This window comes from Caballeronia ptereochthonis, from assembly GCF_001545075.1.
Taxonomy (GTDB): Bacteria; Pseudomonadota; Gammaproteobacteria; order Burkholderiales; family Burkholderiaceae; genus Caballeronia; species Caballeronia ptereochthonis.
Genome location: NZ_FCOB02000003.1, coordinates 57,672 through 169,811 on the forward strand (window position 1 = coordinate 57,672; position 112,140 = coordinate 169,811).

Sequence of the window (112,140 nt, forward strand, 5' to 3'; positions counted from 1 at the left end):
GCCCTCGGGCGCGGTCGCGCTGACCGCCGTGCTCGGCGGCCCGGCGATTCACGCGCTCGGCTATGGCTTCGTGCTCGCGCCGGTGGCGATCCAGTCGGCGGCGCTGCTTTCCTCCGCCATCGTGTTTCATGCGCTGACGGGACACCGCTACCCGCACGGACACGCCGCGCCGAAGCCCGCGAACGCGCCGGCGGACGCCGCGTCGTTCACGCGCGCCGATCTGGAAGCCGTGCTCGCGCGCCGCAGCGAAATGCTCGACGTCGATCCGGACGATCTCGAAGCGCTCCTGCGCGAAACGCAGCTGCAGGCCTACGCGCGCCGCTTCACGGAGTTCACCTGCGCCGACATCATGTCGCGCGCGGTGGTGTCGGTCACGCCGGAGACGAGCGCGCAGGCGGCGCTCGCACTCATCGACAGGCATCACGTGAAGGCGCTGCCGGTGATCGATGCGAAGCGCCGCGTGTGCGGCATCGTCACGCGCGCCGACCTGGCGCCGGTGCGCCGCCGCGGACTGCTCGACGGCATGCGGCGCGCGATCGAACGCTTCGCGCGCGGAGCGTCCGCGACGCCGCCCGTCGTCGCCTCGCTGATGACGACGGACGTGTGCACCGTGAACACGCGCACCGCCATCGCCGAGCTGGTGCCGATGTTCGCGCACTTCGGGCACCACCACATTCCGGTGGTCGACGCACGCGATCAGCTCGCGGGCATGATCACCGAGACCGACCTGATTTCGGGTCTGTATCGACAATCGTTCGCGGGCGAGCGCAAGAGCGCCTGATTCGCCCGCGCCTATCCGGATATCAGATGACTACTCCGCGCAATCTCACCAAGCCGGACTTCGAGCAACTGTCCGAATTCCGCTATCAGATGCGGCGCTTCGAGCGCTTTTCCGAATGCGCCGCTCAGGACGAAGGCATCACGCCGCTGCAGTACCTGCTGCTGCTGCACATCAAGGGCTATCCGGGCCGCGCCTGGGCGACGGTCGGCGAGCTGGCCGAGCGGCTGCAATCGCAGCATCACGGCGTCGTCGCGCTCGTCACGCGCTGCGAGGCGGCCGGGCTCGTGAGGCGCGCACCGAGCCCCGAGGATCGCCGTCAAGTGCAGGTGCATCTCGAAGCGCGCGGCGAAGATGTGCTGTCGCGCCTCGCGGCGCTGCATCGCGCGGAGCTCAAGTCGCTCGAGGGCGCCTTCCGCGTGCCGCAAATCGATCTTTGATCCATCTGGAGCACTTCGCATGGACCATCACAAACGCGATTTTTCCGTCAACGACCGGCTGCTGAAGATCTGCGGGCTCGCCGCCGTCATCGGCGGAATCAGCACGCTCGCGGCCGTCGTGCTGCTCGGGCTCATCCACCTGTTCACGAATCTGTTCTTCTTCGGCACGTTCTCCGTCGCGGACCGCTCGCCCGCGCTCAATATGCTCGGGCCGTGGGTGATCGCGATTCCGGTGATCGGCGGATTGATCGTCGGGCTGATGGCACGCTTCGGCTCCGAGAAGATTCGCGGCCACGGCATCCCCGAGGCGATCGAGGCCATTCTCTTCGGCAAGAGCCGCATGTCGCCGAAAGTGGCGATCCTGAAGCCGCTGTCCTCGGGCATCGTGATCGGCAGCGGCGGGCCGTTCGGCGCGGAAGGACCGATCATCATGACGGGCGGCGCGCTCGGCTCGCTGATCGCGCAGTGCATCGACGTGACCGCCGCCGAGCGCAAGACGCTGCTCGTCGCGGGCGCGGCGGCGGGCATGACGGCCGTGTTCGGCACGCCGGTCGCGGCGGTGCTGCTCGCGGTCGAGCTGCTGCTGTTCGAATGGCGGCCGCGCAGCTTCCTGCCGGTGGCGCTCGCGTGCGCCGTCGCGGGCTTCGCGCGCGCGTCGGTGTTCGGCACGGGCGCGCTTTTTCCGCTCGAGACGCAGCCGCCGCACATGATTTCGCTGCTGTCGTGCCTGGTCGCCGGACTGCTTTCGGGCGCGCTGGCCTCCGGCTTGTCGGCGTCGCTCTACAAGCTGGAGGACCTGTTCGGCAAGCTGCCGATCCACTGGATGTGGTGGCCGGCGATCGGCGCGGTGTTCGTCGGCATCGGCGGGTTCATCGAGCCGCGCGCGCTCGGCGTCGGCTACGACGTGATCGGCGACCTGCTGCATCGGCACATCGCCGTTCAGGTCGCGCTGTCGATTCTCGCAGTGAAGGCGGTGATCTGGGTCGTTGCGCTCGCCTCCGGCACGTCGGGCGGCGTGCTCGCGCCGCTGCTGATGCTCGGCGCGGGCCTGGGCACCGCGCTCGGCGTGATCCTGCCGGGGCATGACGCCGCGCTCTGGCCGCTCGTCTGCATGGCCGCGACGCTCGGCGCGACGCTGGGCGCGCCGCTCACCGCCATCGTCTTCGCCTTCGGCCTCACGCACGACAGCAACGCGCTGTTGCCGCTGCTCGCGGCGACGCTCGTCGCACACGGCTTCGCGACCGTCGTGATGCGCCGCTCGATCATGACGGAGAAGATCGCGCGGCGCGGGTATCACATCTATCGCGAGTACGGCGTGGATCCGCTCGAGCGGCATCATGTCGAGGAAGTCATGACGCGCGACGTGCAGACGATCGACGCGGCCACGCCCCTCTCCGACGTGCTCGCGGAGCATTTCGGACCGCAGCAGATGCATCGTGCGTATCCGGTGGTGCGCGACGGCGTGCTCGTCGGGATGCTGGATCGGGCGCTGCTCGGGACGCTGATCGGCGCGTCGTCGGTGCAGGACGCGGGCGCGAGCATCGGGGATGCGCTGCGCAGGCTTCAGGACGGCGCACCGGCGTTCGCGCTGCCGGGCGAACCCTGCCGGCTCGCCGCGACGCGCCTCGCCGTGCATGAGTTCGAGCGTTTGCCCGTCGTCGCGGACAAGCAGTCGATGCGGCTCGTGGGCATCGTCTCGCGCAGCGATCTCGTGAAGCCCGCGCGCGCGCATTTCGACGAGGAGCATCGGCGGGAGCGGTTCAGGGGATTCCGGCCGGCGCCGGCGTTGAGGAAGCACTGAGACCGCGCAAAGCGCGCCCGCGAGGCACGAACGAGACAAGGAGGAACTTTAGGCCGTCCCGCGTTTCCGAGAGCGGAGGACTCGCACCGCTCACTCCCGTCAGGAGCAGAGGAAATGCCTTGTTTCCCGGTAAGACGCGCGACGCGCCCCTTCCCGCGCGCGCCACGCTCATGACCACCCGCCGCGACTTCCTGTGCGTGGCGGCGGCCGCGGCGCTCGCCGCGCAAGCCGGTCGCGCGGCGCACGCCGCCGACGCTTCCCCCCAACCGATGCACAAGCGGCCCATCCCGACGACGGGCGAGCCGTTGCCCGTCGTCGGCTGCGGCACCTGGCGCACCTTCGACGCCGGCGACGACCCCGCCCGCCGCCGCGAGCTCGCCGAGGTCCTGCGCGTGCTCTTCGCGGCGGGCGGCTCGGTGATCGATTCATCGCCGATGTACGGCTCCTCCGAAGCCGTCGCGGGCGCGCTGCTCACCGAGCTGAATGCGCACGGCAAGGCCTTCGTCGCCACCAAGGTCTGGACGGAAGGACGCGCCGCCGGCATCGCGCAGATGGAGGAATCGATGCGTCTCTGGCAGACCGGGCGCATCGACCTCATGCAGATCCACAACCTGCTCGACTGGCGCACGCAGCTCGCCACGCTGCGCGACTGGAAGGCGGCCGGAAAAGTGCGCTACATCGGCGTGACGCATTACACGTCGAGCGCGTTTCCGGAGGTCGAGGCGGTGCTGCGCTCCGAGCGCGTCGACTTCGTGCAGATCAACTACGCCGCCAACGATCGCGATGCCGAAGCGCGTCTCTTGCCGCTCGCCGCCGAGCGCGGCGTCGCGGTGATCGTGAATCAGCCGTTCGGCGGCGGCTCGCTCCTCGCCGGCCTGCGCAACCGGCCGCTGCCCCCGTTCGCGCAGGAAGCGGGCTGCGCTTCGTGGGCACAGCTTCTGCTCAAGTTCGTGCTGGGCAATCCCGCCGTGACCTGCGTGATTCCGGGCACGGGCCGTCGCGAGTATATGATCGACAACGTGCGCGCGGGCATCGGCGACTATCCGGATGCGGCGATGAGAAAGCGCATCGCCGACGCCGTAGCGTAAGGAGGCAACCATGAGCGATCCCTACGACCTCGAGCGTTTCGTCGACGCACAGGAGAGCGTCATCGACGACGTGCGCGCCGAGCTCTCCGCCGGCCGCAAGCGCACGCACTGGATGTGGTTCGTGTTCCCGCAGATCGCGGGTCTCGGGCATAGCGAGATGGCGCGCCACTATGCGATTTCATCGCGCGACGAAGCGAAGGCCTATCTCGCGCATCCGGTTCTCGGCCCGCGGCTCGTCGAGCTGACGCGCATCGTCAACGGACTGCGGGGGCGCGGCGCGGACGAGATCTTCGGCTATCCGGACGACATGAAATTCCATTCGTCGATGACGCTCTTCGCGCAGGCGGCAGACGATCCGGAAGTGTTCGACGAGGCGCTGCGCCGCTACTTCGAGGGCCAGGCCGACGCCGCGACGCGCGCGCGGTTGCAATGACGGGCGAGGTCGTTGCGTTTTCCGATACGCCCACGTTTCCATCGAACCCGATGCCGTGCGCACGTCGGCCGCACGTTTGCACTAATGCCGTGCGCGGCGCGCGCCCGTGCACCGTTTCTGCAGGAACCGCGATAAACGTTCAAACTTCTACCGCGCTCAAAGCTTGAATCGCGCATTTCCATTGAACCGGTTTGCCCAATCCTTTGAGGAATCGAACCAATGAAATCGAAACTCGTGGCACTGCTCGTTGCATCGTCGGCGCTCGGCCTGACTTCCACGGCATCGTTTGCCCAGGTCGCGGGCGCTCAGCCTCTCGGCGTATCGGTCGAGGTCTCGACGGCCATCATCGATGGCTGGAGCGTCAAGAAATCCATCCTCAACAAGCCCGTCGTGAACGAGCAGGGACAACGCGTCGGCGTGATCCACGACATCATCGTCGCGCCCGACAAATCCGTGTCGTTCGCGATCATCGCGGCGAACCAGTTCCTCGGCGTGTCGCATCACGACGTCGCGATTCCGATCGAGCAGCTCGACGCGAAGGACGGCAAGTTCCTGCTCGCGGGCGCGACCAAGGACGCGATCAAGGCCCTGCCTGAGTTCCAGTACAACAAGGTGAAGGCGACGCCCGTGCCGCGTGCGCAATTCGAGCATCATTGATTCACCCGCTCGCGCGAGCCGGAGTGGTCATGCGCCGCCCCGGCTCGCGCGCCGCTCAATTTCCGACCGGAGCCCGCCGATGTTCAACGCCCTCATGCTCGACAAACAGGACGACCGCACGGTCGCGTCCATTCAGTCGATCGACGAATCGCGCCTTGCTTCGACCGGCGACGGCGACGTGCTCGTGCGCGTCGAGTTCTCGACCCTCAACTACAAGGACGGCCTCGCGATCACGGGCAAGGGCCCGGTCGTGCGCAAATGGCCGATGGTGCCGGGCATCGACTTCGCGGGCGTCGTCGAGACGAGCTCGCATCCCGATTACAAGCCCGGCGACAAGGTCGTGCTGAACGGCTGGGGCGCGGGCGAGACGCATTGGGGCGGGCTCGCGCAGAAGGCCCGCGTGCCGGGCGATCACCTGATTCCCCTGCCCGCGAAGATCACGACGCGCCAGGCAATGGCCGTCGGCACCGCGGGTTATACGGCGATGCTGTGCGTGCAGGCATTGGCAAAGCACGGCGTGACGGCCGGCGACGGCGACGTGCTCGTGACGGGCGCGAACGGCGGCGTCGGCAGCTTCGCGGTGGCGATTCTGGCGAAGCGCGGCTTTCGCGTGATCGCGTCGACGGGACGCCCCGAGGAAGCCGAACGGCTGCGCGAACTGGGCGCGGCGGATATCGTCGAGCGTGCGACGCTGTCGGGGCCGGGCAAGCCGCTGCAGAAGGAACGCTGGGCGGCGGCCGTCGATTGCGTCGGCAGCCATACGCTCGCGAACGTCTGCGCAAGCCTTGGCTACGGCGGCGCGGTAGCCGCGTGCGGACTCGCGCAAGGCATGGATTTTCCGGCGACGGTCGCGCCGTTCATCCTGCGCGGCGTCGCCCTGTTGGGCGTGGATAGCGTCTATGTGCCGCGCGCGCGGCGCATCGCGGCGTGGAGCGCGATCGCGGACGAAGTGCCGGTCGCGACCATCGAAAGCGTCGCGACGACCATTCCGCTTGTCGACGCGCCCGACGTCGCCGCGCGTCTGCTGCGCGGCGAAGTGAAGGGGCGCGTGATCGTGGATGTGAACGCCTGAATTCGCGTCAGAAGGTGCTCCAGCCGTCGGCGCTGACCGGCGGCCTGGCGACCGCCACGCTGCGTACGGCCTTTACCGCCGGCGCCCGAACCGTGCAAATCGCTACCCCCACCAATCATCCCCAGCCATCGCCGATGAGCGATACTGAACGCTCGTGCTTCGCTCCCGTCAATCAACCTTCCCGATCCGATGCCCGATCTGCTCGCCTACCGCACGCCCGAATTCGAAGCCGCGCTCGCGGCGCTCCCGCCCACGCCCGGCACCGGGCTCGCCGCCGACGAGATCTACTGGAGCGCCGTGCGCGGCCTGTACCGTCAGTCGGACGAGCTGATCAATCTGGAGAACGGCTTCTGGGGTGCGATGGCCGAGCCGGTCAAGGCGATGTTCCAGTACTGGACCGACCGCGTGAACCGCGAGACGACGCTGCTGATCCGGCGGCACTACGTGCCGCTGCACGACGGCCTGCGCGAGCGCGTCGCGGCGGCGATGGGCTGCGCGGTCGAGGAGATCGAGCTGACGCGCAACGCGACCGAAGCGCTGCTCGCGCTCATCAGCGGCTACAACCGCCTTGCGCCGGGCGACACCGTGCTCTACAGCGACCTGGACTATCCATGCTGCAAGGATGCGATGGAATGGCTGCGCGAGCGGCGCGGCGTGACGCCCGTGCGCCTCACGATGCCCGAGCCGGCGACGCGTGAAGCAGTCCTCGACGCATACGCCAGCGCGTTGCGCGCGCATCCGCGCACGCGCCTCGTGCTGCTCTCGCACGTGTGCTTCGCGACGGGTCTCGTGCTCCCTGTCGCCGAGTTGTCGGCGCTGGCGAAGGAAGCGGGCGCGGACGTGATCGTCGATGCCGCCCACTCCTGGGGCCAGCTGGATTTCGACGTGCCCGACCTGAATGCGCCGTTCGCCGCGCTCAACCTGCACAAATGGATCGGCGCGCCGCTCGGCTGCGGCGCGATCTATATCCGCAAGGGACACGTCGCATCGATCGATCCGTACCTCGGCGACCGCACCTGGCCCGCCGACGACATCCGCGCACGCGTCCACACCGGTTCGCCGAATTTCGCCGCCTGGCTCACGCTGCCGGCGGCGCTGGACCTGCATCGGCGCATCGGGGCGCGGGCGAAGGAAGCGCGTCTGCGCGCGCTGCGCGATGCATGGGCGCAACCGGCGCGCGAGATCGACGACGTGCAGATCCTGACGCCCGGCGACGCCTCGATGACCGCGGGCATCACCGCCTTCCGGCTGAAGGGCCACGCGACCAAACAGGCGTGCGACGCGATCGTCGCGGCGCTGCGCGAGCGCTTCGGCGTGTTCACGGTGGCGCGCACCGGCCCCGATGCAGGCGATGTCGTGCGCGTGACGCCGGCGGTTTTCTCGCGGATGGAGGATGCGAAGCGTCTGCTCGAAGGAATCGAAACGCTTTCGCGCGAACTGAAGCAGGCGCCCTAGCCCGCCACGGGCCGCGCGTCCAGCCGCTCGATCAATCGTCCAAGCGCCTCCGAGCAAGGCGCTTCGACCTTCAGCGCGAGCAGCGCATCGGCGCGCGTCTTGCCGATGTTGATCGCCGCGATCGGCTTGCCGCTTTTCGCGGCCCATTCGCAGAAGCGGTAGCCCGAATACACCATCAGCGACGAGCCGACGACGAGCATCGCGTCGGCGGCTTCCAGCGAGCGCGCCGCGTCCTCGACGAGCGCGCGCGGTACGCTCTCGCCGAAGAACACGACGTCGGGCTTGAGCACGCCGCCGCAGCGCGTGCAGCCGGGCACCTGAAAGGCGGCAAAGTCGAGATCCTCGATGAGCGCGTCGCCATCGGGCACCGCGGGCGCCGTGTAGCCCACGAACCCGGGATTGGCCGCTTCCAGCATGCGCTGCACCGCGGCGCGCGTATGCCGCTCGCCGCATTCGATGCAGCGCACGCGCCCGATATTGCCGTGCAGCTCGATGACATCGGGATTGCCCGCGCGCGTGTGCAGCCCGTCGACGTTCTGCGTGACGAGCCGGTGCACCCGCGAGCGCGCCGCCAGCGCCCGCACCGCGTGATGCGCGGCGTTCGGCTGCGCCTTGTCCACAACGGGCCAGCCGATCAGGCTGCGCGCCCAGTAGCGGCGGCGCGCGTAATCGGAGCCGAGAAAATCCTTCAGCAGGATCGGCGCGCGGCCGGTGCGCAACCCTTCGTGATCGCGATAACAGGGAATGCCCGACTCCGTGCTGATGCCCGCGCCCGACAGCACGAAAAGCCGCGGATGCCGTTCGACGAATTCATGAAGCTGCTGCACTTGCCATCCTTTTTTCGCGCGTGTGCGCGGTTCGCCATCGTGGAAATATAAGGCGAAACCGCATGCGCTGCCGAGCGTCAAAAACGGCCGATTCTGGCCTTACCACTTTTCCGATATTGAAATTGGCTTGACCAAATCAGCCGGCGTGGTTAGATTGTCGGGCGCGCCCCACTCCAACGACACCACGAGACACCAGCATGCTGACCGTCATCTGCGAAACCCCCGGAACCCTGAAAGCCGAACAGCGCGAGAAGCCGCAGCGCGGCGAAAACGAAGTGCTGCTGCGCGTGAAGCGCGTCGGCGTGTGCGGCACCGACCTGCACATCTTCACGGGGAATCAGCCGTACCTCTCCTATCCGCGCGTGATGGGCCACGAGCTTTCCGGCGTGATCGAGGAAGCGGACCCGGCGAGCGGCCTGAAGGCGGGCGACACCGTCTACGTGATGCCCTATCTCTCATGCGGCAAGTGCATCGCGTGCCGTCAGGGCAAGACCAACTGCTGCGTGAACATCCAGGTGCTCGGCGTGCATCGCGACGGCGCGTTCACCGAATATCTGAACCTGCCCGCGCAGTTCGTCCACAAGGCGGAAGGCGTCACGCTCGATCAAGCGGCGATGGTCGAATTCCTCGCGATCGGCGCGCACGCCGTGCGCCGCGCCGACGTGAAGCCGGGCCAGCGCGTGCTGGTCGTCGGCACGGGGCCGATCGGCATGGCGGCGATCACCTTCTCGCGGCTGCGCGGCGCGAATGTCACGGCGCTCGACACGCGCGAGGATCGCCTCGCCTTCTGCAAGCGCGAACTGAAGGCGGACGCGACCGTGCAGATCGGCGAGCGCGACAAGGACGAGCTGTCGGCGCTGACCAACGGCGAATTCTTCGATGTCGTCTTCGACGCCACCGGCAACTCGCGCGCGATGGAGCGCGGCTTCGAATTCATCGCGCACGGCGGAAAGTACGTGCTGGTGTCGATCGTGCCGGACCGCATCTCCTTCGCCGATCCCGAGTTCCACAAGCGCGAAGCGACGCTGCTCGCGAGCCGCAACGCGACGCCCGAGGACTTCGAAACGGTGCTCGCCGCGATGCGCCGTGGCGAAGTGCCGACCGATGCGCTGAACACGCACCGCCTCACGCTGAGCGACGTGCCGGAGCGCTTCTCCTCGCTGCTCGATCCGAAGGCGGGCGTCGTGAAGGCGATCGTCGAGTGCTGAAGTGAAGCTTCAGCCGGGCGCGCCGCGTGCGAAGCGCGGCCGCCCTTGCGCGTCGTGCCACGGCTCGGCGCTTTTGCACCAGATCTCGTATTCCGGCGGATAGAGGCCGGTTTCATCGAAGATGCCGGTCGGCACTTCGATCTCGTCGACACCGTCGAACACGAGACAGACCGGCGAGCCGCACACCGGGCAATGGTGCCGCTTGCCCGTCGCCGAACTCTCCCACGCGAGCGTGTCGCCCGACACCTGAACCGCGCCGCGCTCGAAGATCGCATAGACGCCGAACGGCGCCCCGTGAATGCGGCGGCACGTCATGCAGTGGCACAGGTTCACTTCCTTCGGCTTGCCGGTGACGCGCACGCGCACCGCGCCGCATGCGCATCGTCCTTCGTGAGTCGGCTGAGGATTCATGCGTCGTCTCCCAGGGCAGTTGAAGCACGGAAGCACTGCCGCTTTCGCCTTATGAACATACAAAACGCGTTCAGCGCCCGCTCCCGCTTCGGACTTCCAAAGTTTCTTTCGACTTGCTTGCAGATTCGATAACATTGCGTTGCGGCGCTTGCAATGCTGCGCGCCGCACGGCATTTTTTCTCTGACGACGGCTTCAGCCCGTCGACTTCGCGCTGGCCCGGCGCGCGAGCAGGCATGACGAACCGGGACCGTCCGCTGAGAGGTTCGTATGCGCATGCGACAACCGGAAGACGCGTCCCATCAATACGACCACGATGCAGCCGTGTCGTGCAAGCGCCGGGCCCGATGGCTGAAACGCTCCGCACAGCTGATCGTCGCGGCGACGATCGCGGCATGCGGCGGCGGTGGCGGCTCGGGCGATTCGACGACCACCACCACAAGCGCTCCGCCGAGCGGCGGCGGAAATGGGACGAGCTCGGGGACGAATTCGGGCACGAGCAGTGGATCGGGCACGGGCTCCGGCTCGAATACCGGAAGCGGGATGGCGTCGGGCGGCGACAGCGGCGCGGGTACGAGTTCGGGCACGAACGCGGGCGCGGGCACGAACGCCAGCAACAGCGGCACGACCACGGCCCGCTCGTTTCCCACCGATGTCCTCATGCATCACAACGATCTGTCGCGCAGCGGCCAGATGCTCGCCGAGACGACGCTCACGCTCGCGAACGTCAACGCATCGAGCTTCGGCAAGCTGCGCGTGCTGCCCACCGACGGCCGCGTTGACGCGCAGCCGCTCCACGTCACGAGCCTTTCCGTGGGCGGCGTGCTGCACGACGTCGTCTATGTCGCGACGGAGCACGGCAGCCTCTACGCCTTCGACGCCGACACGGGCGCGCAGCTCTGGCAACGCTCGCTCATGGGCGCGGGCGAAGCGCCGACGACGACCGCCTGCCAGGACCTGTCGCCGGAAATCGGCATCACGGCAACGCCCGTGATCGACCGCTCGCGCGGGCCCAGCGGCGTGCTGTACGCGGTCGCGATGAGTTCGGACGGCAGCGGCCGCGCGCATCATCGCCTGCACGCGATCGACCTCGCGAGCGGCGGCGAACTGTTCGGCGGACCGAAGGAAATCGCGGCGACTTATCCCGGCAACGGCAGCAACAGCGCGAACGGCGTGATCACCTTCGATCCGTCGCTGCACACCGAGCGCGTCGCGCTCACGCTCGTCAACGGCAACATCTACATGGGCTGGACGGCGCACTGCATGTCCGGCCCCTACACCGGCTGGGTGATGGCCTACAGCGCCGACACGCTCGCGCAGACCGGCGTGATCAACATCACGGCGAACGGCGCGCAGGGCTCGATCTGGATGTCGGGCTCGGGCATGGCGTCGGATGGAAACTACGTCTACTTCATCGACGGCAACGGCTCCTTCACGCCGACGATGAACGCGGACGGCTTCCCGATGGACGGCAATCTCGCCAACACCTTCATGAAGATGTCGCTGGCGCCGAATCTGAGGATCGTCGACTACTTCGCGACGATGAACAACGTGCAGCAGGCCGGCAACGACGAGGACTTCGGCTCGGGCGGCCCGCTGCTCCTGCCCGACCAGACGATGGCCGACGGCACCGTGAAGCGCCTCGCGGTCGGCGCGGGCAAGGACAACAGGATCTACGTCGTGGACCGCGACTCGATGGGCAAGTACAACCCGAACGCGAACGGCAACTGGCAGACGCTCGTCGGGACGCTCGCGGGCGGAATCTGGGGATCGTCGGCGTACTACAACGGCGTGGTGTACTACGGCGGCCTGAACGACAGCCTGAAGGCCCTGCCGATCGCCAATGCGATGCTCGCGACGACCGCCGCATCGCGCAGCCCGACGACCTTCCCCTATCCCGGCGCGACGCCCGCCATCTCGGCGAACGGCGCGACGAACGGCATCGTGTGGGCGGCGGAAAACGGCAACGTGGGCGCGCTGCATGCCTACGACGCCGCGAATCTCGGGCGCGAGCTCTACAACAGCAACCAGTCGGGCACGCGCGATCAGTGGGGAGCGGGCAACAAGTTCATCACGCCGATGATCGCGAACGGCAAGGTGTTCGTCGGAACGCGGACGGGCGTCGCCGTCTTCGGGCTTCTGCAGTAGCCCGAAAACGAAAGGCGCCCGGTTCACCGGGCGCTCATTCGGCATTCATCGCACGAAGTAGCCGCGGTTCTGCATGCAGTCGCTGTAGGCGCGCCAGTAGCGCACCATCGGCGGCTCGGGCGGCGGGAGCGGCGGCATCTTCATGTCGCCGCCGAGAATGGCGTCCGAGGCGCCGGAAGCCGCCGCCACGCTCGACGCGGGCATCGCCGCCGAGGCGCCATGCGGCGCGGACGCGCTCGCGACCGTCGCAGCCGATGCGCCCGACGCCGCCACCGCCGCCGAGGCGCCCGAAGCCGGCGCCGCCGCCGATGCGGCGCGCGCGCCCGAGGCGACCGGCGGCAACGGCGGCTCGACCGGACGCGGCGGCGTGAGCGTGCGCGTTTCGCGCTCCGTATTGCGCGGCGGTGCCTGCGACTCGCGCGCCATGTTCACTTTGGTCGTCTGATTGGCAAAGGCGTAGCAGGCCGCGGTGTCGACCGATTGCTGCCACGAACTCTGACTGCGGCCGGGCAAGGTGAGCGGTTGTTGCGCGCTAGCGGCGCCACAGGCCGCGAGCAAGGCGATTCCCGCGCAAGTGGAAAGTCTCATTGGCTTGCTGCTCCCCGATGCGGTGTTATTAGTCGTTGCAGATCGCTCGCCGCTCACCCCGTCGACGCGCATGCGCGCCGGCGCCCGAGCGGCGTGAGTCTGCGCCGGGCCTGCTGCCAAGGATACCGCGGCTGCGAAACCGTCCACGCCAGAAGCACCGGCATCTTCCGCCAATTTTGAGACATGGCGCGGAACTGCGCGCATCGGGACTTCGAGATCAGAACTTCATGCCGACGCCCACGCCGAGCACCCAGGGATCGATCTTCAGCGAGCCGAGATCGGCGCCGTCCGCCGAGGCGCTCGTGCGCATCCAGATCTTCTTCACGTCCGCGTTGACGAACAGGTTCTTCGCCACCTGCACGTCGATGCCCGCCTGCAGCGCCGGTCCGAAGCTGCTGCGCCTGATCGATACCGGCGTGTCGCCTGCCTTCAGCTTGTCGTTGTAGAAGTACGTGTAGTTCAGGCCCGCACCGACATAAGGGCGCACGCGGCCCGCGTGATTGAAGTGATATTGCAGCAGCAAGGTGGGCGGCAGGACGCCCACGCCGCCGAGGCCGCCGATGTTCGACGTCACCTGATGCCGCGACGTGGCGAGAATCAGCTCGACGCCGATCTGGTCGCGAATCATGTACGTGAAGTCGAGCTCGGGCACGATCGAGTTGTTCACATCGACGCCGAGCGTCCCCAATGCGCCGCCCGCCTTCACATCGGGCTCGATGCTGATCGCTCGCAGCCGCACGAGCACGTCGCCCGCATGGATGCCGCCCGCCGGATCGCCCGCCGACGCATCGCCAGCGTGCGCCGCCCCCGCACCAATGGCCGCACACGCCAGCACCACAGCCCTGAGGCCTTTTCTCATTTCCGCTCTTCCCCGTTTGAAAATGAGGATTGTCCCGAGGGGCCGCGCCAGCGCCATTGACCGGGGTCAACGCGTCCGCGGGCGTTCTTGCCGGTGCAAGCGAAACTTGCGCATCGACAAGCAAGACCGTTTTCGAGTGGGTCCACGACTTGCTGAGATCACGGGAAAGTGCAGAACAAAGGGAGGCAGCAGATGAGACCGACACTCAGCGCGCTCGCACGCACGGCGGGGATTCTGCTGGGCGGCATGCTCGCCGCCGCGGCAGGCGCGCAGCAGACGCCGCAACAGCCAAACAAGCTGGATTACGACAGCGCGCCCGCGTATCAGGAGCGCAATGTCACGCCGCCCGCCACGGCCGCGGCGAACGCAAGCGACGCCTTGAAGACGCGTCCCGGCAAGACATCGTCGGGCAAGGGGCCCGCGCCCGATCGGCGCAACGGACTCGGCTTCGATTCGGGCTCGAGCAGCATGAGCAAGAAGCAATAAGGGCGGCGGCTTGGCCGCCACCGGCGGTCCAGATTACGACTTGTCGGGCCAGGGCCACGTGGAATAGCGCGAAGGCTTTTCGGGCGCGGCCTTGCTCTTCTGCTTCTTCGCGTCCGGCGCCGCTTCGTGAGCCGGGGCGGCGCTTTGCGCCACTTTCGGCAAATCCTCGCCGAACCACGGCACTTCCTTGCGGCGCTCCTGCACGTAGGCTTCCCAGCCCTTCGCGTTGTCCGTGAAAAGATCATGCTTCACGGTGTTGGCGAGCATCTGCCGGTTCAGGGTTTCGTCGAGCAACGCCTTGGGCCACACGAAGAACGCGCCCGACGCACGGCGGATGAAATCGCGCGGCGGCATGTTCGCGTCGATCTGGCCGAGCAGCGTGAATCCGGCGAGCGCATCGTTGCCCTTCACCGCTTCGCCGACGCTCGCGTATTCGTCGGCGCACTGGCTCAGGCAAAACGCCGTCTCCAGCACATCGCCCAGATGCAGCAGCAGGGCGCGTCGTTCGTAGGGATCCTGCGTGGCGGTGTCTTGTTTCGTCATTCGCTGTTCCGATATGTCGAGGGTGGATTCTGCGGCGCGAGCACTGCCCGCGATGGCGATGTGCGCAGTGCATGCACATCATGCAAGCGCCGCGTTCATCCTGAATTCTAGCGAACCCGTCGTGAGACGTCGGCGCGCCCGTGCGCGAATCACTTCGTAAAGCGGGTGCGAAAGCTCGCCCGATAGTCGTTGGGCGAGACGCCGAGCCGCCGCGTAAAGACGAGCCGCATGCGGTCCGCGGTGCCGAAGCCGCATTCATACGCGACGGTTTTCAACGGCGTGTCGCTGCTTTCGAGCGCGTTGCGGGCCGCGTCGACGCGCGCGCGCTCGACGAACTCGTGCGGCGTCATCTGCGCGAGCTGCACGAAGGCGCGTGCGAAATTGCGCTCGCTCATGCCGGCGACGCGCGCCAGTTGCGCGACCGACAGCCGCTCGCCGATGTGCTCCATCACGTACGCCTGCACCTTCGCGACGGGCGACGTTTCGTCAGCGGGCGCGCTCAGATACGGGCTGAATTGCGATTGTCCGCCGCGCCGCTGCGCGAACACGACGAGGCGTTTCGCCACCGCGAGCGCGACCTGCGCCCCGTGATCCTCGGCGACGAGCGCGAGCGCCACGTCGATGCCCGCCGTCACGCCCGCCGACGTCACGAGATTGCCGTCGCGCATGTAGATGCGATCCAGCTCGACGCGCGCGAGCGGAAAAGACGCGGCAAGACGCGGCGCGTTCTGCCAGTGCGTGGTTACGTCGCGATTGTCGAGCAGGCCCGCGTGTCCCAGTGCGAACGCGCCTGTGCAGATCGAACCATAACGCTCGCAGCACGATGCGACATCGGTGAGCCAGGCGGTCAGGTCCGGATCGGGCGCATCGACCGGAAGACCCGGGCCGCCCGCGACGAGCGCGGTGCCGTAGCGTCGATCCGCCTCGTGAAACGTCAGATCCGCGACGAGGCGCGTGCCGTTCGATGCGCGCACGATGCGCTCCTCGGGACCGACGAGCGTGATTTCGTAGCCGCTCGACGCGGGTACGAAGCCGTTCGCTTCGGCGAAGACGTCGACGGGACCGGCCACGTCGAGCGCCTGCACGCCCTGAAAGATTGCGATTGCAACGGTACGCATCAAAGGAATATCCGCGATGAGTGCGCATGGCAGAAGACGGTGTGCGCTTGGCAGGGTTCGACGCGTCGTTCCGATTGAGATGCGTCGGCGTTTTGCCGAGACTTATAGCCATCGCAACGCACTTGTTTCTCTTCCCGGAGGCGACTGCCGACGCGCTGCGCGATTTTAGCAATGCGCAGGCGAACCCGTCTTGAACGCGGCATTTGAAAGAGGCCGCCCGACCCACACCATGGAGCGATACGCATGAACGAAATCATCGCAGGCATCAGGATTCCCGACAGCCAGATGGCGCGCGAAGCCACGCAACTCGTGCGCGACACCGAGCCCGACCTTCTTTACCACCACTCGCGCCGCGTGTTTCTGTTCGGCGCGCTGACGGGCGAGCGCAAGCAACTGAAGTACGACGCGGAGCTGCTCTACATCGGCGCGATGTTCCACGACATGGGTCTCACCAAAGCGTACAGCAGCCCGCACGACCGCTTCGAGGTCGACGGCGCGAACGCGGCGCGCGACTTCCTGCGCCAGCACGGCATCGGCGAATACGACATCGAGCAGGTGTGGGACGCGATTGCGCTGCACACGACGCCCGGCATCCCGCAGCACAAGAAGCCGGTGGTCGCGCTGGTCACGGCGGGCGTGGAGATGGACGTGCTGGGCCTCGCCTATGACGAGTTCAGCGCGGATCAACGCCGCCTCGTCGTCGCGGCGCATCCGCGTGAAGCGAACTTCAAGGAAGGCATCATCGATGCGTTCGCCCAGGGCACCATCAAAAAGCCCGAATCGACCTTCGGCAACGTCAAGGCCGATGTGCTGGCGCTGAAGGATCCGACGTACAGGCGCCTGAACTTCTGCAGCATCATCCTCGGCTCGGCGTGGAACGATCAAGCACCCGATCATTCGACGTGCCGCGATCCGGCGCATCATCACGCATGATTCAGCGGCAGATGCGGTATGGCCCCATGTCGACGTGAAAGTGCGTCCTGTGCAGGGCGTTGTAGTTGAGGCCGAGGGTCGTGTCGAAGGACTGGCACGCGCCCTCGTGAACACGGCGCAGAAAGACGGCATCGAGCGAGGATGCATCGTCCCAGCGCGCGAGCGTGATGCGCCGGCCGTCGTCGAGCACGAAGCCCGTCAGGTCGATCGCGTTCGCGCTTGCGTGCTGGCTGAGCGCCGCATCCTGCTGATGATTCACATTGCGGCATGCGTAGCTGCCCACGTGCTCGCCGTATGTTTCGAGCGCGGCGGCCTGAAGATACTGATGCTCGAAATACGCCATGCCGAGTGCGAGCGGACAGGTTGCGAGAAACGGCGCGCTGAAGCGCGTGTCTTCGGATTGCGTGATGCGCACCACGTTTTTCAGCTCGCAGCCGCCTGTTCCGGTCGAATCCGCCATCTCGCGAAAGACGAGGCCGGAGCGTGCGAGCGCCGCGTCGCAGCGTTGCGCATCGCGCATCGTGCGCCATAGCTTGAAACGCGTGAGCGGACCTCGAGGCGCGCGCACGTCGAGCGGCGCGAACGGATCGTAGCGTTCGGGCAGCACGATACGCTTCGAATGGACTGCGTAGCCGAATACGGCGGCGCCGGCGAGCGACGCCAGCAACAGCCACGCGGCGATGCGCGCGCTCACGCGCGACGCTCACGCGTTGTCGGCTGCGTGCGCGGCGCTTACGCGTTCCGCGAGCTTCGCGTCGTAGCTCGAATGCACGTGCACGCGCTTCTTGTCGGGATATGCATACGCGTAAGCCTTGCGCAACGCGAGCGAGGCTTCATGAAAGCCTGACAGGATGAGCTTCTGCTTGTTTGGATAGTTGGCGATATCGCCGACCGCGAAGATGCCTGGCCGCGACGATTCGTAATTCGACGTATCCACTTCGATGCGTCCGCCGCGCACATCGAGATTCCATGTCGCGATCGGCCCGAGCTCCGAGACGAGCCCATAGAGCGCGACGATCTTGTCCGCGGCGATCTCGGTCGCGCCTTCGACCTGCTTGATGCGCACGGCGCGCAGCTTGCCGTCGGGCGCATCGAGCGAATCGATCATGCCGACGACGAAATCCATCTCGCCCGCCTCGACTGCGCGCTTCATCGCCGCGACCGAGTTGGCGGCCGCGGAGAAGCCGCTGCGCCGATGCACGAGCGTGAGCTTCTTCGCGATGTCCTTCAATGCGAGGGCCCAGTCGAGCGCCGAATCGCCGCCGCCGGCGACGACGACTTCCTTATCGGCGAAATCCGCCACGCGCGAGACGCTGTAGTGGACGTCCTTGTCTTCGAGCGCCGCCGCCTCGGGCAATTGCAGGCGCTGCGGCACGAAGGCGCCGTTGCCGGCGGCGATCAGGATCGCGGCGGCATCGAAGGTCATGCCGCGTTCGGTGGTCACGATCCAGCGGTGATCGTCTTTGCGCTGCGTGACGGACTGGACGCGCTGATCGAGGTGAATGGGCACATCGAAGGGGCGGATCTGCTCGAGCAGGCGATCGACGAGCTCGCGCGCGGTGCATGATGGGATCGCGGGGATATCGTAGATCGGCTTGTCGGGATAGAGCTCGATGCACTGCCCGCCGATGCGGCCGAGCGTATCCACGATCTGGCACGTGAGGCCGATTACGCCCGCCTCGAATGCGGCGAATAGGCCTACGGGGCCTGCGCCTATGATCAATATGTCGGTTTTTATCGCTTCGCTTGGGGGGGGCATTGTGGCTTCCGGTTTGTGCTGAGTGGTTCGCGTGGGGTGCACGCATTCATCTGGGCACGATACACAATGCTTCTTGCTCGGGCAATTAATGTCCCTTTTTGCTTAGCGGCGATTTTTTGAGGTTCCCGCGGGCTTTTCGTGGAATCCTGATTTCTTAGTGGTCTATTAGCACTGCCCCTGTGCGGGGCGGCAGTCACTTTCTTTGCTGCTGCAAAGAAAGTAACCAAAGAAAGCAGCTTTTGGCCCAGGCAGACTCGTCGTCATCGTTCAGAGTGGCCCAGCCCCTAAGGGTCGCCCTCATAGGACTGACCCGGCTTGGCTCGCGCACGGTCTGCCAAGCTAGAAGTTTAAAGACGCTGGTTCAGCCCCAAAGCGTTCCGGCACAGCGCTACGCGCTGCCGCAGGGTCTGCAAGGGAAACCAACCTTTAGCGGATGCGGTGAGATGGAGGCGTTAGCCAAGAAGCACGGGCAGACCCGATGGCCCCATCGCCCGCGCGCAGTGCGGGGCGGAGCTTGCTGGTGCTGAACCAGTCCGTCTTGTGGTGCGATGGGGCAGACCGTGCGCGAGCCAAGCCGCGTTAGTCCTTTGAGAGCGACACTTAGGGGCTGGGCCACTCCGAACGATGATGACGAACCCGCCTCAAACACTCCGGGCCAAAGCTGCTTTCTTTGGTTACTTTCTTTGCAGCAGCAAAGAAAGTGACTGCCGCCCCGCATAGGGGCAACGCTAATAGACCACTAAGAATGCAGGATTCCACGAAAAGCCCACAAACCCTCACCGCCCAGAATCCAACTCCCTCGCATAGTACGCAGCCGCCGCATCGATCTCCTCAGGCGTCATGTTACGCGCAACATTACGCATGACCTCATTGATATCGTTCGTCCTCGCCCCGTTCGCGAATGCAACCAACTGCGCCTTGGTATAAGCCGCCGGCAAGCCATCGAGCCACGGACTCCCCGCCTTGCTGTCGATCCCACCATGACACACCGCGCAAGGCGCGATATTCCTCATCGGCGCACCATGCGCCACGATCCCCGGCGCAAGCGATTCGCTCACCTTGCGCTGCGCGGGCGGCCGCGGCAGGCTCGCGTAATACGCCGCGAGATCGCGCATGTCCTGATCGCTCAGGTTCACCGCCATCGGCGACATCACCGCATTCGTGCGCGCACCCTTCTGGAAATCGATCAGTTGCTTGTAGATCACCGACGCATACTGCCCCGCCAGGTTCGGCGAGTTCGCCTCGCTCATGCCCCGCTCGCCGTGGCACATCGTGCATCGCAAGGCCAGCGTCGCGCCACGCCCGATCGAATTCGCACTCGCATTCACGAGCAATTGCGGCGTCACCTCGACGCTCGTGAGCTTCACCTTCGGCTCGACCGTCGCCTCGCCCGCATACCAGCTGCGCGGCACGCCCGCCGCGCTGCAGATCGCGTTCCAGATGCCCGTGAACTGCGCGTCGCGATGCACCGACGGCAGCCACACGAAACCGATCAGCGCCGACACCACCGCGATGGCAATCGTCCCCAGCACGCTGGCAGTGAACCAGCGGTTGCGGAATGTGAAGAGGCGTTCGTCGCTCATCGCTGCGCTCCAATCGGCACCGCGGGCACCGCCGTGTCCGAGCGCGCGAGCAGTTGCGCAATCGGATAGCCGTAGTTGACGAGCGTGAGCCCGATCATCAGCACGAGCCACAGCGCAAAGCCGTTCAACGCCACCGGAATGCTGCGCGGCTCATGCACCGCACGGCTGAAGCGAAACTCCTCCACCGTCACCCGCGGCGCGCGATGCGCCTTGATCAGCACGATGAAGAACAGCACCGCCGACGCAAGAAGGATCAGCGCGCCCAGCACCGAGATCGCCACCGAAAGCCCCTGCGCGGCAATCTCCGGATCGCTGTAATCGTAGAAAGCCATGCGCCGCGGCATGCCCAATATGCCGACGAAGTGCCACGGGAACGTCAGCACGATCATGCCGACGAACCACAGCCACAGCTGCCAGCGCATCAGCCTCACGCTCTGCACCGCGCGGCCCGTCAGATGCGGCCACAGATCGTAGGCGATCACGAAATACATGATGACGATCGCGCCGCCGAAGATCAAATGAAAATGCCCCGTCACCCATTGCGTGTTGTGCACCGTCGAGTCGAGCTGATAGCTCATGTTGATGAGCCCGCCCGCCCCGCCGAAGCCCAGCATCACGAAGGAGAACGCGACGGCGAGCATCATCGGGTTGTCCCACGGCAGCGCCTTGATCCAGCCCAGCGGACCGCGCCCGCCGCGCAGCCGCGCCGCGATCTCCACCGACGCGCAGATCGTGAACACCGTGAGCAGCGTCGGCACGGCGACGAGCGCCGTGAACACCGAATGCATGAACTTGAAGCCCGAACCGACTTGCGGATCGGCGAACAGATGGTGGATGCCGATGGGCATCGACACCACGAGGAACAGGATGAACGAGATGCGCGCCATCGCATCGCTGTAGAGCCGGCCGCCGATCGCGCGCGGAATGATCGTGTAGTACGCGATATACGCCGGCATCAGCCAGAAGTAGACGATCGCATGCAGCGTCCACGAGAAAAATACGCGCGCGAGGCCCGCATCGATGGTGCTCTTCCAGCCGATCGCGACGGGCAAGATCATGAAGAGCACTTCGACGGCGGCGCCCACCGCCGTCCAGCCCCACAGATACGCGCCTGCCACCGTCGCGAACATCGCGAGCGGCACCGGCTTGCCGCGGTTCTCGCGCTTCCACGACGCGAGATTCACCGACATCAGCGCGACCCAGACCCACGAGCCGACCACGACGAGCACGACGCCGACGTAGTAGAACACGTTGCCGATCATCGGCGGATAGAAGGTGTAGAGCACGGAGGCGAGGCCCATCGCGACGGGTACCGTCGCCGTGACCGCGCCCACCGCGACCAGCCAGAAGCCGAGCCATGCCCAGCGCAGGCCGACGAGCGGGCGCTTCAGCGCGAGCTCGCTGACCGCATAGCCGAAGCCCATCGCGATCAGGGTGGGAAACGCGTAGCCCATCACCGTGCCGTGCTCCGTCACCGAGCGATAGTACAGCTCGGGATTCTGCAGCCATGGATGCAATGGGCTGCGCACCAGCATCTGCCACGCGCCGAGCAAGAGCGCGACGCCGAACGCGATGAACGCCAGCCAGAAATGCGCGAGTACGAGGCGCTTGCTATTGAACACAGGACACTCTCCGCGAATTGGCCGGCAGCTTGTCGGCCATCTGCATGAATTCGGCGCGATCGACCACCTTCACGTGCGCCCACATGTTCTGATGCCCGGTGCCGCAGTATTCGTGGCAGGGCATCAAATGCTCGCCGGTCTGCGCGAAGGTCGTCTTGAAGGTCGAGACATAGCCCGGCTCCAGCATCGAGTTGATGTTGGTGTTGGTGATGAGAAAGCCATGCACGACATCCGAGCTCGTCGCGCGGAACGTGACCGGCACGCCCGCCGGCACGACGAGGCACTGCGGCGTGAACGAGTACTGCTGCGCGACGATGCGCACCGTCACCGAGCCGTCCGCCTCGGGCGCGCTGCCCAGATTGCTCTCGATGAATTCGCCCGACACATGCAGCGTTTCGGGGCGAATCGTCTCGACGCGCGAGGGCGGCATCATCGCCCAGTGCACGCCGGTATAGACGACCATCGCGATCAATACGACGATGATCGCGAGAACGAGGACGGCCCAGCGCCGTTCGACCCGTTCGGCGACTTCGTGCGAGCTTGGAGTCATTGCCATATTCGACGCCTCAATGAATCACTGAATCACGCCGCGAGGCAGGAACACGGCGAAGTAGAAAAGAAACCAGAGGCCGATCACGATGGCCGTCGCGATGCCCGCGAGCGCGAGCGCGCCGCCGGGACCGCTCCTCACGATCTCGTCGAGCTTCGCGTCTTCGTTTGGATCTTCGTTCATGGTGTCGTCGAATGCTCAGTAAAGCGGCGCGGAACGCAGCTCGTTCACTTCCTTCACGGAGACCGGCGTGCCGTGATTGCCCCACGCAGTGCGGATATACGTGACCACCGCCGCGACCTCGACATCCGACAGCGACTGCGCGAACGGCGGCATGCCGTAAGGCTTCGGGTTCTTGAACGTGCCGGGCGGATAGCCGCCGTTCAGCACCATGCGGATCGGATTCACGGCCGAACTCATCACGATCGACTGGTTGTTCGCGAGCGGCGGGAAATCGGGCGGCTTGCCCTGGCCTTGCGCCGCATGGCATTCGGCGCACTGCGCGTCGTAGATCTTCTTGCCGAGCGGCGAGAGACTCGTCTTCTGTTCGACGACCGCCTGGCTCGGCGGCTCGGACTTGTCGCCGGAGCGCGCGGGCAGCGCCTTCAGGTAGACGGCCATCGCGCGCACGTCTTCCTCGGTCAGATACTGCAGGCTGTCGTAGACGACCTCGGCCATCGGCCCGTACACCGCGCCGCGATTCGAAACGCCCGCATGCAGCAGCCCGACGATCTCCTCGATGCTCCAGTCGCCCAGGCCCGCTTCCTTGTTCGACGTGAGCGACGGCGCGTACCAGTTCTGGATCGGGATCAGGCCGCCTTCGAACGCCTTCGACGTCACGTTGCCGCCGAGCGCGTTGATCGCCGTATGGCACATCGAGCAGTGCCCGAGTCCTTCGACCAGATATGCGCCGCGATTCCACTCGGCGGACTGCTTCGGATCGGGCTGATACTCGCCCTGCCTGAAGAAGAGCGAACGCCAGCCGAGCAGCAGTTGCCGCTTGTTGAACGGGAAGCGCAGCTCGTGCGGCCGGTTCGGCTGATGCACGGGCGGCGTGGACATCAGGAAAGCGTAGATGGCGTCGGAGTCGGCGCGCGTGACCTTGGTGTACGACGCGAACGGCATCGCGGGATAGAGAAGCGAGCCGTCGCGCGACTTGCCCGTGTGCATCATCGCGTAGAACTCGTCGGCGGTCCATTGCCCGATGCCCGTCTCCTTGTCGGACGAGATGTTCGGCGTGTAGAGCGTGCCGAAGGGCGTGTCCATCGGACGGCCGCCGCCGAAGGTCTTGCCAGCGGGCAGCGTATGGCACGCAATGCAATCCCCCGCGCGCGCGAGATATTCGCCGCGCTTGACGGTGGCGGCATCGTTCGCCTGCGCGGACGCTTGACCGAGGGGTGCGGCGCAAGCCGCGAGGATGACCGCAACGGCGAGCGCTCTTGAATGTCGGAAACGGAGCACGTCGGGTCCTCGGTTAGTTATGGACGCTGCCGCAGGCGAGCGGCATCTTCAGCGAGCCGGCGGCGACGGGCACCGGATCGCCCGGCGCGGGCAGCGACGCGAGGTAGGCCGCGATCGCGGTGATGTCGCGCTCGGAAAGCAGCTTCGCGACCTGCCCCATGCAATCCGGCGCGATCGTCGTGCGCGTGCCGTAGCGCCACGCGCCCAGCTGCGCGCTGATGTAGTCGGCGTGCAGGCCGAGCAGGCCGGGAATCGCGGGTTCCATGCCGGTCATCGCGGCGCCGTGGCAGCTCACGCACGCGGGCACCTTGCGCGACGCATCGCCCTTGGTGACGAGCGTCTTGCCCAGGTCGAGCGTCTTCGCATCGATCGTGACGGGGCTCGGCGGCGGAAACGGCGGACGCTCGCTCGCGAAGTACTCGGCGATCTGCTTCAGGTACGCATCCGGCAGATACGCGAGCAGGTAGTTCATCGGCGGATACTTGCGCCGGCCGTCGCGGAACGCGAGCAACTGGTTGTACAGATAGCCGGCGGGCTTGCCGGAGAGGCGCGGGAAGTAGTCGTTGCCGGTGCCCTCGCCGCGCGCGCCGTGGCATGCGGCGCATCCCAGCACGCGGGCCTGCATCGTATCGGGCGCGCGTTCCAACTGGGCGCCCCCCACGGGGGCTTCCTTCGGGGCGTCTGCCGCAAACGCCGCGATGCCGAAAAACGCGAAGAGCGCGGACAAGATGAGCGTGCTGCGCTTTGCCACGTTTCGCACGTAACCCCCGTTGTCGATTTGCCGTTGTTCGATTTGCCGGGCGCGATGCTCACGTCCGACGTGGTTCTTCAAGGCACTGCAATGGTCTTGCCGATGGCTTGCGCTTGGTTTTTCTGATCTTAGAAGAGGCCGCCCGTTTTTCCCAGTTCCGAGATTGTCTCAATGCGATCGATCGCTGCGGATGACACGCGGCATCGTTGTTTGCGATTGAACAATGAACCGCGTTTTTTTGAGATATGAAACCGCACTGCGCCGACCGGATGCGGATTGTAGATAGCGGCAAAGCACTGCCACATGACCAATTTTGAGAAATTCGAGGCGGCCAGCGCGAGACGCGCCGAGCGGCATCGCGCTCCGTCCCACGGTGTGCGACGCGTTTATTTGAGACCGAGGCGCTTGGCGAGACGGTTCAGATTGGCGCGATCCATGCCCAGTTCGCGCGCCGCCGATGCCCAGTTCTGGCCATGCCGCTTGAGCGCATCGAGGATGAGCGTGCGCTCGTAGGCGGTCACTGCGTCGCGGAAATCGGCGCCCGGCGCGGGCGATGGCAGCGCCGCCGACGCAGCGATGTCTTTCGTGTCCGCGGCGTCGCCGGAGAGCGAGAGATCGGCGGCCGTGAGCGTGAGGATGCGCGGACGCTCGCGATGGGCGGCCAGGGCCTTCAACGCACTACGTCCGATCAGATGTTCGAGCTCGCGCACGTTGCCGGGCCAGCGGTAGGCGAGCAGCGCGGCCTGCGCGTCGGCGGCGAGCCGCAGGCTCAGCAAACCGAGACGCGAGCGGTTCTCCTCCAAAAAGAAGCCGGCGAGGAGCAGCACGTCGCGCCCGCGCTCGCGCAGCGGCGGCACCACGAGCGGATACACCGACAGCCGATGATAGAGGTCCGCGCGAAAACGCCCCTCGCGCACTTCCTCGGCGAGATCGCGGTTGGTCGCGGCGATCAGCCGCACGTCGACCTTGTGCTCGCTGTCCGAACCGATGCGCTGCAACTGCCCGTTCTGCAGCACGCGCAGGAGCTTCGCCTGCACGGGCAGCGGCAGTTCGCCCACCTCGTCGAGAAAGAGCGTGCCGCCGTCGGCGAGCTCGAACTTGCCGCGCCTGTCCGACGACGCTCCCGAAAACGCCCCGCGCACGTGCCCGAAGAGTTCGCTCTCGACGAGCGTGTCCGGCAGCGCCGCGCAGTTCAGGCTGACGAGCGGCTTGTCGGCGCGCGGCGACAGCGCGTGGATCTCGCTCGCGACGAGCTCCTTGCCGACGCCCGTCTCGCCGGCGATGAGCACGGTGAGATCGCTCGACGCGACGATCGCGATTTCCTCCAGCAGGCGGTTGTGCGGCTCGCTGCTGCCGATCATCTCGCGCCGGCGCGGCCCGCTCGCCTGACGGTAGACCTCCGCGCGCTGCCGCTCGGCCTCGCTCGTCTTCGCGAGCGTATCCATGCGTTCGGCCGCGCTCACGGTCGCCGCCGCGAGGCTCAGAAAGGCCTGCAGCGAGGCCATGTCGATGCCGTCGAAGCGCGCGGGATCGAGCGCGTCGAGCGTGAGCAGCCCCCATGCGCGCCCATTGATGACGAGCGGACAGCCGAGGCAGTCGTGCACTTCCAGATGGCCGCTCACGCCCTTGACGAGACCGTCGTAGGGATCGGGCAGATCGGAGCTCGCGGCGAAGCGGGTCGGCTCCTCGCGCGCGAGAATGCGCGCGAAACGCGGATGCTCGCTCACGCGAAAGCGCCGCCCGAGGGTATCGCCGGACAATCCGTCGATGGCGAGCGGCACCAGCGTGTCGCCGTCCAGACGCAGGAGCGCGGTGGCGTCGCTCGGAAAAAGCGCGCGCAAGGTGTGCAGCAGACGCCGGTAACGCTCCGTGTCCGGCATCTCGCTCGACAGGTCCTCGATGAGCGGCACGAGCGCATCCAGCAAGACTCGCGAAGTCATTACGACTACATCTGCAGTCCTTTTGACTAGAGTCGATTCGACCATAGCATGCTTCAAACGGTTGATTTATCGACGATTCTACTCTGGCACGAAACGTGTATCACCTATGGCGATCCGATTTTCGACGCGGAAGCGCCCCGCTTCCGCCTTCATCACACGAGGAACCGAAGAATGCTGTCAGCCGAACACCGTGCCATCGTCAAGGCGACCGTGCCCCTCCTGGAAAGCGGCGGCGAGGCGCTCACCACGCACTTCTACAACAAGATGCTCACCGAATATCCCGAGGTGCGCCCGATGTTCAATCAGGCCCACCAGGTAAGCGGCGCGCAGCAGCGCGCGCTCGCCAATGGCGTGCTGATGTACGCGCGCCATATCGACGAACTGGAGAAGCTCGGCGGACTCGTCGGGCAGATCATCAACAAGCACGTCGCGCTGAACATTCAACCGGAGCATTATCCGATCGTCGGGAGCTGCCTGCTGAAGTCGATCCGCGAAGTGCTCGGCGAGGAAATCGCGACCGACGCCGTCATCGATGCGTGGGCCGCCGCGTATCAGCAACTTGCCGACCTGCTGATCGGCCTCGAGGAAGGCATTTACAGCGAGCGTGAAAAGGCGCCCGGCGGCTGGCGCGGCACACGGCGCTTCATCGTCGAGCGCAAGATCGCCGAAAGCGACGAAATCACGTCGTTCTATCTCGTGCCGAAAGACGGCGGCGCGCTGCTCGACTTCCATCCGGGCCAGTACATCGGACTGCGCCTGATCATCGACGGCGAGGAAGTGCGGCGCAATTATTCGCTGTCGGCCGCGCCGAACGGCCGCGAATATCGCATCAGCGTGAAGCGGGAGCCCAATGGCCGAGTGTCGAACTTCCTGCACGACGTGCTGCGCGCGGGCGACGCGCTCGAGCTCTACCCGCCCGCTGGCGATTTCAAGCTGGAGCACAGCGACAAGCCGCTCGTGCTGATCAGCGGCGGCGTCGGCATTACGCCGACGCTCGCGATGCTGCAGGCCGCGCTCGCGACGAAGCGCCCGGTGCACTTCATCCACTCGGCGCGGCACGGCGGCGTGCATGCGTTCCGCGAAACCATCGAGGAGCTGGCGTCGCGGCATCCGCAACTCAAACGCTTCTACTGCTACGAGCGTCCGCGCGACGGCGATCACGAAGCGCACGGCACCGGCTTCGTCGATGAAACGCTGCTCGACAAGTGGCTCCCGAAGAACCGCGATCTCGACGCCTACTTCCTCGGCCCGAAAGCGTTCATGAAGGCGGTGAAGAAGCATCTGAAGGCGCTCGGCGTACCCGAAACGCAGAGCCGCTACGAGTTCTTCGGCCCGGCATCGGCGCTCGACTGAGCTTCGCGGCACGCTGCGCTTCCCGACGCGCTGCCTGGCTCGCCGCGGGTTTTTTGCGCCCCGCATCGACGTGGGAAGGGTTCGGAACACGCTCTGCTGGTTACCTTGAATTCCAGAAAACCGGTTATTCAAAAAAGCCACTTCAATGCCTAATCTGCACTTGTCGCGCCGCTCCGGCGCACTTCCGAAACCCGAGCAAGGAGATATGCCATAGAACCCCGTCTCGACTTCTACAAGGCCAGCCCCGCCGCGATCAAGGCGCTCATCGACGTCGAAGAGCGCATCGGCAAGTCCGCGCTCGAAAAATCGCTGACCGAACTGGTGCGCCTGCGCGCATCGCAGATCAACGGCTGTGCCTTCTGCGTCGACATGCATACAACCGATGCGCGCAAAGGCGGCGAAACGGACCGGCGTCTGGCGACGGTGGTCGTGTGGCGCGAAACGCCGTTCTTCACCGACCGCGAACGCGCCGCGCTGGAGTGGACCGAGGCGCTGACGCTGGTGTCGCAGGATCACGTGCCCGACGCCGTATGGCAAGCCGTCAAGCCGCACTTCAGCGAAGAGGAAATCGTGGATCTGACGCTGCTCGTCAGCGCGATCAACAGCTGGAACCGCTTTTCGATCGCGTTCCGCAAGACGCCGGCGTAAGGAGCTGACATGAGCATCCGCAAGGTACTCGTGCTGGCGGCCTCGCTGAGCTTAGGCGCGGCGAACGCCTGGGCGCACGATACGGCAGGCGCGGAAACCGTCACGCCGGTCATGAAGCAGGCCGTTCCAGAAGCGGCCGGCAAGAACGTGCTGATGGCGACGGTCTCGTACAAGCCGGGGCAGGCGTCCGAGGCGCACATGCATCCGGGGTCGATCTTCGCGTATGTGCTGGAAGGACACGTCACGTCGCAGCTCGAGGGCTCGCCCGCGAAGACGTACGGGCCCGGCGAGTCGTGGTACGAGCCGCCCGGCGCGCACCACATCGTCTCGAAGAACGCGAGCAGGACCAGACCGGCGAAGCTTCTCGTGTTCGCGATCGCGGGCGACGGCGATCCGATCAAGCAGCCGATTCCGCACTGAGCGAGCCGACGACACGGTGAACCGTTCCGACGTCCCCGCTTCGCTCCTCAGCATTCTCGCGATCCTGCATCTCGCCTACGCGTGACTGCCGGCCGGCTTCGCGATGATCACGCGCATCGCGCGTGGGCATACGGGCCGGCCGCTCGTCGCCGACAAGCGCGATATCGCGTGTTACGCGCTCGTCATGGCGTCGGGCGCGCTGCGCGTGCTCGGGCCGCTTGCCATGCCGTCGTGGCATTCGACCTCGATCTTCGCGGCGGGAACGTGCTGGGTGCTCGCGTTTGCGTTGTATGTCGCGGCCTATGCCGCGCCGCTGTTCAGACCGCGCGAGGATGGCAAGCCCGGCTGACACAAAGACGTTTTTTGACATCGGGACGGCCACGTTCAGCGAGAATCGCGTCCGCCTCTCCCGATTCCGACGTCAACATGAAGCACCTTCGTTCCCTACGCGCCGTCGCAGTCGTCCTCGCCGCTTCGACGATGCTCTCCGGCTGCGGCCTTTTCGGCTGCGGCGGCTTTGCGACCAATGGCGGCGGCTTCGGCGGCTGCAGCGTGGGCACACGGTTCTGACGCGCCGCCCCTCCCCATGCAGGGCTCGTTCCGTCCGTCTCCCGCATGATCGCGCCGTCCCCGCGCGAGCCGGGTAGGCCCGCTCGCCGTTCGCGACGAGACTACGTTCATTGGCCAATCGTCGGCAGCATCGTCGAACCGACATCGACTGGAGACAGGCATGAACGCTCACATTAGTCTGGTCCTCTTCGCTCTCGTCTCGGCGGCATCGGCGCTGACCTTTCGGGCGTGGGTCGCCTGCATCGACGGGCGTGTACCGCGCCTCGCCTATCGCGTCGCCGTGACCCGCGCATCCAATGCGAGGCGGCACCTGCTTTCGTTTCGCGCATCGCCCTAACCGGCGATCGCGCTGAACGCACATCCTGCCGCAGCAGGATCGCTCGAACCCAGGGACAAGCGAGCGAGGAGACCACCTGCCGGCGGCAACACAAAACGCGCATCCACATGGCGGCCCAGTCGCCGCTTCACGATCGACATCGACGGATCAAGCGCGAGCTCGATAACAAGAAACGGGCGACACGCCGGGTCGGCCGCCCTGCCGACATCACGCGTCGGCATTCACTCCTTCACGATCGGCGAATACGGCATGTCCAGCGCCGCGGCGCGCGCGTGCTTCTGCGTATGCGCATTGCGCATCGGCTTGAGCACGAAGAGCGCGAGCAGCGCCGAGATCGCCGCCATGCCCGACGCGAGCATGAAGACCGCGTGCCAGCTTCCCGTCATCGTCGTGATGACGCTCGAAAACGGCACGAGAAGCGCGGCCGTGCCCTTCGCGGTATAGAGCAGGCCCGCGTTGGTCGCCGCGAACTTAGGCCCGAAGGTATCGCCGCAGGTCGCCGGGAAGAGACTGTAGATCTCGCCCCAAGCGAAGAACACGATGCCGGTCAGCACGACGAACGCCGTCGGATTCTGCCCGTACTTCGACAGCGCGACGATGCCCACCGCCTCGATCGCGAACGCGACGAACATCGTGTTCTCCCGTCCGATGCGGTCCGACACCCAGCCGAAAAACGGCCGCGTCAGCCCGTTGAGCACGCGGTCGATGGTGAGCGCGAAGGTCAGCGCGGGCAGCGTCAGGCCCAGAATGGAGACGGGCGAGTCATGCAAGCCGAAATCCTTCGCGATCGGCCCGAGCTGCGCGGTCGCCATCAGGCCGCCGGCGGCCATCATGACGAACATCAGATACATGACCCAGAAGATCGGCGACGCCAGCACCTGCTTCGGACTCGCGTTGTAGACCGCGGCCTTGACCGTGCTCTTCACCGCCGCGAGCAGTTGCGTCGGCGGCGCGTAGAGCGCCATGCCGAGCAGGAACACGACGAGCCCCTGGCCCAGCCCGAACCACAGGAACGTCGCTTCATAGCCGCTCGACTTGATCATGTGCGCGATCGGCACGACGGTCGCCGCCGACCCCATGCCGAAGCCCGCCGCCGTGATGCCCGCCGCGAGCCCGCGCCGCGCCGGGAACCACTTGAGCGCATTGCCGACGCAGGTTCCGTACACCGCGCCCGCGCCCACGCCGCCGACCGCCGCCGCGAAGTACAGGAGCGGCAGCGACGAGGCCATCGAGTTGATCGCCCAGGCGATCGCGCACAGAATGCCGCCGCCGACCACGACCGGCCGCGGTCCGTACTTGTCGACCAGATAACCTTCCACCGGCACGAGCCACGTCTCCGTCACGACGAAGATCGTGAACGCCACCTGAATGGCCGCGCGGCCCCAATGATATTTCTCGTCGATCGGATTGACGAAGAGTGTCCAGCCATACTGCATGTTGGCGATCATCGCCATGCAAATCACGCCGAAAACCAACTGCACCCACGGCGACGCCAGGCGCGACGCCTTGCCTTCGCGGTCCATCTGGTCCATTCCCATGCCTGTCTCCTTGGCAGCTGTGCCTTGTGTATTCGGGCGCCGAACGACGCCTCCCGCGACGAACTCAAACCTCGTCGCATATACACAGTATGTGATATATCAAGTAAGTCAAGCGAAAGAATCGGAGGGGTTTTCACTTAGGAAAACCTGCTTCGTAAACGCATGAAAGCTGCAGCGAGGAGCGGCCGCGCGGGCAAAAAAAAAGCCCGGCAGAGACAGGCCTGCCGGGCGATGAGCGTGGGCGAGACATGGCAATCCGCAGCACGCACCCTCTTTATAAATGAAAGTTAAACGTAATGTAAACGGGTATTTTTGTAGGGTTTACGCTGCGGTGTTTTTGCCATTTGGCGGGGTGGTCAGAACACGTTCACGGGGACGTTGACCATCAGGCGGTATACGTCGCTCGTGCCGTCCGGATAGTACGCACTGTTGCTGTGATGGTGCATGTAGTAAAACTTGATCGACGTATTCTTGAACTTGCCGTCCGGCACCGTGTAGCTCGGGATCACGCCGATTTCGTAGTGCGTGCCGTGAATCGGCTGGCCGTCCACAAGATAATTGGCCGCCTGAGCCGTATTGCTGCTGGCCATCGCGCTGCCATCGGCGTCCCAGCCGTACGCACCCCACAGCGTGAACTTGAGGCCCGGCGCACCATACTCCTTCATGTTGAGCGTGTACGACAGGCTCAGGGACTTTTCGTGCGGCTGGTTGTAGTCCACGTCGAGCGAGTTCGAGAGATAGTCGCCCGCCGACTGGCCCAGGTAGTCGAACGTCTGATCGCTCACGATCTGCTGGAACGCGACCTGCACGGTGTGTGCGCCGTGCGTGCCCGAGAGCGCCAGCGAATATGCGTTGTTGGTGATCGAGCCTTGCCGCTTGTCGCCGATCGCGCCCGTGTAGTAGTAGTTCAGCGAGCCGGTCCAGCGAATCGTCTTCGGATCGCCGATGCTCTGCGTTGCCGTCAGGTAGTACTGCTGCCACACATCGTTCGCGATGCTGCCGTAGAGCGAGACGGCCGTATCGTCGCCGTGCGTCCAGTCGCCGCCGAAGTACGTGAAGCGCGAGACGTGCGTGCCGCCGTATTCCGTCGTGAGTCCGGTGACCGTCGTCATGCCGCGCGCGAGCACGCCGTCCACCGTGCCGGCTTTCAGCGTCAGATTCTTGATTTCATCGCTTGCGAGCGAGAAGCCGCGATAGGTCGGCGGCAATGCGCGGTTGTCGTGCGGCACGAGGAACGGGTTGTCGAAGAGCTGCTGCCCGTATTTGAGCACCGTGTTCGACACGCGCGCCTTCACGTCCCACACGCCCGGATATGCCCACGCCAGCTGATTCGATCCGCCGCCGTCCGTGCCGACGTGCACGCGATTGCCCGCGCCATTGCCGCCGTTCAGCTTGAACGCGCCGAACAGGGACACGTCTCCGCCCAGTCCGATCAGCCCCTTCGTATAGCCGGATTCGAACACGGCCTGCGCGCCGAGCACCCACGCGTCCTTTTTACCCGCGCCCTTGAAGTCGTCGTGCTCGGTGAAGGAACGCACCAGCAGATTCAGATGCGAATCCTCGATGAAGCCCTTCGATTTCGCCTGATTGCTCACGGGCGCATCGGCTTCGGTGTTGGGCGGCGAATCGGGCGGCGCTTCCGTGTGACGCGAAGGTGCGTCGGACGGGGTTTCATCGGCATGCGCGCCGGCCGTCACAGCCATGACACCGCTGAACAACAAAATCGATAGCGCGAGTGAACGTTTTTGTTTTTTCACGAAAAAAATCTCCACTTATATTGATTCGACTGCTAACGGCTTGTTCAAAACTAAGGATTGCAAAACGCCTCGCCCGGAGACCGGAAAGGTCTGGGCGGACAGGCGGATGGACGAACGGGAGAAAGATCGGCGGCGCGGATGCGCGGGCCGCCTGGATTTATCGAGTGTTTATCGCGGGGGGATCGTTTCCTTGCATGTCATGGGGTTTCTAATCGGCGCGGAATTGTTCTCATGCAAACAGGCACGCCGCCGACGAATCGGGCCCGAGCGTGCGCAATGCGGGCACCTCCCGCGAGCAGCGCGCCTGCGCCATCGGACAGCGCGTATGAAACACGCAACCCGGCGGCGGATCGATCGGGCTGGGAATGTCGCCCGAAAGAATATGCACGACCTTGCCCCGCTCGACGGACGGATCGGGCACCGGCACCGCCGAAAGCAGCGCGCGCGTGTACGGATGGCGCGGCGTGTCGTAGAGCGCGTGCTTGTCCGCGAGCTCCATCACGCGGCCGAGGTACATCACCATCACGCGGTCGGAGATGTGGCGCACCACGGCCAGATCGTGCGCGATGAAGATGAGCGCGAGCTTCATCTCCTTCTGCAGGGACTTGAGCAGATTGACGATCTGCGCCTGAATGGAGACGTCGAGCGCGGACACCGGCTCGTCGCAGATGACGAGCTTCGGTTCGACGATCAATGCCCGCGCAATGCCGATGCGCTGGCACTGTCCGCCCGAGAACTCGTGCGGATAGCGGTTGATCATCTGCTCGCGCAGGCCGACGCGGGCCATCATCGCGCGCACGCGGGCGTCGATCTCGCGCCGGCTCATTTCGGGCCGATGCTCGACGAGCGGCTCCGCGATGATCTGCCCGATCGTCATGCGCGGATCGAGCGACGCGAGCGGGTCCTGAAAAATCATCTGCACGTCGCCGCGCACACGATGCCATTCGCGTTTCGACGCGCTCGCGAGCGGCGCGCCCATCCACACGATGTCGCCGCCAGTCGCGGGAATGAGGTTGAGGATCGCGCGCGACAGCGTGGACTTGCCGCAGCCCGACTCGCCGACGACGCCGAGCGTCTCGCCCGCCTTCAGGTCGAAGCTCACGCCGTCGACCGCCTTCAGCGTGCGGCGCGGCGCCCACGGCAGGCGCTTCTTCGACTTCACCTGGAAATGCACGCGCATGTCGCGCACGGAAAGAATCGTCGCATCAGACATGGCTCGTTTCCTGATAGCGGGTTTTCATCGCCTCGACAGGACGATGGCATGCGCGCAGCCAGTGCGTGCCAACGGCCTCGAGCGCGGGCGCACTGCGAGCGCATTCGTCGCTCGCATCGGCGCAGCGTTCGTGGAACGGACAACCCGCCGGCGGATGCGCCATGTTCGGCGGATTGCCGGGAATGCCGGTGAGCTCTGCGCCGTCCTGATCGAGACGCGGCAGCGCGCGCAACAGGCCGATCGTGTATGGATGCGAAGGCCTCGCAAAGAGCGTATCCGCACCGCACTGCTCCATCACGCGGCCGCCGTACATCACCATCACCTTCTCGCACAGTCCGGCGACGACGCCGAGATCGTGCGTGATCAGGACGATCGACGTGCCGAAGTCATGCTGGAGATTGCGCAACAATTGCAGGATCTGCGCCTGCACGGTGACGTCGAGCGCGGTGGTCGGCTCGTCGGCGAAGAGCACTTCGGGCTCGCAGAGCAAGGCCATCGCGATCATCACGCGCTGGCGCATGCCGCCCGACAGCTCGTGCGGATACTGCCCGATCCGATGCGCCGCCTCCGGAATGCGCACGGCTTCCAGCATGGAGATCGCGCGCTTCTTCGCCTCGCGCCGCGTGACGTTCTTGTGCAGCTCCAGCACTTCGGTCATCTGCCGCTCGATCGTGAGATACGGATTGAGCGAGCTCATCGGGTCCTGGAAGATCATCGAGAGGCGGTTGCCGCGGATGCGGTTCATCGCGCGATCCGGCATGCCGATGAGATTCTCGCCGCGATACATCGCCCGCCCGCTCGCGCGCCCGTTCGCTGCGAGCAGCCCGAGCATGGCGAGCACGCTCTGGCTCTTGCCCGAACCCGATTCGCCGACGATGCCGAGCGTCTCGCCCGGCTCCAGCGTGAAATTGACGCCGTTGACGGCGCGCACGGTGGCGTCGTGCGTCTTGAATTCGACCTGCAAATCGTTGACTTCGAGTAGCGGCATGGCTCACCTGTCCTTCGGATCGAGCGCGTCACGCAGGCCGTCGCCGACAAAGTTGATGCAATAGAGCGTGATCGACAGCAGCGCCGCGGGAAACAGCAGAATCCACGGCGACGCTTCCATCACCCCGACGCCGTCCTGGATCAGCACGCCCCAGCTCGTCATCGGCTCCTGCACGCCCAGGCCGAGAAACGACAGCACCGACTCCGTGAGGATGACGGCGGGCACCGTGACGGTCGTGTAGATCGCGACGATGCCGAGCAGATTCGGCACCACGTGCCGCATGATGATGCGCGAGGTCGGCACGCCGATCGCACGCGCCGCTTCCACGTACTCCTTCGAGCGGATCGAGAGCGTCTGGCCGCGCACGACGCGCGCCATGTCCATCCACGAGAAGATCGTGATGGTGATCACGACGAGATAGAACTCGCGGCCGAGCAGCGTCACCATGAGGATCGCGATGAGCAGGTACGGAATCGCGTACATCATGTCGACGATACGCATCATCGCGTTGTCGACGCGGCCGCCGACGAAGCCCGCCGTTGCGCCCCAAATTATGCCGAGTGTGACGGACGTGAGCGTGGCGAGCGCGCCGATCATCAACGACACGCGGCCGCCGATCAGGCAGCGCACGAGGAGATCGCGGCCGGTGTCGTCGGTGCCGAAAAGGTGCCAGTTTTCCAGAGTGGGCGGCGTGCTGGTCGCGTTCCAGTCGGTGGAATCGAACGCATTCGGCAAGAGCCACGGACCGACGATGCACGCGAGCGTGATCAGCACGAGCAGCGTGAGGCTCACGAGCGCCGCCTTGTTGCGCAGGAAACGCGCGCGCGCGTCCTGCCACGGGCTGCGGCCCGCCACCGCCTTTTCCAGCATCGGAGCCAGGGAAGCAGATTTCATCGGGCGCCCTCTCAGTAGCGGATCTTCGGGTCGAGCCACGCGTACGCGAGATCGACCAGCAGGTTGAGCAGCACGGCGACCACCGTGACCAGCACGACGAGTCCGAGCACGAGCGTGTAATCGCGATTGGCCGCGCCGTTCACGATCAGCTTGCCGATGCCCGGCAGCGAGAACACCGATTCCGTGACGACCGCCGCCGTGATCGACGAGATCGCGAGCGGGCCGATCACCGACACGACTGGAATCAGCGTCGGCTTCAGCGCGTGGCGCAGCACGATGGTGCGCATCGGCAAGCCTTTCGCGCGCGCGGTGCGGATGTAGTTCGTGTTGAGCACTTCGATCAGGCTCGCACGCGTCACGCGGCCGACGGTCGCGACGTTGATGATCGCCAGCAGCGCGACGGGCAGCACCATGTAGCGCGCTTGGAAATCGTTCCAGCCGCCCGCGGGCAGCCACTTCAGCAGGATCGCGAAGACGAGGATCAGCACCGGCCCGAGCACGAACGACGGAAACACGTTGCCCGCGTTGCTGACGAGCATGAGCGCATAGTCCGCGATGCTGTTGCGGCGCAAGGCCGCAACCGCGCCGAGCGCGACGCCGATCACGATGGCGAGCAGCATCGACACGCCGCCGATCGCGAGCGACACCGGCAACGCGCGCAGCACGAGGTCGTTGACGCTCCAGTCGGCGTAGCGGAACGACGCGCCGAGATCGCCGTGCAGGAGACCGTCGAGGTAGAGCAGATACTGCTTCCACAGCGGCTCGCCGAGGTGGTACTTCGCCTGGAGGTTGGCGAGCACTTCGGCGGACACCTTGCGCTCGCCGTCGAACGGGCCGCCGGGCGTCGCGTGCAGCAGCAGATAGCAGACCGTGACGACGATCAGAAGCGTCGGCAGCGTGAGCAGCACGCGCCGCAACGTGTAAGACCACATGAGCGTTTCTCCTGTGCGTCAGTGCTTGACGATGTAGAGATCCTTGCTGGCGTAGTGATCCATCGGATTCTTCAGCGAATATCCCCCGACGTAGCCTTTCACGAGACGCGGCAGACCGTATTGCAGCAGCGGCAGCATCGGGTAGTCGTCCATCACGAGCTTCGCGGCCTGCGTCTGCAACTGCGTGCGCTTCGCCAGATCCGTGGTCTCGCCGGCTTCCTTGATGAGCGCGTCCGCCTTCGGGTTGCAGTTGAAGTTGTCGTTCTGCGCCGACTTGCACTGCACGAGCGTGAGGAAGGTGGTCGCGTCGTTGTAGTCCGCCACCCAGCCATTGCGCGCGATCTGGTAGTCGCCGTCATGGCGCTTCTTCAGCAGCACCTTGAATTCCATCGACTCGATGTCCATGGTCAGGCCCAGCTTCGACTTCCATTCCGATGCGACGAAGATCGCCATCTTCTTGTTGTAGTCGCTCGTGTTCATCGCGAAACGCAGCTTCGTGCCGGGCTTCACGCCCGCCTGGTCCAGCAGCTTCTTCGCTTCCTCGACGCGCTTGGCCATCGGCCACGCCGACCACTCGTAGTTCGACACGTCCGCCCCGCTCACGCCCTTCGGCAGCAGGCCGTACAGCGGCGTCTGGCCATCGGCGGTCACGCGCTGGGCGAGCAGGTCGCGGTCGATCACCATCGAGAGCGCCTTGCGCACGCGCACATCCTTCAGCAGCGGATCGCGGTTGTTGAAGCTGTAATAGCGCGTGCCGAGGATCAGCGAGTTGCGGATGTCGTCCGGGAACTGCTGACGGTATTTCTCATACGTGCCGGTCGGCAACTGGTAGGTCATGTCGTTGTCGCCGGACTGGAACATCTTGACGTCGGTGTTCTCGTCCTCGATCGGCAGATAGGTGACCTGCGTCAGCTGAACGTTCCCCTTCCCCCAGTAATTCGGATTCTTCGTCAGCACGAGCTTGCTGTTGACCTGCCAGTCCTTCAGCTGGAACGCGCCGTTGGTGACGATATTGCCGGGCTTGGTCCACTCCTTGCCGAATTTTTCGACGGTTGCGCGGTGCACCGGTCCGAAGTTCGGATTCGACATCAGTTCCGGCAGGAACGGCACGGGACCGTCGGTCCTGACTTCGATCGTATTCGCGTCGATGGCGCGCACGCCGAGCGCGCTCGCCGGCTTTTTGCCCGCGACGATATCCGCGCCGTTCAGGATGAACGGGCCGAACACGCTCGCATACGACGACGCGGTCTTGGGGTCGAGAAAGCGCTGGCAGCCATAGACGACATCGTTTGCGCTGACGGAATCGCCATTGGACCAGCGGGCGTTCTTGCGCAAATGGAAAATCCACGTCGTCGCGTCCTTCTGCTCCCACTTTTCCGCGACGCCCGGCACGACGGCTCCGTCACCGTTGGTGGCGGTCAGGCTCTCGAACAGATCGCGCGCCAGATTGGCCGCGCCCACGGTTTCCACCAGCGCCGGATCGAGCGTTTCGACTTCGGAGCCGTTGTTGCGCACCAGTTCCTGCTTCGCGGCGAGCGTGACGCCGGGCGGCACGATGGCGGCCGACGCGTTCAGTGCGCTCGCGGCGAGCACGAGCGCCGCAGCGGCGGCGCAGGCCGTGCGCTGGATGGATGCATGGGGAGCGGCAAAAAACGTCATGGGGAGTCCTTTTTCTTCGTCTCGTTTGTTCGTGTATCGCTTTTCTCAGATATTCGCAGTCCTTGACCCACCGACCTGTTTATCTAAAGTGAGATAAACAACGGCGCTCATGAACTTGGTAAAACTAACGAAAAGCTTTCTACTGTCCGCCGGCACGAAGCGTCGGAGCCGCGCTGGCGTTCGGGCGGCGCGCTTTTTCTTACATCGACGCTTTCATTCGTGCTTCAGGCTGGCGGCGAGTATTTCGCATCAATAAGACGGATGCCACTCACATGTGCTTATAGTCACTAAATTTTTCGAATACTCGTTCACTTCATTGGATAAGCACCCACGCGGCCGTCGGCCGGCGACGAGGTTCAAGGCAGCAAGTGCTTGTTTCCTATAAGATCTGCGTCGCCGTATAACAGCCGCCTCACAGCCGTCCGCAAGATGATCCGTTTCCGCCAGATCGAGGCTTTCCGCAGCCTCATCATGACCGGCACCAGTGTCGGCGCCGCCCGCAAGTTGCATGTCACCCAGCCCGCGATCAGCCGCCTGATCGCCGATCTCGAAGCCGACCTGGGCTTCAGCCTCTTTTCGCGCATCGGCGGCCGCCTGAATCCGACGACCGCCGGACTGCGCTTCTACAAGTCCGTCGAGGAGAATTTCCTCGGACTCGAGCGCCTGAAGCAGGTCGCGGACATGATCCGCGAGGAAGCCTCCGATGGCCTGACCGTCGCGTGCATGCCCGTGCTCGCCACGACGCTCCTGCCGCCCGTGCTCGCCGACTTCGTCGAGCGTCATCCCGGCGTGCCGATCACGGTCGATTCGGTGAAAGTGCCCGAAGTGCTCGTGAACCTGCAGAACCACAAGGCCGATGTCGCGCTGAGCCTCGCGTTTCCGCCGGTCGCGGGCATCGAGGTGGAGACGCTGCTCAAGGTGCGCGCGTCGTGCGCGATGCCCGCCACGCACAAGCTCGCGAAAAAGAAGACCGTGCGCCCCGCCGACCTGCGCGGCGAGAATCTGATCGGCTGGCTGCCGAATTCGCGCCAGCCTTACGAGGCCGAGCAATCGCTCATTTCGGCCACCGAGGACCGGCCGCGCTACATCGTCTTCACCGACACGGCGCACACCCGCTACGCGATGGTCGCGGGCGGGCTCGGCGTGTCGATCGTCGAGCCGTTCGCCGCGAAGGTCTGGCGCGCGCACGGCGTCGTGGTGCGGCCTTTCGAAGCCGACATCGAGTACGAGTACGCGATGTCCTATCCGAGCAGCGGCATCCGCTCGGATCTGGTCGCATCGTTCCGGAGCTCGGTGAAGCGCGTGCTCGAGCGATACTCGTTCGACGATTGAAAACGGTCCTCGCGAGCGAGCACGCACGGTTTCGCCCGGATCAGCCGCCGAACAGCTTCCTCGCGCGCTCGCGCATGTCCTCGGACGACACATCCTCGATGTGCGAGGCGATCCACCAGACGTGTCCGAACGGGTCGCGCAGCTTGCCGCCGCGATCGCCGTAGAACTGGCCCTCCACCGGGCGCAGGATGGTCGCGCCTTCGTCGGCGGCGCGCTGCGCGACCGCGTCGACGTCTCTCACGTAGAGATGCAGCATGACCGGCGTGCCGCCGACAGAAAGCGGGCCTATCGTGCCATAGTCGGGAAATTCGTCGCACAGATAGATGACGTTGCCGCCGATCGACAGCTCCGCGTGACCGATGCGCCCGTCCGGCTGCTGGATCCGGAAGGTCTCGGTGGCGCCGAATACCTTGGTGTAGAAGTCGATGGCGCTGGCGCAGCCCGCCACCGCCATGTACGGAATCACGCCGCGACGGTCTTTCGGAATCGGATCGACTTGCGAAGCCATGTCTGCCTCCATGCGTTATCGCGGACGCCCTGCCCGCGCCTTCTTCGACATGCGCGCGCCGAAGATGGTGCCCGGCCTTGCTCCGGCCCCGCGTCCTGGGCATGCTGCTGGCCCGCTTTCGACGACGCCGTGCCGGACGCGCTTGCGCGCTTCGCTCATACTCTCGTTTGTTGCAACCGCTTCAAAGACTTTTCCTGAATGGCCCGCGCGCGGCGGGCCACCTTCCACACGGAGCACTCATGCACGACCTGAAAGGCAAATCGATCCTCATCACCGGCGCGAGCACCGGCATCGGCGCCGCGGCCGCACGCGCGTTCGCGCAATACGGCGCGAACGTCGCGGTGCACTACAACAGCTCGAAGGACAAAGCCGAGGAAGTCGCGAAAGACGCGCGCGCGCTCGGCGTCACGGCGATCACCGTCGGCGCGGACGTGCGCGATTCGGAGGCGATCGACGCCGCCGTCGCGCAGGCCGTCGATGCCTTCGGCAAGATCGACGTGCTCATCAACAACGCCGGCAGCCTCGTGAAGCGCGAGCCGATCGCGTCCGTCACCGACGAGCTCTTCGACGAGATCATGCACATCAACGCGCGCTCGGTGGTCGCGTTCACGCGCGCGGCGCTGCCGACGCTGCGCTCGGGCGGCGGCGGCTCGATCATCAACGTGACCTCGGTCGCGGCGCGCAATGGCGGCGGCCCGGGCGCGCTGCTGTACGCGGCCTCCAAGGGCTTCGTCAGCACGATCACCAAGGGCATGGCGAAGGAGCTGGTGGCCGACCGCATCCGCGTGAACGCCGTCGCGCCGGGCGTGATCCAGACGCCGTTTCAGGAGCGCTTCACGTCGCCCGAGCAGTTGGAGTCGTTCCGCAAGGCGATTCCGATGGGCTTCATCGGCGAGCCCGACGATTGCAGCGGCGCGTTCCTCTACCTCGCCTCGGAAGCGATGTCGCGCTACGTGACGGGACAGATCATCGACGTGAATGGCGGCCAGCTGATGCCGTGATCGTTGCACCGCGTCATTCGGCAGCGCGACTGTCGTGGTATAAGCGCTTGGTCTTTCTTCGCACGCAACAAAGGAGAACACAGGAGATGCTCTTGAACAAGGAACCGCGCTTACGATCCCTCGCGCTGGGCGCCATCGTGGCGTCCGCGCTCATGACGGCGGGATTCGTCGAAACCACGCCGGCGCATGCCAAGACCGCCGCTCAGCAGCAAGTCCTGACCGCGTCGGCCGTCGCCGTCGCGGACAAGTACGCCGCCGACACCGCCGAGCAGATCTTCAAGCAAGGCGGCAATGCGGTCGACGCGGCCGTCGCGATCGCCTTCACGCTCGCCGTCACGTATCCGGAAGCGGGCAACATCGGCGGGGGCGGCTTCATGACGCTCTACGTCGATCACCGCCCATACTTTCTCGACTATCGCGAGCGCGCGCCGCTCGCCGCCACGCGCAACATGTATCTCGACGACAAGGGCGAGGTCATCAAGGGCATGAGCCTCTACGGGCATCGCGCGGTGGGCGTGCCCGGCACCGTCGACGGCATGTGGGAGGCGCAGAAGCGCTTCGGCAAGCTGAAATGGAAGCAGGTGCTCGCGCCCGCCATCAAGTACGCGCAGGATGGCTTTGTCGTCGACGACCAGCTCATCGCGCGGCGCGATGACGCCTCGAAGGATTTCGCCGGCAAGACCAACTTCGATCTGTACTTCGGCGGCATGAAGTCGGGCCAGGTGTTCAAGCAGCCCGATCTCGCGAAGACGCTGCAGCTCATTTCCGACAAGGGCGCGAAGGGCTTCTACGAAGGCGAGACGGCGGACCTGATCGCCAAGTCGATGGAAGGCCACGGCCTCATCACGAGGCGCGACCTGAAGGACTACAAGGCCGTGTGGCGCCAACCCATCACCGCGAGCTGGAACGGCTATCGCGTGATCACCGCGCCGCCGCCGAGCTCGGGCGGCGTCGGCCTCGTGCAACTGCTCAAGATGAAGGCGGACCTGAAGGACAAGTTCCAGGACGTGCCGCTCGATTCCGCGCAGTACATCCATCTCGTGGCCGAAATCGAGAAGCGCGTGTTCGCGGACCGCGCGCAGTATCTCGGCGATCCGGACTTCTACAAGGTGCCGGTCGCGCAGCTCATCAACGACGACTACATCCTGAAGCGCGCGCAGGAGGTCAATCCCGACAAGCCGTCGGACACGAAGAGCGTGCAGCCGGGCCTCGGCACGTCGATGCCCGAGAAGGCGGAGACGACGCACTTCTCCGTCATCGACAAGTGGGGCAACGCGGTATCGAACACGTACACGATCAACGGCTACTTCGGCTCGGGCGTGATCGCGGAAGGCACGGGCATCGTGCTCAACGACGAGATGGACGACTTCGCGTCGAAGCCGGGCGTGCCGAACATGTTCGGCGTCGTGGGCAGCGACGCGAACTCGATCGCACCGAAGAAGCGTCCGCTTTCGTCGATGACGCCGACCGTCCTCACGAAGGACGACAAGGTCGCGATGGTGATCGGCACGCCGGGCGGATCGCGCATCTTCACGTCGATCTTCCAGGTCATCTCGAACGTGTACGACTTCAACTTGCCGCTGCCCGAAGCCGTGGGCGCGACGCGCTTCCATCATCAGCTGCTGCCGCCGGACACGATCTATCAGGAACCGTATCATCAGCTCGATCCGGAGGTCGTCAAGCAGCTCGAGGCGAAGGGCTACAAGTTCACGATGCAGGACTTCAACGGCGACATCCAGGCTATCCGCATCAACGGCGACACGCCCGAGCCGATGTCCGACCCGCGCGGACGCGGCGTCTCCCGCGTAATCAAATAACGCGCCGCACCACGCGCGACGCGTAAAATAGCGGCCTCTGCCGGACTAGGCGTTTGCCCTAGTCCGGCCCTCTTCCGGTCTTGCACGAACCCCGTCCCATGCGGGATTCGCGGCATATAAGCCCCTCGGCATGACCGGCATGTTTTTCATGGGATTGGACCCCGCGTTCTGTTCCCCTAGTCTCTGTCCTGACCGAGTGCAGCCGCCAACGCCCGTCACTCGGCATCATCCAGAACTACATCGAGATACGAGACGACCCTGACGACGGACCCGCAGTGCCCGGCTTGCTGATGCGCGGCGCACGGTATTCCGTTTCAGCGTGCTGATAAAGGAGCAGCTCATGTTGGAATCCCCCGCCCAGCAGCTTGGCGACATCGACATCACCCCCAAGGAACGGGAAGAAAGCGTTCAGACCGCCAGAGGCGGCTTTCTCGATCGCTACTTCGGCATTTCAAGAACCGGCAGCACCGAGAAGCGCGAAGTCGTCGCGGGCATCACGACGTTTCTCGCGATGGTCTACTCCGTCTTCGTCGTGCCGGGCATGCTCGGCAAGGCGGGCTTCGACACGAGCGCCGTGTTCGTCGCCGTGTGCCTCACGACCGCATTCGGCTCGCTTCTGATGGGCGTCTGGGCGCGATTGCCGATCGCGATCGGCTGCGCGATTTCGCTCACCGCGTTTACCGCCTTCGGCCTCGTGCTCGGCAAGGGGCTCACGCCCGCCATCGCGCTCGGCGCGGTGTTCCTGATGGGCATCGTGTTCACGGCGATCTCCGTCACCGGCGTGCGTTCGTGGATCCTGCGCAATCTGCCGACGGGCGTCGCGCACGGCACGGGCATCGGCATCGGCCTGTTCCTGCTTCTGATCGCGTCGAACGACGTCGGCCTCATCATCAAGAATCCCGCGCCCGGCATGCCGGTATCGCTCGGACACATCACGGCGTTTCCCGTGCTGATGTCGGTGGCGGGCCTTGCAGCGATCTTCGGCCTCGAGCGCCGTCGCGTGCCGGGCGGCATCCTGCTCGTGGTAGTCGGCCTGTCGGCGATCGGCCTCATCTTCGATCCGTCCGTGCGCTTTCACGGCGTATTCGCGTGGCCGGCGCTGTCGGCGCCGGGCCATGCGTCGCTGATCGGCGCGATGGACATCAAGGGCGCGCTCTCGATGGCCGTGCTGCCGAGCGTGCTGGCGCTCGTCATGACCGCCGTGTTCGACGCGACCGGCACGATCCGCGCCGTGGCCGGCCAGGCGGGCCAGATCGACAAGAACGGCCGCATCGTCAACGGCGGCCGCGCGCTGACCGCCGACTCGCTGAGCTCGATCTTCTCGGCCTGCTTCGGCGGCGCGCCGGCTGCGGCGTATATCGAATCGTCGGTGGGCGTGGCGGCGGGCGCGAAGACGGGCCTCGCGGCAAGCGTGGTCGGCGTGCTCTTCCTCGCGGTGATGTTCCTCTCGCCGCTCGCCGCGCTCGTGCCTTCCTACGCGACGGCGCCCGCGCTGATGTACGTCGGCCTGCTGATGCTCGGCAACGTCAGCAAGCTGCATTTCGAGGATACCGTCGATACGATGTCCGGCCTCGTCTGCGCCGTGTACATCGTGCTCTCGGCGAACATCGTGACGGGCATCATGCTCGGCTTCTGCACGCTCGTGATCGGCCGCCTCTTCGCGGGCGAATGGCGCAAGCTGAATGTCGGCACGGTGGCGATCGCGGTGGTGCTCGCCGTGTTCTATCTCGGCGGCTGGGCGATCTGACCTTCGGCTGGATCGTTTGAGCCAAACGGCGCGCTCCTGCGAGGATGCGCGCCGTTTTGCGTTCCGCGGGACGTCTCTACGGCTTCGTCGTCATCACCGGCTGTCCCGTCTCCAGCAGCGACTTGAGATTCGACAGGATCTTTGGCCAGCCGCCGGACACGGCCTCGATGAACTTCTTGCCGTCGCTTACATGCGTGACCGTGAGCTTGACGGCTTCGTCGATCGCTTCGATCTCGTACGTGCAGCGCGACCAGCCTTCGTCCTTCAGGTCTTCGCGAAATTCGTTGCGCCATTTCAGCACGAGGCGCTTGCCCGGCTCGGCTTCGAGCACTTCGCCCGCGTCCGCGACGCGTCCATCGGAAAACAGCATCTTCCACGCCGAACCCGTCTTCCAGTCCGACTCCTGATGCATGCCGAACCAATATTGCTTCACGAATTCCGGCTTCGTCAGCGCGGCCCACAGTTTCTCGGGCGTCGTGCGAATGTACGTGACGTAGACAAAGGTGTTGCCGGTCGGGCTAGTCATGATCGTCTCCTTCGAGCGTGCGTTTCAGGTCGGCCAGAGCGTCCAGGCGCGGACGCTCGAACTTGCTGATCCAGCGTTGCGCGATCTCGTGGATCGGCACCGGATTGAGGAAATGGCGTTTCTCGCGGCCATGGCGCTGTGTCGACACGAGATTGGCGGCCTCGAGTACGGCCAGATGCTTCGACACGGCCTGACGCGTCATGCGCAGGCCGTCGCACAGTTCCCCGAGCGTCTGGCCGTTTTCTGCGTGAAGCCGGTCGAGCAACTGCCTGCGGCTCGCGTCCGCGAGGGCGCGGAAAACCGAATCGTCATCCATGAGTGACATTATGCAACCATTTGGTTGCATGTCAAGTCGCGGAGAATTCGGGAGTCGGACGCGTTATCGGTGCAGCGCGCGTGTCAGGACGCGAAATGTTTAGTTTTATTAAGTGACATGAAATGACGCGTTCCGCCGACGCCGGGCGGTTTAAACTCCAGTCCGTCGGATCGTCCCTGGCCACATCAATGTTTCATGATTCAATGGTGGATCTGCCCAATGTAACGGTTTGTGCAGCAGATTCGCTTCATCCCGAACTGGCCGCGCGCGCGCTCGATATCTGCGTGGATCAATGCAGATTCGCCGATGCCATCCTCTTTTCGCACAAGCCCGTGTCAACCCGTACCCGATGAACGACGACTTGCTGAACCATCTGCGGGACGCTCAGGATCGTCACGAACACGAGCCGCACAGCGTGCCGGTCATCCGCGAGATTTGCCGGATGCTCGTCGCGCTGCAACGCGAGGACGCCGTGCTGCCGTGGACGGAGCATGGACTCGCACTCGAGCCGCATGATCCGGAGTTCGCCGGCTTGCGAACGGACGCGCTGAACCTGGCCGGCCGACACGCCGAAGCGGCCACGTTCCTGATGCAGGAGCGTTCGCTGCCATGGTTGCCCGCCATGTTCCAGATCAAGCTCGGCTACAGCCTGATGATGGCGGGCGATCTGGAACGGGCCGTTGCGCTGCTCGACGAGGCAAGGCACATTGCTTCGGCATCGAATCCCGCGGTGCTCACGAAGGCCACTCATCTCCTTGGCGAAGCGCTGCTCAAGCGCGGCGACGGCAGGGGGTTCCGGTTCTGGACGATGCGCAACGAGGATTCCGGCGCGGGCGGGAGCTATCGGGCCATCGGCATTCCCGTGTGGTCCGGCGAGCAGGATCTGCGCGGCAAGCGTGTGCTGATCACGCATCAGCTGGGCTACGGCGATCAGTTTCTGCTGGCCGCGTCCCTGGCGGACTTTCACGCGGCCGGCGCCACGCTCATGCTCACCTGCGATCAGCAGATCCACGCGCTCATGCAGGCATCACTTCCGGATGTTTCGGTGATCTGGACGAAACGTCCGCTGGAAATGGGCGGACCGCTTCCCGAGGACATTCGCGCCGAAGTCGCCGCATTTGCGCCCGACTTTCAGGCGACACTGCTCTTCGCGCCGATTCTGGCCAATCGGGAAGGCGCGCCGCCCTATCGGTTCCGTCCGTACATGCGTCCGCCCGCCGGCAAGCGGCAGGCCGCGGTCGAATGGTCACGGCAGCTTCGCGCGCAGCATCCGGACAAGAAACTGGTCGGCCTGTTCTGGGATTGCGAACAGCGCCACCACACGGAATTCGGAAGCACCATGCGTTGCTGGGCCGCGCGTCGCAGCATCCCGCTGGACCTGATCGATCAGCTCGTCCTCGATCCGGCCGTGGCAAAGCAGGTGCAATTCGTGAATTTGCATCATCCTCTGCTCGAATCGACCGCCGGCGTGCCCGCTGGCGACGTTGCCCGCTATTCGCCCGGAGTATTCCACTTCGACGACACCGCCGCGTGCATCGATCAGCTCGACGCCGTCGTCTCGGTGGATTCGGGCGTCGCCAATCTGGCGGCGTTCATGGGCAAGTCCGCCTGCGTGGCCGTGAATACCTCGGGCGACTGGCGTTGGGGCAGCGAAGGAAGGTCAACGCCGTGGATCGAAGGCGTTACCGTGCTGCGGCAGAAAACAGAGGGAGATTGGGCTCCGGTCGTACGGGACATCGCCGCGTGGCTGATGCACGCATCGCAGGGTTGACTCGAAGCGACAATGCCCCGCAAGCCATAGGCTTGCGGGGCATTGTCTCGATGCTCCAGACCGGATTGCTACGCTGGTCGCTTACTTGCGGCGATAGGCTTCGACCAGGATTTCGCAGTTTTGCAGATGCAGGGCCAGTGCGTGATTCCACTCGCGACGCACCGTCGCCTTTGCCGCGCGCAGCCAGGAACCGAACGAAACGAGCAAGGACTGTTGAGCGGTGGTTTTCATGAGCGCCTCTCAGGGTAAGTAATTAGGTGATAACCCTAACTATACGCCGATCGCGCTGCATTGCAACAATTTCTTAAAAACAACAGGGTATTCCCTAGGTTCATCGGTCAATTTTTCTGCGGCGCGTCAGGCGCCAACTGCACGCCTTTCTTGAAGATGAAGCAGCCGTAGCCGCGCGTTTCGCCCGTCGCGATGACGCAGTAGGCCTTTTTCGCCCGTTCGTAGAACGCGAAACGCTCGACCGAAGCGAACGGCACCGAACGTCCCTCGGCGGCATCGACTTCGCGCTGCGCCTCGCGCTGAACGGCGGGCAACGCGCTCGCATCGCCGACGACCTCCATGCGCTCGGCGGGATGATCGACGAAAGTATCGAGCGGCAGCACCGACAGCACCGCTTGCACGGCGCGCGGCGCACTCGCGCCGTCGAGGCGCAGCAGGCGGCCGAGGAGGGTCTGGCGCGCGACCGAGTCGCCGGGAAAATTGGCGTCGCAGATCACGACTTCGTCGCCGTGGCCCATCGCGCAGAGGGCGTGCAGGATGTCGGCGTTGAGCAGGGGATCGATGTTCTTCAGCATGTTTTTTGTTCTCCGTCCGGTGAGCGGCGGCATCGGGCAATGCCGCCGCGCGAAATGACTGGGTCGACTCGAATCTATCGTACCCGGCGCCGCGCTTCTAGGGCACGAGCAGCTCGCCCGTGCGCGCCGCGCCCTCGCCCGCGATGCGCGCGACCAGCATTCCCGCAGTCGCGAAGCGCGTCCAGTGCCGCGCGTACAGCACGCCGCCGGTTTGCGCGACGAGCGGCGCCAGCCGGTCCTCGAGCGGATCGAGCACTTCGGCGATCGTCTCGCCCGCGCGCACCGTCTCGCCGATCCCGCGCCGATGCAGGATCACGCCCGACAGCGGCGCGTGGACGTACTCGCATCCGGCGAGCGGCGTCGCGGGATGACGCAGCGGCGGCGGCTCCGGTGCCTCGCCCGCGATCATGCCGGCGTGCGTCAGATAATCGACGATCGCCTGTGCGTCGCGCGACGCGGTCTCGTGCGACACGTCGCGCACGCCGCGCAGTTCCAGCGTGACCGGCATGACGCCCGGCGGAATCGGATGGCGATCCCCGAACGCGCCGCGCAGATAGCGCCACGCCGACGCGCACGCCTCGTCGAACGGCTCGCCGCCCGACACGTCCGCGAGCAATTGCGCCTCGCTGCCGAGATAGCGCGCGAGCGGCTCGATCGCGGGCCACGCCTCGGGCGTCGTGTAGAGATGCGCGACGGCTTCCCAGTCGCAATGCAGGTCGATGACGAGATCGGCGTCGCATGCGAGCTTCATCAGCTCGATGCGCTGCGACGCAAGCTCGCTCGCCGGTTGGCGCGCCGTGAGCGCTTCACGCAGCGCCGCGCGAATCAGCCGTGCGTTGTGCGTCTCGTCGTCGGTGAGATGCTTCTTGAGCCGCATCGCCAGTTCGGGACCGAGCTCGGGAAAGCGGCGGTTGAAGTCCTGCCCGGAGTGCATCTCGAAGCGGCCCATCTGGGCGCCGAACCAGTGCTGATTGAGCCCGGCCGGATTGGCGAGCGGCACGAGGACGATGCGCGCCGCGAGCCGCCCCGCAGCCTCCAGCTCGGCGAACCGCCGCTTCAGATACCACGCGACGACCATGCCCGGCAGTTCGTCCGCGTGCAGCGACGCCTGGATGTACACCTTGGGCGACGCATCGCCGTCGTCCGGGCCGAACCGGTAGCTCGTGATCGCGCGCCCGGTGCCGAGCGATGCACCGACGAGCGGGTGGCTGTATGCCTGCATCGGCGTGAATCCTTCGAAAATCTGTCGTCAAAAAAGAAAGGCACCGCGAGCGATGCCTTTCCGGTCGAATGCGTCAGCGCGCGAAAGCGCGCATGAGAACGGCGATCACTGGATCGAGATGTCGGTCTCGAAGTACTTCGCCATGATGCGCTTGAACGTGCCGTTCTTCTTGATCTCGGCAAACGCCTGGTTCAGGCCGTTCTTCAGATCGGCGTCGCCCTTGCGCAGGCCGATGGCCGTGCCCGGACCGATGATTGCGCGGTCCTCGACGATCGTCCCGACGAGCGCGAACGGCTTGCCCTGCGGCTTCTTCAGAAAGCCGATGGCGGCTTGCGCGGCGTCGGTGAACATCGCGTCGATGCGGCCGGCGACGAGGTCCGCCTCGACCTGCTCCTGATCGCCGTACGGGACGACCGTCACGCCCTGCGGCTCCCACTTCACCTTCGCGTAGCGCTCCTGCACCGTGCCCTGCTCCACGCCGACGCGCTTGCCCTTCAGCGCCTGCGGCGTCGGCAGGATGCCCGAGCCGGCGCGCGCGACGAGTTGCGCGTGCGTGTCGTAGAGCGGATCGGTGAAATCGATCTGCTTCAGGCGCTCGTCAGTGATGCCCATGTCGGAGAGCACGGCGTCGAACTTGCGGGCCTTCAGGCCGGGAATCATGCCGTCGAAATTGTTCTCGACCCAGACGCACTTGACCTTCATCTGCGCGCACAGCGCGTTGCCGAGGTCGATATCGAAGCCGGCGAGCTTGCCGTCGGCCTGCTTGGACTCGAACGGCGGATAGGACGGATCGACGGCAAAGCGGATTTGCGTGATCTCTTTTGCGTGTGCGGAGAACGAAACGGCGGCGAGTGCAGCGACGATCGCACTCAGGGCAAACGATGCGGACTTCTTGAATGACATGCTTTTCCTTCGGGACTTTCGGTGAAACAGCGAGACGTCGCGCGCCAGCGCGCGAAAAACGGTAAATGGTAACAAAACCGCACCGTCGAGCGCACGATGCCCGTCAGGGCACGACCGAAAGGAACAGGAAAGCCGCGAAGATGACCAGATGCACGACGCCTTGCAGCACCGTCGAGCGGCCGGTGCCGAGCGTGATGACGGACACCAGCAGCGTGAGCGCGAGCATCACGATTTCCTTGGGTGCGAGGCCGAGCGAGATTGGCTGGCCCATGACGATCGACACGACCGCCACCGCCGGAATGGTCAGCCCGATGCTCGCGAGCGCCGAACCGAGCGCGAGATTCAGGCTCGTCTGCAGGCGATTCAGGCGCGCCGCGCGCAGCGCCGCGAGCCCTTCGGGCAGGAGCACGAGCGCGGCGATCACCACCCCGACCACGGCTTCGGGCGCGCCCGCGGCCGCCACGCCCGCCTCGACCGTCGGCGACAGCAGCTTGGCAAGCCCCACCACCGCGATCAGCGACAGCAGCAGGAACCCGAGCGCGGTCCACGCTTCCCCGTTGCTCGGCGGCGGCGCGTGCGGCGCGTCTTCCTCCTCCTGCGCGCCGGCCGCGACCGGCGGCGTGAATGGCAGGAAGTAGTCGCGATGGCGAATCGTCTGCACGAACACGAACGTCACGTACAGCACGAGCGAGATCACGCCGACGAAGATCAGTTGCGACGTGGAAAACGCCGGACCCACGACCGTGCTCGTGAAATTCGGCAAAACCATTGTGAGGACGGACAGCGCGCAAAGCATCGCGAGCGCGGCGCTCGCCCCTTGCAGCTGAAAGTCCTGCACGTGATGCCGCAAGCCGCCGATCAGAAGACACAGGCCGACGATGCCGCAGTTGCAGATCATGATCGCGGCGAACACGGTATCGCGCGGCAGGCCCGCTTTCTCGGGACCGCCGGAGAGCATCACCGAGACGATCAGTGCGACCTCGATCACGGTGACCGCGACCGCCAGCACCAGCGTGCCGAACGGCTCGCCCACGCGATGCGCGACCACTTCCGCGTGATGCACGGCCGCGAACACGGCGAACGCGAGTGCGATGGCCGCGAGCACGATCAGCACGTCGCTCTGGATGAGCGCGGTCGCGGCGAACACGACGAGCGCGAGAATGGGGGAAACGAAGGTCCAGTCCAGCTTGAATTTCATCGGCGCTCCGGGCGGATCGGGGAATGGGATCGTCGGCTCATGCGATGCGTCCGCGCGCTGTGGCCGCGACTGCGCCGAATGCGTCGGACCTGCTCGCGCGCCGGGCGTGCGAAGAAAGTGCCGTGACAAACGGCCGCAGACCAACGGCATGATAGCGAAAACGCCGCCCGAGGAGATGTACGCGTCCCTGGGCCGCCCGGAACGACGGCCGGGGCGCGAGCGCCCGTCACTCGCTGCCGCTTTCCCTGAAGTAGAGCCGGCGCGGCAGACCCCACACGATCAGCATCGCGCCGAGCAGGCACGCGAACGCGATCGCATAGAGGCCGGGCGTCGCGCTGCCGGTCATGGTCTTCACCTTGCCGACCAGGTACGGGCTGATGATGCCGCCGAACTGCCCCACCGAATTGATGAGCGCGATGCCGCTCGCGGCAGCGATGCCGGTGAGAAAGCGCGTCGGCAGGATCCAGAACAGGCCGAGCGAGGTGATGATGCCGGTCGCCGCAATCGTGAGGCCGATCACGAGCATCACGGTGTTCCCGGGGAACAGGCCGCACAGCACGTAGCCCGCCGCGCCCGCGAGCGCGCACGCGCCCAGGTGCCAGCGGCGCTCGCCGGTGCGGTCCGAGTTCTTGCCGATCAGGATCATGCCGATGCCCGCGACGGCGTAAGGCAGCATCGAAATCAGGCCGATCATGAACGGATCGCTCGTGCCCGCGGTCTTCACGAGCTGCGGCATCCAGAAGACGAGGCCGTAGATGCCCATCGCGAGGAAGAGATAGATGAGCGCCATCACGAGCGTGACGGGCTCGCTGAACGCGGCCCTCAGCGAGTGCACCTCGCCGACTTTGGGGTCGCGCGCGAGCTGCTCCTTCAGCGCGCGCTTCTCGCCGGCGTCGAGCCATTTCGCATGATCGATTTCGTCATCGACGAACGCGAGCACGACGAGCCCGAGCACCACCGAGGGAATGCCTTCTAGCAGAAAGAGCCATTGCCAGCCGGGCATGCCGTTGAGACCGTCGCAGAACTTCATGATCGCGCCCGACAACGGGCTGCCGATGATGCCGCACAGCGCGATCGACGCCATGAAGAACGAATTGATGCGCCCGCGCCGCGACGAGGGAAACCACTTCGTGAAGAAGTACAGCGCGCCCGGCACGAAGCCCGCCTCGAGCGCGCCGATCAGGAAGCGCAACGCGTAGAACCATGTCTCGGTGTGCACGAACATCATGCACGCCGATGCGATGCCCCACGTGATCATGATGCGCGCGATCCAGCGCTTCGCGCCGACGCGGTGCAGGATCACGTTGCTCGGCACCTCGAACAGGAAATAGCCGACGAAGAACACGCTCGCGCCGAAGCCGTACATCGCATCGGAGAAGCCGAGTTCGCTCTGCATCTGCAGCTTCGCGAAGCTGATGTTGATGCGGTCGAGATACGAAAACACGAAGCACGCGACGAAGAGCGGCACGAAGCGCCAGAACACCTTGCGGTAAATCTGGGCGTCTTCGTGCGTCGCATCGCGCGGGGCGGCGAGGGAATCGGCATTCACGTTGTTTGTCTCCTGGTCGTTCGAAGCAGGCGGCTCGGCGACCGCTTCGATCCCATGCATGGCTTTAGTTGCTATTGCTTCGCCCGGCTGGCGCTTGTCAGTAAGTCGCGCGCCCTCCTGAAAGATCGAACACCGCGCCGGTCGTGAACGAGTTCTCCGACGACGCGAGCCACGCGACCATCGCCGCGATCTCCTTCACTTCGACGAAGCGCCCGCGCGGAATCTTCGACAGCATGTAGTCGATGTGCTCCTGCTTCATCTGCTCGAAGATCTTCGTGCGCGCGGCGGCGGGCGTCACGGCGTTCACCGCGATGTCGAGTCCGGCCGTCTCCTTGCCGAGGCTCTTGGTCAGCGCGATCACGCCCGCCTTCGCCGCGCTGTACGCCGAGGCGTTGGGATTGCCTTCCTTGCCCGCGATCGACGCGATATTGACGATGCGTCCGTAGCCGCGCGCGATCATCGTCCTGACGACCGCCTGGTTCACGTGGAAGGCCGCGTTCAGATCGACGTCGATCACGCGCGCCCATTCGTCCGGCGCGTAATCGGCGACCGTCGCGTTCGCGCCCGCGATGCCCGCGCTGTGCACGAGCACGTCAATCTTTTCGAAGCGCGCAAGCGTGCCGGACGCGGCTTGCGCGACCGCATCGCGATCGGTCAGGTCGACGAGCACGGTGTCCACGTCGCCTGTCTTGGCAAGCGACGCGCGCGCGGATGCCAGCGCCGCCTCGTCGCGGTCCCACAGCGCGACGCGCGCGCCGCCTTCGAGCAGGCGCTCCGCCACCGCAAAGCCGATGCCCTGCGCGCCGCCGGTTACGACGGCGGCGCGATTCGTGAAATCGTATTTGTTCATGCGTCAACCGTGCGTTGTTGTTGTTCGCCCAACCCTTCGATGCCGAGGCGCATCACCTGCCCCGCGCGCAGATACACCGGCTCGGGCTTCTGCCCCATGCCGACGCCCGGCGGCGTGCCCGTCGAGATGACATCGCCGGGCTGCAGGCTCATGAAGCGGCTCAGGTACGAGACGATCTCGCCGACCTTGAAGACCATCGTGCTGGTGTTGCCGTTCTGATAGCGCTTGCCGTCCACCTCGAGCCAGAGCGGCAGCTTGTGCGGATCGGGCACTTCGTCGGCGGTGACGAGCCACGGGCCGATCGGGCCGAAGGTGTCGCAGCCCTTGCCCTTGTCCCAGGTACCGCCGCGCTCGATCTGATACTCGCGCTCGGACACGTCGTTGATCACGCAATAGCCGGCGACGTGGCTCATCGCGTCGGCTTCGTCGATATACGCGCCGCCCTTGCCGATCACCACGCCCAGCTCGACTTCCCAGTCGGTCTTTTTCGAGCCGCGCGGAATACGCACGTCGTCGTTCGGGCCGACCACCGCCGAAAGCCACTTGTTGAACACGACCGGCTCGCCCGGCACCGGCAGATTCGATTCCGCCGCGTGATCGGCATAGTTCAGGCCGATGCAGATGAACTTGCCGATACGCCCGACGCACGGCCCGATGCGCTCGCCGGCGGGCACGGCCGGCAGCGTCGACGGATCGAGCTTCGCGAGGCGCGCGAGCGATTCGGGCAGGAGCGCATCGCCCGCGATATCGCCGATGACGCCGGAGAGGTCGCGAATCGCGCCGGTGGAATCGAGAAGGCCGGGTTTTTCGTGGCCGGGCGCGCCGTATCGCAGCAGCTTCATAAGTCGGTGTTTCCTTAACGGTTGGACGGAAGCCCACAATGTAGACAACGCGTTCGCGCTTGAATAATGAAAGCTGCGCCGAGGGCGATAACTTTCGGTTATCTTCGTGTTCTCCCTCATTTCCGCTTCACGCGTCTGTCTGCTCATGCTGCCGAATGCCGATTCGATCGCCGCGCGCCTGCGGCTCAAGCAACTGCGTCTTCTCATCGCGCTCGACGATCACGGCTCGCTGCATCGCGCCGCCGACGAGATGGCGCTCACGCAACCCGGCGCGACCAAGGCGCTGCGCGAGATCGAAGCCACGCTGGGGGCGACGCTTTTCACGCGTTCCGCGCAAGGCATCCAGCCGAACGAGCTCGGTCGCTGCGTGATCCGCTATGCGCGGCTGATTCACATGGACGTCGCGCACTTGCGCGAGGAGATGGCGGGGATATTGCAAGGCACGGGCGGACGGCTCGCGATCGGCGCGATCACGGGCGCGGTGTCGGGCGTGCTCGTCGATGCGCTCGCCCGGCTGCGCGAGCGGCAGCCGGCGCTGACGGTCGAGGTGGTGGAGGACACGAGCGCGCGGCTTCTGGCGCTGCTCGATCAGGGACGGCTCGATGTCGCGATCTGCCGGGCGAGCGTCGCGCGGCAGCCCGATCACTATCACTACGTCGAGTTGCGCGACGAGCCGCTTGCGATCGTTGCGGGCGTCGCGCATGCGCTCGTCGATGCGCCGCGCGTCGAACTGGCCGAACTCGCGTCGAGCCGATGGATCGTCTATCCGAGCATCATGCCGATCCGCAGCCTCTACGAGCGCGAGTTCAAGGAAGCGGGCCTGCCGCTGCCCCTGCATCCGATCGAGACGGCCTCCACCATCACGACCGTCCTGCTCCTGCAACGCGATCCGACGCTCGTCGCGATGATGCCGCTCGACATGGCGACGTTCCTCGCCGGGCACGGGCTCGCGAGACGGCTCGCCATCGCGGTGCGCTCGCGGACGGAGCCGTACGGCGTCGTGACGCGAAAAGGCGTGGCGCTGCCGGCGCCGGCGCGGCTCGTGATCGAGGACCTCACGCGTCAAAAAAACGCGGACGGGTGATGCGCCCGTCCGCGTTGCCTGATCGCGCGAGATGCGCGCTCAGGAGACCAGTTCCGCGTTCAGCGTGATCTTCGTGTTGCCGGCGAAGAGCTTCGACACCGGACAGCCTTCCTTCGCCGCCTGCGCGGCCTTGTCGAAGGCGGCCTTGTCCGCGCCGGGAATCTTCGCCTTCAAATCGAGCTGACATGCGGTGATCGTGAAGCCGTCGCCGTCCTTGTCGAGCGTGACCGTCGATTTCGTTTCGAGGCTCTCGGCCTTCATGCCCGCCAGTTCGAGTTGCAGCGAGAGCGCCATCGTGAAGCAGCCCGCGTGCGCCGCGCCGATCAGCTCTTCCGGATTCGTGCCCGGACCTTCCTCGAAGCGCGACTTGAAGCCATAGGGCGCTTCGTTGAGCACGCCGGTCTGCGTCGAGATGAAACCCTTGCCGTCCTTGATGCCGCCGCTCCATTTTGCCGATGCTGTCTTTTGCACGAGAGTTCTCCCGAAGATGAGTTGGAATTGCGATGAACGGCCTCGCGCGAATCTGACGCGCGAGGCGCGCATGCTCTGGCGAGCCGCACGCGCCATGCCTGGCCGGGCGCGCACGATGACGGTTGCGGTTCGACGCGATGCCGGCTCGATTCAATAGCCTGAACGGTTTCGGCGGGAGCGTCGTTCTGCATCGTAGCGGATCGCGCGAGCGCGCGCAGCGGGCCTGCGAATCGGCTTATGACACTCGGCCTATGCCGGCCGGAACGCCTTGCCTGGCGCGGGTTTCCAGCGAACCGAGGTGTGCTGCGAAGTGATTGCTGCAGGAAAGCAATTTCATTCGTATGGTCAAAAGCGAACGATTCACTTAGCATGCCTTCACCCGTCGATTTGACCGATGCGCGATAACGCATGGGTCGTCGCGGGTTCATCGCTTTACGTATCACCGGCAAAAAGAAATGAACGCAATACCGCAACCGAAGACTCATCAGATCGTCGATCGCATCAACGCGCTGCAAGCCGCGTCGCCTCGCTTCATCGACGCGTCCGGGATCACCCCGCTCTCGCGCGAATGGCGCGCGATCCGGCACGAGATCGATCAATTGATGCGCGTGGACGCGTGCGCCGCGTGGGAACTGATGGGCTCGTGGCGCGGGCTCGAAGGCGACATCGAGGGTGCTGAGGCCGCGTTCAGGAACAGCAGGGCGCTCGGGCAGTCGGACGTGAGCCGCGAGAACTGGATGATCACGCGGTTGAATCTTGGGTTGTTTTCGGCGGCGCAAGAGATCTATCGCGAGCTCACGGAGCCGCAGACTGCGGATTTCATGGCAATCGCTCAGTATGGCGTGCTTGCAGGGGCGATCGGGCGCACGGCGCAATTGATCAAACGCGCGCGTGCGACAGGCTTCGAATGGGACGATGAAATGACGCGACGGGTGATGGAGGCGGATTCGATTCTGATCGCCGCACATTTCGCAGACGAGCGGATCGCGCGGCATCTCGACACTGCGGGATCAGTGCTGCGGCGGCATCGTTTGCGGGCCTCGGTCGTGCCGCACGTGACCTCCGAGGAAGGCGTCTTTCGTGGCGTCACGTACCTGTTGAACGTGCCCGTTTCGTTCGAACAGGCGCACGACATGAACTTCGAACTCGTGCTGGAAGACGTCGAGGCGGATAACGTGATGGACGTTGCGTTCGACGTTCACTTCGCGGGAGTCCATGCATGAGCAGCACGGCACAGGAATTTATCGAATGCGCGACTGCGCTGCTTCGCAACGCGGTTAACGAACCTCAGTTCCGCGCCGTTTGCAGCCGCGCGTATTACGGTGCGTTCCACGCGGCGCACGCTTTTCACCAGCAGCTGCCCGTTCCAGGCACAGTGGGGCATGCGCGCGGCCGTCATGAACAACTGATCGCGCAATTGAGTCGCCCGATGATCGATCGGCGCAATAAGGAGTACGCGCAGTCGCTGGCCATCGGCAAAAGTCTGAGAACGCTATGTGATGCTCGCGTGACAGCCGACTATGACCTGACCCGTCATGTAGACCACGCGCTCGCGACGCAATCCACCAAACTCGCCGCAACCGTCCTCAGGAGCGCGACATAAGATGGGCCCACCCACCGAACGCATCCCCGACGACCGCACGCTCCCGGAACACGTCGACGTGGTCATCGTGGGCGGCGGCGTCATCGGCATCAGCACGGCGCGTGCGCTCGCCGAAAAAGGCCTCTCCGTCGCCGTATGCGAAAAAGGCCACGTCGCCGGCGAGCAGTCGAGCCGCAACTGGGGCTGGTGCCGCGCCACGCATCGCGACTTGCGCGAGCTCGGACTGAGCCTGGAAAGTCTGAAGCTCTGGCGGAGCATCGATGCGGAGCTCGGCATCGACTCCGGGTTTCGGGAGTGCGGCATCCTTTACGCCGCCGACGACGCCAAAGCGCTCGGCGATCACGAAGCATGGCTCGACCGCGCGGTGGCGCTCGTGGGCCGCGACGCGCTCGATTCGCGCATCGTCTCGCCGGACGAGACCGCCGCGCTGATGCCGGGCTCCACGCGGCGCTTCGCGGGCGGCATCTACACGCCCAGCGACGGCCGCGCGGAGCCGCAACGCGCCGTCCCCGCGATGGCCGCCGCACTCCGCGAACGCGGCGTGAAAGTGCTGACGCCCTGCGCGGTGCGGGGCATCGAGACGAGCGGCGGCGCGGCGAGCGGCGTGGTCACCGAGTACGGGCGCATCGGCTGCGCGAGCGTGGTCGTCGCGGGCGGCGCATGGACGCGATACTTCGCGGGCAATCTCGGCGTCGACGTACCGCAGCTCATGGTGCGCTCGTCCGTCATGCGCACTTCGCCCGTCGAAAACGGCCCCGATGTGAGCGCCTGCAATCAGGAAATGGGTTATCGCAAGCAGCTCGACGGCGGCTATACCATCGCCAACGCGTTTCACAGCTACCACGACCTCACACCGGACAGCTTTCGCCTCTTCGCCAGATTCCTGCCCGCGCTCAAGAGCCAGATCGGTTCGATCAAGCTCGGTCTGAACGCGCGCTTCTTCGAGGAGCTGCGGCGGCAGCGGCGCTGGCCGCTCGACCAGCCGACCGTCTTCGAGACGGTGCGCACGCTCGACCCCGCGCCCAACCAAGCTTTCAACGAGGCCGCGCTCGCCGAGTTCCGCTCGATCTTCCCGGCGCTCGCCCGATTGCGTGTGGAACAGGCGTGGGCCGGCTACATCGACGTGACGCCCGATGCCGTGCCGGTCATCTCCGGCGTCGACCGCATACCGGGGCTGTTCATCGCGACGGGTTTCTCGGGCCACGGTTTCGGCATCGGTCCGGGCGCGGGCAGGCTGATGGCGGACCTCGTCGCGCACGATGCCCCCATCGTCGATCCGCGTGCGTTTCGTCTGTCGCGCTTCTTCGACGGCAGCAGGATCGAAATCGAGGGCGGCTTCTGACGCCACGTCAATGAGGGCGCTGAAGTCGGCGCCGCGCATCCGGAGGCAGCTCGCGCTAACATACCGGTTTGCGGTCGCCGCCCGCTCGCGGCGTTCGCCGAATCTCGTTCAACGGCGCTTGCGCGCCGTTCGCTTTTGAGGCTTACATGGCATCCACGTCTGTTCTGTATATCGACGTCTGGTCGGACTTCGTCTGCCCGTTCTGCTATCTGGAGACGCCCGTGCTCGATCAATTCCGCAACGCCTACGGCGATGCGGTCGAGATCCGCTGGCACGCGTTCGAGCTGCGTCCCGAACCGACGCCCCTGCTCGATCCCAATAGCGAAAAGATCCTCGACTCCTGGGAAAACTCGGTCCGCCCGCTCGCGCAAGAGCGCGGCGTGTCGATGCGTCTGCCGCCCGTCGCGCCGCGCAGCCGCAAGGCCTTCGAGACGGCGATGTTCGCGCGCGAGTCCGGCCGCTTCGATGCCGTGCATCGCGCGATCTTCAAGGCGTACTTCGAGGAAGGCATCGACATCGGCGATACCGATGCGCTGCTCGACATCGCGGCGACGTGCGGCGTCGATCCCGAGCTGCTCGAAGAGGCGCTCGATGACGGCACCTACACCGATCTCGTGATCGAAGACGAGGAATTCGCGAAGAAGCTGGGCGTGAGCGGCGTGCCGTTCGCGGTGCTGTCGCGCGAAGCGGCGCCGGGCCAGGAACCGCCGCCGCCGATCGCCTTGCGCGGCGCCGCGCCGATCCAGCATTTCGAAGCGGCAGTCGAACGGCTCTTTCCGGATGGTTTTCCGGGAACCTGAGCCGCGTCACCCTTCGCCCGCAGCCTGACGGGCCCGCTTAGATCCTAGCTAGCTTTGCTCCGCCATGAATGACTTCAGCGCGATACGCTGCGACGGCTCGAGCGATTCGAACTCGAGCCCGTAAGCCGCACTGTGATCGGCGGAGTCCGGCGTGCCGACGTGGCGCACGATCGCGATGGTGTCGATCCTGACGTCGACGCCATCTGTACTGAATTGAAACGAGAGATTCAGGCGATCGCCCACGCGCGCGCTCGGTTGTGCGACCGTCAGCGACATGCCGTAAGGACTGATGTCGCTCACGCGGCCCAGTTGCCGGACCGCACCCTCTTTGCCATCGGCGGAAAAATGCGCGGCAAGGCGCGTGGGCATGCGAGCGAATTTGCGCGTGCGCAGCTTGCGGATCGCGCCCGGCGCCGACAGCACCACATAGTTGAATGGCTCGCGACAGGTCGCATCGACCGTGCAGGCAAAGCGGAACACGCCACGACCCGTGAGCGCGACCAGATCGACCTGCTCGCCGATCGCGAGCTCCAGCGGATCGAAGCCCGCCATCAGCGGTTGCGTCACGAACAACGACCGCTCGCCGTTGCGGCGCGGAGCCGAAAAACCGATCACGCGGCTCGCGTACATGGCGGACCCGGTGCCGCCGGTGCCGCGCAAGCCGACACGTGCGCCGATGGAAAGACCGATATCTTCGAAGGTCGGCGGCCGCTCCTCGTCCGCTTCGTTCCGGGGAACGTTCGGCGCCGGCTCCCGAACCACGCGATGCGGCTCGAAGTGCCGAAACATGAAATCGCGCGCGGCGGCGTCCTGTATGGCGTCGCCCGCATCGAACAGCAGCGCGCCGTCGGCGGCGACGATCGGCCACTCGAGCGATGCATTCAACGGAATGTCTGAAGCGTTCAGCCGAACCAGCGACCGGCGCGCTTCCAGAACGGTTTCTTCGGTCATCTTGTCGGACGATTCTTGAGTATTTTCGTAATCGTCGTGCCTGACCACGCTGCCGTCAAGTGTCGCGGCAAGTTTTACGTTGACGCACTGATTTTTCCGCCGAAGCGGGACGTTCCTACCGCGCCGGTCCGCATAAAAGTTTTATGCGCATAAAAGTTTTAACGCGAAGCGCGCCTAGCGAACCATTGCGCCCGCTTCGGCCGGGCCGGAAACAGCGTGCGAGGGCGCGCCCATCACGCTCTCGATCGCGGCCAGCACTTGGGGCACGTCGGGCGGCGCTCCGTGATCGCCGACAGAGACCGAGCGCCCAGGTGCGTTCACACCGAAATGCTCGCGCGAAGTCGCCGCGAACAGCATGACCGTGCGGCGCTGCAATGCATGCGCGAGGTGGACGAGCCCGGTATCGGTGCCGACGACCAGTTGCGACGCTTCGATCCAGTGCGCGCACTCCTCGACGGTCAGTTTCGGCAGCACCATGGCGCCCGGCACGAGCGCGGCGATGGCCTGCGCTTCCCCGCGCTCGCCTTCCGTGCCCCACGGCAAGGCGATCGAATAACCGCGCGCGACGAGCCAGCGCCCCACTTCGCCCCAGTGCTCCTTGGGCCACTTCTTGACGTCCGCGGAAGTCGCGTGAAACAGCATCGCGATGGGCGCGCCGCGCGGGATATCCAGGCTGCGCGCGAGCGCCGGCAGGCGCACGTTGTAGTCGGGCGTCTCGTCGAACTCGTAGCCGAGCGCCTCGGCGACGCTCACGCGCATGCCGCGCCACGCGTCGGTATGCGGGCGCGGGCCGAAGCGCGCGTTATACGCGAAGGCCGCGCCGCGCTCTCCGAGATCCTGGTTCAGATAGCCGAAGCGGCGCTTTCCCCGTGCGATGAACGCGATGATCGCGCTCTTGTAGACGCCGTGAATATCGACGATCACGTCGTACTTCTCGGCGCGCAACTCGCTGATCGACCCGGCGATTTCCTTCAGATCGTTCCAGTTGCGCGCCTTCTTGAACTTGCGCAGCGGCGCGCTCAGCACGCGGTCGACGCCCGGATTCCAGCGGATGATGTCGGCAAAGGCGGCGTCGGCGGCCCAGTCGACTTTCGCGGATGGAAACGCGCGCCGCAAGTCGGAGACGACCGGTAGCGTCTCGACGATATCGCCGAGCGACGTGACTTTGACGATCAGAATTCGCTTCATGAAAGATACGTGAATGCTCCGGTCCCTGTGCCGATCGATACGGTCGGCGCCACAACGCGCGCGGCCCGCCGCGCCCCGGAAAAACAGTGATTCTAATGAATTTGAGACCGCAGCACTGTCAGCGTTTGTAAGCACCGTTCGCCGGCTGCGGTGGCGACCATTCAGAATAGTCCAATTCGAGGCGCACGGGCGCCGTCGCCGAGGCTCAGAGCGAGCGCGCCGAGAACGTGTCGCACTGGCTCACGTCACCGCTCGCCAGGCCGCGGCGCAGCCAGCGCTGGCGCTGCGCGCTCGTGCCGTGCGTAAACGCCTCGGGCACGACGCGCCCCTGCGATTGCTGCTGCAGCCGATCGTCGCCGATGGCCCCCGCCGCGTTCAGCCCTTGCTCGAAGTCGCCCGGCTCGATGAGCTTCGCGTTGTCGCGTTGCGCGACGGCGGCCCATACGCCCGCGAAGCAATCCGCCTGCAACTCGACGCGCACCGAGAGCGCATTGGCCTGCTCGCGCGTCATCCGCGAGCGCGCGCGATCGACCTTGTCCGAGATGCCGAGCACGTTCTGCACGTGATGTCCGACCTCATGCGCGATCACGTAAGCCTGCGCGAAGTCGCCGCCCGCGCCGAAGCGGTCACGCAGTTCGCGATAGAACGAGAGATCGATATAGACCTTTCGGTCCGAAGGACAGTAGAACGGGCCCATCGCGGCCTGCCCCATGCCACACGCGGTCTGCGTGCCGCCGGAGAAGAGCACGAGCTTCGGCGCCGGATAGTCCTGATTGAATTGCGTGCGGAAGATGTGCTGCCAGGTGCGCTCCGTGTTGCCGAGCACACGGCGCACGAACACGGCGCCGGGGTCGTTGGCGGGCTGCGCATTGCTGGGCGCGGCCTGGTGCTGCGGCGCGTTGCCTTGCAGCACCTGCGCGCCGTTGATGATCGTCATCGGATTGATGCCGAAGAAGTATGACGCCGCGAGCGCGATGATGATCGTGCCGATGCCGATCGATCCGCCGCCGACCCGAAAGCCGCCCCCGCCGCGCCGGTCTTCGACATTCTGACTTTCCGCTTCGTCATCGAGGCGCATGATGCTTCTCCTTCCCGCCCGCGCGGGGCGCGTGCTCAAAAGCCATTATGGTACCCGCGCGCATCGAACGGCTTGCGACGGCGCATCGTAAAAGTTGTTCCAGAACCTTGCTCGCGACCGCCCCGAACAGTGCGGTCGATTGTCGCGAAGGCACCTGCGCGCTCTTGCCGCAGTGCACTAAGGCGGCATCCCGAAAATACCGGCAAATCAACTTGCTAGTGCCGCCAAGGCCTTGAAACCGCGGCATTTGCGCGCAATGCAAAACGACTGATGCAGCGCAACACTTTCTCGAAATGGCGCTAAGCTCCGGCCCGTCACACGTCTGATTCGGTACAGGACACACACGCCTTCAAACGCGGGGCGCGCGTGAATTTCAAGGCACAAGTCATCATGCATTCGACTCCCGAAGCACTCGATCTGGCGCGGATCCAGTTCGCGTTCACCGTCTCGTTTCATATCATCTTTCCCGCGCTTTCCATCGGGCTCGCGAGCTTCATCGCGGTGCTCGAGGGCGCTTGGCTCAGGACCGGCAAGCCAGTCTACAAGGCGCTGTGTCTCTTCTGGTCGAAAGTGTTCGCCGTCGCGTTCGGCATGGGCGTCGTGTCGGGCGTCGTCATGGCTTACGAGTTCGGCACCAACTGGGGCGGCTTCTCGAGCTTCGCCGGCCCCGTCACCGGACCGCTGCTGACCTACGAAGTGATGACCGCGTTCTTCCTCGAAGCGGGCTTCCTCGGCATCATGCTGTTCGGCTGGAACAAGGTCGGCCCGAAGGCGCACTTCGGCGCGACGCTGATGGTCGCCATCGGCACGCTCATCTCCACGTTCTGGATTCTCGCGTCCAATAGCTGGATGCAGACGCCGCAGGGCTTTCGCATCGAAGGCGATCATGTCGTGCCGGTCGACTGGTTCGCGATCGTCTTCAATCCGTCGTTCCCGTACCGGCTCGCGCACATGGCGATCGCGGCGTTCATCGTCGGGGCGCTCGTGGTCGCCGCGACCGGCGCGTGGCATCTGCTGAAGGGCCGGCGCGATCCGGCCATCAAGAAGATGTTCTCGATGTCGCTGTGGCTGCTGCTTGCGCTTGCGCCGATCCAGGCGCTCGTCGGCGACGCGCACGGCCTCAACACGCGCGAGCATCAGCCGGCCAAGATCGCGGCGATCGAAGGCATCTGGGACACCGAAAAAGGCGGCACCGCGCTCAATCTCTTCGGCATTCCGGACATGGAAGCCGAGACGACCCGATACGCCGTGTCGATTCCCCATCTCGGCAGCCTGATCCTCACGCATAGCTGGGACGGCGAGATCCGCGGCCTCAAGACCTTTCCGAAGGACGAACGCCCGAACTCGACGCTCGTGTTCTGGAGCTTCCGCGTGATGGCGGGGCTGGGCGTGCTGATGATCGTGATGTCGGTGGCCGCGTGGTGGCTGCATCGCAAGCGCCGGCTGTTCGACGCGCGCTGGTTCCATCGCTTCGCGCTCGCGATGGGTCCGAGCGGCTTCATCACGCTGCTCGCCGGCTGGGTCACGACCGAGGCGGGCCGCCAGCCGTGGGTCGTCTACGGCGTGATGCGCACGGCCGACGCCGTGTCGCCCGTCACGGCGCAGCAAGTGGGCGTGTCGCTGCTTGCGTTCGTGATCGTCTACACGATCGTCTTCGGCACCGGCATCTACTACATGCTGAAGCTGCTGCGCCACGGTCCCGCGTTGCCGGGCTCGCACACGCCCGCTTCCGACGGCAGCGCGCGACGACCGCTCAGCCTTCCACATCAGTCCATCGAAGGAGCATAAGCACATGGACCTCACACTCGCCTGGGCCGCGATCATCGCGCTGGGACTCTTCCTTTACGTGGTGCTCGACGGCTTCGATCTGGGCATCGGCATTCTCTTTCCGTTCTTTCCCGACCAGCACGACCGCGACGTGATGATGAACACCGTCGCGCCCGTCTGGGACGGCAACGAGACCTGGCTCGTGCTCGGCGGCGCGGGGCTCTTCGCCGCGTTCCCGATGGTCTATTCGACCGTGCTGTCCGCGCTCTATCTGCCGCTCGTGCTGATGCTCGTGTGCCTGATCTTCCGCGGCGTGTCGTTCGAGATCCGCGCGAAGGCGCAGCGCACGAAACACCTGTGGGATCTCGCGTTCATCGGCGGATCGGCGGGCGCGACCTTCTTCCAGGGCGTGGCGCTCGGCGCGTTCCTCGGCGGCATTCCCGTCGCCGATGGCCGCTTCTCCGGCGACGCCTTCGGCTGGTTCACGCCGTTTTCGATCTTCACGGGCGGCGCGCTCGTCGTCACGTATGCGCTGCTCGGCGCATGCTGGCTGATCGCCAAGACCGAGGGCGACCTGCAGCGGCGGATGTATCGCGTCGTGTGGCCGTTGACCGTCTTGCAGCTCGCGACGATCGCGGTGGTCAGCATCTGGACGCCGCTGCTGGACGCGAGCATCGCATCGCGCTGGTTCGACTCGCCGTTGTTCTATCGCCTGCTGCCGGTGCCGCTGCTCGTCATCGCCTGCGCATGGGCGATGCGCCGCTCGATTCGGTCGCGTCACGAGAAACGCCCGTTCGCGGTGGCGCTCGGCTTCGTGCTGCTCGGCTATGCGGGGCTCGTCGGGAGCATTTCGCCGCACGAGATCTTTCCGGGCGTGTCGATCTGGGACGCGGCCGCGCCCCGATCGAGCCAGCTCTTCACGATCGTCGGCGCGGCGGTGATCCTCCCCGTGATCGTCGCGTACACGACGCTAGGCTATTGGGTCTTCAGAGGAAAGGTGCGTCATGGCGAACATCACTACCATTGAACGCGCGAGGAAAGTGTTCTGGTTCGTCGCGCTGTGGATGGCGGGCGTCGGCGGCGCGATGCTGCTCGCGCTGCCGTTCAAGCTGCTGATCAAGGCGGGCGCGGCGATTCACTGAGCGGCGCGCACGCGCTCAGAACCACGCCGCCGCGATCAGCCCGCTCACGATGCCGAACGCGATCACCGCGGCGGTGACGAACGCGAGCACGCGCGGCGGAAACGACCGGCCGAGCATCGCGAGCGACGGCACGCTCACGGGCGGCAGCGTCATCAGCAACGCGCCGGCGGGCCCGGCCGCCATGCCGAGCGACAGCATCGCCTGGATGATGGGCACCTCGCCCGCCGTCGGAATCACGAAAAGCGTGCCCGCGACGGCGAACGCGACGATCCACAACATGCCGTTGCCGATATCCGGCCCGATATGCGGAAAGAGCCACGCGCGCGCCGCGCCGAGCAGCAGCACGAGCACGACGTACTCCGGCAAGAGCCGCAGGGTCATGCGGCCGAGGATCCTGATCCAGCGCGAGAAGGCGCTGCCGGGCTCGTCCTCCTCGATCAGCTTCGCGAGCGCCGCGCGCGATGCCGCCGCCTGCGCTGGCGTCACCATGCGATTCACCGCGTAGCCGAGGCCGAACACCATCAGGACGCCGAGCGCGAGGCGCAGGCCGGTCCACTGCCAGCCGAGCACGAAGCCCATGAAAACGAGCGCCGCCGGATTGAGCACGGTGTTGCCGAGCCAGAACGCGAGCGCCGCGCCCGGCGCCGCCTCGCGCGCGCGCAAGCCCGCGACGACCGGCGCCGCGCAGCAGGTGCACATCATTCCCGGCAGGGACATGAGGCCGCCGTTCACGACGCTGCCGAAGTCATGCTCGCCGAGTGCGCGCGCGACCCAGCGCGGCGGGATCAGCGCCTGCACGGCGGAGCCGAGCAGGAGGCCGAGCACCATCGCCTGCCAGATGGCCTTGCCGTAGGCCATCGCGTAATCGAGCGCGGCCTGCCAGGACGGCTCGGGCGCGCTCGCGGCGGTACCCATCAGAATCGACTTGCCGATGGAGTGCTGGCTCGCCGCGACGAACGCGCGGTTGTAGTACGGAAACCATTTCACATAAAACAGTCCGACTATCGCGATCAGCAGGAACGCGATCCAGCCAAGCGCGACGCGAGGTTGTCGAAGCGTGGTCATAGCTTTCTTCTTTCGAGTGGTGAGATCAGGTCAGCCGAGCGCAAGCGTCGTCCCGGCGAGATGGGCAAGCAGGGCTTTCGCCTGTTCGGGACCGTCGGCGTCGTTCGGGCGGAACAGCACGTGCGCCGCGTGCGGCAGCTCCTTGTAGAGCGCCTTGCTGCTGCGCCGGTAAGCGGGATCGTAGTGAAGGTCGATCAGCTCGGCGAAGAGCTCCGCGCGCGCGTTTTCGTCGATCAGCCGATGCCAGTGCGCCACGCGCTCGCGGCTATGCAGCGCGACGAGCCGCGACAGCTGCGTCTTGAAGAACGCGGGATCGTCGAAGAGATGCGCGTAGTCCTGCAGCAGGAACGCGATGCGGTCCTCGCGCCGCGCCTCCACTTCCACGCACGAGGCGCCATGCAGGCTCTCAAGCAGCGCGTCGGGGATCGTGATCGAACCGATGCGCCGCCCTTCCGCCTCGGCGAAAACCGGCATGGCCGGATCGAAGCCGGAAAGCGCTTCGACGAGGGAGGAATCGAACGCCTTTTGCGACGGCTGCGGATGACCCGGCAACGCGCCCAGCAACGACCCGCGATGCGACGCGAGCCCTTCGAGGTCGAGTATTTGCGCGCCCGCGCCGCGCAGCGCCTGCAGGAGCCGTGTCTTGCCGCTGCCCGTATGGCCGATCAGCACGACATAGCGGAACCGTCCGGGCAGCGCACCGAGCCTCTCGATCACGTCGCGCCGGTAGCTCTTGTAGCCGCCTTCGAGCTGCCGCGCCTGCCAGCCGATCATGTTGAACCATGTCGTCATCGCGCCGGAGCGCTTGCCGCCGCGCCAGCAATAGATGAGCGGACGCCAGTTGCGCGGTTTGTCGGCGAAGATCGTGTCGAGATGCCGCGCGATGTTGCGCGCGACCATCGCCGCGCCGACGCGTGTCGCCTGGAACGGCGAGACCTGCTTGTACATCGTCCCGACGATCACCCGCTCTTCGTTGCTGAGCACGGGCGCGTTGATCGCGCCGGGAATATGGTCCTCGGCGAATTCGAGCGGCGTGCGGACATCGACGATTTCGTCGAAGTCCCCCAGGCGGTCGATGGGAACGAGCAGGTTTTTCACGGGCGGTGCGCGGTGGCTGAGTCGAGCGAAAAATTATCGCACGGGGACGGATTCCGGCCCGCACGCGCGTATTTTGTTCAAGGGCGCGACCGGCGCGAGAAGCGGTTAAAGTGTTCTGACTGACCGACTGGCCGGGCGGCACGACGCCCAACGGCGCGAAGGAGAAGCGATGAGCTATCACGAGACGATCGGCGCGCGCCGCTACCGTTTCGACGACCTGAAGACGCTGCTCGCGCGCGCGAGTCCGCGCCGCTCGGGCGACGAGCTCGCGGGCGTCGCGGCGGCGACGGAGGAAGAGCGCGTCGCCGCGAAAATGGCGCTCGCGCAGGTGCCGCTCGCCGCGTTTCTCGACGAGCCGCTGATCCCGTACGAAGAAGATGAAGTGACGCGCCTCATCGTCGATACGCATTCGCGCGAGGCCTTCGCGCCGATCGCGCATCTGACGGTCGGCGAGTTCCGCGAATGGCTGCTCGCCGACAGCACCGATACCGCCGCGCTCGAAGGCGTCACCATGGGCGTCACGCCCGAGATGGCCGCGGCGGTCTCCAAGCTCATGCGCAATCAGGACCTGATCCTCGCCGCGAGAAAACGTCCGGTCGTCACGCGCTTTCGCACGACGATCGGCCTGCCCGGACATCTCTCGGTGCGCCTGCAGCCGAATCATCCGACCGACGATCCGAAAGGCATCGCCGCGTCGATGCTGGACGGTCTTTTCTACGGCTGCGGCGACGCGGTCGTCGGCGTGAATCCCGCATCCGATTCGCCCGCCGCCATCGGCAAGCTGCTCGCGATGATGGACGACTTCCGCCGGCGCTACGACGTGCCGATGCAATCGTGCGTCCTCACGCACGTCACCAACACGCTTGCGGCGATTGAGCATGGCGCGCCGGTCGATCTCGTGTTCCAGTCGGTCGCGGGCACCGAGCGCGCGAACGCGAGCTTCGGCGTGTCGCTCGCGCTGCTCGAGGAGGCGCGCGACGCGGCATTGTCGCTTGGGCGCGGCACCGTCGGCGACAACGTCATGTACTTCGAGACCGGCCAGGGCAGCGCATTGTCGGCGAACGCGCATCACGGCGTCGACCAGCAGACCTGCGAGGCGCGCGCCTACGCGGTCGCGCGACGCTTCAGTCCGCTCCTGACGAACACGGTGGTCGGCTTCATCGGCCCGGAATATCTCTACGATGGACGGCAGATCATCCGCGCCGGACTTGAAGATCACTTCTGCGGCAAGCTGCTGGGCGTGCCGATGGGCTGCGACATCTGCTACACGAATCACGCCGAGGCCGATCAGGACGACATGGACACGCTCCTCACGCTGCTCGGCGTGGCGAACGTCAATTTCATCATGGGCGTGCCGGGCGCCGACGATGTCATGCTCAACTACCAGAGCACGTCGTTTCATGACGCGCTCTATATTCGCCGCGTGCTGAACCTGAAACGCGCGCCGGAATTCGAAGCGTGGCTCGACAAGATGCGCGTTACCGACGGACACGGCGCCCTGCTCCCGCACACCGCCGGCGCGCGGAAACCACCGCTGCTCGACTGGATCGACGCATGACGAACGAAACCGATCCCTGGGACGCGCTCCGGCGCTTCACCGCCGCGCGGATCGCGCTCGGACGCGCGGGCAGCAGCCTGCCGACCGCGCCCCTGCTCGCCTTCGAGCTCGCGCACGCGCAGGCGCGCGACGCCGTGCATCAGCCGCTCGATACCGCCGCGCTCGCGGAGGCGATCCGCGCCGCCGGATTCGACACGCTCGACGTGCGGAGCGCCGCGCCCGATCGCGATCACTATCTGCGCCGTCCGGACCTCGGCCGCACGCTTGACGAAGCGAGCGGCGCACGGCTCGCCGATCATGCGGCGGCGATGAACGACGCACCCGAGCTCGTCTTCGTCGCCGCCGACGGTCTCTCGGCCTTTGCCGCGCAACGGCACGCCGCGCCGCTGCTCAGGAGCGTGCGCGCGAAGCTCGAAGCATGGAACGTCGGTCCTGTCGTGATCGCGACGCAGGCGCGCGTCGCGCTGGGCGACCCGATCGGTGAACGCTTGCGGGCGAAGATCGTCGTGGTCATGATCGGCGAACGGCCCGGCCTCAGTTCGCCCGACAGCCTCGGCCTCTACGTGACCTATGCGCCGCGCGCGGGCCGCAGCGATGCGGAACGCAACTGCATCTCCAACGTGCGCCCGGAAGGTCTCGATTACGACGCCGCCGCGTTCAGGCTGATGTGGCTGCTGAACGAAGCGCGCCGGCTGAAGCTCACCGGCGTCGGGCTGAAGGATCACAGCGGCGCGTTGCCGCCCGGAACGGACGGGCGAATGCTCGAAGCCTAACTCCGCAGCTTGCGATACAAGGTCGTGCGCGAAACGCCGAGCGCGCGCGCCGTCGCCGACACATTGCCCCCGTGCGCCTTGAGCGCCGCCGCCACGGCACTCGCCTCGATGTCCGCGAGACGCGCGCCGCCCGCAAGTGCAGGCGTCGCTTCTTCCTGGACGCGTTCGCCCAGCTCGTCGAGAAAATCATGCGGCAGATGTTCGACGCGGATGTGTGTGTCGTGATCGTCGAGCATCGCGCAGGCGGTGCGCAGCACGTTGCTCAGCTGCCGGAAGTTGCCGGGCCACGGATGCCGCGCGAAGAGCGCGAGCACGTCGTCGTCGATGCCGACCATGCGGCCGACGAAGCGCTCGTCGCGCAGCATCTTGTCGACGACCGCGCGCAGATCGGTGCGATCGGCAAGCGGCGGCAGCGTCACCGTGAGCCCGTTGATGCGGTAATACAGATCCTCGCGGAACGCCCCTTCCGCGACACGCTCGCGCAGCTTGCGATTGCTCGCGCAGACCAGCGTGAAATCGACCGGCACCGCGCGCGCCGCCCCGAGGGGCTCGACGACGCGTTCCTGCAGCACGCGCAGCAGGCGGCTCTGCATCGCGAGCGGCATGTCGCCGATCTCGTCGAGAAAGAGCGTGCCGCCGTTCGCCTGCACGATCCTGCCGATCGCGCCGCGCTTGGCCGCGCCGGTGAACGCGCCTTGCGCATAGCCGAAGAGCTCGGATTCGATCAGCGTCTCCGGCAGCGACGCGCAGTTCACCGCGACGAACGGCCCCGCGCGACGCGGCGAATCGCGATGAATCGCGCGCGCGAGCATTTCCTTGCCCGCGCCGGTTTCGCCGCCGATCAGAATCGGGATGTTCTTGCCGATGACCTTCCTCACGCGCTCGACGATGTCCTGCATCCGCGCGTCGCCGGTGCAGAGCTCGGCCAGGCTCGAAGACGGCTTGTGAGTCACGGCAAGCGCATTCGACACGGTCGCAATGCTCGACGCCGCGCGCGCATGAAACTCGACGCTCGCGAACACGCCGACGCCGCTGTGCAATTCGAGCCGGCAGGCAGGCTCCCCCGCGCGCGCGACGAGCGCGTCGACGCTCTCGCCGAACAACGCCTCCAGCGTCTGCGCCCGCAGACGCCCCAACTCGATCCCGAGCTGGAACTGCGCGCTGCGGTTCGCGCAGAGCAGGCGCCCGTCCAGATCGAACACGGCAATGCCTTCCATCAGCGTGCCGATGAACTCCGGCCGGCTATGAAAACGGATGCACAGCTTCTCGTTGAACGCGCTCGCGATCAGGCGGTTTTCGATCATCTGCCCGGACATCCGCACGAGCGCCATCGTGTGCTGGTGATAGCCGCGCCGGTCGCCGGTGACGTCGAGCACGCCGGAGAGATTGCCGTGCGGATCGAGGATCGGCACGCTCGAGCATGTGAGGAAATGATTGGCGCGCAGATAGTGCTGATCGCCATGCACGGTGACGGCGGTGCGCTCCGCGATGGTCGTGCCGATCGCGTTCGTGCCCTGATGCTCCTCGCTCCATACCGCGCCGGCCCGCAGCGCGACTTTTTCGGCGCGGGCGAGGAAATCGTCGTCGCCGAGCGAATGCAGGATGAGCCCGCTCGCGTCGGTCAGGGCGATCATGCTGTGTGTATTGGCGATCTGCGCGTACAGCGTCTCCATCACCGGCAGCGCGTGCGCGAAGAGCGCGCGGCTCTGATCGAGCTTGACGGCGAGCTCCGCGCCGGACAGGACGGCGTAGTCCGGGCGCATCGTCTCGAACAGCCCGAAGGTGGCCGAACGCTCGTGCGAATGACGGATGACGTCGCGCTGCGCGGACTGCAAGGCCGCGCCGGTGGCATGCTGCATCGCCTTCCTCCTTTTCGATTCGCCGCGGCACGGTTTCGGGCGAAGCGCCGCCCGCGCCGCGTGAATGTCTCCCCGCGGCAATGTAACACCGTAGCGGCGCGCGGGTCGATTCGAGGAAGCACGCGGACGCGCCCCGCCGCTCCCGCTAAAGCACGAGCGAGCCCGCCGTGATCGCGATGATCAGGAAAATGACGAACAGGATCAGGAAGATGAAGAAGCAGATCTTGGCGATGCCCGCCGCGCCGGACGACACGCGCGTAAAGCCGAAAAGACCGGCGACGACGGAGATGATCGCGAACAGGATGGCGAGCTTGAGCATGGCAGGTCCGGTTTTTGTCGTGATTGCCGGATCTGCATGCAAGCCATGTGCCTCGATTCCGTGCGAGCGTCGACTGACTGTGGGTGGCAGGAAAAAAAGACCGTTAGTTGCGTGAAACGAACAATAAAACGCGGGCAGAGACTGCCCGCATCGGGAAACGTCAACGCACGCCGCGAGCGCGAGTGTCGGCTGCGGCGACCGTCGCGGGCGTCGCGGCCGGCGCGGGCATCGGCCGGTGCGTGCCGAGCCAGCCCGCGACTGACTGATGCACCCGCGGCACGGCGAGCAGCGCGCCGATTGCGATGGCATCGGCGGCGAGACCCGCCGGCACGTTGATGAGGCCGTCCGTCAGCGTGAACAGGATCGAGTCGACGACGAGCGAAATCACCGTGCCCGCGACGAACGAAACCATGCCGTCGCGCCCCAATGCTCCAACCCACGGCAGACGTCGGGCCAACTCCTTCACGATGCCGTAGCGCGCGAAATTGGTCGCGATCCATGCGATAGCCAGAAAGTTGACGACGCGCGGCCCCGCCAGATCGCGCTTGAAGGCGCTGTCGAGCACGGGCGGCAGCACAAGCAGCTTGTAATACGCCATGCCGGCGATCAGCGCGACGGCGCCCGTGCTCACGATCCAGCCGAAGCGGTGCGTACTCACGCGCTGATAGATCGGCTGACAGCGCGTGAGCACGCCGAGCACGAACATCAACTGCCACGCGGCGGGGTTGAAGTCCCAGAGGTTGTCGTCGACGGAGGGCATGTATTCGCCGATCTGCGGCGCGAACGCCCAGAGCGCGAGGCTCAGGCCCAGCAGCAGCCACGGCTTGCTGCGCGCGAGCGGCAGCATGAGCGGCACGGCGAGCGCAAACAGCGCGTACATGGGCAGGACTGCGGCAAGATACGGCTGGCGCTCGAATGTGAGGATCTGCGCGATCGACGCGACCGGCTCGGACATCAGGCTGTCGAGATCGTGGAGCGCGAGGTTCGGCGCGTGCCCGAAAAAGGGTCGCAGCAGGAACGACGCCACCAGCATCAGCGCGGCGGTCACGAGAAACGCGCGGTAGAGCTCGAACGCCCGCTTCAGGAAGCGCCTGCGCGCGGCGCTTTCCGAGCGCCGTTCGGCCAGCGACACGTAGGCGGTTGCCGTCGCGAAGCCGCCGAGGAACACGAAGACTTCGGCGGCGTCGTTCAGCGCGAACGAATGCAGCGTGAAGCGCGACAACATGCTGCCGCCGATGTGATCGACGACGATGATGAGCAGGACCAGCCCCCGGAAGAAATCCAGCTCGACGAGACGATGTGATTTTCCCTGCATGCGGCTCTAGGTGAATTCCTGCGGTGGCAGGAGGTTGGACGGCGGCGCGGTCACGCGGCACGAAAGCATTGGAGTTTACCCGTAAACGCTGCGGCGCATCATCAGAAGAGGTGCAAATATCCGTTTTCAAATCCGGTATTTGTGGTGTATTCGGCATCATTCGTTTACCGGCCATTACCGGCAGCCACCACGTTCATGTCGCATGGCGCTTTGTCTCTTATGATGTTTTCAAGTTCCTTACATTTTCGCGGCCGATCGGGCTAAGATCACGCCGCTGCGCCGAACCTTCGGTCGCACGCCAACCCAACGCCCAGGACTCGTATGGACTACCTCGTCGCCCTCCTCGCCGATCCCGCCGCATGGGCCGCGCTTGCGACACTCGTCGTGATGGAGGTCGTGCTCGGCATCGACAACCTCATCTTCATCTCGATCCTGACCAACAAGCTGCCGGCCGCGCACCGGGCGCGCACGCAGCGCATCGGCATCGCGCTCGCGCTCGTGATGCGGCTCGGGCTGCTCGGCACCGTCGCGCTGATCGTGCGGCTCACGACGCCGATCTTCGAGGCTGTCGGGCACGGCTTCTCATGGCGCGACCTGATACTCATCGCGGGCGGCGTGTTTCTCGTATGGAAGGCGACGACCGAAATCCACCATCACGTCACGCACGACGCAGACGGACATGCCGGCACCGCATCGGGCAAGAGCCTGACGCCGCTCTCGGCGATCGGCCAGATCCTGCTGCTCGATCTCGTGTTCTCCATCGACAGCATCGTGACGGCGGTGGGCATGACCGAGCACATTCCGATCATGTTCGTGGCGGTGATCGCCGCCGTCACCGTCATGCTATTCGCGGCCGGGCCGCTGTCGCGCTTCATCGAGCGCAATCCGACGATCGTCATGCTCGCGCTCGGCTTCCTGCTCGTGATCGGCATGACGCTGATCGCCGAAGGCTTCGGCACGCACGTTCCGAAGGGCTACATCTATGCGGCGATGGCGTTCTCGGCGCTGGTGGAAGGATTGAACATGCTGGCGCGGCGGGCGAAGGGGCGCGGCACGTCCGCGCCGCGCGCGCCAGGCGGCACACAACCAGGCGAATGACCCGGCGCTACGCCGCCAAGGTTTTCGCCCATTTCAAACGGCGCGTATCGATCGAATCGCGTCGTGCGATTTCCAATACCCGGCCGCCCAGATCTGCCAGCGAGAACCATCAGATATACTGGGCGCTAATTTCAAACTTGCGCTTTTTTATCGGCGCGTTTTTTTGAAATTCCGCATTCTCGACAATCAACGCTGGTTAGCCGCAGAAAGTTCACGCGGGCTGTCGAAGAAATATTCATATTCAATGATCCCGGCGGGTGCGATATCCGACGAATCTTCTTTTATGTGAAGGCGCGAATATCGCGATCGTGAAGCCGCGTACAGCGCAATGCATCGTTTTCGGTAGGCATTTCATACTTGAGGATGAATGACGTGAACCGTATAGACGCAGTGCAGCAAATCCCGCTCAACGAACAAACTTCCGGCCGCCTTGACGAGACACTGGTTTTCGATATAGGCGTCAATGCTGGCGAGGATACTTCATACTATCTTCAGAAAGGTTTTCGCGTCGTCGGCGTGGAAGCCAATCCGCGCATATTCGCTCAACTGCAGATCACCTTCGAGCAAGCGATAGCCGAAGCAAGGCTGACGCTGCTGAATATCGGCATCTGGAATCAGCCGATGACCTTGCCTTTCTATATCAACCTCGACAACGATCACTGGAGCTCATTCGACCCGGTCTACGGATGTCGGAACAATACCCGCTATGACATCATCAATGTGCCGTGCATCGGCATCAGAACGTTATTCGAGCAGTATGGCATTCCGCGCTATATGAAAGTCGATATCGAAGGCGGTGACAAACTGGTGCTCGCCGATCTTCCTGGCCTTCACGACATTCCGCCTTTCGTCTCGGTCGAGGAATTCGGAAATCAAACCATTCCTGAGCTTTACAAGGCGGGCTATCGGAAATTCAAAATCGTCCCGCAGCTGCATAAGGAATTGACGCCGCCCGGGACCATCCAGCTCGAAGGCGTTCCTGTCGAAAAGTCCTTTCACGGGACAGATTCGGGGCTGTTCGGTCTCGATCTCGCCGGCGACTGGCTGGACTACGATCAGGCGCAGGCGGATTTCCGACAGCGCGTGCGAAATGAAGCCGGCAAGGGCATAGGACCGCCCAATGAATGGTTCGACGTGCACGCCGCCGTCAGCGATGAGGCCATGGTTCCATCGAGTCAGGTCCAATGGCTCTGGACGACCATCCGGAACCAGGAAAGTGCGCAAAAGGAACAGGCACGAGATTACGAAAACCTGCTCGCGGAGAAAACCGCCCGGATCTCGGAACTGACCAGCCAGCTCGACGATGCCGAACACGTGATCGGCCCCCTCAGGCAAAGGCTCGAAGAAGAGCAACGCGTGCGGACGGATTCGGAACGCATGCTCGCATCGACGCGCAACGCACTGGACGAGGAACGGAACGCGCGAGCGAGCCTTGAGCAGCGCATCCGCGCACAGCAGCAGCTCATTGGCGATCAGGCGCGCCAATTGGATCAGACCCGAGCCGAACTGGACGCAGTCGTGACATCCCGAACCTGGCGAATGCTCGCTCCATACCGAAACATCAGAAGGCGTTTGTCCGCTCGGTGATCATCGGCGGCGCAAGCCGGCTCAGAACGGCAGTTCCCGCTGCGGATGCTCATCCGCGGATGGCGCCCCGGCCGGCAACGGCTGCGCCCGCAACCACCGCTCGATCGCATCGACCACATGCTGGCGCTCGCCATCATCGAGCGCCTTGCCCGCCGCGATGCCATGCCATTTGGCGAGGCACGAACGGCAGCACGTCGCCGTCGCGTGCTGCGCGATGAACACCGGATGCCCGCGAAACGGCGTCTGCTTGCCGTCGTTCGGGGGTGCCTGCGGCGCGAGGCGCTTGCCGATCAATTCGTGCGCCTGCGCAACGACCGTCTCCACGCCCTTCTCCCGCAGATACTTCCCCTCCCGCACGCCGAGCGCGAAGCGCCGCCGGAACGCGGATTTCGCGAGCGCGGCGAACACGGCGTCGAGATCTCGCATGGCCCGATCAGTCCTTGCCGTAAAGCGTCGAGTCTGCGAAGCCAACGGCCGAAAGCACGCGGCCGACGAGAATCATCGCCGTGCGCTCCATGCCCGCCGCACGCACTTTCGGCGCGATGTCCGCGAGCGTGCCCTCGACGCGCGCCTCGTCCGGCCAGCTCGCGCGGAACACGACGGCCACAGGGCAATCCGCGCCGTAGTGCGGCAGGAGATCGGCGACGATCCGCTCGATATGTCTCACGCCGAGATGGATCGCGAGCGTCGCGCCATGACGCGCCAGATCCGCGAGCGCCTCGCCGGGCGGCATCGACGTCTTCGTGGCGTAGCGCGTGAAAATCACCGTCTGCGAAATGCCGGGCAGCGTCAGCTCGCGCTTGAGCGCCGCCGCCGACGCAGCCGTCGCCGTCACGCCCGGCACGATTTCAAGGGGAATGCCGAGCGCATCGAGCCGGCGGATCTGCTCGCCGATCGCGCCGTACAGCGACGGATCGCCCGAATGAACGCGCGCCACGTCCTGTCCGTTCGCATGGGCTTCCCGCAGCAGCGCGACGATCGCATCGAGATCGAGCTCGGCCGTGTCGACGCACTTCGCCGCGCGATGCCCTTCGAGCACGTCCTTCGGCACGAGCGATCCGGCATAGAGAATCACGGGACACGAGCGGATGAGCCGCTGTCCCTTGACGGTGATGAGTTCGGGATCGCCCGGTCCGGCGCCGATGAAGTAGACGGTCATTTTTCAAATCAGGTTGGGTCGAGCCAGCGCTCGAGCGCATCGCGCGCGCTCGCGGCGTCGTCGAAATTGCGGCCGGCTTCGGGCAGTTCGGGCCGCGCGAGCATCACGACCGGCAAGCCCCGCTCGCGCGCGACGGCCAGCTTCGCCTCCGTCGCGCGGCCGCCGCTGTTCTTGCTGACGACGACATCGACGCCCGCCGCGTCGAACAAGGCGCGCTCGCCGGCGAGATCGAACGGCCCGCGCGCATCGATGACGTTCGCCCGCTCATTGCCCGGATGCGCTTCGAGGCAACGTACCGTCCAGTATTGCGAGGCGGGAATCTCGTCCAGATGCGCGAGCGGCTCGCGCCCGAGCGTGAAGAGCGGCCGCCGGAACGCCGCGATGCGCTCCACGATGCCGCGCCAGTCCGCCGCCTCGCGCCAGTCGTCGCCCGGCTGCGGCTGCCACGCGGGACGGCGCACCGCCCACAGCGGCACGCGCGCGATTGCGCATGCCTCGTGCGCATGGCGGCTCATCTGCGCGGCATACGGATGCGTCGCGTCGACGACGAGCGCGATCTCCTCCTCACGCACATAGCCGACGAGCCCGTCGATGCCGCCGAACCCGCCGATGCGCACCGAGCACGCCAGATCGGCGGGCACGCGCCCGAGGCCCGCGAGACTGTAGACATGCGGGGCGGGAAGATTGCGCGCGATCGCGAGCGCATCGCCGGTGCCGCCGAGCAGGAGCACGCGCTTCATGCCGCGCTCCCGACGATGTTGCCCTGCCGGTCGATCGCGAACGTCTCGACGACGATCCCGGGCGGCAGCACGTCGAGGGCGACGCCGCGCGCGCGCCGGCACACGATATCGCCGAGCGCGATGCCTTCCGCGCGTGCGAGCTTGAGCGCTTCCTGGCTCGTGTTGGCGGCGCTGATCGATGTCTGCAGCGCTTCGCTCGCGCCCGCATCGGCGGCCCAGACTGCGAGCAGCGCCAGGTCGATGCTGGAGCTGCGGCTATGCAGGTCCATATGGCCCGCCGCCAGCTTGGACAGCTTGCCGAAGCCGCCGCACAGGCTCAGCCTGTCGACGCTCGCGCGGCGCAGGTGCTTGAGCACGGCGCCCGCGAAATCGCCCATTTCGATCAAGGCGATATCCGGCAGGCCGTAGCGCGCGCGCATGGCGTCCTCGCTCTGATTGCCGGTGCACGCGGCGATGTGGCGATAACCGTTCGCCCGCGCGACATCGATGCCCTGATGAATCGACGCGATGTACGCCGAGCACGAAAACGGCCTGACGATGCCCGTCGTGCCGAGTATCGACAAGCCGCCGACGATCCCCAGGCGCGGGTTCATCGTCTTGAGCGCGAGCGCCTCGCCGTTCTCCACGCCGATGCTCACCTCGAACCCGCCGCTGTAACCGATGCTCGCGGCGAGCGCTTCCAGATGCTCGGCCATCATCCTGCGCGGCACCGGATTGATCGCCGGCTCGCCGACGGCGAGCGCCAGCCCCGCGCGCGTCACGGTGCCGACGCCCGGTCCCGCGTGAAAGCGCACGCCCGCCTGCGCCGACAGACCCACGCGCGCGAACACGAGCGCGCCGTGCGTCACGTCGGGATCGTCGCCCGCGTCCTTGATCACGCCCGCTTCGGCCGTGTCGACGTCTGCGGGTGCGCGGCGGCAGAACGAGAGCACCATCGTCACGCGCTGGCCCTTCGGCAGCACGATCTCCGCGCGCTCGCTCGCCTCGCCGAGCAGCAGGAGACGCGCCGCCGCGAGACTCGTCGCGGTGGCGCAGCTTCCGGTCGTGTAGCCGTGGCGCAGCGGCGCGGCCTGTTCCGGCGTTTCTTCACGCATGTCGCGAGAACTTCAGGATGCGGGTCATGGCTTGCTCACGTGCAGGAGCGTGATCGGCAGCGCCTGCCGCCACGTATCGAGGCTGCCGAGCGGCTCCGCCTGCGCGATGCCGATGCGCGTCAGCTCGCCGCCGTGCCGCGCGCGCCACTGGATGAGCGCCATTTCGCTTTGCAGCGTGACCGCGTTGGCGACGAGCCTGCCGCCCTGACGCAGACGCGCCCAGCAGGCATCGAGCACGCCCGGCGCGGTCAGCCCGCCGCCGATGAACACCGCATCGGGCGCGGCCAGGCCGTGGAGCGCGCCGGGCGCCTCGCCCTTTACGAGCTGCAGCGCGGGCACGCCGAGCGCATCGCGGTTGTGCTCGATGAGCCGCTGCCGGCTTTCGTTCGCCTCGATGGCGATCGCGCGGCAGGCGCCATGCGCGCGCATCCATTCGATGCCGATCGAGCCGCAGCCCGCGCCGACGTCCCACAGCAGCTCGCCCGGCTGCGGCGCGAGATGCGCGAGCGTCACCGCGCGCACGTCGCGCTTGGTGAGCTGGCCGTCGTGACGATAGGCGTCGTCGGGCAGGCCGGGCGTGAGCGGCGGGCCGGCGTGGCCCGCGTGCGTGCGGCACTCGATCGCGACGAGATTGAGCGCCGCGACGAGCGGCTCGCGCCAGTCGTCCGCGCGCTCGTCGATGCGGCGCTCGTCGGCGCCGCCGAGATGCTCGAACACGGTCATGCGGCTCGCGCCGAAGCCATGCGCGGTCAGGAGCGCGGCGACGGCGGCGGGCGTCGCGCCATCGGCGCTCAGCACGAGGAGGCGCGCGCCGCGATGCAGATTCGCGAGCAGGGATACGACCGGGCGCCCGACGAGCGACACGCACTCCGCGTCCTGCAGCGCCCAGCAGAGGCGCGCCGCCGCAAGCGACAGCGACGAAGGCGCGGGAATCACGCGCATTTCGCCGTCGGCGAGTTCGCGCGCGAGCGTCGCGCCGACGCCGAAGAACATCGGATCGCCGCTTGCGAGCACGCAGATGCGCGTGTCGCCGTCGCCGCGCTCGGCGAGCACCCCATCGAGCGAAAAGGGTTTGGGCCACGGCACGCGGCGCGCGGCGATGCGCGCCGGCAGGAACGCGAGATGGCGTTCGCCGCCGTGGATCGACTGCGCTTCGGCGAGCGCGCGGCGCGCGGCGCGGGAGAGGCCGTGCCAGCCGTCCTCGCCGATGCCAACGACGGTCAGCCAGGTCGACATGCGGCATCTCCTTCCTGATGTTCCAGACGCGCCCCGTGCCGGTGCGCACACAGGTCCGAAGCGCCTGGAGGGTCGATAAAAGCGGGCATAATACAGGTCCGTCGGTGCCCGTTGGGGCCTAAGAGGGAACACAGAGAAACTGTGGCTGCCCCCGCAATTGTACGCAGCGAGTCCGCGCTCCACTGCCACTGGTTTTTACCGGGAAGGCCGGCGCGAATGAAGACCTGCCAGCCAAGAGACCTGCCGACTCACCGCATTCGCGCGACGCCGACCGGGCGGGGTGTACCGGTTCGCCCATCGCGCGCGAAGTTCTATGGGTCACGCTTTTGACTTCGTTTGATCGTCCAGCGCCTGCGACCGCCCCACGCGCATCCGCGTGCCCGGGGCTCATGCGCATCGTGCCCGCGCGCGATGGCGGCCTCGCCCGCCTGCGTCTTCCGGGCGGCGAGCTGAGCGCGCGCGCGGCGCGGGCCGTGGCGCACGCCGCGCGTGCGTGCGGCTCGGGCGTGATCGAAGTGACCAATCGGGCGAATCTGCAACTGCGCGGCATCCGCGCCGACGCCCACGCCGCGCTCGTCGGGATCGCGCTCGATGCGGGCCTCGGTCCCGCGGTCGCGAGCGGCGACGACATCCGCAACGTGATGCTGAGCCCGCTCGCAAGCGATGAAACCCGCGCGCTGGCCGCGCGCATCGTCGCTGCGATGCAGGCCGATGCCTCGCTGCACGCGCTGTCGCCCAAATTCGCGCTGCAGCTCGACGGCGGCGAGCGCCTCGCGATGCTCGATCATCCGCACGACCTGTGGCTCTCCGCGATCGACGACGGCGCGCGCTTCGCGGTCGGCTTCGCCGGAACGATGCCGCGCCGCCCGGACGATGCGCCCGCGCCCGGTGCGATCGCGCGTGGGGAAGTCGTATCGTTCGTGACGAACGTGCTGCGCAGGTTTGTCGCGCTGGCGATGCCCGAGGAACAGCGCATGCGCGATCTGCTCGCACGCATGGACGTAACGCGCTTTCTCGAAGCGTTCACTTTCGATGCGGACGTTCACGCTTGGCGCCGCGAACCGGCGGACGGCTCACTGCGTCTCGGCGCGCACGACGAACCGCATCGCGCGGTGTGGTATGCCGGCGCGCAGGCGCCGCTCGGACGCCTCGACGCATCGACGCTCGACGCCCTCGCCGATCTCGCGTCCACCCATGCCGAAGGCCGTCTGATGATGACGCCGTGGCAAAGCGTGCTGATCCCCGGCATCGCGGCGAACGCTACGCACGAAGTGCTGCAACGCCTGCTTGCGCTCGGCCTCACGACCGATCCGCGCGACCCGCTCGCACGCCTCATTGCGTGCGCCGGGTCGACGGGCTGCGTGAAGGGCCGCGCCGACACCAAGGCCGACGCGCATCGCCTCGCCCCGCTGCTGCCCGCGCACGGCGAAGACCACGTGCACCTGAGCGGCTGCGAGCGTTCGTGCGCGGCGGCGCATCCCGTCGCGGTGACGCTGCTCGCGCGCGCGCCGGGACACTACGACCTGTATCGCGACGAGCGCATCGTCGCGCGCAATCTGACCATCGAAGAGGCGGCCGAACGGCTCGCCCGGAGCCATGCCGATGCCTGACTACATCCGCGACGGCGCGGAGATCTATCGCCAGTCGTTCGCGACGATCCGCGCCGAAGCCGACCTCGCCACCGTTCCCGCCGACCTGGAGAAACTCGTCGTGCGGCTCATCCATGCGTGCGGCATGGTCGATATCGTGCGCGACCTGCGCTTCTCGGATGGCGCGGGCGAAGCCGGCCGCCGCGCGCTCGCGGCGGGCGCGCCGATCCTGTGCGATGCGCGCATGGTCGCCGAAGGCATCACGCGCGCGCGGCTTCCCGCCGGCAACCGCGTGATCTGCACGTTGAGCGATCCGTCGATTCCCGAACGCGCCCGCGCGATGGGCAACACGCGCTCGGCCGCCGCGCTCGAACTGTGGCGGCCCGACCTCGAAGGCGCGATCGTCGCGATCGGCAATGCGCCCACCGCGCTCTTTCATCTGCTCGACATGCTCGATGCGGGCGCGCCGCAACCCGCGCTCATACTCGGCTTTCCGGTAGGCTTCATCGGCGCGGCGGAATCGAAGGAAATGCTCGCCGCCGACAGCCGCGGCGTGCCCTACGTCGCGCTGCTCGGCCGGCGCGGCGGCAGCGCGATGGCGGCCGCTGCCGTGAACGCACTCGCGTCGGAGGCCGAATGATGAGCGGGCGTCTCTATGGCCTCGGCGTCGGTCCGGGCGATCCGGAACTCATCACCGTGAAGGCGCTGCGCCTTCTGAAGGCGGCGCCGGTGGTCGCGTACTTCGTCGCAAAGGGCAAGAAGGGCAATGCATTCGGCATCATCGAAGCGCATCTCGACGATGCACAGACGCGCCTGCCGCTCGTCTATCCGGTGACGACCGAAGCGCTCGAGCCGCCGCTGTGCTACGAGACGATCATCAGCGCGTTCTACGACGAAGCCGCGCTCGCGATCTCCGCTCATCTCGAAGCCGGGCGCGACGTCGCGGTGATCTGCGAAGGCGATCCGTTCTTCTACGGCTCGTACATGTACCTGCACGATCGCCTCGCCGCGCGCTTCGAGGCGCATGTCGTGCCGGGCGTGTGCTCGATGCTCGGCGGCGTCGCGGTCCTGGGCGTCCCGCTCGTGTATCGCAATCAGAATCTGTCGGTGCTGTCCGGCGTGCTGCCGGAGGACGAATTGAAGCGTCGTCTCGAAGCGGCGGATGCGGCCGTCATCATGAAGCTCGGGCGCAACTTCGAGAAGGTTCGTCGCGTGCTTGCCGAGCTCCGCCTCGATGAACGTGCGCTCTACGTCGAACGCGCGACGATGGCCAATCAGCGCATCGTGCCGCTCGATGAAGTCGATCCGATGGCCTCGCCGTATTTTTCGCTGCTCGTGGTGCCGGGGAAGAAATGGCGGGCTTGATGGCGATCGTCGTGCTCGGCGGCGGCGCGCTCGACACGGCGCGGCGCATTCAGGCCAGCTTCCCGGACTCGCAAGTGCATGGTCTCGCCAGCCGCGTGAGCGCGGATGTCGCTTATGAAGACTTCGGCGCGCATGTGCGCGGGCTTTATGTCGCGGGCACGCCGATCGTCGCGCTGTGCTCGGCGGGCATCGTGATTCGCGCGCTGGCTTCGTGTCTGGCGGACAAGGGCGCCGAACCACCGGTGCTCGCCGTCGCGCAGGACGGCAGCACGGTCGTGCCCCTGCTCGGCGGCATGCGCGGCGTGAACGTGCTGGCGCGCGAGATCGGCGCGGCATTGCACGTCACGCCCGCGATCACGACGGGCGGCGAATTGCGCTTCGGCCAGTGCCTGCTCGCCCCGCCCGAAGGCTATGCGCTCGCGGATATCGAGCAAGGCAAGCGCTTCGTGTCCGACCTGCTCGCGGGCGAGACGACACGCATCGAAGGCCGCGCGCCCTGGCTCGACGACGCCGCCCTGCCCCGCGCCGACGATGCGCGTCTTGCCGTGCGCATCACGCCGCTCGCCGCGAGCGATGAAGACAGCCTCGTGATTCATCCGCGCTGCGTGCTGGCGTGGATCGAAGATGCATCGGCCGGCGATGACATCGCCGAGCGCGTGCGGCTCGCGATGCGCGAGCACGGTCTTGCGCCGCTTGCGCTTGCGGCATTGACCGCGCCGCTTCATCACATGGCTTCCGAATCGCTCGCGCATGCCGCACGCGCGCTCGATGTGCCGCTGCGCTTTTGCGATGCCGCGCCGTTCGATGCCCGCCATGCGCGGGGTATCGCATTGCACGTGCACGATGCGCCCGTCGATGTGCAATCGATCGGCCGCGCGCGCGGCACGCTGACCGTCATCGGCCTCGGCCCCGGCAGCGCGGAGTTGATGACGCCCGCCGCGCGAAACGCGCTCGTCGCAGCGCAAGACGTGCTCGGCTACGAAACCTACGTGCGCATGTCGGGGCCGTTCCGAGACGATCAGCGCGTGCACATGACCGACAACCGCGAGGAGCTGCAGCGCGCGCGCCATGCGTTCGAACTGGCGAGCGAGGGGCGGCGCGTGGTGGTGGTCTCGTCGGGCGATCCGGGCGTGTTCGCGATGGCGGCGGCCGTGCTCGAAGCGCTGGATAAGGGACAGCGCGAACATCCCGAATGGAGTGCGGTGAAGTTCGCGATCGTGCCGGGCGTATCGGCATCGCTCGCGACGGCGGCGCGCGCGGGTGCGCCGCTGGGACACGATTTCTGCGTGCTGTCGCTGTCCGATAACCTGAAGCCGTGGAGCGTGATCGAGACACGCATCGCGCACGCGGGCGAGGCCGATCTCGTGATGGCGTTCTATAACCCGCTGTCGAAGGCGCGGCCCTGGCAGTTCGATCGCGCGATCGAGATCGTGAGGCGCTATCGGGATGCGGATACGCCCGTGGTGCTCGGAAGAGACATCGGGCGGCCGGCAGAAGCATTGCGCATCGTCACGCTGGGCGAATTGACAGGCGAACTCGTCGACATGCGCACGATGGTGATCGTCGGGTCCTCCACGACGCGCGTCGTTGGCGACTGGGTTTATACGCCGCGCTGGCATGCGTGACCGGCGGCTTGCTCGTGGGTCCTGGTCGCGTTCGCGGCCGGGGCGCACGCTGGAGTATCGTTTCGCGCAACGACGGTGCCGTTGCTGTCGGCGAAGTCAACGCAGGCACGCTTCGGTCTCCGTGGTTCATCCACGCTATTGCACCGGTCTTCACAGCAGCGGGCGTCCTCTGCTGAGACATGGTATCGCCGATTGATTCGAAATCGCGCCCATCAAAACCGAAGCATGCACAAAGTGATCAACGTCCGGACCGGTTGATTCGACGTCTTCGTTGAAACAATCGCCGGTGATGTTCGCGGCTTCATTTATTCCATTCAATAGGAAACCTAATTCAATAAAATGGAGTTGCTTCCAGGTCATCACTCGCTTATTACTATGACAACGCATTGAATCGATAATTTCGGAATGCGTGAGACGTGGTCAGTTCATAAAAGAAAACTTCTGCAGTCAATAAGCGGAACCAGCCAGGGAGGCCATTGTCATGAATAGCGCTGGCAACAATTCGAGAAGAAGTGCACTGACCATCGCGCTGCTTTTATCGTGCTCGATGAACGCGTGGGGCGCGGAATGGCAGGAAGGGACGACCTACTCGGCCGGCACGACCGTCACATACAACGGACGTACCTATCAGGCACTGCAAAGCCACACGGCCTATCCCGGCGCGGGCTGGACACCGTCGACCACGCCGACGCTGTGGCGCGATCTGGGCACGGCGACGCCGACGCCTTCACCGTCTCCCGCACCGACACCGACACCGACACCGACACCTGCGCCTACACCGACGCCCACGCCCGCGCCTTCTCCGTCGGCTTGCTATGCAGCCTGGTCGAGCGCACAGGTCTATGCGACGGCGGGCACCCGCGTGACCTACAACGGCCGCAACTATCGGAACAAGTGGTGGACTCAGGGAGACAATCCGGCGCAGTCCGGAACATATGGTGCATGGGAAGACCTCGGCGCGTGCTCGGGCAGTCCGACACCGACACCGACACCGACACCGACGCCAACACCAACACCAACGCCAACGCCAACGCCGACGCCAACACCAACACCAACACCAACACCAACACCAACACCGACGCCGACACCAACACCAACACCAACACCAACACCAACGCCGACACCGACACCGACACCAACGCCAACGCCGACACCAACACCGACGCCAACACCCTCCCCCTCCGGCGGCACGACCGCGCACGAGGTCGGCGGCTACTTCGCGCAGTGGGGCATCTATGACCGCAACTACAAGGTCAGGGATGTCGACACATCCGGCTCCGCGAAGGTGCTCACGTTCATCAACTACGCGTTCGGCAACATCTATCAGAAGAACGGCGGCTACGAGTGCGGCATCATCACCAAGGCGGAACCGGGCGCGACCAACCCGGACGCGCCGGACGCCGGCAGCGGAGGCGACGGCTGGGCCGACTATCAGAAGGGCTTCAGCGCCAACGAATCGGTCAACGGCAAGTCCGATGCCTGGGACTTCCCGCAGGGCGATCCGCGCATCGGCAAGGCCGGCCCGCTCAAGGGAAACTTCAATCAGTTGAAGCAACTGAAGGCGAAGTACCCGAACCTGAAAGTCATGATTTCGCTCGGCGGCTGGACCTGGTCGCGGTGGTTCGGTAAAGCCGCGACGACCGACGCCTTGCGCAAGCAACTCGTGTCGTCGTGCATCAACGTCTACGTCAAGGGAAATATTCCTTTCGACGCGGGCTCGAACGCCGGTGGCGACGGCATCGCCGCCGACGTATTCGACGGCATCGACATCGACTGGGAATTCCCGGGCGGCGGCGGCCAGCCGTACAACGCGGTCGATCCGAACGACAAGCAGAACTTCACCCTGCTTCTCGCAGAGTTCCGCAAGCAGCTGGATGCAATCGGCGCGCAGAACGGCAAGCGCTATCTGCTGACGGTGGCGATCGGCTCCGGCGGCGACAAGATCGCCAGCACCGTGCCGGGCGAGTACAGCAAGTCGCTCGACTGGATCAACGTGATGTCCTACGACTTCCACGGCGGCTGGGAAGCCGCGGGTCCGACCGACTTCCAGTCGAACCTGTACGCGGACCCGGAAAGCCCGAACGTCAAGGCGGGCGGCAACGGCGCCTCCTACACCGTGGACGCCGCCGTCAGGAACCTGCTCAACGCGGGCGTGCCGGCGTCGAAGATCGTGGTCGGCATCCCGTTATACGGCAGAGGCTGGACCGGCGTCACGCCCGGACCGAAGGGCGACGGCCTCTATCAGAAGGCGACCAAGCCCGCACCGGGCAAGTACGAAACGGGCATCGAGGATTACAAGATTCTCAAGGGCAAGGCCGGCACCGCGTACGAGCACCCCGTCGCGAAACAGTCCTACAAGTTCGACGGCACGACCTTCTGGTCCTACGACTCGGCGGCCACCATCCGGACCAAGGTCGACTACGTGAAGAGCCTGAACCTGCGCGGCGTGTTCGGCTGGGAGCTCGACGGCGACGGACCGAACGCGGAGTTGTTGAACGTCATGGGCGAAGTCAACAAATGACCCGCCGGCAGGACGCGCGACGATCGGCCCGATGCCTCGTCGCCGCGCGTCCCCGATGAGTCCGATCACGCGGGAGCAGCCATGCACGAGCGATCATCCGGCGTCGCGCTCACGGGCGCGTCGCCTGCCGGAAAGCGGCTGGCGCAACAACGAGGCAAAGGGTTCCGGCGCGGCTTCACGCTGCTGGAGCTGCTGGTCGTCCTGCTCATCATCGCGCTGCTCGCGGGATACGTGGGCCCGAAGCTCTTCGGCGAAGTCGGCAAGGCGCGCAGCAAGACCGCCGCGTCGCAGATGAAGGGCATCGAGAGCGCGCTCGACCGATACCGGCTGGATACCGGCCGTTACCCGGGCACCGAAGCCGGCCTGCCGGCCCTGACGACCAACGTCGGCAATGTCCAGGGCTGGGAAGGCCCGTACATGAGCAGCCAGGTGCCCAACGATCCCTGGGGCAAGCCCTATGTCTATCGCAGCCCCGGCGAGAACGGCAAGGACTATGACCTGATGACCTTCGGCGCGGACGGCAAGCCCGGCGGAACCGGCGAGGACGCGGACATCATCGGCAAATGACGGACACGGGCGGCGCGATCATGCGTTATCACGTGCGGGTCGGAAGCGATGGCGGCGAGCAGGAGCTGGAGCTCGAGGCGGCCGACGAAGCGCAACTGCGCGCGAGTATCGGCGGCATGGGCTTCACCTTGCTGGAAGCGACGCCGCTCGGGACTCCGAAGCGCGCGCTCACGCTGCGCAAGCCGGTCTTCGAGCGCTCGCTTTTCACGCAGGAGCTCATCGCGCTGCTGGAAGCGGGGCTGAGCCTCGTGGAGACGGTCGAGACGCTGCGCGACAAGAGCAAGGAAGGCCTCAACCGCACGGTGATGCAGGGCATCGTGACCGCGCTTTACGAGGGCGAGCCGCTCTCGCGCGCGCTCGAACGGCAGCCGGAGCATTTCCCTGCGCTCTATGTCGCGACGGTCGCCTCGGCGGAGCAGACGGGGCATCTCGCCGAGGCGCTCAAGCGCTATCACCACTATGACGCGCGCCTCGCCGCCGTGCGCAAGAAAGTCGTGTCGTCGATGGTGTACCCGTCGATCGTGATCGCCGTGGGCGCGTTGATCATCCTGTTCATGGCGTTCTATGTGATTCCGAAGTTCAGCCAGGTCTTCGCGACGATGAAGGACATGCCTCTGACGGTCAAGCTGATGCTCGCGTGGGGCAATCTCGTCGCGGCGCACGGCGGCGTGCTGCTCGCGGGCCTCTTCGCGGCGCTCGCGGGCGCGGGCCTGTCGCTGCGAAGCGCCAGGGTGCGCGCCGGCCTCTTCGCCGCGTTCCTGCGCCTGCCGAAGCTCGCCGACTATCAGCGGCTGTTCGCGCTCACGCGCTTCTACCGCACGCTGGGCCTCCTGCTCGCGGGCGGCATGTCGATGGTCGCGTCGATGGAACTCTCCGCGCAATTGCTGCCGGGCGCGATGCAGGCGGCGCTGTCGCAGGCGCTCGACGACATCCGCGCGGGCAAGTCGCTGTCCGCCGCGCTGCCCGCCGCGAACCTGACCACGCCGGTGGCCGAGCGGCTGATTCGCGTCGGCGAGCAGAGCGGCGAGCTGCCCGGCATGGTCACGCGCTCGGCCGAGTTCTGCGACGAAGAACTCGATCGCGCAATCGACACGTTGATGCGCGTCGTCGAGCCGGTGCTGATGCTGCTGGTGGGCGGCATCGTCGGGACGATCATTTTTCTGCTCTACATGCCGATCTTTCAACTCGCGGGAAGCGTGGGGTGAATCATGGAAGACATCGCCGATGCGCCTGCCCGGCCCGACGCGCGCCGCGATCACCGGACGAGACAGCAGCGCTACTGGGACGACGCGCAACACGACCCGCACGACTACCTGATGCGCGTGAGCGACGCGCTCGGCCTGCGCGGGGTCGGCAAGGACGCGCTGCAGGCGCTCGAGCCGCGCTTCGACCTCCTGCCGTTCGGCGAGGCGATGTCGCGCCATTGCGTCCTCGCCGCCGACGCCGAAGCGCGCCTGTGGCTCGTGCTCGCCGATCCGTTCGCCGCGCAACTGCGCATCTGGGCGATGCAGCGAGTCAGGACGGCCTTCGCGTTCGCGTTCTGCGTTCCGGCCGATCTCGCGGCCTTTCTCGCGCAGCATGAATCCGCGCATCAGGCGCTCACGCAGGTGAGCGTCGCCGACACGGCCGCGGCCGCCGCCGACGCGGGCGTCGAGATCACGCTGGCCACGCTCGCCGCCGACACGCACCCCGTCATCCGGCTCGTCAATTCGTCGCTCTACGATGCGCTGCGGGCGCGTGCATCCGACATCCACATCGAGAGCACGGCGACGGGCCTCGTCATCAAGTACCGCATCGACGGCGTGCTGCAGACGACCGCGACCGCGCCCGGCATCGATACCGCCGAGCAGGTGCTCTCGCGCCTGAAGGTCATGGCCGAGCTCGATATCGGCGAGCGGCGCGTTCCGCAGGACGGTCGCTTCAAGGCGCTCATCAATCAGCGCGAGATCGACTTTCGCGTGTCCATCATGCCGTCCATACACGGCGAGGACGCCGTGCTGCGCGTGCTCGACAAGCAGCGCGGCGAATCGGGCAACGCGGCGCTGCGCCTCGACTCGATCGGGCACGAGCCGGACATCGTCGAATCGATCCGCTCGATCGCGCACGAGCCCTACGGCCTGCTGCTCGTGACGGGGCCGACCGGCTCGGGCAAATCGACCACGCTGTACGCGACGCTCTCCGAGATCAACACGGGCGACGAGAAGATCATCACCATCGAAGACCCGGTGGAATACGAGCTCCCCGGCGTCCTGCAGATCCCGATCAACGACAAGAAAGGGCTGACGTTCGCGCGCGGCCTGCGCTCGATTCTCAGGCACGACCCGGACAAGATTCTCGTCGGCGAGATCCGCGACGGCGAAACCGCGGGCATCGCCGTGCAGGCGGCGCTCACGGGACACCTCGTGCTGACGTCCGTGCACGCGAACAACGTGTTCTCGGTGCTCGACCGCTTCCTGCACATGGGCGTCGACATGCACAGCTTCGTCGATGCGCTGCTCGGCGCCGTCGCGCAGCGGCTCATGCGCAAGAACTGTCCGCACTGCGCGCGCGACGACGCGCCGCCCGACGACGCCCTGCTCCGGGCTTCGGCGCTCACGCGCGAACAGGTCGCCGGATGGCGTTTTCGCCGGGGCGCCGGCTGCGAGGCGTGCCGCCGCACCGGCTATCTCGGACGTCAGCCGATCGCCGAAGTGCTGCGCCTGAACGATCAGATCAAGCAATGCTTCATCGAGCGGCGGCCGCTCGCGGAGCTCAAGCAGGAGACCTATCGCAGCGGCTTCGTGCCGCTCCGGCGGATCGCGCTGCGCGCCGTCGCCGACGGCCGCACCACGCTCGCGGAAGTCAACCGCGTCACCATGGTCGAGTAGGGGCACGGCAATGTCGCGTTTCACGGACTCGCTCGGATCGCTCAAGGCCGCCGCATCGAAGCTGCGGAGCGTCGAGATCGCGCGTTTGCAGGGCGTCCCGGGCACGGGAGCCGTGACGATCTGGATCGACGGCGAACGCGCGCGCGTGCTCGCGCCTTCCGGCGCGCACGGCGCGAGCGTGGCGCTTGCGACGCCCGGAGACGTGCAGGCCGCGTCGAAGGCGTTCGAGCAGCTCGCCCCGAAGCCGGCGCGGCCCGGCCTGCATATGCTCAGAGTATTGGTCGGCGCGCCATTCGTGCGCTACTTCGCGCTGCCGTGGCAGCCGCTGCCGAAACCGCAGGACTGGATCTCCGCCGCGCGCATGCAGTTCGTGCAGGCGGGCGTGCAAGGCGTCGAGCAGTGGCGCTTCACGATCGCCGACGGTCCGTGGGGCGAGGGCAGGCTCGCCGCCGCCGTACCCGAGGCGCTCTGCGCCGGCGTCGCGCATGTCTGCAAGGCGCGCCGGCTGATGCTGCTCGGCATGGAGCCCGCGTTCACGTTCGCGCTGTCGAAGCACGCGCGGCGCATGCGCGACGGCGCGATCGCCGTGGCGGAGCTGGAAGAGACGAGCGCCCGCGCCGCGATCGCGCACATCGGGCTGCGGCATGGCGGACAGTGGACGGCGTTTATCGCCTTGCCGGTGCCGGACCGGATCGACGACGTGCTGCGCGATGCGCTCGCCCTCTGGGACGCGCCGCCGCCCGAGCGGCTCTATGTCATCGGCCCCGGCGGCGCGCAGCGATGGGTGGAGGACGCCGCGCACATCGAATGGCTGCCCGCGCCATGGGATGCCGCCGCATGAAAACGCCGCGCCTCTTCCTCGATCGCGCCAACCGGCCGGGGGCCGTACCCGGACTGCTCGCGCTCGTGCTGGCGGTGGTCGCGCTGATCGCGACGCTGAAATACCGCGATGAGCTGAAGCGCATCGGCGAGGCGCTCGACGCGCGCGAAGACGTCATCGCCAGGCAGGAGCAAAAGTATCGGGCCATCGCCCGGGCCCAGCACGACGCGAACGACACGCGCGCCGCCGGGCTGATGGCGCAGCAGCGCTTCGCGACCGAACCGGCGCGCGATCTCATCGAAGGCGGATGGAAGCCGGACATCGCACTTCTGAGCGTGGACATCGTGACGGCGTCGCGGCAGATCACCCTCGTGTTCGAGACACGCTCGGTGCAGGAGGCGATTTCCTATGCCGACTGGTTCCAGGCGCAGCCGGAGACGGAAAGCGTCGCGATCAAGCGTCAGGTGACGAAGCCGCCGCCGCCCGTGCCTTCGGTCGAAACCACGCTGCAGGTGATCTGGCGGCCGTTCGCCGCGCGGCCCGCCGACGCTCCGGCGCAGCCCGCGTCGGCGGGAGCACCGCGATGAGCCGCTGGACATGGGAGCTGCGCCGCGCTCAATGGCGTCTCGGGATCTTCGGCGTGCTGGCCGTGCTGATCGCGCTGGGCGCGGCGATCATCGCGCTCGTCGACATCGTCCCGTTGCGCGCGGATATCACCGCGCGCCGGCACGGGCTCGATGCGCGCGCCGCCAGCCTGAAGCAGCCGCCCCCGCCCGCCGCCGACGAAGCCGTCGCGCCCGTGAGCGCGGACCAGCGCTATTTCGTATTCCTGCACAGCCTGCATGCGATCGCGGCAAAAAACGGCATGATCATCCCGCAGATCAGCTATCAGGTTGCAACCGAGCGCGATTCGAGCGTGAAACGCTACCTCGTGGAAGGCAGCTTTCAGGCGACGTATCCGCAGCTGCGCGGCTTCATCGGCGCATTGCGGCGCCTGCCCGGCACCCGCTGCGAACGCCTCACGATGACACGGGCCGACATCGGCGCGACCCAGCTGGAGGTCCGGCTGCAATGCGCCTTTCTCGTCGAGGCCGCGAAGTGAACGGGCTGAACGCGCGCACGCTGAAAGTCTCCCGGCCGGTTCAGGGGCTGCTGGCGGTCACGATCGGTCTGATCGTGTTCGTGCAGTGGCGTGCGTCGAAGGACGAAACGCCGGCGCGTCCGGCGCCTGCTCCGGCCGCGGCGTCTGCGTCTGCGGCATCCGCGGCATCCGCCGCCGCGCCCGTGCAAGCCGCCGGCTCCGGCGATGCATCGGCGCCCGCCGAAGCTGCCGCGCCCGCGAGCGAAGTCAACCTCTTTCCGGGTCAGACCTGGCAGCCGCCGCCACCGCCTCCGCCGCCCCCCGTGCCGGCCGCGAAACTGCCGCCGCCCGAGCCGCCCCCCTTGCCGTTCGTGGTCCGCTCGCTCTGGCTCGACCCGCGCGGCGACTTCTACGCGGTGCTTGCGGGCGCCGGAAAGGAGTTCGCGCTGTGCGCCGCCTGCCAGAAGAAGGGCTTCCTGCGCAGGGGCGACGTCATTCTGAATGCCTACAGGATCGAGGAGATCGATCGACAGCACGTGAAATTCACGTACTTGCCGTTGAAGCGGCAGCAGCAGTTGTCGTTTGGAGAACCTCGATGAGCCGAACCACCAACATCACGACGGCGTGGGCGCTCGTCACGCTTCTCACCGCGTGCGCCGGGGAACTGCATCGCAAGGATCTGGAGAACCGGCTCGCGGGCATGCCCTCCGACGCGCAACTGGAGCTGCTCGCGCAGCAAACCGCGCAGTACCCGGACGATCTGGAGATAAAGGGCTGGTACATGAGCCTGCGGCGCCGTCTGACCGACGAGTACCTGACGCGCGCGACGGTCGCGTATCGCGCGGGCGACGCGGGCCAGGCGCTCGAATGGGCGCGGCGCGCGCAGCAGTCCGCGCCCGGCGACGACAGGCCGCGCTCGATGATCGTCTGGATCGAGCGTCAGGCGGCCATCGATACATCGCTGCAATACGCGGAATCGATCCGCATCGAAAAGCCCGACGAAGCCTTGTCGATCGTCAGTGACGTGCTGTCGAAGCAGCCGGACAACACGCGCGCGAGGCGCCTGCGCGATGAATTGCTGACGCCCAGGGCGCGGGATCTCGCACCGAAGCTGAGCCGCGATCTCGATCAGCCGATCACCGTGCAGTTCCGCGACCAGCCGCTCATCAGCATCTTCGAGCTCGTGTCGAACATCACCGGGCTCAACTTCACCTTCGACCGCGACGTGCAGTCGGGCGCGCCCACCACGATCTACGCGAGCAGCACGCCGGTCAGGCAGGTGCTCAACATGGTTCTGCAGGCGAACCAGCTCTCGAGCAAGGTCGTGAGCGGCAATTCGATCCTCATCTATCCGAGGCGGCCCGACAAGGAAACCGAATACCGCGATCTGGCGGTGCGCACGTTCTATCTCGAGAATGCGCAGGCGGCGCAAGTGCTGGCCGTATTGAAGCAGATGGTCAAGACGCGCGACGCCGTGCTCGACGAGCGCACCAACGCGATCATCCTGCGCGATGCGCCCGACACCGTGAAGGTGGCCGAGCGCATCATCTCGGCGCTCGACGTGACGCCCGCCGAGGTCGTAATCGAGGCGCAGATCCTCGAAGTCTCCGCCGCGGACCTGCTGCAACTCGGCGTCCAGTATCCGAGCAACATCGAGTTCGCGCTGCAGCCGCAGCCGACTTCCACGGACACTCAGCCGCTCAATCCGAATTACCTCACGCTCGAGCAGTTGCGCAACCTGAACAGCAGCGACATCCTCGTGCGGATCGGTCCCCTGGGCATCAACTTCCTGCAGACGCACGGCCTCAGCAAGACGCTTGCGAACCCGCAGATTCGCGTGAGAAACCGAGAAAAGGCCAAGGTGCTGATCGGCGACAGGCTGCCCGTCGTCACCACCACGCTGTCGAGCAATTTCAGCTCGGAGAGCGTGAACTATCAGGACGTCGGCCTCACGCTCGAAGTGGCGCCCGTGATCGCGGGCAGCGACGAAGTGCAGGTCAAGCTGCGCATGGAAGTGTCCAACGTCACCGACACCATCACGACCTCGAGCGGACTCGTCGCGTATCAGATCGGCACGCGCACCGCCGAGACCGTCATGAGCGTGCGCAACAACGAAACACAGATGCTCGCCGGGCTGCTTCAGCGCAACGAGCGCGCGACGGGTTCGGGGCTGCCGGGCCTGAGCCGCATTCCCTTTTTCGACCGCATCTTCGGCAGCCGCGCGAACGACGAGCATCAGACGGAGCTCGTCCTGCTGCTCACGCCGCGCATCGTGCGCAATCAGGCGGTTCCGCCGGGCAACGTCGTGTCGTTCGACTCGGGCACCGATACGCGCATCACGACCGAGCGCGACATCGCGCCGGCGGCCGACGGCGCGCGCACGCCGCCGCCCGTGCTTGCGCCATCGACTCCGGCGGCACCACCCGCGACCCTGCCGCCCGCACCGCCCGCACCGCCATCACCCGCGCCCGCGCCCGCGCCATCCGAGCCGCTTATCGCGCCGCCGGCGCCCGCGTACCCGCGTTCGCGGCCGCCGGGCTTCGCGCCGCCGCTGGCGCCGCCTCCCGAAAACGTCAGGCCATGAGGAGAGCGCCCATCCATGAGCAAGGGCTTCACCCTGATCGAGCTGCTCGTGACGCTTGCCATTCTCGCCGCGCTGGCTACGGTGGCGCTGCCGCTCACGCAGATCGCCGCCCAGCGCGAGAAGGAAGACGAGCTCAAGCGCGCGCTGTGGAGCATTCGCGACGCCATCGACGCCTACAAGAAAGCCGGCGACGAGGGCAAGATCGATCGCCCTGTTGGCGAAACTGGCTATCCGCCGAAGCTCGGCGTTTTGGTCGAAGGCGTGGCGGACAAGACGGCGCCCGAAAAAACCCGCATCTATTTCCTGCGGCGCATTCCGCGCGATCCCATGTGCAACTGCCCGAGCCGCTCGGACGAGCAGACCTGGGGCAAGCGCAGCTACGCGAGCCCCGCCGACGCGCCGAGCGAAGGCAACGACGTGTACGACGTCTACTCGCTTTCGGAAGGCGCGGGGCTTGACGGCATTCCGTACCGCAAGTGGTGAAAGCAATGAGCGCGCTCAGCAGAAAGGCAAGACGGGGCTTCACGCTGATCGAACTGCTCGTCGTGCTGGCCATCATCGCGACGCTGCTCACGCTCGTCGTGCCCCGCTACTTTGGCCAGGCCGACAAGGCGAAGGACACGGTGCTGCATCAGAACCTCGCCGCGATGCGCGATTCGATCGACCATTTCCGCGCCGACCAGGGCCGCTATCCGCAGACGCTGCAGGAGCTCGTCGAGAAGCGCTATCTGCGCGAAGTGCCGCTGGACCCCGTCACGCAGAGCCGGACCACGTGGGCTACCGTCCAGCCGCCCGACGGCAAGCCCGGCGTCTACGACGTGCACAGCGGTGCGAAGGGCAAGGGAAAGGATGGCACGGACTATGGCACGTGGTAGCGCGCGCCCGCCCAAGCTCCCGTCGATGCGCAAGCGCGAGCGAGGCTTCGGCATGCTGCTCGCGCTCGTGAGCGTGGCGGTGATCGGCGTGTATCTGATGCAGGTGGGCATTGTGTGGAGCACGCAGGCGCAGCGTGGCAAGGAAGAAGAGCTGTTGCGCCGTGGCGACGCCATTCGCCGGGCGATAGACGAGTACGTGCGCGCCGACCCGGGCGGCGCGTACCCGAAGAGCTTCGACGAACTGCTGCGCGATCCGCGCACGTCCATCGTGCGGCGCTACCTGCGCGACGCGTACCCCGATCCGATGACCAACGGGCCCTGGACCCTGATCAAGGGGCCGAACGGCGAGCTGTACGGCGTGCACAGCAGCGCCGCGGGCACGCCGCTCAAGCACGACGGTTTTCCCGACGACGACGCGAGCTTCGCGCTGCAGACGAGTTACGAGGAATGGAAGTTCACGCGCTACCCGGACATGAGCATGAGGCGAAGGTAGGCGCGATGCGACGCCCGGCCCCGACCAGGGGGCCATACGAAGTCAATGCCACTCAGCACTGCGCGGAGGTATCGAGATGAGATTGAACCGCAAGACCTTGACGCTGCTTCCTGCCGCAATGGCGCTGTATGCCGCGGCGAGCTTCGCGCAAGAGGCATGGAAGGAAGGAACGACTTACACGTCCGGCGCGACGGTGACTTACAACGGACGCGTGTATCAGGCGTTGCAGACGCATACGGCATATCCCGGCGCGGGTTGGTATCCCGCGACGACGCCGACGCTGTGGAGAGACATCGGAGCGGCTGCGACGCCTGTGCCCACGCCCACGCCTGCGCCTGCACCTGCACCTGCACCGACACCGACGCCCACACCAACACCAACGCCTGCCGGATGCAATGCGGCATGGTCAGCGTCTCAGGTCTATGCGACGGCGGGAACGCGCGTGACCTCCAGCGGCCGCAACTATCGAAACAAGTGGTGGACTCAAGGCGACAACCCTGCGCAGTCGGGGCAATACGGCGTATGGGAGGATCTCGGCGCATGCTCGGGAGGCACGCCGACGCCTGCTCCAACGCCGACGCCTGCTCCAGCACCTGCGCCGACGCCCGCGCCGGTTCCGGCGCCGGTGCCCGCACCCGTACCGTCGCCGACGCCCGCTCCTACTCCGACGCCCGCTCCTACTCCGACGCCAACTCCAACTCCAACTCCGAGTCCCACGCCCACGCCAGCATCCTACAAACCACAGATCGTCTACATTCCCACACCTGCGGACTACCCCACGACCGCCCAGTTCACGGCAGCCGAAAAGGCGCTGGTCGATCAATCGGGCGGTCAGATCGCGCTCCTGCGCGATGCCCTGCGCGTGCTGCCCGACGACGACGTCGACGCCGTCGTGCCGGGACGCGCTGCCAATCCATCCAACGTGCGGCGCGTGGAAGCGATCCTGCCCGAAGCGAGGTTCGATGCGCTGTTCCCCGTTCGCAATGTCGCGTACTCCTACGTCAACCTGTTGCGCGGCATCGCCAAGTTCCCCGCCTATTGCGGCGATTACACCGACGGGCGCGATGCCGTCGCGATCTGCCGCAAGCTGCTCGCCACGTCGTTCGCGCACTTCGTGCAGGAGACCGGCGCCAACTGGCAATCGCTCACGCCCGCCCAGGTGCGCTCCGGCTATCCGGACCATAACAACGCCGTGCTCGCCAAAATGCCGCAGGACACGCCCATTCCGTTCTGGCAGCAGGCGCTGTGGTTCCTGCGCGAATCGGGCTATGCGGAAGGCTCCGCGGTGGGCGCGTACCAGCAATGCGTGCCCGGCTCTCACGCGACCAACTGGATCTTCTATCCGTGCGCGAAGAACAGCGCGGGCAAGTATCTGGACTATTTCGGGCGCGGTGCGAAACAGCTCTCGTGGAACTACAACTTCGGTCCCTTCTCGCAGGCGCTCTATCGCGATGTCAACGTGCTCCTCGACGATCCCGGCCGCGTCGCCGATACCTGGCTCAACTTCGCATCGGCCGTGTGGTTCGCGGTGACGCCGCAGACGCCCAAGCCGCCGATGACCTGGGCGATCGACAACACCTGGAAGCCCAACGCCGTCGACCTCGCCAACAACATGAAGCCAGGCTTCGGCGCGACGGTGTACATCATCAACGGCGGCATCGAGTGTGGCGGTGGGGGCGCCGAGAAGGCGCAGGTCACGAACCGGATCAACGCGTACAAGGAGATGGCCCGTGAGCTCGGCGTCACCATTCCGCCCGACGAGCCGCTCGGCTGCGCCAACATGCGCGGCTTCAACGAAGGCTCGGCGGGCGCGATCAAGGCCTATCTCGACAAGGACTATGCGTGGGCCAACGGCAAGCCCGTGACCGGCTGCAAGCTCGTCGACTATCAGATGCCGTTCTCGCTCCTGACGCCCGGCGACTACAAGGCCTGTACGGACTACTTCTTCCGCGGCCAGGTGCAGTACAACGGCAGGACCGAGGTCGACAACACGAAGTGAGCGTCGTCGCGCGGCGAGGCCGTCTCATTGTCCGCGGCGATAACGCTCGGCAAGCGCCTTCACGCGCGACACGTACGTCCTGGTTTCATCGTAGGGCGGGATGCCGCTGTATCGGTCGACGGCGGCCTCTCCGCTGTTGTAGCCCGCGAGCGCGAGGTCGAGATCGCCGCCGAAGCGCCTGAGCAGCCATGACAGATACCGCACGCCGCCGCGTATGTTCTGCGCGGCGTCGAAAGGATCGCTCACGCCGAATCTCAGCGCGGTGGCCGGCATGAGCTGCATCAGTCCCTGCGCGCCGGCGCGCGAGATCGCATTCGCCCGATAGGCCGACTCCGCCTGAATCACCGCGCGCACGAGCGCGCTGTCCACGCCGGACGCCGAGGCCGCCGTTTCGATCTCCTGCCGATATGCGCGCATGTCGAGGGCGAGCGACCCGACGTCGATCTGCTCGTCCGGCACGCAAAAGTTGCAGGTCTCGATGTAATGGAGCGCGATGACCGAGATACCGGCATCCAGGCCCACCGGCCTCCTGCTGGAAAAATGCCGTATGCCGTTTTCGACGTAGGCATAGATCTGCGTCCGCACCTCGCGCCTGACCGGGGCAGCCGGGCGCGATCGCGCCGATGAGGTCGCGGAAGCGGCAGCATCGTCGCTGCGAGACAGCTCCGCGGCGCCGGGCGGCGAGGTCCGGTTCCAGCGCAGGTTCACGCGCACGCATTTCTGGCCTGAGATACGGCTCGTGACATAGCTGATCGAATCGTCGTCCGCTTCACATCTGAGCATGGCGGACGCGGACATCGGCAGACCGAACAGCACATAGCCGCAGGCGAGCAGCGTCAGTATCGAACGGCGTGTCCTTCGTTCCGCGATGAACCGATTCAATTGCATGCTGTCGCAAGGCACGACGCTTCTCCGATGTGCGCCTCAAGCAAGCATAGGTCTGTTTTCATGGGACGCCAGTGAAAATCGCATGCATGCACAATCGCTCGAATTGTTGACCCGCTCGCGCATTTCATTCGCTCCCGAGCATGGCGAAGCCGAAGTTGTCTTTCGCTTCTCCTTGTGCTTTCATGAACTACCGTCCTGCAACCGGCACCGGAGCACACGAGAATGAGCCCAGCCTTCGACGAGTCCTGGAAAAGCTGGCTCGACGAAAACATCCGCCGCGGATGCTCGCCGCAATCCCTCATCGATGCGATGATCGCGAACGCCTTCGCTCCGAACACGGCGCGCTCGATACTCGCGCGGCGCATGGCCGGTGAGGAGTTCGATTCCCCGGAAGCCTTGTCTTCCAAATACGTCTATGGCAAGCCGATGCTGCCCGAAGGCCCGATGCTGAGCGCATCGGACTGCGCCGCGAGAAAGCTGTTCAGCTGCGAGCGTCCGGTCGTCGCGCTGCTCGCCGATGTGCTGAGCCGCGACGAATGCGACAGGCTGATCGAAATCGGCAGCGGCCGCGTGCAGCGATCGTCCGTCGTCGATCCGGGCTCGGGCAGCGAGATTCTCATCAACGAGCGCAAGAGCGAAGGCGCTTTCGTCAACGCGCGGACCGATCCGCTGATCGACACGATCGACCGCAGGCTCGCGGCGCTCACCGGGCAGCCCATCGAGAACGGCGAGGATCTGCACATCCTCAGGTACGGCATCGGCGGCGAATACCGGCCGCATTACGACTATTTTCCGGAAGAGCAGGCGGGAAGCCGCCATCACGTGCAGCGCGGCGGCCAGCGGATCGTGACTGTCATCCTCTATCTCAACGAAGTTAAACAGGGTGGCGACACGACGTTTCCGGAAGTCGGCCTGCGCATTCATCCCAAGCCCGGCAACGCGCTGTACTTCGAGTATTGCAACGAACTGGGCCAGGTCGATCCGCGGACGCTGCATGCGGGCACGCCCGTCGAAAAAGGCGAGAAGTGGATCGCAACCAAATGGATACGGCGCGGGAGGTTTCGCGAAGGGTCATGAATCGCGGCCTCGCGCGCACGGTCAGCCCGCGGTTCGCATCACCGCCAGTTCGTCGGCAACGACGTACTCGGCCTGCCATTCATGCGCGAGCGCCTTGCATCTTCCGACCCGCGCCGACCCGTCATCGAAGTCCACCACGACGATGCGATCCGCAGCATACGGCGCATCCGGCCGCTCATTGGTGCGCCCATCGGTCAGGACCCACAGCCAGCGCCGCTGCGACGGCCTGCGTCTTGCCGCGCGCGCGAGCACCGTCGCCGCGCTCGACAGCCCGAGCGCGAGCGGCGTGCCGCCACCGCCGCCGATCGGCGCGACCCAGCGCTCGTTCCACCAATGCGCCGCGCCCGGCTGACGTCTCACTTCCGCGCGTCCCCCGCCGAAGCACACGAGCGCGATGTCGGCGCGCTCGCGATAAGCACGATCGAACAACGCGACGAGCATGCCCTTCGCGCGCGCCAGCCGCTCGCCCGCGAGCATCGAGCCGGAGCAATCGAGCAGGAAGCAATGCATCGCGGCGCCTTCGCCTTGCGTGCGTCGATAGCGAAGGTGGCGCGCGTCGAAACGTGCGGCACGCTTGGCGCGCAATGTCGCCATCCAGTCGATGGACGCGCTCTCTTGTTCGCCTTCGCGCGAGGCGACTCGGCCTCTGGAACGCGCTTCATTCCATCGAAGACGATGCTCTCCGGCATCCGCGTCGCGCCTTCGATGGCTCAGGCTTTTTTTGCGGCGAGCGGCCTCACCTGCTTGATCCTTGCCGTGCCCGTCGGCTCGGGCGGCAGATAGCCCCAGTCCGATTCGCCCGCGCTCGCCTCGCGCGGCGTCGGATCATGCGCGGCCTGCGTTTGCGAAGGCGCTTGCGCTTGCACTTCGCGGCGCCGATGCTGCAAGACCGCATCGGCGACCCGCTCGACATGCGTCACGGTCACGGCCGGTGCGCCTTCCAGCGCAGCCAGTGCACGCGCCGCGCGCAGCATCACGAGATCCGCCCGCAAGCCGTCCACGTGCGCCGCGATGCAAAGCTCGCTCACGCGCGCATGAACGGCATCGTCGAAATCGAATGACGCGAGCGCGGCGCGCGCCGCATGAATTCGCGCGTACAAGGACGCTTGCTCTGATGCGTGCCGCGCGCGAAACGCAGCGGGATCGGCATCGAACGCGAGGCGCGCCTTCACGATGCGTTGCCGCACGCTCGCATCGAAGCAATTGCTCATCTCGACAGCCAGGCCGAAACGATCCAGCAGTTGCGGGCGCAACTCGCCCTCTTCGGGATTCATCGTGCCGATCAGCACGAAGCGCGCCTCGTGCCGATGCGAAATGCCATCGCGCTCGACGATGTTCACGCCGCTCGCCGCGACATCGAGCAACTGATCGACGAGCGGATTCGGCAAGAGATTGACCTCGTCGACGTACAGCACGCCCAGATGCGCCTTCGCGAGCAGGCCGGGCGAGAACTTCACGCCGCCGTCGCGCAACGCGCTTTGAATGTCGAGCGTGCCGATCAACTGTTCCTCGCTCGCGCCGAGCGGCAGGGTGACGAGTTTCCCTTCCGGCAACAACTCCGCGAGCGCGCGCGCCGCCGTGGACTTCGCCGTGCCGCGCGGTCCGCTGACGAGCACGCCGCCGATCGACGGATCGGCCGCCGCAAGCAAGAGCGCCTGCTGCAAGGGCTCCTGGCCGACGAGCGCGGAAAAGGGAAACACCGGGGATGAAGTGGATTCGTTCAATTCTGTCGGCCTTCGATTCGCTGCTCGGCGTCGAGCAGATGCCGTTCGATCTGTTCGCGATAGCCGGCGGGTTCCTGCCACAAGCCGCGCTCCATCGCTTCGAGCAGGCGCTCGCAGATCGATTGCAGCGCGTGCGGGTTGTGCTCCGCGATGAACTCGCGCGTATCCGCGTCGTTCACATAGGCATCCGTGACGAGCGCGTATTGATGATCGGACACCACACGCGCGGTCGCGTCATAGCCGAAGAGATAGTCGACCGTCGCGGCCAGCTCGGATGCGCCCTTGTAGCCGTGCCGCTTCACGCCGTCGATCCACTTCGGATTGACGACGCGCGAGCGCACCACGCGCGCGATTTCCTCGTTCAGCGTGCGCATGCGCGGCGCGGCGGGATTGCTGTGATCGGCGTTGTACGCCTGCGGCTGCACGCCGGACAGATAGCGCACGGCCGCGATCATGCCGCCCTGAAACTGGTGATAGTCGTTCGAATCGAGCAGGTCATGCTCGCGGTTGTCCTGATTGTGCAGGACGACATCGAGCGTCGAGAGCCGCGCGCCGAAGCTCGCGCGCGCTTCGACACCATCGCCGGACTGCGAATACGCATAACCGCCCGTGCTTTGATACGCGGTGGAAAGATCGGCATCGGTCTGCCATTGCCTGGCGTCGATCAGCGACTGCAGACCCGCGCCGTATGCGCCGGGCTTCGTGCTGAACACGCGCCAGCCCGCGCGCCGCCGCGCTTCCGCTGCATCCACGCCGCGCGCGATCAGCTCGTCGCGCTCGCGCAGGATGCGCGCGCGGATCGGGTTGACGTCCGCGGGTTCGTCCTCCAGCCCGGCGACGGCCTGCACGGCGGCATCGAAGAGATGCATGAGGCCCGCGAACGCATCGCGGAAAAAGCCCGACACGCGCAGCGTCACGTCGATGCGCGGCCGGTTGAAGATGGAGATCGGCAGGATCTCGAAGTCGGTCACGCGATGACTGCCCGCCGCCCACTTCGGCCTCACGCCGATCAACGCGAACGCCTGCGCGATATCGTCGCCGCCGGTGCGCATCGTCGCCGTGCCCCACACCGAGAGGCCGATGGCGCGCGGATAATCGCCGTGGTCCTGCACATGGCGCTCGACCAGCGCATTCGCCGACTTGACCCCGAGGGACCATGCCGCCCGCGTCGGCAGTGCGCGCGTATCGACCGAATAGAAGTTGCGGCCCGTGGGCAGCACGTCGGGCCTGCCGCGCGATGGCGATCCGCTCGGCCCCGGCGGCACGAACCGCCCTTCGAGACCGCGCTTCAGTTGCGTGAGCTCTTGCGGGCCGCATGCGTCGAGCCGCGCGAGCACGTCGCCGCGCAGGCGCGCGAGCACGGGCGACGCGTGCGGTCCGGGCGCGGCCGCGTCGTCGGACAATAGTTGCATCGCTAACGATTCGAGACGCTCGCGCGTATCGCCATGATGACGCCAGCGCGCATCGCTGACCGCCTGAAGCGCAGGCGGACGGGGCCCGTTCCACGGTGCGGCCCAGTCGGCGTCGAGCGGATCGAACGCGTCGCCCAGTTGCAGATCACGCGCGATCGCCGTGATGAGGCTCGCATTCGCGCCCTGACCGTCGCCGACCGGAAAGCGGCCGAGCGCGAGCAGCGTGTCGCGGCGCTGCACGCCTTGCGGCGAAATGCCGAACACATGCAGTCCGTCGCGAATCTGTGCTTCCTTCAGTTCGCAGAGGTACGCGTCGGCACGGGTGAGCAAGGCATCCTCGCCGGCGACGTCGCGCGGCGCGTCGAGTCCGAGCTCTTCGTGCAGCCTGTTCTCGACGATGCTCGCGAGGATCGACTTGCGCAACAACTTCGCGCGGCGCACATCGACCATCAGCGCTTCGTAGTATTCGTCGACCTGACGCTCGAGGTCCTGCAACGGCCCGTAGTTCTCCGCGCGCGTGAGCGGCGGCATCAGATGATCGATGATGACCGCCTGCGCGCGGCGCTTCGCCTGACTCCCCTCGCCCGGATCGTTCACGATGAACGGATAGAGATGCGGCATCGGGCCGAGAATCGCATCCGGCCAGCACGACGATGACAGCGCGACGCTCTTGCCCGGCAGCCATTCGAGATTGCCGTGCTTGCCGACATGCACTAGGGCGTCCGCCTGAAAGCGCACGCGCAGCCAGAAATAGAACGCCAGATACGAATGCGGCGGCACGAGCTCCGCATCGTGATAGCTCGCGTAGTCGTTGCGTTCGCGCGAGCGCGACGGCTGTATGCCGACGAACACCTCGCCGCAGCGATAGCCCGAGATCATGAAGCGGCCCCGCCGCACCGTCGGATCGTCTTCCGGCGCGCCCCAGGCCTGTTCCAGCGCGGCGCGCGCATCGGCGGGCAAGGCGCGGTAGGCATCGAGATATTCGTCGAGCGACAGGCTCTGCAGTGCCGGACGCAGATCGCGCACGACGGGATCGTTCGTCACGCCCTCGGTCAGCGCGGCGATGAGCGCATCGCCGTTCTCCGGAATCCCGCCCACGCGATAGCCTTCGCGCGCGAGCATCGACAGAATGCCGATGGCCGATGCGGGCGTGTCGAGCCCCACGCCATTGCCGATGCGTCCTTCGCTCGCCGGATAGTTCGCGAGCACGAGCGCGATGCGTTTCTGCGCATTCGGCGTCTGACGCAACCTGCACCAGCGGCGGCTCAGCTCGGCCACGAAGCGCACGCGCTCTTCATCGGCCTGATACCGCACGACATCCACTTGCGTATGCTTGCAGCGATACGCGAGCCCCTTGAAGCTCACCGCGCGCGTGATGATGCGGCCATCGACCTCGGGCAGCGCAACGTGCATCGCGACATCGCGCGAGTTCAGGCCGTGATTGTCCTTCTGCCAGTCCTCGCGATTGCCGCCGCTCAGAATGACTTGCAGCACGGGCGCATCGCCGGCGACTTCGAATGCCTCGCCCTCGCCGATCACGCCCGCCGCGAACGCCGTGGTGTTCAGCACGAGCGATGCGCGATGCTCCGCGCACAGACGCTCGACCACCTCGCGGCTCACGCTTTCCTTCAGCGAGGAAATTGCGATCGGCAGCGGATTCATGCCGTGTTCTTCGAGCGCATCGATGAGCGCGTCGAACACGGCAGTATTGCCCGACTGCAGATGCGCGCGATAAAACAGAATCGCGACGACGGGCGCGCCTGCGGTCCAGCGCGCCTGCCAGTCCTCGATGGCGGCGACATCGCGCTCGGGATGATGGATCGCGACGGCAGGCAGCGGGCTCGGCGGCCGCGGCTCGCGCCCGAAGCCGAATGCGCGATGCGCGATCGCGCGCAGAAACTCCTCTGCGTTGCGTGCGCCGCCTTCGCGCAGATAGCGCGACAACTCGCGGCAGAACGCCGCATCGGCCGTGCTCTTGCCGACGAGGTTCGGGTCTTCGGCGAGATCGCCCGAGAACATCGCGAGCATCTGCTTCTCTTTCTTCGCCAGCGCGACGAGACGCTCGATGCCGTATGGCCAGTACGATTCCCCGCCGAGATGATCGACGATCACGACCTTCGCATGGCGCAGCACGTCGTCGACATAAAAATCGACGGACGCGGGCTGGCGCAGGAACGATTGATTCGCGAGCCGCACTTCGGGAAAGCCCGCTTCCAGACGCGGAAACACGCTTGCGAGCAGGGCGAGCGTCGTGTCGGCGGAACTGAGCACGACGATCGGCGCGCTCGTCTGATCGATGCGCATGACGCCCTGCGCGTCGTCGACGAAGCCTCCCGGTGTCGTGCGGAGCAGATGCATCGCGTCAGGCCTGCACGGGTGCGCCCGCGAGCGCGGCGTCGAATGCGCGCTGCAAGGCATCGCGCTCCAGATCCTCGCCGATCAGCACGAAGCGGCTTTGCGTGTCCGCTTCATTCGCTTCCCAGCGGCGGTCGAAATAACTGTCGAAGCGCCTTCCGACGCCCTGCACGACGAGCCGCATCGCGGCGCCGGGCAACACGGCGAAGCCCTTCACGCGATAGATCGTGTGACGCTCGACGAGCGCATGCAACGCCGCGATGGCCTGCTCGCGCGATTCGACGTCGCCTTGCACGACCACCGAATCGAACTCGTCGTGATGATGATCGGCGTGACCTTCGTCGTCGGGCGAGCCGTGATGATCGTGCCGCAAGTGGATCGTCTCCTCCGACGCCGATTCGAGCCCGAGCAGGGTATGCACGTCGAGCTGGCCCATCTGCGCGGGCACGATCTTCACTTCGGGCGGAATCTCGGGGCGCACGAGCGCCTCGACCTTTCGCAGCGCATCCGCGTCCATGAGATCGGTCTTGTTGACGATGACGAGATCCGCCGACGAAAGCTGATCCTCGAACAGCTCGTGCAGCGGCGATTCGTGGTCGAGGTTCGGATCGGCCTTGCGCTGCGCATCGACGGCGACGGGATTCGCCGCGAATTGTCCGCTCGCGGCGGCGGGACCGTCAACCACGGTCACGACCGCATCCACCGTGAAGGCGTTCCTGATCGACGGCCAGTTGAACGCCTGCACCAGCGGCTTGGGCAACGCGAGGCCCGATGTCTCGATCAGCACGTGGTCGATGCTCCCGCGGCGCTCGACGAGCTGCTCCATCACCGGATAGAACTCTTCCTGCACGGTGCAGCACAGGCAGCCGTTCGCGAGCTCGTACAGATTGCGGTTGCTGGAGCCGGCCTCGTCGTCGCAGCCGATGCCGCAGCCCTTCAGGATTTCCCCGTCGATGCCGAGCTCGCCGAATTCGTTGACGATCACCGCGATGCGCAAGCCTCGCGCGTTGGACAGGATGTGCCGCATCAACGTGGTCTTGCCGCTGCCGAGAAAGCCGGTCACGACCGTGACGGGGATCTTGCGGGTTTGCATCGTAGCTCCGTGGCTGTGGATGCGTGCGCTTCATATGCGCGATGCGAGAGCAACGCGGATCGACGAGACGAGTAGCGCACGGCTTGATGGATCACGGGCCGCCCCGCATCCCCGCGGCAGCGAAGCCCTCTGAAAGTCTGGCCGGTATCCGGGCTGACGAAAACGCCGCTTCGCCTTCCCGCGCAGCGCATGCATGACGCGCGCCGCGCAGTGGCCTCGAAGCCGGCTTGCCGCGCATGCGACGGAACCTCGTACGCGCGGCGATCGCTTACCGTTGCGGGGGCAGCGCAGGTTGACGTCCATTCGATCTCGTGAAGGAAACGCGCCCTGCTTCCCGTTTAACTGCGCGCGAGAGAATCCGCGCGCGGGCACCAAAACTGCGTGAAAGTCTAGGCCCGGCGCGAACCAGCGTCAAGAAAGGACGCGTGTGCCGCGCGGGCTTTCAGGGCCCGCGTGAGGCACATCGGGCGGTCGCGTTGTGGTATTGTTGGCCCGCGTCTGGTGCTCGCGCGTGCGGTTCGAAACACGCGCAGTTAAACGGGAAACAGGAGCCGTCCGTTCGTGCCGAAGCACGCCGAACACGGAGCGCGCCGACCTGTGCTGTCCCCGCAACGGTACGCGACCGGCGGCCCGTGCTTCATGTTGCTCGAAGGCCGCGCATTGTGCTCCCGGCCACTGCCGTTCACGGCGGGAAGGCCGCGCAGTGAGGTCGCCAGCCCGGATACCGGCCAGCGCAGGGGACGAACGGGCGCGCGTGTCAGTCGGAGCGCGGCCCTTCGCCGAACGCCGCTCATCCGCGAGGGACGCATGCGCGGCGCAGAACGAGTCGAATCGCCAGCCGCCCGCATCACAATGAATTTCGTCACCGCGCGTCCTTGCGCATCGCTCGCATGAACGCGCCCTCCGCACAAGTCCATCTGGTCGGCGCCGGCCCCGGCGACGTCGAGCTCATGACGCTCAAGGCCGTGCGCGTGCTCGGCGAAGCGGACGTCGTGCTCGTCGACGATCTCGTCAATCCCGAAGTGCTCCGGTTCGCGCGCGCCGATGCGCTCGTCACGCATGTCGGCAAGCGCGGCGGACAACCGTCGACGCCGCAGCATGTCATCATCGATCTGATGCTTGCGCACGTGCGCGCGGGCAAGCGCGTCGCGCGCCTGAAGGGCGGAGATCCGTTCGTGTTCGGGCGCGGCGGCGAGGAGATGCAGGCGCTGCAGCGCGCGGGCGTGCGCGTCGAAGTGGTGAGCGGCATCACGGCGGGGATCGCGGCGCCCGCGGCCGTCGGCGTGCCGGTCACGCATCGCGGACAGGCGATGGGGGTCGTGTTCGTCACCGGACATGGCGCGGGCAACGCGGCCGATACCGGGGACGGCGCGGGCCGCGAACCCGACTGGGCCGCGCTCGCCGCCACCGGCATGACGCTCGTCGTCTACATGGGCATGCGGCGCATCGGGCATATCGTCGACGCATTGCTCGCGGTCGGCCTCGCGCCCGACACGCCCGCCGTTGCGATCGCATCCGCGACACGCCCGGAACAGCGTCATCTGCGCGCGCCGCTGCGGGATTTGCCCGATGCCGTGCGCGCCGCCGCGCTCGGCGCGCCCGCGATCGTCGTGATCGGTTCGGTCGCCGGGCTCGCCATCGAGAGCGCGCTCGATTACGCGGCATTCGCGCGATGAACGCATCGGCCCACATCGCGCGGCTCGCGGTCGGCATCGGCTGCAGGCGCGGCACGAGCGCCGACGCAATCGAACACGCGGTGCGCATCGCGCTCGGCTCGCATGCGTTCGGCGATATCGCGACGGTCGCGAGCATCGACGCGAAGCAGGACGAAGCCGGATTGCTCGCGTTCTGCGCGCGTCATCGCCTGCCGTTGCGCTTCTACACCGCCGATGAAATCGCGCGAGTGCCGGGTGTCGCGCCGTCGCATCATGCGGCGAAGCGTCTGAACGTCGACGGCGTATGCGAGCCATGCGCCCTGCTCGCGGGCAACACGGACACGCTCATCGTGCCGAAGGCGATCGAAGGCGGCGTGACCGTTGCGATCGCCGTCGCACGCACATCCATCGAGAACGAGACATGAAAACCGATACCGAATCGCATCTGCGCATGACCCAGCGGCGCAAGGAAGGCCACGAGAAAAAGCAGGCCGCGGCCGATCACGAGAAGGGCCTGCTGATCGTGAACACCGGCAACGGCAAGGGCAAGACCACGGCCGCGTTCGGCATGGCCGTGCGCGTGCTCGGCCACGGCATGAAGCTCGGCGTCGTGCAGTTCATCAAGGGCGCGCTGCACACATCCGAGCGCGATTTTCTCGGCGCGATCGCCAATTGCGATTTCGTCACGATGGGCGACGGCTACACCTGGAACACGCAGAACCGCGAAGCCGACATGGCCACCGCGCGCAAAGGCTGGAACGAGGCGCGGCGCATGATCGAAAGCGGCGAGTACCGGATGGTCGTGCTCGACGAGCTGAACACCGTGCTCAAGTACGAGTATCTGCCGCTCGACGAAGTGCTCGAGGTACTGAAGGCAAGGCCCGCGATGCTGCATGTCGTCGTGACGGGACGCCATGCGCCCGATGCGCTCGTCGAACTCGCCGATCTCGTCACCGAGATGCGGCTCGTGAAGCATCCGTATCGCGAGCAAGGCGTCAAGGCGCAGCGCGGCGTCGAGTTCTGAACGCGATGCCCGACTGCCCCGCTCTTTTCATCGGCGCAAGCGCGTCGCATCAAGGCAAGACCACGGTGACGGCCGCGCTCGCGCGCCATCACGCGCGCCGTGGCCTGAACGTGCGCGTCTTCAAGACCGGCCCGGATTTTCTCGATCCGATGATCCTCGAACGCGCATGCGGCGCGCCCGTGTATTCGCTGCATCTCTCGATGGTCGGGCCCGATGCCTGCCGCGCGCTGCTCGCGCGGGCCGCGCGCGAAGCCGATCTGATCCTCATCGAAGGCGTGATGGGTCTCTTCGACGGCACGCCCAGCAGCGCCGATCTCGCCGCCGCGTTCAAGGTGCCCGTGCTCGCGGTGATTGGCGCGCACGGCATGGCGCAGACTTTCGGCGCCATCGCGTTCGGGCTCGCGCGCTATCGCGAGGACCTGCCGTTTCATGGCGTGCTCGCGAATCGCGTCGCGTCGGCGCGGCATGCGCAGATGCTGTCCGAGACCATTCCCGAAGGACTGCGCTACTGCGGTCATCTGTCGAACACGGACGATATCGCCTTGCCCGAGCGGCATCTCGGTCTCACGCAGCCTGGCGAAATCGCGGGACTCGACGCACGGCTCGATCGCGCCGCCGATGCCATCGCGCACACCACGCTCGCCGATCTGCCGCCGCCGGTCCGCTTCGACGATGCGACGCTTCCCGCGCCGCCGCGTCTGCTCGACGGCATGCACATCGCGATGGCGCGCGATGCCGCCTTCTCGTTCATCTATCCGGCGAACCTCGATCTGCTCGTGGCGATGGGCGCGACCATCAGCACCTTCTCTCCGCTCGCCGACGAGCCCGCACCGGACGATGCCGACGCACTCTATCTCCCCGGCGGCTATCCCGAACTGCATTCGGCCACGCTCGCCGCGAATGCCCGCACGCGCGCGTCGATCGCGCGGCATGTCGCGCATGAAAAGCCTGTCGTCGCGGAATGCGGCGGCATGCTCTATCTCGTCGACACGC

At 66.1% G+C, this 112,140-nt stretch carries 111 protein-coding genes and 3 riboswitches (2 of these 114 running past the window's edge); of the genes, 57 read left to right on the top strand and 54 right to left on the bottom strand.

What is annotated here, in order from left to right; all coding sequences use genetic code 11:
* The 8 genes from AWB83_RS03740 to AWB83_RS03775 form a co-directional block, all read left to right on the top strand.
* Positions 1-781 carry the 3' portion of an HPP family protein gene (locus AWB83_RS03740; protein ID WP_087042916.1) on the top strand. It extends 374 nt beyond the left edge of the window, so 781 of the gene's 1,155 nt are visible here — the last part of the coding sequence; the start codon falls outside the window, past its left edge; it ends in the stop codon at positions 779-781.
* Between the two features lie 26 nt (positions 782-807).
* A complete protein-coding gene (locus AWB83_RS03745; RefSeq protein ID WP_087042917.1) occupies positions 808-1,218 on the top strand; it encodes a MarR family winged helix-turn-helix transcriptional regulator in 411 nt (136 codons plus the stop codon).
* Positions 1,219-1,237: 19 nt separating this feature from the next.
* Positions 1,238-3,019 carry a chloride channel protein gene (locus tag AWB83_RS03750; protein ID WP_087042918.1) on the top strand — a complete coding sequence of 594 codons (1,782 nt, stop codon included), beginning with the start codon at positions 1,238-1,240 and terminating at the stop codon, positions 3,017-3,019.
* 170 nt (positions 3,020-3,189) lie between these two features.
* Complete coding sequence (locus AWB83_RS03755; RefSeq protein WP_087043128.1) at positions 3,190-4,107, top strand: aldo/keto reductase; 918 nt, start codon at positions 3,190-3,192, stop codon at positions 4,105-4,107.
* A gap of 10 nt (positions 4,108-4,117) precedes the next feature.
* Positions 4,118-4,540: a DUF1810 domain-containing protein gene (locus AWB83_RS03760; protein ID WP_087042919.1), complete on the top strand. Its 423-nt coding sequence runs from the start codon at positions 4,118-4,120 to the stop codon at positions 4,538-4,540.
* Between the two features lie 219 nt (positions 4,541-4,759).
* Positions 4,760-5,197 carry a PRC-barrel domain containing protein gene (locus tag AWB83_RS03765; protein WP_087042920.1) on the top strand — a complete coding sequence of 146 codons (438 nt, stop codon included), beginning with the start codon at positions 4,760-4,762 and terminating at the stop codon, positions 5,195-5,197.
* A gap of 79 nt (positions 5,198-5,276) precedes the next feature.
* On the top strand, positions 5,277-6,269 hold the full coding sequence (gene acuI, locus AWB83_RS03770) for an acrylyl-CoA reductase (NADPH) (protein ID WP_087042921.1): 993 nt from the start codon (positions 5,277-5,279) through the stop codon (positions 6,267-6,269).
* A gap of 189 nt (positions 6,270-6,458) precedes the next feature.
* Positions 6,459-7,724 carry an aminotransferase class V-fold PLP-dependent enzyme gene (locus tag AWB83_RS03775; RefSeq protein WP_087042922.1) on the top strand — a complete coding sequence of 422 codons (1,266 nt, stop codon included), beginning with the start codon at positions 6,459-6,461 and terminating at the stop codon, positions 7,722-7,724.
* Here the strand turns inward: AWB83_RS03775 and AWB83_RS03780 are convergent.
* On the bottom strand, positions 7,721-8,551 hold the full coding sequence (locus AWB83_RS03780) for an NAD-dependent protein deacetylase (protein ID WP_087043129.1): 831 nt from the start codon (positions 8,549-8,551) through the stop codon (positions 7,721-7,723). The genes AWB83_RS03775 and AWB83_RS03780 overlap by 4 nt on opposite strands.
* 197 nt (positions 8,552-8,748) lie before the next feature.
* Here AWB83_RS03780 and AWB83_RS03785 point away from each other — a divergent pair, with 197 nt between their 5' ends.
* Positions 8,749-9,759 (top strand): zinc-binding alcohol dehydrogenase family protein, encoded by a 1,011-nt coding sequence (locus tag AWB83_RS03785; RefSeq protein ID WP_087042923.1) that lies wholly within the window; start codon positions 8,749-8,751, stop codon positions 9,757-9,759.
* A gap of 9 nt (positions 9,760-9,768) precedes the next feature.
* On the opposite strand, the gene AWB83_RS03790 is transcribed toward AWB83_RS03785, so the two are convergent.
* Positions 9,769-10,170 carry a GFA family protein gene (locus AWB83_RS03790; RefSeq protein ID WP_087042924.1) on the bottom strand — a complete coding sequence of 134 codons (402 nt, stop codon included), beginning with the start codon at positions 10,168-10,170 and terminating at the stop codon, positions 9,769-9,771.
* 322 nt (positions 10,171-10,492) lie between these two features.
* Between AWB83_RS03790 and AWB83_RS03795 the strand changes: the two genes are divergently transcribed.
* The gene (locus tag AWB83_RS03795) at positions 10,493-12,316 is read left to right on the top strand and encodes an outer membrane protein assembly factor BamB family protein (protein WP_244197580.1); all 1,824 of its coding nucleotides are present in this window, start codon (positions 10,493-10,495) and stop codon (positions 12,314-12,316) included.
* Positions 12,317-12,361: 45 nt separating this feature from the next.
* Here the strand turns inward: AWB83_RS03795 and AWB83_RS03800 are convergent, their stop codons facing one another.
* The gene (locus AWB83_RS03800) at positions 12,362-12,904 is read right to left on the bottom strand and encodes a hypothetical protein (RefSeq protein ID WP_087042926.1); all 543 of its coding nucleotides are present in this window, start codon (positions 12,902-12,904) and stop codon (positions 12,362-12,364) included.
* A gap of 217 nt (positions 12,905-13,121) precedes the next feature.
* Entirely contained in the window at positions 13,122-13,763 is a 642-nt protein-coding gene (locus tag AWB83_RS03805; protein WP_244197560.1) for an OmpW/AlkL family protein, read from the bottom strand.
* Positions 13,764-13,955: 192 nt separating this feature from the next.
* On the opposite strand from AWB83_RS03805, the gene AWB83_RS03810 reads away from it, so the two are divergent.
* Positions 13,956-14,249 carry a hypothetical protein gene (locus tag AWB83_RS03810; protein WP_087042927.1) on the top strand — a complete coding sequence of 98 codons (294 nt, stop codon included), beginning with the start codon at positions 13,956-13,958 and terminating at the stop codon, positions 14,247-14,249.
* Between the two features lie 33 nt (positions 14,250-14,282).
* Here the strand turns inward: AWB83_RS03810 and AWB83_RS03815 are convergent, their stop codons facing one another.
* The gene (locus AWB83_RS03815; protein ID WP_087042928.1) at positions 14,283-14,792 is read right to left on the bottom strand and encodes a hypothetical protein; all 510 of its coding nucleotides are present in this window, start codon (positions 14,790-14,792) and stop codon (positions 14,283-14,285) included.
* A gap of 149 nt (positions 14,793-14,941) precedes the next feature.
* Positions 14,942-15,910, bottom strand: a complete 969-nt coding sequence (locus AWB83_RS03820) for a GlxA family transcriptional regulator (protein WP_087042929.1) — start codon at positions 15,908-15,910, stop codon at positions 14,942-14,944.
* A gap of 243 nt (positions 15,911-16,153) precedes the next feature.
* Here AWB83_RS03820 and AWB83_RS03825 point away from each other — a divergent pair, with 243 nt between their 5' ends.
* Positions 16,154-16,843 (top strand): HD domain-containing protein, encoded by a 690-nt coding sequence (locus AWB83_RS03825; RefSeq protein WP_087042930.1) that lies wholly within the window; start codon positions 16,154-16,156, stop codon positions 16,841-16,843.
* A gap of 1 nt (position 16,844) precedes the next feature.
* On the opposite strand, the gene AWB83_RS03830 is transcribed toward AWB83_RS03825, so the two are convergent.
* The 9 genes from AWB83_RS03830 to norR form a co-directional block, all read right to left on the bottom strand.
* Positions 16,845-17,537, bottom strand: a complete 693-nt coding sequence (locus AWB83_RS03830) for an extensin-like domain-containing protein (protein WP_087042931.1) — start codon at positions 17,535-17,537, stop codon at positions 16,845-16,847.
* Positions 17,538-17,546: 9 nt separating this feature from the next.
* Entirely contained in the window at positions 17,547-18,602 is a 1,056-nt protein-coding gene (locus tag AWB83_RS03835) for an NAD(P)/FAD-dependent oxidoreductase (RefSeq protein WP_087042932.1), read from the bottom strand.
* A 776-nt stretch (positions 18,603-19,378) separates the two neighbouring features.
* Entirely contained in the window at positions 19,379-20,185 is an 807-nt protein-coding gene (locus AWB83_RS03850) for a c-type cytochrome (RefSeq protein WP_087042935.1), read from the bottom strand.
* Positions 20,182-21,807 (bottom strand): cbb3-type cytochrome c oxidase subunit I, encoded by a 1,626-nt coding sequence (locus AWB83_RS03855; protein WP_087042936.1) that lies wholly within the window; start codon positions 21,805-21,807, stop codon positions 20,182-20,184. The genes AWB83_RS03850 and AWB83_RS03855 overlap by 4 nt, the downstream gene beginning before the upstream one ends.
* Positions 21,797-22,363 carry a cupredoxin domain-containing protein gene (locus tag AWB83_RS03860; protein WP_087042937.1) on the bottom strand — a complete coding sequence of 189 codons (567 nt, stop codon included), beginning with the start codon at positions 22,361-22,363 and terminating at the stop codon, positions 21,797-21,799. Before AWB83_RS03860 ends, AWB83_RS03855 begins: the two co-directional genes overlap by 11 nt.
* A gap of 18 nt (positions 22,364-22,381) precedes the next feature.
* Entirely contained in the window at positions 22,382-22,540 is a 159-nt protein-coding gene (locus tag AWB83_RS03865; RefSeq protein WP_087042938.1) for a hypothetical protein, read from the bottom strand.
* 15 nt (positions 22,541-22,555) lie between these two features.
* Positions 22,556-23,818, bottom strand: coding sequence for a c-type cytochrome (locus AWB83_RS03870; protein ID WP_087042939.1), 1,263 nt, complete (start codon positions 23,816-23,818; stop codon positions 22,556-22,558).
* Positions 23,819-23,831: 13 nt separating this feature from the next.
* The gene (locus AWB83_RS03875) at positions 23,832-24,518 is read right to left on the bottom strand and encodes a c-type cytochrome (protein ID WP_087043131.1); all 687 of its coding nucleotides are present in this window, start codon (positions 24,516-24,518) and stop codon (positions 23,832-23,834) included.
* A 437-nt stretch (positions 24,519-24,955) separates the two neighbouring features.
* Positions 24,956-26,554, bottom strand: a complete 1,599-nt coding sequence (gene norR, locus AWB83_RS03880) for a nitric oxide reductase transcriptional regulator NorR (RefSeq protein ID WP_087042940.1) — start codon at positions 26,552-26,554, stop codon at positions 24,956-24,958.
* Positions 26,555-26,680: 126 nt separating this feature from the next.
* On the opposite strand from norR, the gene hmpA reads away from it, so the two are divergent.
* From hmpA to AWB83_RS36405, 6 genes are all read left to right on the top strand, one after another.
* Positions 26,681-27,862 (top strand): NO-inducible flavohemoprotein, encoded by a 1,182-nt coding sequence (gene hmpA / locus AWB83_RS03885; RefSeq protein ID WP_087043132.1) that lies wholly within the window; start codon positions 26,681-26,683, stop codon positions 27,860-27,862.
* Positions 27,863-28,072: 210 nt separating this feature from the next.
* Complete coding sequence (locus tag AWB83_RS03890) at positions 28,073-28,510, top strand: carboxymuconolactone decarboxylase family protein (protein WP_087042941.1); 438 nt, start codon at positions 28,073-28,075, stop codon at positions 28,508-28,510.
* 9 nt (positions 28,511-28,519) lie between these two features.
* Positions 28,520-28,930: a cupin domain-containing protein gene (locus AWB83_RS03895; protein ID WP_087042942.1), complete on the top strand. Its 411-nt coding sequence runs from the start codon at positions 28,520-28,522 to the stop codon at positions 28,928-28,930.
* Positions 28,931-29,033: 103 nt separating this feature from the next.
* Complete coding sequence (locus AWB83_RS03900) at positions 29,034-29,279, top strand: NnrS family protein (RefSeq protein WP_244197561.1); 246 nt, start codon at positions 29,034-29,036, stop codon at positions 29,277-29,279.
* A gap of 77 nt (positions 29,280-29,356) precedes the next feature.
* A complete protein-coding gene (locus tag AWB83_RS36690) occupies positions 29,357-29,500 on the top strand; it encodes a hypothetical protein (RefSeq protein ID WP_167389060.1) in 144 nt (47 codons plus the stop codon).
* 160 nt (positions 29,501-29,660) lie between these two features.
* Positions 29,661-29,837, top strand: coding sequence for a hypothetical protein (locus tag AWB83_RS36405; protein ID WP_159463007.1), 177 nt, complete (start codon positions 29,661-29,663; stop codon positions 29,835-29,837).
* Here the strand turns inward: AWB83_RS36405 and AWB83_RS35950 are convergent.
* The 8 genes from AWB83_RS35950 to AWB83_RS03935 form a co-directional block, all read right to left on the bottom strand.
* The gene (locus AWB83_RS35950) at positions 29,834-30,058 is read right to left on the bottom strand and encodes a hypothetical protein (protein WP_143750007.1); all 225 of its coding nucleotides are present in this window, start codon (positions 30,056-30,058) and stop codon (positions 29,834-29,836) included. The two genes, AWB83_RS36405 and AWB83_RS35950, sit on opposite strands and share 4 nt — an antisense overlap.
* Positions 30,059-31,375 carry an oxalate/formate MFS antiporter gene (gene oxlT, locus AWB83_RS03905; RefSeq protein WP_087042943.1) on the bottom strand — a complete coding sequence of 439 codons (1,317 nt, stop codon included), beginning with the start codon at positions 31,373-31,375 and terminating at the stop codon, positions 30,059-30,061.
* A 356-nt stretch (positions 31,376-31,731) separates the two neighbouring features.
* Positions 31,732-33,132 (bottom strand): OprD family outer membrane porin, encoded by a 1,401-nt coding sequence (locus tag AWB83_RS03910; RefSeq protein WP_087043133.1) that lies wholly within the window; start codon positions 33,130-33,132, stop codon positions 31,732-31,734.
* Positions 33,133-33,361: 229 nt separating this feature from the next.
* Positions 33,362-34,345, bottom strand: coding sequence for a murein tripeptide/oligopeptide ABC transporter ATP binding protein OppF (gene oppF, locus AWB83_RS03915; RefSeq protein WP_087042944.1), 984 nt, complete (start codon positions 34,343-34,345; stop codon positions 33,362-33,364).
* Positions 34,338-35,333, bottom strand: a complete 996-nt coding sequence (locus AWB83_RS03920) for an ABC transporter ATP-binding protein (RefSeq protein ID WP_087042945.1) — start codon at positions 35,331-35,333, stop codon at positions 34,338-34,340. The genes oppF and AWB83_RS03920 overlap by 8 nt, the downstream gene beginning before the upstream one ends.
* Before the next feature lie 3 nt (positions 35,334-35,336).
* The gene (locus AWB83_RS03925) at positions 35,337-36,227 is read right to left on the bottom strand and encodes an ABC transporter permease subunit (RefSeq protein ID WP_167389062.1); all 891 of its coding nucleotides are present in this window, start codon (positions 36,225-36,227) and stop codon (positions 35,337-35,339) included.
* Between the two features lie 11 nt (positions 36,228-36,238).
* Positions 36,239-37,159, bottom strand: coding sequence for an oligopeptide ABC transporter permease OppB (gene oppB / locus AWB83_RS03930; RefSeq protein ID WP_087042947.1), 921 nt, complete (start codon positions 37,157-37,159; stop codon positions 36,239-36,241).
* An 18-nt stretch (positions 37,160-37,177) separates the two neighbouring features.
* Complete coding sequence (locus tag AWB83_RS03935; RefSeq protein ID WP_087042948.1) at positions 37,178-38,818, bottom strand: peptide ABC transporter substrate-binding protein; 1,641 nt, start codon at positions 38,816-38,818, stop codon at positions 37,178-37,180.
* Between the two features lie 471 nt (positions 38,819-39,289).
* Between AWB83_RS03935 and AWB83_RS03940 the strand changes: the two genes are divergently transcribed.
* On the top strand, positions 39,290-40,150 hold the full coding sequence (locus AWB83_RS03940; RefSeq protein WP_244197562.1) for a LysR substrate-binding domain-containing protein: 861 nt from the start codon (positions 39,290-39,292) through the stop codon (positions 40,148-40,150).
* A 40-nt stretch (positions 40,151-40,190) separates the two neighbouring features.
* Here the strand turns inward: AWB83_RS03940 and AWB83_RS03945 are convergent, their stop codons facing one another.
* On the bottom strand, positions 40,191-40,658 hold the full coding sequence (locus tag AWB83_RS03945; protein ID WP_087043134.1) for a VOC family protein: 468 nt from the start codon (positions 40,656-40,658) through the stop codon (positions 40,191-40,193).
* A 239-nt stretch (positions 40,659-40,897) separates the two neighbouring features.
* On the opposite strand from AWB83_RS03945, the gene AWB83_RS03950 reads away from it, so the two are divergent.
* The 3 genes from AWB83_RS03950 to AWB83_RS03960 all read left to right on the top strand — a co-directional run bounded on the left by AWB83_RS03950 (position 40,898) and on the right by AWB83_RS03960 (position 45,223).
* Positions 40,898-41,659: an SDR family NAD(P)-dependent oxidoreductase gene (locus tag AWB83_RS03950; RefSeq protein WP_087042950.1), complete on the top strand. Its 762-nt coding sequence runs from the start codon at positions 40,898-40,900 to the stop codon at positions 41,657-41,659.
* 152 nt (positions 41,660-41,811) lie between these two features.
* Positions 41,812-43,476, top strand: coding sequence for a gamma-glutamyltransferase (ggt, locus tag AWB83_RS03955; RefSeq protein ID WP_374729085.1), 1,665 nt, complete (start codon positions 41,812-41,814; stop codon positions 43,474-43,476).
* Between the two features lie 340 nt (positions 43,477-43,816).
* Entirely contained in the window at positions 43,817-45,223 is a 1,407-nt protein-coding gene (locus tag AWB83_RS03960) for an NCS2 family permease (RefSeq protein WP_087042951.1), read from the top strand.
* A 76-nt stretch (positions 45,224-45,299) separates the two neighbouring features.
* Here the strand turns inward: AWB83_RS03960 and AWB83_RS03965 are convergent, their stop codons facing one another.
* Both AWB83_RS03965 and AWB83_RS03970 read right to left on the bottom strand, forming a co-directional pair.
* A complete protein-coding gene (locus AWB83_RS03965; protein ID WP_087042952.1) occupies positions 45,300-45,749 on the bottom strand; it encodes an SRPBCC family protein in 450 nt (149 codons plus the stop codon).
* Positions 45,742-46,065: an ArsR/SmtB family transcription factor gene (locus tag AWB83_RS03970; RefSeq protein WP_087042953.1), complete on the bottom strand. Its 324-nt coding sequence runs from the start codon at positions 46,063-46,065 to the stop codon at positions 45,742-45,744. Before AWB83_RS03970 ends, AWB83_RS03965 begins: the two co-directional genes overlap by 8 nt.
* A 349-nt stretch (positions 46,066-46,414) precedes the next feature.
* Between AWB83_RS03970 and AWB83_RS03975 the strand changes: the two genes are divergently transcribed.
* On the top strand, positions 46,415-47,836 hold the full coding sequence (locus AWB83_RS03975; RefSeq protein WP_087042954.1) for a glycosyltransferase family protein: 1,422 nt from the start codon (positions 46,415-46,417) through the stop codon (positions 47,834-47,836).
* Positions 47,837-47,917: 81 nt separating this feature from the next.
* On the opposite strand, the gene AWB83_RS36410 is transcribed toward AWB83_RS03975, so the two are convergent.
* The 8 genes from AWB83_RS36410 to AWB83_RS04010 form a co-directional block, all read right to left on the bottom strand.
* Positions 47,918-48,067, bottom strand: coding sequence for a hypothetical protein (locus tag AWB83_RS36410; RefSeq protein WP_159463008.1), 150 nt, complete (start codon positions 48,065-48,067; stop codon positions 47,918-47,920).
* A 107-nt stretch (positions 48,068-48,174) separates the two neighbouring features.
* Positions 48,175-48,642 (bottom strand): RbsD/FucU family protein, encoded by a 468-nt coding sequence (locus tag AWB83_RS03980; RefSeq protein WP_087043136.1) that lies wholly within the window; start codon positions 48,640-48,642, stop codon positions 48,175-48,177.
* Between the two features lie 97 nt (positions 48,643-48,739).
* Positions 48,740-49,864, bottom strand: a complete 1,125-nt coding sequence (locus AWB83_RS03985) for a succinylglutamate desuccinylase/aspartoacylase family protein (RefSeq protein ID WP_087042955.1) — start codon at positions 49,862-49,864, stop codon at positions 48,740-48,742.
* A 105-nt stretch (positions 49,865-49,969) separates the two neighbouring features.
* Positions 49,970-50,767: an ABC transporter substrate-binding protein gene (locus tag AWB83_RS03990; protein WP_087042956.1), complete on the bottom strand. Its 798-nt coding sequence runs from the start codon at positions 50,765-50,767 to the stop codon at positions 49,970-49,972.
* Between the two features lie 103 nt (positions 50,768-50,870).
* Positions 50,871-51,965, bottom strand: a complete 1,095-nt coding sequence (locus AWB83_RS03995; RefSeq protein WP_087043137.1) for a calcium:cation antiporter — start codon at positions 51,963-51,965, stop codon at positions 50,871-50,873.
* A 226-nt stretch (positions 51,966-52,191) separates the two neighbouring features.
* A complete protein-coding gene (locus AWB83_RS04000) occupies positions 52,192-53,514 on the bottom strand; it encodes an MFS transporter (RefSeq protein ID WP_087043138.1) in 1,323 nt (440 codons plus the stop codon).
* A 97-nt stretch (positions 53,515-53,611) separates the two neighbouring features.
* The gene (locus AWB83_RS04005) at positions 53,612-54,364 is read right to left on the bottom strand and encodes an SDR family oxidoreductase (protein WP_087042957.1); all 753 of its coding nucleotides are present in this window, start codon (positions 54,362-54,364) and stop codon (positions 53,612-53,614) included.
* Positions 54,361-55,206, bottom strand: a complete 846-nt coding sequence (locus AWB83_RS04010) for a fumarylacetoacetate hydrolase family protein (protein WP_087042958.1) — start codon at positions 55,204-55,206, stop codon at positions 54,361-54,363. The genes AWB83_RS04005 and AWB83_RS04010 overlap by 4 nt, the downstream gene beginning before the upstream one ends.
* A 145-nt stretch (positions 55,207-55,351) precedes the next feature.
* Here AWB83_RS04010 and AWB83_RS04015 point away from each other — a divergent pair, with 145 nt between their 5' ends.
* Complete coding sequence (locus tag AWB83_RS04015; protein ID WP_087042959.1) at positions 55,352-56,290, top strand: LysR family transcriptional regulator; 939 nt, start codon at positions 55,352-55,354, stop codon at positions 56,288-56,290.
* 39 nt (positions 56,291-56,329) lie between these two features.
* On the opposite strand, the gene AWB83_RS04020 is transcribed toward AWB83_RS04015, so the two are convergent.
* Positions 56,330-56,761 carry an OsmC family protein gene (locus tag AWB83_RS04020; RefSeq protein ID WP_087043139.1) on the bottom strand — a complete coding sequence of 144 codons (432 nt, stop codon included), beginning with the start codon at positions 56,759-56,761 and terminating at the stop codon, positions 56,330-56,332.
* 455 nt (positions 56,762-57,216) lie between these two features.
* On the opposite strand from AWB83_RS04020, the gene AWB83_RS04025 reads away from it, so the two are divergent.
* From AWB83_RS04025 to AWB83_RS04040, 4 genes are all read left to right on the top strand, one after another.
* The gene (locus AWB83_RS04025; RefSeq protein WP_087042960.1) at positions 57,217-57,984 is read left to right on the top strand and encodes a hypothetical protein; all 768 of its coding nucleotides are present in this window, start codon (positions 57,217-57,219) and stop codon (positions 57,982-57,984) included.
* Entirely contained in the window at positions 57,981-58,364 is a 384-nt protein-coding gene (locus AWB83_RS04030) for a HEPN domain-containing protein (RefSeq protein WP_087042961.1), read from the top strand. The genes AWB83_RS04025 and AWB83_RS04030 overlap by 4 nt, the downstream gene beginning before the upstream one ends.
* Before the next feature lies 1 nt (position 58,365).
* Positions 58,366-59,706, top strand: coding sequence for an NAD(P)/FAD-dependent oxidoreductase (locus AWB83_RS04035; protein ID WP_087042962.1), 1,341 nt, complete (start codon positions 58,366-58,368; stop codon positions 59,704-59,706).
* 146 nt (positions 59,707-59,852) lie between these two features.
* Entirely contained in the window at positions 59,853-60,506 is a 654-nt protein-coding gene (locus tag AWB83_RS04040) for a DsbA family oxidoreductase (RefSeq protein ID WP_087042963.1), read from the top strand.
* Positions 60,507-60,554: 48 nt separating this feature from the next.
* Here AWB83_RS04040 and AWB83_RS04045 read toward each other — a convergent pair whose 3' ends face one another.
* From AWB83_RS04045 to ypfJ, 3 genes are all read right to left on the bottom strand, one after another.
* Positions 60,555-61,457, bottom strand: a complete 903-nt coding sequence (locus AWB83_RS04045; protein ID WP_087042964.1) for a flagellar brake protein — start codon at positions 61,455-61,457, stop codon at positions 60,555-60,557.
* Positions 61,458-61,631: 174 nt separating this feature from the next.
* On the bottom strand, positions 61,632-62,645 hold the full coding sequence (waaC, locus tag AWB83_RS04050; RefSeq protein WP_087042965.1) for a lipopolysaccharide heptosyltransferase I: 1,014 nt from the start codon (positions 62,643-62,645) through the stop codon (positions 61,632-61,634).
* 205 nt (positions 62,646-62,850) lie between these two features.
* Positions 62,851-63,723: a KPN_02809 family neutral zinc metallopeptidase gene (gene ypfJ, locus AWB83_RS04055; RefSeq protein WP_087042966.1), complete on the bottom strand. Its 873-nt coding sequence runs from the start codon at positions 63,721-63,723 to the stop codon at positions 62,851-62,853.
* Positions 63,724-64,113: 390 nt separating this feature from the next.
* On the opposite strand from ypfJ, the gene AWB83_RS04060 reads away from it, so the two are divergent.
* Genes AWB83_RS04060 through AWB83_RS36695 form a run of 3 tightly spaced genes read left to right on the top strand, consistent with a single transcriptional unit; the run spans position 64,114 to position 66,632 of the window.
* Positions 64,114-65,511, top strand: a complete 1,398-nt coding sequence (locus AWB83_RS04060; RefSeq protein WP_087043140.1) for a cytochrome ubiquinol oxidase subunit I — start codon at positions 64,114-64,116, stop codon at positions 65,509-65,511.
* Between the two features lie 4 nt (positions 65,512-65,515).
* Positions 65,516-66,517, top strand: a complete 1,002-nt coding sequence (gene cydB / locus AWB83_RS04065) for a cytochrome d ubiquinol oxidase subunit II (protein WP_087042967.1) — start codon at positions 65,516-65,518, stop codon at positions 66,515-66,517.
* Complete coding sequence (locus tag AWB83_RS36695) at positions 66,495-66,632, top strand: hypothetical protein (RefSeq protein ID WP_167357759.1); 138 nt, start codon at positions 66,495-66,497, stop codon at positions 66,630-66,632. The genes cydB and AWB83_RS36695 overlap by 23 nt, the downstream gene beginning before the upstream one ends.
* A gap of 15 nt (positions 66,633-66,647) precedes the next feature.
* On the opposite strand, the gene AWB83_RS04070 is transcribed toward AWB83_RS36695, so the two are convergent.
* A complete protein-coding gene (locus tag AWB83_RS04070; RefSeq protein ID WP_087042968.1) occupies positions 66,648-67,697 on the bottom strand; it encodes a permease in 1,050 nt (349 codons plus the stop codon).
* 30 nt (positions 67,698-67,727) lie between these two features.
* Positions 67,728-68,795, bottom strand: coding sequence for a tRNA 2-selenouridine(34) synthase MnmH (gene mnmH / locus AWB83_RS04075; RefSeq protein ID WP_087042969.1), 1,068 nt, complete (start codon positions 68,793-68,795; stop codon positions 67,728-67,730).
* Between the two features lie 169 nt (positions 68,796-68,964).
* Between mnmH and AWB83_RS04080 the strand changes: the two genes are divergently transcribed.
* On the top strand, positions 68,965-70,353 hold the full coding sequence (locus AWB83_RS04080; RefSeq protein ID WP_087042970.1) for an ethanolamine ammonia-lyase subunit EutB: 1,389 nt from the start codon (positions 68,965-68,967) through the stop codon (positions 70,351-70,353).
* Positions 70,350-71,126 (top strand): ethanolamine ammonia-lyase subunit EutC, encoded by a 777-nt coding sequence (gene eutC / locus AWB83_RS04085; RefSeq protein WP_087042971.1) that lies wholly within the window; start codon positions 70,350-70,352, stop codon positions 71,124-71,126. Before AWB83_RS04080 ends, eutC begins: the two co-directional genes overlap by 4 nt.
* Here the strand turns inward: eutC and AWB83_RS04090 are convergent.
* The 3 genes from AWB83_RS04090 to AWB83_RS04100 form a co-directional block, all read right to left on the bottom strand.
* On the bottom strand, positions 71,123-72,985 hold the full coding sequence (locus tag AWB83_RS04090) for a sigma-54-dependent Fis family transcriptional regulator (protein WP_087042972.1): 1,863 nt from the start codon (positions 72,983-72,985) through the stop codon (positions 71,123-71,125). The genes eutC and AWB83_RS04090 overlap by 4 nt on opposite strands.
* A gap of 145 nt (positions 72,986-73,130) precedes the next feature.
* Positions 73,131-73,304, bottom strand: a complete 174-nt coding sequence (locus AWB83_RS04095) for a DUF1328 domain-containing protein (protein WP_087042973.1) — start codon at positions 73,302-73,304, stop codon at positions 73,131-73,133.
* Positions 73,305-73,464: 160 nt separating this feature from the next.
* The gene (locus tag AWB83_RS04100) at positions 73,465-74,619 is read right to left on the bottom strand and encodes an OpgC domain-containing protein (RefSeq protein ID WP_087042974.1); all 1,155 of its coding nucleotides are present in this window, start codon (positions 74,617-74,619) and stop codon (positions 73,465-73,467) included.
* 321 nt (positions 74,620-74,940) lie between these two features.
* Here AWB83_RS04100 and AWB83_RS04105 point away from each other — a divergent pair, with 321 nt between their 5' ends.
* Both AWB83_RS04105 and AWB83_RS04110 read left to right on the top strand, forming a co-directional pair.
* Positions 74,941-75,717 carry a TerC family protein gene (locus tag AWB83_RS04105; RefSeq protein ID WP_087042975.1) on the top strand — a complete coding sequence of 259 codons (777 nt, stop codon included), beginning with the start codon at positions 74,941-74,943 and terminating at the stop codon, positions 75,715-75,717.
* Positions 75,718-76,089: 372 nt separating this feature from the next.
* A complete protein-coding gene (locus AWB83_RS04110; RefSeq protein WP_159463009.1) occupies positions 76,090-77,304 on the top strand; it encodes an FkbM family methyltransferase in 1,215 nt (404 codons plus the stop codon).
* Between the two features lie 21 nt (positions 77,305-77,325).
* On the opposite strand, the gene AWB83_RS04115 is transcribed toward AWB83_RS04110, so the two are convergent.
* The 5 genes from AWB83_RS04115 to cbiE are packed head-to-tail and all read right to left on the bottom strand — an operon-like array spanning position 77,326 to position 81,533.
* Complete coding sequence (locus AWB83_RS04115; RefSeq protein ID WP_087042977.1) at positions 77,326-77,730, bottom strand: DUF4186 domain-containing protein; 405 nt, start codon at positions 77,728-77,730, stop codon at positions 77,326-77,328.
* Positions 77,731-77,737: 7 nt separating this feature from the next.
* Positions 77,738-78,463, bottom strand: a complete 726-nt coding sequence (gene cobM, locus AWB83_RS04120; RefSeq protein WP_087042978.1) for a precorrin-4 C(11)-methyltransferase — start codon at positions 78,461-78,463, stop codon at positions 77,738-77,740.
* A gap of 8 nt (positions 78,464-78,471) precedes the next feature.
* On the bottom strand, positions 78,472-79,203 hold the full coding sequence (locus AWB83_RS04125) for a cobalt-precorrin-6A reductase (protein ID WP_087042979.1): 732 nt from the start codon (positions 79,201-79,203) through the stop codon (positions 78,472-78,474).
* Complete coding sequence (locus AWB83_RS04130; RefSeq protein ID WP_087042980.1) at positions 79,200-80,297, bottom strand: cobalt-precorrin-5B (C(1))-methyltransferase; 1,098 nt, start codon at positions 80,295-80,297, stop codon at positions 79,200-79,202. The genes AWB83_RS04125 and AWB83_RS04130 overlap by 4 nt, the downstream gene beginning before the upstream one ends.
* Before the next feature lie 24 nt (positions 80,298-80,321).
* The gene (gene cbiE, locus AWB83_RS04135) at positions 80,322-81,533 is read right to left on the bottom strand and encodes a precorrin-6y C5,15-methyltransferase (decarboxylating) subunit CbiE (RefSeq protein ID WP_087042981.1); all 1,212 of its coding nucleotides are present in this window, start codon (positions 81,531-81,533) and stop codon (positions 80,322-80,324) included.
* Positions 81,534-81,618: 85 nt separating this feature from the next.
* Positions 81,619-81,795, top strand: a riboswitch (cobalamin riboswitch).
* Positions 81,796-81,922: 127 nt separating this feature from the next.
* On the opposite strand from cbiE, the gene cobG reads away from it, so the two are divergent.
* Genes cobG through cobJ form a run of 4 tightly spaced genes read left to right on the top strand, consistent with a single transcriptional unit; the run spans position 81,923 to position 86,112 of the window.
* Positions 81,923-83,143 (top strand): precorrin-3B synthase, encoded by a 1,221-nt coding sequence (gene cobG, locus AWB83_RS04140; RefSeq protein ID WP_244197563.1) that lies wholly within the window; start codon positions 81,923-81,925, stop codon positions 83,141-83,143.
* Positions 83,136-83,762 carry a precorrin-8X methylmutase gene (locus AWB83_RS04145; RefSeq protein WP_087043141.1) on the top strand — a complete coding sequence of 209 codons (627 nt, stop codon included), beginning with the start codon at positions 83,136-83,138 and terminating at the stop codon, positions 83,760-83,762. The genes cobG and AWB83_RS04145 overlap by 8 nt, the downstream gene beginning before the upstream one ends.
* Positions 83,759-84,487, top strand: a complete 729-nt coding sequence (locus AWB83_RS04150; RefSeq protein ID WP_087042983.1) for a precorrin-2 C(20)-methyltransferase — start codon at positions 83,759-83,761, stop codon at positions 84,485-84,487. The genes AWB83_RS04145 and AWB83_RS04150 overlap by 4 nt, the downstream gene beginning before the upstream one ends.
* Complete coding sequence (cobJ, locus tag AWB83_RS04155; protein ID WP_087043142.1) at positions 84,487-86,112, top strand: precorrin-3B C(17)-methyltransferase; 1,626 nt, start codon at positions 84,487-84,489, stop codon at positions 86,110-86,112. Before AWB83_RS04150 ends, cobJ begins: the two co-directional genes overlap by 1 nt.
* Positions 86,113-86,262: 150 nt before the next feature.
* Here the strand turns inward: cobJ and AWB83_RS35955 are convergent, their stop codons facing one another.
* The gene (locus AWB83_RS35955; RefSeq protein WP_143750008.1) at positions 86,263-86,472 is read right to left on the bottom strand and encodes a hypothetical protein; all 210 of its coding nucleotides are present in this window, start codon (positions 86,470-86,472) and stop codon (positions 86,263-86,265) included.
* 121 nt (positions 86,473-86,593) lie between these two features.
* On the opposite strand from AWB83_RS35955, the gene AWB83_RS04160 reads away from it, so the two are divergent.
* The 13 genes from AWB83_RS04160 (at position 86,594) to AWB83_RS37055 (ending at position 99,919) form a co-directional block, all read left to right on the top strand.
* Positions 86,594-88,633: a glycosyl hydrolase family 18 protein gene (locus AWB83_RS04160; protein ID WP_087042984.1), complete on the top strand. Its 2,040-nt coding sequence runs from the start codon at positions 86,594-86,596 to the stop codon at positions 88,631-88,633.
* Positions 88,634-88,714: 81 nt separating this feature from the next.
* On the top strand, positions 88,715-89,200 hold the full coding sequence (gene gspG, locus AWB83_RS04165) for a type II secretion system major pseudopilin GspG (RefSeq protein WP_087042985.1): 486 nt from the start codon (positions 88,715-88,717) through the stop codon (positions 89,198-89,200).
* Positions 89,197-90,405, top strand: coding sequence for a type II secretion system F family protein (locus AWB83_RS04170; protein ID WP_244197564.1), 1,209 nt, complete (start codon positions 89,197-89,199; stop codon positions 90,403-90,405). The genes gspG and AWB83_RS04170 overlap by 4 nt, the downstream gene beginning before the upstream one ends.
* 3 nt (positions 90,406-90,408) lie before the next feature.
* Complete coding sequence (locus AWB83_RS04175) at positions 90,409-92,067, top strand: GspE/PulE family protein (RefSeq protein ID WP_087042986.1); 1,659 nt, start codon at positions 90,409-90,411, stop codon at positions 92,065-92,067.
* A 10-nt stretch (positions 92,068-92,077) separates the two neighbouring features.
* Entirely contained in the window at positions 92,078-92,908 is an 831-nt protein-coding gene (locus AWB83_RS04180) for a hypothetical protein (protein ID WP_087042987.1), read from the top strand.
* Complete coding sequence (locus tag AWB83_RS04185) at positions 92,905-93,474, top strand: hypothetical protein (RefSeq protein ID WP_087042988.1); 570 nt, start codon at positions 92,905-92,907, stop codon at positions 93,472-93,474. The genes AWB83_RS04180 and AWB83_RS04185 overlap by 4 nt, the downstream gene beginning before the upstream one ends.
* Positions 93,471-93,989: a hypothetical protein gene (locus AWB83_RS04190; RefSeq protein ID WP_087042989.1), complete on the top strand. Its 519-nt coding sequence runs from the start codon at positions 93,471-93,473 to the stop codon at positions 93,987-93,989. The genes AWB83_RS04185 and AWB83_RS04190 overlap by 4 nt, the downstream gene beginning before the upstream one ends.
* Positions 93,986-94,567 (top strand): hypothetical protein, encoded by a 582-nt coding sequence (locus tag AWB83_RS04195; RefSeq protein WP_087042990.1) that lies wholly within the window; start codon positions 93,986-93,988, stop codon positions 94,565-94,567. Before AWB83_RS04190 ends, AWB83_RS04195 begins: the two co-directional genes overlap by 4 nt.
* Entirely contained in the window at positions 94,564-96,552 is a 1,989-nt protein-coding gene (locus AWB83_RS04200) for a secretin GspD/PilQ domain-containing protein (protein WP_087042991.1), read from the top strand. Before AWB83_RS04195 ends, AWB83_RS04200 begins: the two co-directional genes overlap by 4 nt.
* A gap of 15 nt (positions 96,553-96,567) precedes the next feature.
* Positions 96,568-97,035: a type II secretion system protein gene (locus AWB83_RS04205; protein WP_087042992.1), complete on the top strand. Its 468-nt coding sequence runs from the start codon at positions 96,568-96,570 to the stop codon at positions 97,033-97,035.
* A gap of 5 nt (positions 97,036-97,040) precedes the next feature.
* A complete protein-coding gene (locus AWB83_RS04210) occupies positions 97,041-97,427 on the top strand; it encodes a type II secretion system protein (protein WP_087043144.1) in 387 nt (128 codons plus the stop codon).
* Positions 97,414-97,920, top strand: coding sequence for a type II secretion system protein (locus AWB83_RS04215; RefSeq protein WP_244197565.1), 507 nt, complete (start codon positions 97,414-97,416; stop codon positions 97,918-97,920). The genes AWB83_RS04210 and AWB83_RS04215 overlap by 14 nt, the downstream gene beginning before the upstream one ends.
* 76 nt (positions 97,921-97,996) lie before the next feature.
* Positions 97,997-99,919 carry a glycoside hydrolase family 19 protein gene (locus AWB83_RS37055; protein WP_244197566.1) on the top strand — a complete coding sequence of 641 codons (1,923 nt, stop codon included), beginning with the start codon at positions 97,997-97,999 and terminating at the stop codon, positions 99,917-99,919.
* A 24-nt stretch (positions 99,920-99,943) separates the two neighbouring features.
* Here the strand turns inward: AWB83_RS37055 and AWB83_RS04235 are convergent, their stop codons facing one another.
* On the bottom strand, positions 99,944-100,807 hold the full coding sequence (locus AWB83_RS04235) for a lytic transglycosylase domain-containing protein (protein WP_087042993.1): 864 nt from the start codon (positions 100,805-100,807) through the stop codon (positions 99,944-99,946).
* A gap of 222 nt (positions 100,808-101,029) precedes the next feature.
* Here AWB83_RS04235 and AWB83_RS04240 point away from each other — a divergent pair, with 222 nt between their 5' ends.
* A complete protein-coding gene (locus tag AWB83_RS04240) occupies positions 101,030-101,884 on the top strand; it encodes a 2OG-Fe(II) oxygenase (RefSeq protein WP_087042994.1) in 855 nt (284 codons plus the stop codon).
* A 21-nt stretch (positions 101,885-101,905) separates the two neighbouring features.
* Here AWB83_RS04240 and AWB83_RS04245 read toward each other — a convergent pair whose 3' ends face one another.
* The 4 genes from AWB83_RS04245 to cobW all read right to left on the bottom strand — a co-directional run bounded on the left by AWB83_RS04245 (position 101,906) and on the right by cobW (position 108,468).
* Positions 101,906-102,478, bottom strand: a complete 573-nt coding sequence (locus AWB83_RS04245; RefSeq protein WP_087042995.1) for a vWA domain-containing protein — start codon at positions 102,476-102,478, stop codon at positions 101,906-101,908.
* Between the two features lie 116 nt (positions 102,479-102,594).
* A complete protein-coding gene (locus AWB83_RS04250) occupies positions 102,595-103,608 on the bottom strand; it encodes a magnesium chelatase ATPase subunit I (RefSeq protein WP_087042996.1) in 1,014 nt (337 codons plus the stop codon).
* Positions 103,605-107,378 carry a cobaltochelatase subunit CobN gene (cobN, locus tag AWB83_RS04255; RefSeq protein ID WP_087043148.1) on the bottom strand — a complete coding sequence of 1,258 codons (3,774 nt, stop codon included), beginning with the start codon at positions 107,376-107,378 and terminating at the stop codon, positions 103,605-103,607. The genes AWB83_RS04250 and cobN overlap by 4 nt, the downstream gene beginning before the upstream one ends.
* Before the next feature lie 4 nt (positions 107,379-107,382).
* Positions 107,383-108,468, bottom strand: coding sequence for a cobalamin biosynthesis protein CobW (cobW, locus tag AWB83_RS04260; protein WP_087042997.1), 1,086 nt, complete (start codon positions 108,466-108,468; stop codon positions 107,383-107,385).
* Between the two features lie 122 nt (positions 108,469-108,590).
* Positions 108,591-108,860, bottom strand: a riboswitch (cobalamin riboswitch).
* A gap of 90 nt (positions 108,861-108,950) precedes the next feature.
* Positions 108,951-109,215: riboswitch (cobalamin riboswitch) on the top strand.
* 143 nt (positions 109,216-109,358) lie between these two features.
* Here cobW and cobA point away from each other — a divergent pair.
* The 4 genes in view from cobA to AWB83_RS04280 are tightly spaced (at most 5 nt apart) and all read left to right on the top strand, a layout consistent with a single transcriptional unit that may run on beyond the window.
* Positions 109,359-110,144, top strand: a complete 786-nt coding sequence (cobA, locus tag AWB83_RS04265) for a uroporphyrinogen-III C-methyltransferase (RefSeq protein WP_087042998.1) — start codon at positions 109,359-109,361, stop codon at positions 110,142-110,144.
* The gene (locus AWB83_RS04270) at positions 110,141-110,548 is read left to right on the top strand and encodes a cobalamin biosynthesis protein (protein ID WP_087042999.1); all 408 of its coding nucleotides are present in this window, start codon (positions 110,141-110,143) and stop codon (positions 110,546-110,548) included. The genes cobA and AWB83_RS04270 overlap by 4 nt, the downstream gene beginning before the upstream one ends.
* Positions 110,545-111,147: a cob(I)yrinic acid a,c-diamide adenosyltransferase gene (gene cobO, locus AWB83_RS04275; protein ID WP_087043000.1), complete on the top strand. Its 603-nt coding sequence runs from the start codon at positions 110,545-110,547 to the stop codon at positions 111,145-111,147. The genes AWB83_RS04270 and cobO overlap by 4 nt, the downstream gene beginning before the upstream one ends.
* A gap of 5 nt (positions 111,148-111,152) precedes the next feature.
* Positions 111,153-112,140, top strand: partial view of a cobyrinic acid a,c-diamide synthase CobB gene (locus tag AWB83_RS04280; RefSeq protein WP_087043001.1) — the 5' portion only. 311 nt of this gene lie beyond the right edge of the window; only the first 988 of its 1,299 coding nucleotides appear in the window; it begins with the start codon at positions 111,153-111,155; the stop codon falls past the right edge of the window.

Coding starts and splice junctions, on each gene's coding strand:
- AWB83_RS03745 (WP_087042917.1), top strand. CDS start 808: ATGACTACTCCGCGCAATCTCACCAAGCCGGACTTCGAGCAACTGTCC.
- AWB83_RS03750 (WP_087042918.1), top strand. CDS start 1,238: ATGGACCATCACAAACGCGATTTTTCCGTCAACGACCGGCTGCTGAAG.
- AWB83_RS03755 (WP_087043128.1), top strand. CDS start 3,190: ATGACCACCCGCCGCGACTTCCTGTGCGTGGCGGCGGCCGCGGCGCTC.
- AWB83_RS03760 (WP_087042919.1), top strand. CDS start 4,118: ATGAGCGATCCCTACGACCTCGAGCGTTTCGTCGACGCACAGGAGAGC.
- AWB83_RS03765 (WP_087042920.1), top strand. CDS start 4,760: ATGAAATCGAAACTCGTGGCACTGCTCGTTGCATCGTCGGCGCTCGGC.
- acuI (WP_087042921.1), top strand. CDS start 5,277: ATGTTCAACGCCCTCATGCTCGACAAACAGGACGACCGCACGGTCGCG.
- AWB83_RS03775 (WP_087042922.1), top strand. CDS start 6,459: ATGCCCGATCTGCTCGCCTACCGCACGCCCGAATTCGAAGCCGCGCTC.
- AWB83_RS03785 (WP_087042923.1), top strand. CDS start 8,749: ATGCTGACCGTCATCTGCGAAACCCCCGGAACCCTGAAAGCCGAACAG.
- AWB83_RS03790 (WP_087042924.1), bottom strand. CDS start 10,170: ATGAATCCTCAGCCGACTCACGAAGGACGATGCGCATGCGGCGCGGTG.
- AWB83_RS03800 (WP_087042926.1), bottom strand. CDS start 12,904: ATGAGACTTTCCACTTGCGCGGGAATCGCCTTGCTCGCGGCCTGTGGC.
- AWB83_RS03805 (WP_244197560.1), bottom strand. CDS start 13,763: ATGAGAAAAGGCCTCAGGGCTGTGGTGCTGGCGTGTGCGGCCATTGGT.
- AWB83_RS03810 (WP_087042927.1), top strand. CDS start 13,956: ATGAGACCGACACTCAGCGCGCTCGCACGCACGGCGGGGATTCTGCTG.
- AWB83_RS03815 (WP_087042928.1), bottom strand. CDS start 14,792: ATGACGAAACAAGACACCGCCACGCAGGATCCCTACGAACGACGCGCC.
- AWB83_RS03820 (WP_087042929.1), bottom strand. CDS start 15,910: ATGCGTACCGTTGCAATCGCAATCTTTCAGGGCGTGCAGGCGCTCGAC.
- AWB83_RS03825 (WP_087042930.1), top strand. CDS start 16,154: ATGAACGAAATCATCGCAGGCATCAGGATTCCCGACAGCCAGATGGCG.
- AWB83_RS03835 (WP_087042932.1), bottom strand. CDS start 18,602: ATGCCCCCCCCAAGCGAAGCGATAAAAACCGACATATTGATCATAGGC.
- AWB83_RS03850 (WP_087042935.1), bottom strand. CDS start 20,185: ATGAGCGACGAACGCCTCTTCACATTCCGCAACCGCTGGTTCACTGCC.
- AWB83_RS03860 (WP_087042937.1), bottom strand. CDS start 22,363: ATGGCAATGACTCCAAGCTCGCACGAAGTCGCCGAACGGGTCGAACGG.
- AWB83_RS03865 (WP_087042938.1), bottom strand. CDS start 22,540: ATGAACGAAGATCCAAACGAAGACGCGAAGCTCGACGAGATCGTGAGG.
- norR (WP_087042940.1), bottom strand. CDS start 26,554: ATGGTCGAATCGACTCTAGTCAAAAGGACTGCAGATGTAGTCGTAATG.
- hmpA (WP_087043132.1), top strand. CDS start 26,681: ATGCTGTCAGCCGAACACCGTGCCATCGTCAAGGCGACCGTGCCCCTC.
- AWB83_RS03895 (WP_087042942.1), top strand. CDS start 28,520: ATGAGCATCCGCAAGGTACTCGTGCTGGCGGCCTCGCTGAGCTTAGGC.
- AWB83_RS03900 (WP_244197561.1), top strand. CDS start 29,034: ATGATCACGCGCATCGCGCGTGGGCATACGGGCCGGCCGCTCGTCGCC.
- AWB83_RS36690 (WP_167389060.1), top strand. CDS start 29,357: ATGAAGCACCTTCGTTCCCTACGCGCCGTCGCAGTCGTCCTCGCCGCT.
- AWB83_RS36405 (WP_159463007.1), top strand. CDS start 29,661: ATGAACGCTCACATTAGTCTGGTCCTCTTCGCTCTCGTCTCGGCGGCA.
- AWB83_RS35950 (WP_143750007.1), bottom strand. CDS start 30,058: ATGCCGACGCGTGATGTCGGCAGGGCGGCCGACCCGGCGTGTCGCCCG.
- oxlT (WP_087042943.1), bottom strand. CDS start 31,375: ATGGGAATGGACCAGATGGACCGCGAAGGCAAGGCGTCGCGCCTGGCG.
- oppF (WP_087042944.1), bottom strand. CDS start 34,345: ATGTCTGATGCGACGATTCTTTCCGTGCGCGACATGCGCGTGCATTTC.
- AWB83_RS03920 (WP_087042945.1), bottom strand. CDS start 35,333: ATGCCGCTACTCGAAGTCAACGATTTGCAGGTCGAATTCAAGACGCAC.
- AWB83_RS03925 (WP_167389062.1), bottom strand. CDS start 36,227: ATGAAATCTGCTTCCCTGGCTCCGATGCTGGAAAAGGCGGTGGCGGGC.
- oppB (WP_087042947.1), bottom strand. CDS start 37,159: ATGTGGTCTTACACGTTGCGGCGCGTGCTGCTCACGCTGCCGACGCTT.
- AWB83_RS03935 (WP_087042948.1), bottom strand. CDS start 38,818: ATGACGTTTTTTGCCGCTCCCCATGCATCCATCCAGCGCACGGCCTGC.
- AWB83_RS03940 (WP_244197562.1), top strand. CDS start 39,290: ATGACCGGCACCAGTGTCGGCGCCGCCCGCAAGTTGCATGTCACCCAG.
- AWB83_RS03945 (WP_087043134.1), bottom strand. CDS start 40,658: ATGGCTTCGCAAGTCGATCCGATTCCGAAAGACCGTCGCGGCGTGATT.
- AWB83_RS03950 (WP_087042950.1), top strand. CDS start 40,898: ATGCACGACCTGAAAGGCAAATCGATCCTCATCACCGGCGCGAGCACC.
- ggt (WP_374729085.1), top strand. CDS start 41,812: ATGACGGCGGGATTCGTCGAAACCACGCCGGCGCATGCCAAGACCGCC.
- AWB83_RS03960 (WP_087042951.1), top strand. CDS start 43,817: ATGTTGGAATCCCCCGCCCAGCAGCTTGGCGACATCGACATCACCCCC.
- AWB83_RS03965 (WP_087042952.1), bottom strand. CDS start 45,749: ATGACTAGCCCGACCGGCAACACCTTTGTCTACGTCACGTACATTCGC.
- AWB83_RS03970 (WP_087042953.1), bottom strand. CDS start 46,065: ATGGATGACGATTCGGTTTTCCGCGCCCTCGCGGACGCGAGCCGCAGG.
- AWB83_RS03975 (WP_087042954.1), top strand. CDS start 46,415: ATGAACGACGACTTGCTGAACCATCTGCGGGACGCTCAGGATCGTCAC.
- AWB83_RS36410 (WP_159463008.1), bottom strand. CDS start 48,067: ATGAAAACCACCGCTCAACAGTCCTTGCTCGTTTCGTTCGGTTCCTGG.
- AWB83_RS03980 (WP_087043136.1), bottom strand. CDS start 48,642: ATGCTGAAGAACATCGATCCCCTGCTCAACGCCGACATCCTGCACGCC.
- AWB83_RS03985 (WP_087042955.1), bottom strand. CDS start 49,864: ATGCAGGCATACAGCCACCCGCTCGTCGGTGCATCGCTCGGCACCGGG.
- AWB83_RS03990 (WP_087042956.1), bottom strand. CDS start 50,767: ATGTCATTCAAGAAGTCCGCATCGTTTGCCCTGAGTGCGATCGTCGCT.
- AWB83_RS03995 (WP_087043137.1), bottom strand. CDS start 51,965: ATGAAATTCAAGCTGGACTGGACCTTCGTTTCCCCCATTCTCGCGCTC.
- AWB83_RS04005 (WP_087042957.1), bottom strand. CDS start 54,364: ATGAACAAATACGATTTCACGAATCGCGCCGCCGTCGTAACCGGCGGC.
- AWB83_RS04010 (WP_087042958.1), bottom strand. CDS start 55,206: ATGAAGCTGCTGCGATACGGCGCGCCCGGCCACGAAAAACCCGGCCTT.
- AWB83_RS04015 (WP_087042959.1), top strand. CDS start 55,352: ATGCTGCCGAATGCCGATTCGATCGCCGCGCGCCTGCGGCTCAAGCAA.
- AWB83_RS04025 (WP_087042960.1), top strand. CDS start 57,217: ATGAACGCAATACCGCAACCGAAGACTCATCAGATCGTCGATCGCATC.
- AWB83_RS04030 (WP_087042961.1), top strand. CDS start 57,981: ATGAGCAGCACGGCACAGGAATTTATCGAATGCGCGACTGCGCTGCTT.
- AWB83_RS04035 (WP_087042962.1), top strand. CDS start 58,366: ATGGGCCCACCCACCGAACGCATCCCCGACGACCGCACGCTCCCGGAA.
- AWB83_RS04040 (WP_087042963.1), top strand. CDS start 59,853: ATGGCATCCACGTCTGTTCTGTATATCGACGTCTGGTCGGACTTCGTC.
- AWB83_RS04045 (WP_087042964.1), bottom strand. CDS start 61,457: ATGACCGAAGAAACCGTTCTGGAAGCGCGCCGGTCGCTGGTTCGGCTG.
- waaC (WP_087042965.1), bottom strand. CDS start 62,645: ATGAAGCGAATTCTGATCGTCAAAGTCACGTCGCTCGGCGATATCGTC.
- ypfJ (WP_087042966.1), bottom strand. CDS start 63,723: ATGCGCCTCGATGACGAAGCGGAAAGTCAGAATGTCGAAGACCGGCGC.
- AWB83_RS04060 (WP_087043140.1), top strand. CDS start 64,114: ATGCATTCGACTCCCGAAGCACTCGATCTGGCGCGGATCCAGTTCGCG.
- cydB (WP_087042967.1), top strand. CDS start 65,516: ATGGACCTCACACTCGCCTGGGCCGCGATCATCGCGCTGGGACTCTTC.
- AWB83_RS36695 (WP_167357759.1), top strand. CDS start 66,495: ATGGCGAACATCACTACCATTGAACGCGCGAGGAAAGTGTTCTGGTTC.
- AWB83_RS04070 (WP_087042968.1), bottom strand. CDS start 67,697: ATGACCACGCTTCGACAACCTCGCGTCGCGCTTGGCTGGATCGCGTTC.
- AWB83_RS04080 (WP_087042970.1), top strand. CDS start 68,965: ATGAGCTATCACGAGACGATCGGCGCGCGCCGCTACCGTTTCGACGAC.
- eutC (WP_087042971.1), top strand. CDS start 70,350: ATGACGAACGAAACCGATCCCTGGGACGCGCTCCGGCGCTTCACCGCC.
- AWB83_RS04090 (WP_087042972.1), bottom strand. CDS start 72,985: ATGCAGCATGCCACCGGCGCGGCCTTGCAGTCCGCGCAGCGCGACGTC.
- AWB83_RS04095 (WP_087042973.1), bottom strand. CDS start 73,304: ATGCTCAAGCTCGCCATCCTGTTCGCGATCATCTCCGTCGTCGCCGGT.
- AWB83_RS04100 (WP_087042974.1), bottom strand. CDS start 74,619: ATGCAGGGAAAATCACATCGTCTCGTCGAGCTGGATTTCTTCCGGGGG.
- AWB83_RS04105 (WP_087042975.1), top strand. CDS start 74,941: ATGGACTACCTCGTCGCCCTCCTCGCCGATCCCGCCGCATGGGCCGCG.
- AWB83_RS04115 (WP_087042977.1), bottom strand. CDS start 77,730: ATGCGAGATCTCGACGCCGTGTTCGCCGCGCTCGCGAAATCCGCGTTC.
- cobM (WP_087042978.1), bottom strand. CDS start 78,463: ATGACCGTCTACTTCATCGGCGCCGGACCGGGCGATCCCGAACTCATC.
- AWB83_RS04125 (WP_087042979.1), bottom strand. CDS start 79,203: ATGAAGCGCGTGCTCCTGCTCGGCGGCACCGGCGATGCGCTCGCGATC.
- AWB83_RS04130 (WP_087042980.1), bottom strand. CDS start 80,297: ATGCGTGAAGAAACGCCGGAACAGGCCGCGCCGCTGCGCCACGGCTAC.
- cbiE (WP_087042981.1), bottom strand. CDS start 81,533: ATGTCGACCTGGCTGACCGTCGTTGGCATCGGCGAGGACGGCTGGCAC.
- cobG (WP_244197563.1), top strand. CDS start 81,923: ATGCGCATCGTGCCCGCGCGCGATGGCGGCCTCGCCCGCCTGCGTCTT.
- AWB83_RS04145 (WP_087043141.1), top strand. CDS start 83,136: ATGCCTGACTACATCCGCGACGGCGCGGAGATCTATCGCCAGTCGTTC.
- AWB83_RS04150 (WP_087042983.1), top strand. CDS start 83,759: ATGATGAGCGGGCGTCTCTATGGCCTCGGCGTCGGTCCGGGCGATCCG.
- cobJ (WP_087043142.1), top strand. CDS start 84,487: ATGGCGATCGTCGTGCTCGGCGGCGGCGCGCTCGACACGGCGCGGCGC.
- AWB83_RS35955 (WP_143750008.1), bottom strand. CDS start 86,472: ATGACCTGGAAGCAACTCCATTTTATTGAATTAGGTTTCCTATTGAAT.
- AWB83_RS04160 (WP_087042984.1), top strand. CDS start 86,594: ATGAATAGCGCTGGCAACAATTCGAGAAGAAGTGCACTGACCATCGCG.
- gspG (WP_087042985.1), top strand. CDS start 88,715: ATGCACGAGCGATCATCCGGCGTCGCGCTCACGGGCGCGTCGCCTGCC.
- AWB83_RS04170 (WP_244197564.1), top strand. CDS start 89,197: ATGACGGACACGGGCGGCGCGATCATGCGTTATCACGTGCGGGTCGGA.
- AWB83_RS04175 (WP_087042986.1), top strand. CDS start 90,409: ATGGAAGACATCGCCGATGCGCCTGCCCGGCCCGACGCGCGCCGCGAT.
- AWB83_RS04180 (WP_087042987.1), top strand. CDS start 92,078: ATGTCGCGTTTCACGGACTCGCTCGGATCGCTCAAGGCCGCCGCATCG.
- AWB83_RS04185 (WP_087042988.1), top strand. CDS start 92,905: ATGAAAACGCCGCGCCTCTTCCTCGATCGCGCCAACCGGCCGGGGGCC.
- AWB83_RS04190 (WP_087042989.1), top strand. CDS start 93,471: ATGAGCCGCTGGACATGGGAGCTGCGCCGCGCTCAATGGCGTCTCGGG.
- AWB83_RS04200 (WP_087042991.1), top strand. CDS start 94,564: ATGAGCCGAACCACCAACATCACGACGGCGTGGGCGCTCGTCACGCTT.
- AWB83_RS04205 (WP_087042992.1), top strand. CDS start 96,568: ATGAGCAAGGGCTTCACCCTGATCGAGCTGCTCGTGACGCTTGCCATT.
- AWB83_RS04210 (WP_087043144.1), top strand. CDS start 97,041: ATGAGCGCGCTCAGCAGAAAGGCAAGACGGGGCTTCACGCTGATCGAA.
- AWB83_RS04215 (WP_244197565.1), top strand. CDS start 97,414: ATGGCACGTGGTAGCGCGCGCCCGCCCAAGCTCCCGTCGATGCGCAAG.
- AWB83_RS37055 (WP_244197566.1), top strand. CDS start 97,997: ATGAGATTGAACCGCAAGACCTTGACGCTGCTTCCTGCCGCAATGGCG.
- AWB83_RS04235 (WP_087042993.1), bottom strand. CDS start 100,807: ATGCAATTGAATCGGTTCATCGCGGAACGAAGGACACGCCGTTCGATA.
- AWB83_RS04240 (WP_087042994.1), top strand. CDS start 101,030: ATGAGCCCAGCCTTCGACGAGTCCTGGAAAAGCTGGCTCGACGAAAAC.
- AWB83_RS04245 (WP_087042995.1), bottom strand. CDS start 102,478: ATGGCGACATTGCGCGCCAAGCGTGCCGCACGTTTCGACGCGCGCCAC.
- cobN (WP_087043148.1), bottom strand. CDS start 107,378: ATGCATCTGCTCCGCACGACACCGGGAGGCTTCGTCGACGACGCGCAG.
- cobW (WP_087042997.1), bottom strand. CDS start 108,468: ATGCAAACCCGCAAGATCCCCGTCACGGTCGTGACCGGCTTTCTCGGC.
- cobA (WP_087042998.1), top strand. CDS start 109,359: ATGAACGCGCCCTCCGCACAAGTCCATCTGGTCGGCGCCGGCCCCGGC.
- AWB83_RS04270 (WP_087042999.1), top strand. CDS start 110,141: ATGAACGCATCGGCCCACATCGCGCGGCTCGCGGTCGGCATCGGCTGC.
- cobO (WP_087043000.1), top strand. CDS start 110,545: ATGAAAACCGATACCGAATCGCATCTGCGCATGACCCAGCGGCGCAAG.